Here is a 110,964-nt window from a genome sequence, read left to right as displayed (position 1 = left end):
CGACCGCGGCGTTCTGCGCCGGCTCGGCCAGGCCGAGCAGGACGCGGGCGTTGTGCGCGCCGGGCAGTAGCTGAGTGTGCGCGGCGAGGTTGCCGGGCTGTCCTGGTTCGGCGTGCCGGGTCGCGGTGGCAAAGGACACCAGGCCCTTGTTCGGGTGCACCCAGTTCCGCGCGATCCACGGGCCCAGATAGCCGCCGATGATGTCGTCGCCGGCCGGGTCCGCACCCACCAACAGCGCCGGCGCGGGCCAGGCCGCCGCCAACACGATCGCGGTCGTCGTCACCCCCGGGCAGGCCTTGGCCGACAGGATCGAGATGATCGCCATCACCCCTCACCGCCCGCTTGACGCCAGCAGCGACAACACGACCTGCCCGGCACCGGCCGGGACCGCAATGGCATCCAGGGCGCCGTCGATCACGACGTCCACCACCACCGAACCGTCCGCGGTCGGGCTGCCCGAGTCCAGGACGATGCCTGTGGCGGGCGCCGTCGGCGAGGCGGTCGAACTGGCGGGGGTCGGTGTCAGCAGCACCCGGTCCTCCGGGCGCACGCCTTTGGCCGGCAGGCCGCCGGGCTTAAGCAGCACCCCGACCACCACCTGCCCAGCCGCCGGCACCCGCCCGGTGGTCAACTCCGCCCGAGTGAGCAATGTGCCTGCGGTCAGCGTATGCACGGCGACCTGACCGACCACCCGGTCCCGCTCGGCGGCACCGATCGTCCGCACGTACTCGTCCGGGACCGCTGCGGCGACTGCGAGGTCGCCGTCGGCGAGCGGATGTCCCCAACCGACGTCGCGGGCCAGCACCAGGACCGGCACCGTCGCGTTCTGGCCGGACACGTAGGCCTGCACGCCGGTGATGGAGCCGGCCAGGATCACCACCCCACCAGCGGCCACCCACCAGCGGCACCGCGGCGACGGGCCGGGACGAGCCGGTGGCGGTGTGGAACGGGTGGTGGTAGCGACGAATCCGGACACGGACATGGTTGTCCTCCAACAGAATTCGACGAAAACGGGATGTGTTTCAACAGAAATCGAGCACCGACAAACAGGAAGGACCGATAGCGCTGGTCTCAGCAGTGCACCATGTAGAGATCGACAAAGTCGCTGCCCACCCAGCCATGCACGCCGTTGCGCATGTCCGTACCCTCCTGCCACCCGCCGCCCGGGAAGTCAGCGATCTTGAATAGGTCGCCTCTATAGGCCAGGCCGACAACAGCACTGGACACGCTGAACGTGGAATGGACGCGCACACCGTCGGCGTTGATCCGGGCGCACGTGTGGCCCCCCAATGGAGGCGGAGGCGGCCCTTGCAGACGCCCGGACGTGCTGGCCACGCTCGACGATGCCGCAGCCGGCCAGCGGTGGACGGCCGCAGCGCGTACTGAAGCTGGGGCGGTGTGTTCCAGGTATGTCGGCGGCCGTGCCGCATCGGTCGCACCACCGACAAGACCGGCGACGCTGGCCGCGACCACCAAGCCCTTGACCATCATGAACATCAGACCTCTCCTCACTGAACACGAAAAGTGACCAAGCCGGTCCGGTCGCGGACATGGTTGTCCTGCAACAGAAACTCGAAGATCACGGGATGCGAAGCTGGACTGAAGCCGAACTCATCGACCGGCGGCACCGATCATCGGCGTTTCAGCACGACGGCGGGTAGGTGAAATTGACGAACTCCAGCGCCACCCATCCATGCACCCCGGTGCGTAGGTCAGTCCCCTCCGCGTAATCTCCCGGCGGAACCTGCACCACCTTGAACACATCGGGATAGTAGGCGAGCCCAAGAACCGCACCAGACTTGTCTCCTGCTGACCGGATACGAACGCCGTCGCCGACAATTGTCGAGCACACACCGTCCACCCTCGGCCGCGCCACCCTTGCTCCCGCCAGTGCGCTTCGCACGATCCGCAGCTCACCCGTCGCTCTGTTCGGTCCTCCGTGCACGTGTACAGCGGCTCCGGAATCCGAGGGCATCGACATCGCCCCTTCCTCAATCGCGCCAACGATCAGACTGACCACGGTCGCCGCGACCATCAAACCCTTGAGCACCAACATGACACACCTCTCCTTCACCGTGATTGACGCACATGTTCAGCGAACCTCCTGCAGACATGGTTGTGCTGCAACAGAAATTCAAGAATTGGAGGAGGGTGGTCGATTCAGCTGACGTTGAGCGACTGGACCTCGGCCACGGCGAACCCGACTGCGGTGCGGGAGGTCATGTCCGGCAGGGTGCCGCCGGCCGGCGCCGCACCGGTCGAGCCGGTCCAGCGCACCGTCCACTGGATCGCGAACACCGCGTTCACGTGATCACGCGGTTGGTCGAAGACGTAGTCGCAGTCCGGTGACGCGGCGTGCAACCCGGCCGTGGCGATGTACTCGGTGCCTGGGCCGGCACACGATAGCAAGCGACCGGAACCCGGCGCGAAGACCAACGTCGTTGGCGTGGCGGTCACCTCCGCCCACACCGCTCCAGCCTGCACCCGCTTCGCCTGCGGCGCCCAGACGTTCTTGGCTGTCCACAACCATGTGTGCTCACCGACGATCGTGGCTTGCCCAGAGTGCGCACGCACATTCGGTGAGAAATGCGGCGCGGGCCGAGGGAGCACGAGAAGTTGGTATGCCTGGGCTGCCAACTGCCCCGGTGTCGGCTGCGGCGCGTCCTGTGCGCCGTGCGGACGGCCGCAAGCCTCGTAGTAGGCCGCCATCCCTCCTGCGGCGTCGTACATGCACGGGAAGCCAACACCAGGCTCCTGCGGTGCAGTAGCAGGTCCGGAGGAGGCACCAGCTGCATGTCCCGACAAGCCTGGCGAACCTGAACTACTCGCCCCGGCACCGATACTAGGCGAACCGAAGACGCCGGTTTGATCACCCGGTGTGACAACGATTTGACCGCCAGGCCCGTCGGCACTGGCGTGTTCAGCCGGCAATGCCATCAGCACGGAGCCGGTCAGTACCATGATGCCGATCATCCTTCCCCGTCTCATCAGCACGTCCCTCCTGGATACGCAATCTCCGACACTCGCCACTTCCCGTCTCCACCACGCTGCATGTGCGAGGTCACCGGGTTACGGGCTATGCCGATCGTCTTCTTCTCGCCGGTCCGGGCATCGGCCTGGCCTGACCCGCTGGCGTCCTGGCATTCCGTGACAGTCGCGGCAGCGCCGTCGACGTCGACCTTCGTCACGTATTCGCGGGTCTCTCCGTACACCGCGACGTTCTGTGAGCGCAGGATGTCAAGGTTGTTGAGCATCCGTGTGAGCTGCGGTTCGACAGCGACGGCGGCCAGCTCCGAACTCCAGGCTGCGGGGTCGTCGTGGACGAACTTGTTGCTGATGGTCCAGAAGTCGACGTAGGCATGCTCGATGGTGGAACTCGTGTCCTGAACGCTGGTCGATGTCGCCGGGAGCTGAGCAGAGCCTGTTGGCGTTGCCGTCGAACTGGCGCCGCACCCGGCGGCGAATGCGATGACCGTTACCAAGCAAAGCGTTGTTCGGCCGAGACTGACAAGGGCGAGACGCCGGCCGGGACGTCGAATGGGGGCATTTCGTCGGCCGGCCAGCGCCTCCTCGTCCGCACCGAGGTAGAGGGGATCGACCACGGTGTCGGACGTCGGTGGGAGCGACCGAACAGCGATCCCGTTGCTTGCAATCACGATCACTCCCTTGTCCTGTAGGAGAACTGGATCGTTCGTCCACTACGGACAGGTTTACACGGCCATCCCGTGCTTACCTCAAGGTAAGTACGGACCCCGCAGCGGCAACTTCACCCGTTGGAGTTAACCGGCAATGGGTCAGGACTCCCGCAGGGCCACCGACAAAGCCATGAGCTGCTCGACGTCGGCATCCAAGCCCTGCATGCCGGGAAGCACGACCGGAAAAGCCCGGTCCGCCACCGATATACCGTCGGCGTGGGCGCGCAGGGCTGCCGGCAGTCGCCTGGCGATCACCTCGACGGAATCAAGGTTCCCTTCGATGGCGGCGAGATAGGGACTGATCCGGACGAGGCCGTCGCGGCATTCGATGACCCGCCGGTAGTAGCGGCGATGTAGCCGCCGCAGTGTCAGCAGGTCGCGCCAGCTCGGCGAAGGCGCCCGGCCAAGAGCGTCCTCGGGGAACTCTTCATGCAAGGCGGCCCACAACGGCCCCAGCTGTCGGTATGCACGTCGGTGTCGCCACCACACCCCCACCGCGGCCAGGCGCATGGCGACCGAACGGAACGCGACCCCGACGATAAAGATCGGGATGCCCGCCAGCGCCGCGAACGTCGCGGCAACGAGCAAGACGGCGGGCACCTTCGCGGAATTTTCCGTCAACTGGAACAAGTTCGCGACCACCGCGACGGCAAAGCAGAGCGTCAGGCCTGTAAGTCCCGCTGCCATCAAGGCCGTCGCCCACCTGAGCTGCCGCTCACCGCCGCGAGCCACGTAGCCCGCAGCGACCACCATGCCGTAGGCGTAGGCGTAGAGCGTGTACGCGTTGGCGAAGAAGTAGAACGCACCAACGCTCGGCGGCACGGAGAGATGATCGTTCATCAGTACTTCGGTGGGCATGCGGGCGGCCGCGGCCCGCAGCCCGACCGGCGTCGTCAACGTCGACGCCACCAGGATGGCAGCCACCGCTACGACAGGTGCGGCTTGCAGCCGGGCATTCCGTCGTGCGGCCGCCGCAGGACGGGTCATGAACAGGAGAAAGCAGACGAGTCCGTACTGGCCGACCAGTGAGAGCAGGTATCCGATCAGCTTCGAGGTCATCGGGTCGCCAACGAGGAACACCTGCCCCTGGCTCGCGGCCAGCGCGAACGGATACCCGATCGCCCAGCCGCCGACCAGGACCGCCATAGCCCTGAGGGGAACGTTTCTCGGCGCCCTGGCTACGAGGAAGAGCAGCCACGCGAACAGCGCCCAGTAGGCGATCCCACGGATCGCCTGCGCCGTAGTCACGTCCGCTCCTGTGCTACACGCCGAACTGGTTCCTCCCAGTCGATGCTGTGCGAGTACAGCCAGTCGCCGTTGGGTGTGCGGATATCTCCTCGGCTGTAGGCGACCAAGCGTTCGGCGCGTTCGCGCCGGACGAGTTCGTACGCCGCGAAGGCTTGGTCAAGATCGGGCAGGTCGCGCAGGCACTTGGCCAGCACGACGCTGTCCTCCATCGCCATCGACGCGCCTTGCGCGGCGGCCGGGGACGCGGCGTGCGCGGCGTCTCCGACAAGCACCACCGACGATCGGTGCCACGTCGGCATCGGCGGCATGTCGTACACGCCGCGCCCGAGCACGGCGTCGTCGGTCGCGCTGACGACGTCTGCGGCCAAGACGTTGCCGTCGCTGACGAAGAAGTCGAGCGCCAACTGCCGCCATTCGCTCGCCGTCATAGCCGCTGCTTCGGCTTGAGACATCTCCTCGCCTGGCAGCCGGGTGTACCAGAAGTGCTCGCCCTCGGGCGAGGTGGTGTGCCCGAGGGTAGCTCGCTTTCCACGGAGCATCCGCATAACGTCGTCGGCGAAGGGAAGAGAACGATCTTCGGTGTAGCCGAAGATGACGTTCAGCCCGACAAAGCGCGGTGATGGCGAGGATGGGTCCACGATCCTGCGCACGGTCGATCGGATGCCGTCCGCGCCGACGAGCAGATCGCCTTCGGCAGTACTGCCGTCGGCGAAATGAGCGACCACTGTGCCGGACGGGTCGGTGGTCGTGTGGACGAAGCGTTTGCCATGCTCGATGATGCCACCGCGCCGAGCCAGTTCATCGTGTAGCGCTCGATAGAGGTCGGCGCGCTTCAAGGTGCGTGGGCTGGCGAATGTGGTCCGCTGCGTGCCGATCGGTCGCACCGGCAGCGGAGTGCCGTCTGGCTCGAAGGAGGCGTTCTTCGTGGTGCTGAACGAGTTCGCGACAACGGCGTGCTGAGCGTCCAGGGCCCCAAGGGCGTCGAACCCGTTGTGCATGATCATCATGAACGCGCCGATGTCGTCGGCACCGCTCGCGTATGCCTCGTAGACGGTGGCGGTCATGCCGGCTTTGCCGAGCGCCATCGCGGTCACCGGGCCGGCGATGCCGCCGCCGATGATCAGTGCATGCGTCACAGCCAGCCCAATCGGTCGGTGAGCGCGTTGTCGATGTTCTTCGTCTGTTCGTCCGTCGCGGTTCGCGGTGCCACGACGTCGATCACCGACGCCCACTCCAGTATGATCGTGGCGACCAACTCGGCTTCCTGTTCGTCCGCGGTGTCGTACGAGGTCCGCCGTAGCGCGCGCCGCACCGCCCCGGGATCGAGATCCGGATACCGTTCGTGTACGTCGCCTGGATGCAGGTCGTCAACGAGGACAGAGTCCGGCCCGTCGCTGGCGTGTTCGGCGAGGATGTGTCCGAGTTCGTGCAGGATGATGTGGTTCTGATGGGGACCGCTGGTTTCCTTCTGGTACAAGATGAACTCTACCGACGGCGTGGAGATCCACGCGCCGAATGGACCCGGCACCGGCAGCGAGTGCTCGACCAGTTGGATGGGCTTGCCCCGCTGGCGACCAACCCTTTCGCACAGATCGACGACGTCGAGAGGTGGCCGGATATCGAGGCTGTTCAGCAGCCGGCGGCACCGCCGTCGTAGTTCCCGTTCCCGCATTCCTGGCCCCCAGCCCTGGCGTGTCGGTCAGCCGTCACTTCCTGCCTGCGGCCTGCTCCGTCTGTTGCTGCTGGTAAACGACCTCGACGAGCTCCTGGACCAAGCGGAACCGGTCCGGCGCGAGCTCACCAGCGCGCAGCGCCATCAGCTTCACGTCGTCTCGACCGCCGATTGCGGCGAGGCGTATCCGCTCCTGTCGGAGCTCCTCCAGCTGCCGGTCGACGCGATCGGTGACCTCGTCCTCAAGGAAGTAGCCACCCGGAACGCCGAAGAACTGGGCCAAGGCCTTCATGTGCCGGCGAGTGGGATTGTCCTTCTTGGACTTTCGCAGCTGCCAGAGATAGCTGGGTGAGATCTGCTCCCCTTGCTCACGAAGGGTGCTGGAGACTTCATCGTTGCTGTACTCGGCGCCGTCCGGCTTTGTCATCGCGGCGAACAAGTGGTTAAGCAGATCGGCGAAGCTCCGCGATGAGCCTGCGTAGTCGACCATCCGCACCTCCGGACGTCTCATGTACAGCACCCCAGAACTCGCACCAACGTACACCCAGCGAGCACCTCGCCCGTAGATGAGAGTGGAAATCACCTGGTCAGGCGACAGCGCCGACGTTTCCGCGACCGACCGTCACCGCCAGCCTGTTCGACATCTGACCACCTTCCTAAGCGCGTTCACCAACGTCGACAACCGATCGGGTGGAGGCATCGATACTAGTTGATACAAGGCCGTCACCTGCATAAACTCGCCTCCATGCACTAGCGTGCAAGCTGCCGAAGCGACCCTCATGTACGTGGGTGAACCGCGCCGGTGGCCGGTCGAGGTGATGAAGCCGAGGGATGCTCTATGCCGACGATGGAACACCAAGACTCAACCCCACCGGCGATGTTCCCTGCACCGCCGAGCTGGGTTCCGGTGAGCCGGGATGTCTTCCTGGAGCGGATGCTCAGCGCCAACCACCTGCTCAACGGCGACTGGATACCCGACGTCCTGCTGGCCCTGTCGTCTGGGCCGCTCCGCTACACCGAACTCCTGGACGCCATTCGCTCCTCGCCTGTCGTCGATGCCCGCACACAACGTGGCCGGCACGTCCAGCCGCGGATCCTCCTCAACACCCTCCGTCGCATGGAAGACGACGGCCTCGTGCTCCGGCACGAGAAATCCATCGGGCTGGACCGCAGCGTCCAGTACGAGCTCACGCCCGCCGCCCACGAACTGCTCAGCGCACTCACCTCGACCGTCACCTGGTGCGAACGCCACCAGACCCTCATCGCCCGCGCCGACCAGCAAGCCGTGCGACGCCATCGAGGTCGAGCCTGAATGCCTGCCCGTTATGGCTGGAGCAGTGTGGACACCGCAGCGTGGTAGACCGCCTGCACGATGGGGATGGAGTCGATGCGGATGCGCTCGTCGGTACCGTGCAGACCGATGTAGGTAACGCCGAAGCCAGCTGTGGCGGGGATGCCGAGGCCGGCCAGGTAGTTGCCAATGTTGGAGGGTCCGGCGATCCGAGCTTTCACGGCGATGCCGAGCGAAGCAGCCGCGTCGATCAGCGCCGCCCGCATCGAGCTGTCCTCGGCGAGCGCGTATGCCGGCCACCGGGTATCGACTTGGATGTCGGTGGGCCGAGTGCCGGGCCAGGCTTGGTCGACCTCAGCCACGACCTCCTGTACCAGCTGCGTGGCGGCCGCGTCGTCGAACTTCGGTGTGATACGGATGTCGACGTTGACCGTGCAGAGGTCGGGCGTGACCGAGTAGCCTTGCCCGCCGTGCACGGCGGTGACGGTCAGCTTCCCGGGTAGCGGGAAATCCGGGCTGTCGCCAGCGGGGAGTTGCGCGGACGAGAGCGCCCGCACGAGGTGCGCGGCCTTCTCGATGGCGCTGGGTGTCGCGGTGCTGCCGCCGGAGTGCGAGGCGACGCCGTGGACGTGGAGTTGGGCGCGGTGCACGCCTCGGCCGCCGACGACGAGTTTGTCCATGCCGGGGTAGCCGATCATCACGCCGGCGACGTCTCCGGGAGCGTCGGCTCCGGCGAAATAGGTCTTGGCGCCGCCGAAACCGCCGGTGTGCTCGTCGACGTCGAAGAGCAGGACCAGGCGCCCGGCCAGCCGATCGCGGGCGGCGGCGAGGCGAGCAGCGATATGGCAGAAGATCGCGACGGCGGCTTTGGAGTCGGCGCTACCGCGCCCCCACAGCCAGCCGTCAGCGAGGTGTGCCGAGGTGGGCGGGTGGCTCCAGGCGTCGAGGTCGCCGAACGGCGCGGTGTCCAGACAGGCGTCCAGCACCCAGCGAGGTCCAGGCCGGGCTCCGGCGACTTCGCAGGCCAGCGCGAGCGCCGCGCCGGCGTGGTCGCGAACGGTCGCAGCGGCCAGACCATGACCAGCCAGCCACCCGGCCACGTGCGCCAAGATGGGCTCGTAGGAGTCGATGCCGCCTCTGCTAGGGATCGCGACGAGGCCGCGGACCAACTCAACTACGGAGTCGTGATCCTCGTTGGCTGCGCTCAGCACGTCGTACTCGCCGCCGGAATTGATCATGGGCACCCGCGCCTCGCTTCCGCGCCAGCTGCTAAGGAATCGTCGCTACGACGACAATCCCCTCGGCGACTCGGCTGATGGACCGGATCCGGAAGCCGCCTGGCAGCAGGGGGCCGGACGTGGGGGGTGCTCCTGACGGTGCCGTTTCGCCTACGTACAAACGGATCTCGTCAAGGACGCCACCTCCGACGAACTGGACGGCCAGATCAGGACCGCCGTCCAGGAGCAGCGTCCGCACGCCCGCCTCGTAAAGCGCCCGCAGCGCCTGCACAGGATCATCGCCGACTTCGTCGGACAACGAGAACACGTCGGCGCTGTGCCGTCCAGGACGGCCTTCCTTTAGCTTGCCACCATCATCGAGAACGGCGTCGGCGCCGGCACAGAGGGCAAGAACGTCGAACTGCTGCCGGCGGATCGCGGTAGGACCTGCTGCGCCGACCTCGCACACCCAGGTCACCCGCGGACGACGGTTATGCAACGCCCCAAGCCATGGCCTGAGCACAACCTCCGCTTCCTCGGCGAGGACTCCGACTTCAACCTCCACTCCTGCCTCGCGCATCCGTGCCACACCGCCGACGCCACGCGAGGTCGGGTCGATCACCGCGATGAGGACACGCACGACACCGGCGTCGATGAGGGCCTGGTGGCATGGAGGTGTTCGCCCGAAGTGGTTGCAGGGTTCAAGGGTGACGACGGCGGTGCCACCGCGAGCTCGTTCTCCGGCAGCCGCCAAGGCGTTCACCTCCGCGTGCGGCTCCCCTTTGCGCTCGTGGAATCCCTCGCCCACCGGCTGACCATCACGGTCGAGGATCACGCACCCGACTGGTGGATTGGGACTCGCAGAGCCGAGGCCGAACGCGGACAGGCTGATTGCGCGACGCATCGCGTCGAGCTCGAATTCGGACGTCGTCATGCCGGAACACGCAGGTCGGCGAACAGATCCTGCACTTCGGGAATCCCCTTGTGGCGGTTGAGCTGCTTGCCCAACTTCGCCACCTCCTGCGCGGTGCGGATCGAACCGACGCTACGTGCGATACTCAATGCCTTTCTCCCGTACACCGCCGCCTGGTCCGGATGATTCATCGCGATATGAGCCTGCGCGAGCCGACTGAAGGCGACTCCCCGATCCCGACGGTAAATGGGCGGAAGCGCGGGAATAACGGCCTCGAATAGGTCAACCGCGGTCGCGGGTTTCCCCAGTACCACGAAGTATTGCGCCCGCTTGAGTTCGAGGTACGGCGGCGTGCAGAACGAACCGTGACCCTGCCGGGCATCTCCGGACGTTTCTGATGCTGCACACTTGTGGGCGGCGTCCAGCATGTGGTGCATGAGATTCTCATCGCCGGCTAGGGCGTGCCCATGTGCCTGCTGCTGGAGGATGGCGGCTCGCATGGGAGTACCGCTGCCGACAGCCTCCCGGCCCGCAGCTGCGGCAAGCCCGAGCGTTCCCTGCGCATCTCTGTCTGCGGCGGCATGCTGGCTTCGACGGAACAAGGTCCAAGCCACCATGTTCCGATCATCCGCCTCATGCGACCAGGTCATCGCCCGATCGACCCACCGCACGGACTCGTCCATCCGACCGGAATCCTCGTAGAGCCAGGCTGCCGACTCCGCGTAGGCCGCTCCGAGCTTCACCAGTTCGACCCGCTCGGGGCCCTGCACGACCGGCAAGAGCTCCTCAATCACGCCGATCTGCTCAAGGACACCGGCCAGCGCGCGACGCGGGCCTAGCAGGTTGTCCGCCCGCACAAGAACGTGCCACTGATCGCGCAGATGCACGACGACCTCGTCAACGTGGTCGACGGACCTCGTCGGCAAGCGATTTGAGGCAGCGGCTTCCGACCACCACTTCAGATCAGTCTGCTCGGAGCATGCCGCAGTACGAGCGAGTACCGTCATCAACTCTTTTCCGCTGACGCCGAGGGTGCGAGCCAGAACCGGTACGATGGTTGCCAAAGGTGACGACTTGCCAGCCTCCCATCGATTAACGCTACGCCGATCGACGTGAAGTTTCTCGGCCAGTGCCTCCTGTGTGAGGCCAACAGCCTTGCGCAACTCGCGGAGCGGACTCGCACGCCTGGCCATGTATCACCCCTTCGTGTGACCACGTCCATGGTACGCCAATCATTCTTGCAGGTGAAGGCCACGCGTGTCACCAACGTGTCCCATTTCTGTCCCATTCACGACCTGGCCAATTTATCCACACACCGGTCTAATCCGAATGCACCCTAAACGGAGGGAGAACCCAATGTGTCGTGGCACGCGAGTCGACATCTTCGTCGCGGCAAGCCACATCGAGCGTGCTCGATGACCCGCGACGCGCCGGTGGACCGCCGACTACTCATCATCGACGAGATCGCGGAACTGCTGCGCGGCTTCGACGCCTGCGGTGCCGTGCAGGAGCTTCCGGTGTTCGGCACGACCGACCGCGACGAGATCCAACTCCGGACCCTCGGCCCGCTCATCACGCTCCTCCTGCTGCATCCGGTTGACGATCGGGGTAGATGCAGGAGGTGCCGGCCTACGCGTCGCAGCAGGTGCTGCTGGCTCCGCTGGCCGAGCCGGAGAACTCCGTGTCAGATCTCGAAGGTCGCCAGGTTCTTCAGCTCAGCACCGCTGGACGAAGTTTGGTTGCGACTTCTTCCACGCATCGGTATCCGTCGGGAACTCAACGAGATCCGAGCCAACCTCGCTAACCAGGTTGCGACAGGCGACCTCGCCGGCACTGCGCCGAGTATTCCCGCACAGGCAGACCGATACGGCCGACACGCCCTGCGTACCAATGACATGACGGTTTGAGACTGTCTGTACCACAGGAGCACCAGCATGGGTCCCGCCGACGAACGCGTCCCCGAGAACTTCCTCGCCCGCGACTGGCGGCCCCTCGGCGTGGACGTGGAGCGCGCGAGTGCCGCCCGCATGTACGACTACTACCTCGGCGGCTCCCACAACTTCGAGGTCGATCGGGAGAAAGCTAAGGAAGTCCTCGCCGTCCTACCGCAGGCCCGCACCTTCGCCCGCCTGAACCGCGCCTTCCTCCGCAGGGTCGTGCGGTATGGAGTCCAACACGGAATCCGGCAATTCCTCGACCTGGGTTCCGGCCTGCCGACCGCCGGCAACGTGCACGAGATCGCCCAAGCCCAGATCCCCGACATCCGCGTCATCTACGTCGACAACGAACCCGTCGCCGTCGCCCACAGCCTCGAACTACTCGAGAACAACCCCTACGCGACCTGCATCCAGGAAGACATCACCAATCCCGACCGCGTGCTGCACCACCCCGAAACGCTGGAGCTGCTCGACTTCTCGCAACCGCTGATGGTCCTGGCGTGCGCCGTGCTGCACTTCGTCCCCGACGACCAGAACCCGACCGGTGTCGTGCAGGCCTACGCCGATGCGCTCCCGTCGGGCAGCTACCTCGCCTTGTCACACGCCACCGCAACCGACTACCCCGTGCAGCTGGCCGCGGTGCTGGAGATCTACCGCAACACCCAGAACAGCGCGCACCTGCGGACACGAGCCGAAATCACCCGCATGCTCGCCCCGTTCGAGCACCTCGTGTTCCCCGGCGTCGTCTACACCCCCGAATGGCGACCCGAGCACATGGCCGACCTCCCTGCCAACCACGCCGAATCACTCGCCTTCGCCGCCCTCGCCCACATGCCCTGAACGCCCCGGCTACCTGGAGCCCGCTCCCATGCCCCACCGACTGTCCACCGCCCGACGACTCGCCGACCTCCGCCAGATCTACACCGGCGAGACCGCCAGCTCACTACGGCCGGCGACGCGCAACGGCACCCAGCACTGGGAACCCGCAGACCGGCACACCGTCGCGGCGATCCTCGCCCACGGCGTCGACCACACCCGCGGCGGCGCCGCCGCGCTGCTGCCGGTGCCCGATCACGTTCGGCGCGCGGTGTTGGCTGACACCCGTGATCCGGTGCAGCAACGCCTGGAGGCCGCCATCCTGCGCGCACTGGGCCGCGCCGTGCTTCACCGCCGGCCGGAACCACTGCGGCAGGGACCCGTGTGCTCCAGCGTCCGTCCCATCGCCCCGGCCACGGTCGGCCTGCACCTGCGCGCGTCCATCCTCGGGCCGATGCTGGCCGAACTGACCGTGTCGGGGCTGCGGGTCGTCGTCCACCGACGCCACGTCGAGCTGCTGCTCCGCGCGGACGAGAGCGTCGCGAGCGTGTCCCTGGCGGCGATCAGCAACCGGCAGTGGGCCGCCGCGACCCACTACGCCCACGCGCTGACCGGCACCGTCTGGCCCATGGGTCGAGGGCACCCCGAGCCCCTCCACGGCTGGCCGGCCGTGGACCCCGCCAAGGCCGCCTACACCAACCCGATGGCCGCTGCCCTGCTGCGGCGGCTGCGCGTGCTCGGCCCCACCAACTGGCTCGCGGTCGGCATCGACGACGACCGGCTCACCATCCACCTCACCTGGGCGGGCGGCGCCTCGACCACCACCGTGGCCGCGCACCTGACCCATCCCCTGGGCGGCCTGCCCGCCCAACGGTTCGACGCCTACCACCACGCCGACGACATCTCGCTGATGGCGCACGGACCTCACGACGAACCCGCGGTGGCCGTCGTGCTGTGCAACCTGGACGGCCAAGCCCCGCCGCCCCGAGCGCGCACCGACACGACAGCGGCGTGGACGGCGTTCGACGCCGCGCTCACGCGGCCGGCATCGCGGACACGGCCAGCGCGGTGACTCACCCAGACCCGCCTTGCCGTCACGTGCCGGGTGCGCACCTGGACGGCACGCCCAGCACCACGACCATCACGACCACACCCGACCGCCAGCGCGTCGTGATCGCGATGCACGACGATCAACCAACCGCACTGGCCATTGCAGCTACGGAAGCCGCCGCGCTCCTCACCCTGATGTGCGAGGGACGCGACGACATGGTCCCCGTGGTCGACCTCACCGCACGGATCTACGTGATCCCCGCACCCACCGAGATCGGCCTGGCGGGTGATGCCGGCACCGGTGCGGGCGCGACGATGTTGCTGTTCGCCGGCGCGGCCGCACTCGCGACCGCGTCACGGATTCCCTGTGCTGGTCCGGGATCCGTGGCAATCCTGCACACCAGCGCGCAGATCGACGACCTCGTCGCAGACCTGGCCGAGGTCCTGTCCTGCGTCGCACCGCCCGCCGGTCCCTGACCGCGGAACGATGGCGGGCCGACACCGATCCATGCCGAACCACCGCTCTCCCACCTTCAAGGACCTCACCTCGTGTATCGCCGCCCCACCCTCGCCAAACGGATCGCCGAGCTGCGCCGCGCCTACACCGGCGAAACCGACTCCACCCTGATACCCGCTGCCCAAGCCACACTCACCGCACTGGACACCGCGCAGCGCCGGGCCGTCATGGACATCCTCGACAGCGACTTCAGGGCCCGCCTGCTCGGCGACCCGACACCCGCCGTCGATCCCATAATCCGGTCCACCGTCCTGCTCGACACAGCCGTGCATCGCCAGCAGGAACTGGAAACCGCCATCCTGCTGGCCCTTGGACACGTGCACACCTATCACGGCCATGGTCCCGCTCTCCCCCAGCAGGTGGTGTGCCGCATGGTCCGCCCCACCACCGACGGGTTGATCCTGCACATGTCGACGCAAACGCTGGCCGTGCTGCTCGCCGAGCTCCTGCCGCGCGACCACGACGGACACCTCGTGGGCCTGGCCGGGCTGCGTTGGCGGCTCCACCGACGCCACCTGGAGCTGGTTCTGGCCGATGCCGAGCCGACTGTGCACGTGGCCGTGGCGAGCACGTCCTACCGCCAGTTCGCCGCGGCGTTGGCGTTCGCCACCACCGCCGGAGGGTTCGCCGCCGACCACCGCGACGAACCGGCCCCGTTGTCCGAGCTCGAACACGTCGCGATCGCGCTCGACCAGTCCCCGGGACCGGTCGCCTTGGCGAGCTCTCTGTTGCGCCGGTTCGGACTGTTCCGGATGGCGAGCTGGATCTCGATCGAGCCGATCGGCTCGACGTGTCTTCGCCTCGACTGGGCCGACGGCTCCACACCGGCCCAGGTCGCGGCCATGCTGACCCACCCGATCGCCGGCCTGCCCGATGACCGGTTCGATGCCGCCACGACTGCCGACGGCACGATCGTTCTCAATTGCGCCGGCCTCGGCGGCACCCTCTCGCTACGCCACCACGCGGCAACCCCTCCGCGCCCGAACATGACATCGGCATGGACGGCGTTCCACCAGGTGATCAACGCACCGAACCCCACAGGCCCCGCCAGCGAAGCTGAGCAGTCCGCATGACCCGAACGCGCTGGCAGTTGGTCATCGTCGGGCGCGACGACGTGCGAGCGCTCACCGGCACACGACATGCCTTCGGCGACGTCGCAGCGGACACGCAATCCACGCCAGGTACTGATTCTCAGTGAAGAAAGGCAAAAATGACGGATTACGCAAGCGCTGCTGACCTGTGCCGCCTGGTCGTCAGCCGGATCGATGGTGTCGGAAGCACCGAATGGCTCGGCGGGTCGGTCTACGCCTACGGAGCCGGGCCGAACGACGCGATCCTGGCCGATGGGGAGCACGCCACGACCGTCCTGGTCACCCATGGCGGGCGGCAGCGGTGGTTCAAGGTCTCCGTCGAGGAGTTCTTCCTCGAACAGGTGTCCGTGTTGTCGCTCGACCACGACGTGATGGTCTCGCTGGCGCGTCGGGCTGGTGTTTCTCGGCCGGCGTTCGGCCTGGGCCCGTGCTGAGCGTCACTCGTTCGGTCGATTACAGATAGTCGCAGCTCGCCCACGTGGGGTCGACGTCCTCGGTACGCTCGGGAACCGGCAGGAGGCGGGCTGCGTCTGTCTGGATGGCACTGGGGCGAGCGACGGGGGTCGTGGCATGGCGAGGATCGACACGGGCGGCGGGACGTACTTCGATCCCGAGTTGGTCCAGCAGACGATCGACAAGCTTCAGTCGATCGTGGACGACATCCAGAGCAAGTCGCTCGTGAAGGCACGCACATTGTTGGACACAGTGAACCCGGCCTGGGGAAACGAACCTGTGACGGCTAGCTTTCACAACCCAATGCAGGCATCGCATCACCAGCATGTCGCGGATCTCCAAGCGTGGCAGCAGAAGATTGTCAGCGACATCGCTAACCTTAAGGCAGCGATGAAGTACTACACGGGTGCCGACCAAGCCGGTGCTGACGGGCTGAAGAAAAAGGGCGACTAAGTGCGACAGCGACTGACGGTGTGCGTAGCAACAACGGCCGGATTGGCCTTGGCTTTGGCGGCATGTTCAGGTTCGCCCGTGGGAGGCACAGCGTCTTCGACTTCCAGTAGCACCTCGTCGGCAGAGAGCCTGCCGCCAGGAACTCCAAACGTGGCGCACGCGCTGGACACATCGGCATTCCAGAAAGCTCCGTGCTCAGCGCTGACTACCGCCCAGCTCGCGAAGCTTAATGTTGGCGCTACTGGAGTGCAGGTTCAGGACGATCCACTTGGGCCTGAGTGTGCCTGGAAGGACTCCCAAGGGCCGTCGACGATAAATTTCGGCCTCATCATTGCCACTGCTGGATCCGGATTGTCTGGCATCTATGGCCAGAAGAGTCAGTACGCAGTTTTTGAACCCCTGTCGGACATTGCCGGATATCCGGCGATTGTCGCGATGACCGATGACGCTCGCCCTCAAGGTGACTGCAAAGTGTCCATCGGTGTAAGCAACCAACTGATTATCAATGTCGAAGGCACTGTGAACGGTGGACCGGACAAGACTAACCCGTGTCCTCGGATACAGGCGATCGCGACGGCGATGGTGACCACGATGAAGGGCGGGTCGTAGATGGGGCTCCTCGATGATCTCCAACGCACCGTCGACCACGTAGGCAACGCTGTCGGTCACGCGGTCGGTTCAGCGGCGGGGACGGTCTACTCGACGGTCACTGGTGACCAGGCCGGTGGGCAGCGGATCGAGCACGACATCGACGGCGTCAGCGACGCCGTGTTCTTCGACGGCACCGTCCAAGGCACGAACCCCGCACTGATCCACAAGTACTTCAACAACGGTCCAGGCACCAAGTCCTGGGGTGTCGCCGAAGCCACGAACGCGTCCCTGAAAAGCGACTACGACGACTACGGCACCCGCGTCAACCAAGCCCTGTCCACAATGGAACAGGGCTGGAGCGGGCAGGCCGCGCAGCAGGGCTTGCAGAGCGTGCAGCAGTCGCAGACCATCGCGCAGTCCATGAGCCAACACATGGCGGCCAAGCAGACGGCCTACGGCAACCAGATCGGCGTGTTCGACAGCACCAAGCAGGCCGTGGTGGCGATGCCGGACAACCCACCTCCGGCAACCAACCCCATGGCGATGGACGTGGTCAGCACGGCCAGTGGCGCTGTCACGGCGGCCGCCTACCAAGAGGGTACGAAGGCCAACCAGCAGGCGTACTCCAGCTACCAGCCGCCCACACAGTCTCATGCCTCCGCGATCCCCAAGGGCGACAGCGTCACGCCGGGACAGAGCAATCCCACGCCGGGACCGACGCCGCCCGGCGGACCGGGGATCAGCGAACCCCGTTCCTACAGCCCGGGATTCGGCACGTCGCAGGACCACCACACCACGACGAGCCAGCCGGGCAGCGGCATACAGCAACACACCCCACCCACTGTCGGCAACAGCGGGCAACCGGGCGGATCCCCCGTCACTCAGCCGCCGGTCGTCCCCGGTTCGGGCACCACGTCGACCGGCGTGGCCGGCTACACCGGCACCCCGAGCGGCAACCCCAATGCACCGGTGACCGGCGGCTACGACTCCAGCTTCGGGCCGCGTGGCAGCTCCGATAGCGGATTCGGGTCGGGAAGTGTGTTCGCCGGTGGTGGCTTCGGCGGCGGGTTCGGTGGCGGCGCGGGATCCGGGTACGGCAGCGGCGCGGGTGCCACCGGCGGGCGGGCCGGCTCGCCTGGTGCCGGCAACGCCGCTGGTGCGAGTGCTGCTGAAGAGGCGATGGCCGGACGCGCCGGCGCCGCTGGGGCCCGTGGCGCCGCTGCACAGGGTGGCACCGGCGCTGCTGGTGCCGGTGGCCGTGGCGGCAAGAAGGAAGAGGACAAGGAGCACAAGACAGCCGCCTACCTGGTCACCGAGGAACACGGCAGCGAGGTCGTGGGCGACCTGCCGCCGGCAATGCCGCCCGGCGGCGTGATCGGCGGATAACCCGTGCTCGACACCAGCATTGTGCTGTCCCGATCCACCTACGCCTTGACCTGGACCAGCGAGCGCATCGGCGACCAGTCCGAGGTGCTGTTCGTGCTGCCCGACACGGCCGACCGGCAGCGACGTGCCCAGGCGACCATGCGGGCGTGCGAGGAGTTGGCCCAGCTCGGGTTGTTCGATCGGCAGCGTGGGGTGCACCCCGCGCTGTTGGACACCTTCCGTCTGCTGGCTCGGCCCGAGGTCGAGTTCTACGGCTACCTCGCCCACCAGCAGCACCGAGAGCCGTTCACGGCGCTGGCCGCAGCCGGTGGCGGTCGGGGCGTGCTGGCGGTCCTCGACGATGCGACCCTGGCGCTGCATCCGGTTCGTGCGGACGCGATTGCTGAGGCGTTGATCGGGCAACTGCCGCCGGTGCCGGCCGCGCACGGGCAGTCCCTGACGGTGCCGGCGTCGACGGTCGGCGGCCCGAGCGGACGGCCAGCGGATGAGGAGTTCAGTGTCTTCGCGGGGCAAGCGCGCACGGATCCAGCGGTTACCCGGCTGAAGCGGTTGGCCGACGAGCCGCGCACTGGCGGTGCCCAGTTTCATGTCGCGGTCCGAGACCGCAACGGTCGTCGACGCCGGAATGCGTTCCCGCTCAACGTGATCGATGTCGAGTCCGGACGGTGGTTCATCCAGCGGCAGCACAACACGAGCCGGGAAGTGTGGATCACCGCCGCGCCCGCGACCCCGCAAACATTGGCCACCAAGCTGTACGAGACCTACCGTGCGCTCGCGAGCGGCGGGTAGCCGCCGATGAGCAAGATCCATACCAATCCTGAGCACCTGCGCCGGTCGGGCACGAAGCTGGGGGACTTCGGCGGGAAACTGGCCGAGGGCGGTCAGAAGCTGGACTCGGCTGGGCAGCGGCTGCTCTCCCACGCCAGCGGCGACCGGTCCGGGATCGGCAGCGTGATCAGCAAGGCGTTCGGCAAGGGGTTGCAGATCACGGGCACGGTGTTCGGCGAAGGCGGCCGAGTCGCCGAGGGGGCGGGCAAACGCCTGCACACCACCGCCGATCTGCATGAACAGGCCGACGAGCACGGCGCTGGTTTGCTGAAGAAGCTGCACCCGAAAACCAAAGGCAAGATCGAGCCACAGGGTGGGGTCACGCGCAAGAAGTCGCCGTCCACCAGGTCCGCGAGTGGCAAGGATCGGACGGCCACACGGCTACCGGGTACCAAGGAGGGCGAGCGGACGCGGATCAGCGGCGACCTCTTCAGCTCCGAAGGCAAGTCCGCGGGACGCCGGGGTGACATCACCACGGACCCCCGGTATCCGCAGAGGTACCGCTACTCGAACGGACCCACCGGCGCCCGTAACGGCCCCGACGGTCCGGTTCAGACGCGGTATCTCACCCATCCCGACGCCGACCTGGTCGACAAGCGAGACCTCGCGCAAGCCGCCCTCAAGAAGGCCCAGCTCGCGCAGGGCGGCGCGGCGGGCGATTCGCCGTTCAAGGCCGGACTGCCGGCCGACTCCGACGAGGTCAAGAAACTCCTCCACGGTGGGGACGGCTATGCCAGTCTCGGCAAGGACGAATGGCGCGCCCGCTACTACCACGGCAAGACGCCGGACGGATACGAAAAGTACGACTGGCCGGACAAGAACCAGTATCCGGACGGGTTCTCCAGCTCCGAGGATCGACATCCGGTGGTGCTCGAACGTGGCACCGTCATCGACCGCTTCGGTGACCCCAACGGGCGCTTCCTGTCGCCGGCGGGAACTCCGTTCGACGATCGCGCGATCCCGGGCGACTCTCTGGACAAGGGCTACCACCGGTACGAAGTGGTCAAGGAGATCCCGGCGTGGATGGGTGGGATCGCCCCCGCCATGGGGTTCCCGGGCGGCGGGATCCAGTACCTTTCCCCGCACCCCGTTGAGGACCTGGTCCTCGCCGGCTACTTGAAGGAGATCTGATGGTCGTCTTGATGGACACGGTGGGAGGCTTCCTCGACCTCCTCGGCGTACCGGCCGACAAGTACGCCATCGGCGGCGAGGCACACGAACGGTGGTGCCTGACAGCGGAGGACGACGGGACCTGGCACGTGTTCTGGAGCGAGCGCGGCAGCAGGTTCGACGAGGTGCCCTTCGCCAGAGAGGAAGACGCCTGCATCCACCTGGTCGGCCGGTTCGCCGTCCAGCAGCTGACACAGGGGCTCCTGCACGCAAGGCACAACTAGACCGTCCACATGGGAGAACGCCCCGCACAGCAAGGTTGGGACCGGCCTCAGCAGCGCCAACTCATCCGCGGTGAAGTACAAGCCTCCGCCAGCGTGCGCGACGGTACGGGAGACGGTCGCCGACTGTCTCGGTTGTCAGGCCGTCCGACGGGTTGGCGAACGTCCGCAGCACGGCCATATCCGACCACGCCGAGGGCGATGTCCGGTGACGACTGCGGCATGTCCGGGGCCTTCCCACGGATGATTGCGGAGGCGTCGAACAGCAGTACAGCCGTGTAGGGTCTCGCGCTGACGACATGTCGATCTTCGGCGGCCCAGGCTTTGGTGGTTGTCTCACGGCCCGGCTGTGTGTCAACGGCGGAGGGTTCGTCGCCGACCTCCGGCAGCACGACACGGACGTGCATCAGGTTGCTCGGCAGGCGCGCGTCAAGGAACTGATGAGGTCTTTCGCGCGGTCAGCCCGAGCGGGAAAGGTGATCGTCGCAGTCGACGTGCGAGACCGACGGCCCGGAGTGACCCGCGGGGCCGTCGGCTTCGTCCCGGTCCGTCGGCGCCTTCTTGGCTGCCTCACGCGGGCTGTCCTGCCCTGCGTGACTGTGCCCTGACGATCCTGGCAGCCACCAGCAAGCCCACGATGGCGACGGCTCCGACGGTCGCCACCAGCCGGTTGACGTCCACCGCCGGCACCCAGCGCACGTTGTCGTTCTTGATGACGTACGCGCCCACGGGTCGTGCGGTGAGGCCGAAGCCGCCGCCTTCGCCGTCCTGGCCACGCTGGTCGTGGCCCTGGCCGCCGCCACCACCGCCACCCACACTGGCCGCGGGGATGACGATCAGGCCGTTGTCCTGGACCGGCTCGCCATAGACCCGTCGCACCGAGACCGACTCACGCGCGCTGTCCAGCAAATCTTCGATCTTCATCATGACCTCCTGCCCGTTGCCTGTTCGACATCGACATTCGCCGGTTGCCTCGGCCGACGGACAGGACCCAAAGTCCCGCCTCACAACAGCAGATGTGCCCGTCTCGCGGGCGCTCGAGCCGTACGCATCGCAGCGATGACCACGTGCGTGGTGGCGGTTGCGCCTGCCAGAAACTACGTCCGCGCAGGTCAGGCAACCCGCTGGTACTCGTGGATGATTCCCCCGAGACGGTCGTGTCGGCGTACGTCCCGGCCTGCGGCCCCGCCCGGATCGGCCACTGGTTGTGGAACCGGACGAAGCGGCACTGCCTGATCCATAGCTTGGTGGGGACGGTGCCAATTGTGGTGGTCCTCGAACTCTCCCAGCACGCGCAGGAGATGGCGGTGGTTCCAGATCAGGCTGCGATCGAGCAGTTCGTGGCGCAACTCCTGCACCCCACCGCTCCATGAACGAGTTCATGCGGGGGTCAAAACTCAAGCTAGAACCAGGATCCCAGCGTGTGGTCCCAGGTCCAGCCGACTCCGTCGACCGCGGCCCGGCCGGTCTCGATGACGCTGCCGGCGGTGTCGACCGCGACATCGGCGGCGGTGTCGGCCGTGTCGACCGCGGCGGTACCGAGAGTGCCGGCAGCGTGCTCGGCGGCGTCGCCCCAGTGGCCTTGCGGGATGTCGTTGGCCGTCTGCTGACCGCCCTGGTAGATGTCGGTGGCGGTCTGGGCGCTGTCCTTGAACAGGGTGCCTGCCGTGTTGCCGATGACCGGGATGCTGGAGGCGGCTTCCGGTGGCAGCGGGTTGTCCTGCCATTGTTGCTGGGAGACCTGGCCGTAATGACCGGTGGCGATGTCGCCGAGGTTGCGCAGCGATTCCGAGCCAGGCTCGTAGTACTCGGAGTGCGCGTTGCCTGTCCAGGAATTGTCGACGGCACCGAACTGCTTTGCGCCGAAAGAACTGTCGTACGGGCCGCGGCCCGAGCCGTCCTCGGTGAACCAACTGCCCTGGGTGGCCTGTACGACTGGGTCGTGTCGGGTCGCGCCGGCCCACACGTGGCCGTCGCCGGCTGAAAGCTGATCCGCATTCGAGGCGCCGACGCCTGGTGAGCCGACGAACACGATGTCGTCGGCGGCAAGGCCGTGCATGCCGGCCTTGCCGACCACGGTGCTGCCGTAGCTGTGGCCGATCACGGTGAGGTGCTGGTGGTTGCCGGCTTGCTCGGCGGCGGCTCGGTAGCCGTCGACATCGGCGACGAGGCGCGGCGCGCCGTCGTCGGCATCCTTGGCGCTGACGACCTGGCTGCCTATCAACGAATCGGGGGCGTCGTAGCCAAGCCACTGGATCACGGAGTTGCCGCTGCCGGTGGAATCCATCTGCGCTTTGAGGTTGGCCGCGCGGTCGAGGTCGAAGCCGTCCTTGCCGAGAGTGGCGGTCGTGCCGGGCACGCAGACGGCGACGTTCGTGGCGGTGTCGGGGTTGCCGAAGGCCACCGCCATTGTGCCTTGTTTCTGTCCGGGACCATCCGGATCCCAGGACAACACGTAGACGCCGTCTCCCTTGTTCTTGCTGTCGGCGTCGGCGAGCCGTAGGGCGGCGTTGTCGGCGTTCTGCCGGCGGCGATTGGCGTCCTGGCGGTCGTTGAGCAGGCTGGACAGCTCGGGGTCGTTCGCTTCGCGCAGCTTCTCCTCGTCGTTGGGGTTTAGTCCCAGTTGCTCCGCGCGTTGGATAACTCTGGTGTTCAAGGTGTCGCGTTGCTCGGCGAAGCGCTGCCTGTCCACGTCGATGCGGCGGCGGTTGGCGGCGTTGAGCACGTCGGCGGGCAGGCCGCGCATCCGGCCCAGCTCGTCGAAGTTCTTGGCCAGCAGGGAATCCCGCTGCTGCGGGGTGAGGCCGGCCCACCAGCGGGCGATGTCCTTGGGGCTCGTGCCCGGCGGCGGCAGGGCCACCGACTGGATCGCGGTCGCCGCCCAGGACGGCGCGGTCCCGGCTTTCTGCGCGAATCCGGGCTGGAGTCGGTTCAGCTGGTCGGCGGCCGCGTCCAGGGCCTGCTCGTGGCGCTGGGCGAGTTCCCCCAGCTCACGGTTGATCCGGTCGGCCAGCTTCGTGACCTCCGGCCCGGGCAGGCCGGGCGGTTTGCTGAACCAGTCGCTCATCGCGCTGTCGGCGGCGGCCCGGACGTCGCCGCAGTGCGCGGCGACCGAGCGGAGGACCGCCGTCGCCGCAGTCAGATTGTCTTTGGTCGCGTTGATCGCGTTCGTGGTCAGCTGGGCTCGCTCGGCGAAGGCGTCCGACGCCTGGCCGGTCCAGGCGCCGGTCGCGGTGGCGGTCCCCGTGTGCACGGACTCGGCCGCCCGGTCCAGGGCGCTGATCGAGGCGGTGATCGGATCGATCGCCACCGTCACCCGGTCCGCGTCGGCCGCTGCCAGTTGGGCGTACAGCTCGACAGGGTCGTTGCTCACCGGCCACCGGCCTTCCGCATTCCGGCTGCGGCGTCGTTGTCCGCGCTTTCGTAGAGCCCCGCGGTGTTGGTCAAGTTCTCCGACGCCTCGTCGATCCAGGCCGAGCCGTGCTCCTGGTCCGCGCTGTGCGTGCTTGTGAACGCCTGCACGGCCGCGGCGAAACGGCCGGCGGCCGGCACCGTGCCGAGCGCGTCGGCGTCCAGCTGGAGCAGAGCCAGCAGCGCCGCTGCCTCGCCCACCGCATCGGCCCCCGCCTTGACCTGCTGCGACGACGTGCGCAGGGCCTCCGGATCGACGCCGAACCCCTCGGACACCGGCATCCTCCCTCACCGTGCGAACGCTGCCGACTACAGTCAGTATGTCGGATTCGCCAGCTGGGAGGCACATGCCGTGGAAGTTCCCTGGGTGACGGTCTTCACCGAACAGTCGAGGATGTTCCGGGAAGCCGTCGGCCGCGCCGAGCCGACCGCGCCGGTGCCGTCCTGTCCGGGATGGACGTTCACTCAGCTGGTGCTGCATGTCAGCCGGTTTCTCGAGTCCACGATTGCGTATCTGACCAGTGGCAGCACCGTGCCGCTGCCGCCGCTCCCGCCGCCGTCGGAGCCGGACCCGCTGGCGTACCTCGACGAGCAGTTGGCCGCGGCCGGGGAGATCCTGCCGACCGTGCCGCGGAACCGTCCCGTGTGGACGTTCTCACCGGCCGCGCCGGATCTGGCCTGGGTCTGGCTGCGCCGTGTCGCCCACGAGCTGACGCTGCGTCGGTGGGACGCGCAGGCCGCGCTGGTCGCCCTGGTGCCGACCGATCGTGACCAGGCGGTCGACGGTGTGGAAGAGGCGCTGGGCACGATCCTCGCTGCCCGTACCACCGGCGACGTGCCGTCCCATACCGTCGGCACCGCTCTGGTCAGTTGCAGCGACGGGCCGGAGGCATGGCTGGTTCGGTTCACGCCGGGCGAGGTGCCCGCCGTCGAACGACACTCCGGACCCGCGGACGCGCGCCTGACCGCTACCGCGTCGTCGCTGTTCTACCAGCTCTGGGGGCGTCTTGAGCTCACCGGTCAGGGGGATCCGGCCGTGCTCGGCGCGCTGCGGACGGGATACTGACGGCATGCCGCTTCGGGTGTTCTTGATCCTGGTGCCAGTGCTGCTCCTCGCGCTGGTCGGCGGCTATCTATGGATCCAGTACGGTGGATCGGTCGTTGCCGAGGGCCGGGCGACGGTTCGGGTGACCTACGCCGGCGCTGGCGATCCTGTGCTGGCGGTGGACTTCGCCAGCGGCGACCAGACGGCGAAGCAAACGCTGACCACGAGCGCCCTGAGCCTCGACCGTGGTCAGGCACCGCAGGACGTGCGCAAAGGGGACCTGCTCGATTGCGCCTACATTGAGCGGATGGCCCCGATCGTGGAACGTCTGCGTGAGCCCGTGCTCAGCGACTGCCGTCGAGCGGCGGGCTAGGTGGCTGGTGTCGAACGGGGTCTTGAGGGCACGTGTCCAGCGCCGCCAGCGCTGCCGCCGACGGTAGTCGAGTGTGTCCGGTAGACGCGCGGCAGCGAGCACGACAGGGCGTGGTGGGCTGGCTGGTGGCCGTGATGGACCTGCCCTGGGCCACGATCAGACGGTGATCGTGGCCCATCCTCATGTCACCGAGGCGATCCCGAGCCGGCCAGGTTGACCGCGGCGGCCAGCGATGAGAAGTCCGCGGTCACTTTCACCAGCCCGCTGACGCGGGCGCGGCGTCCGTCGTGACGCCGTCGCATCAGATGCCCGATCTTGCGTTCCACCTTCGGGTGGGTGGCCCGGTCGTCGGCTTTCCAGTCGGGAGCATCCGGTGGCCAGTGGCCAGTGAGCATGTGGTGCAGAGGTGTCGAACTCGGCGATCCCGGCGTGGCGCCGGTGGTCCAGGGTGCGGATGGTTGTGGTGATCCCGGCCGGGCAGGCGACGGCCTTGGCGTCACGATCGAAAGTGAAGCGGTCTTTTGGGAAGAGTCCCTTGATCCAGGCCGGCGGTTGCACCTTGAGTCCGTTGTGGATGGATGCGTTGTCCAGCCGTGTCGGCAATTCGCCCGCGCCGTAGGCGGCATCCCCGTAAACCGCGGTCTGGTCGTCGGCTTCGGCTTCGGAAGGCTGGGGGCGCCTCATCGCGAACTTGATCACTAGAGTGCACCCGTGGCCGTGCTGGAGATCTCCAATCTGGTGGTGGAGTGGGATGCTCGGACCGGCGAGCGCGTCCCTGTCCGCACGGCGGAGGTGGTCGCCCGGCTGCGCACGGCCGGGATCGACGAGCCGCCCGGATCGTGAAGGTTGACGAGCTTGAGTTCGACGCCAGCCGTCAGGTTCCGCGCGTACGTGCGGCGAGTTGGCGTGGTGCGCAGACCGGGGATGACGGTGACTTCGCCGAGACGCTGGCGGAATGGGCCCGCACCACGCTGAGCACCACCATCGAGATCGTCCACCAATCCACTGATCAGAAGGGGTTCTCGGTCATCGCCGCGCAGGTGGCGGTGGAATGGAAGTTGGCGTGGCTGATCGGTTACCGGTGGCTGGCACGGGACTACGAACCTCACCTCGCCACGTCCGAAGCTTTCATCCGGTGGGCATCCCCGTATCGCTCGTCGTGTTCCGGCCGTTCGTGCGGAGCGACACCGCTTCGGCCTTGCTACCTGAAAATCTCAAACACCTTCCGAGGAATGCGCCGGGCTCATAGTCCATTAGGGTGATGTTCGTGTAGTGTTCCTTCACCGGATCAAAGGCGGCGGCAGACTCGGAGCATGGCTGATCCGGAGGATGTGGCGAATACGATCAGCGGTACTGTGGAGATGGCAGTGCAGGCGGGCACCATCCATGAGGTGCATCTGTATCAGCAACCAGAGACGTCGGGACCGTGGCCGGCTTCGCGGTCAACGGTCGAGCTGCCATATCGGGCGGGTATCGTTCCTCCCAGGGCACTGGCGTTTCAACGCCGCTCCCAGACAGCTAGACCGGGCATGTTCGTCATGCCGCGTGACTCGGCAACCGTCACCGATGAAACGGTCACGACCACAGTACTGTCGGGCATGGGCGGTGTCGGGAAAACGCAGATTGCCATTGATTTCGCTGAACGGACGTGGGCTGCGGGCGAGACCGACTTGCTGGTCTGGGTGAGTGCGGGATCCCGGGAAGCGATCGTCTCAAGCTACGCGCGGCTGGCAGTGGTGCTGTTGGGGATTGAGGATCAAGACCGTGATCGGGGTGCCCGGAGGCTCCTGGAGTGGCTGGCGAACGCTTCGGCCCGATGGTTGGTTGTGCTCGACGATCTCCAGCGCCCCTCGGACCTGAACGGATTGTGGCCGCCGGAAGCGCCATGGGGGCGCGTTGTCGTCACTACCAGGCGACGTGATGCGGCGCTGCGCGGTCACCGACGGCAGTTCGTCGAGATCGAGGTGTTCACCGATACCGAGACCTTCGGCTATCTGACCGGAGTCCTGGTGGACAGAGCTCACCTCATGGAGGGTGCTAGCGCTCTGGCCAGCGAACTGGGCCACCTTCCGTTGGCGTTGGCTCAGGCCGCTGCGTACATGCTGGACCGCGAGCTGTCGTGCAGTGAATATCTTGCCCGGTGGGTCGATCGCCGGAATCTCCTCACTTCGCTGCTGCCGGACGACGAAGCGCTGCCGGACGACTATCAGGTGACTTTGGCAGCCACGTGGTCCCTGTCCGTGGAACAAGCGGATCGGCTAGCGCCAGCCGGCGTCGCAGGAGTCCTACTCACGGTGGCCAGCATGCTGGACTCCAATGGAATCCCAGTCGAACTGTTCAGCGCGCCGTCGGTTCTGCAACTGCTCGCCACGCACCTCCAGCGTGAGGTGAGCGCGCAGGATGCCCAGGACGGTCTGGGGTGCCTGCAACGGCTCAGCTTGATCACATCAGACCGAGTCTCCAACCCACGGGGGATTCGTGTACACGCGTTGGTACAGCGGGCAACGCGAGATAACCTACCCGAGCATCGGAAGGCAGCGGCGGCGCACGCCGCTGTCGCCGCAGTGCTCCACATATGGCCGACAATCGATCGAGACACCACCTTGGCCCAGGTACTGCGCGCCAATGCCAGCTCGCTGAACGAGATTTGCGGTGAGTACCTCTGGGAGTCAGGTGCCCACGAACTCCTCCTACGCGCTGGAGAAAGCCTTGTCGAGACCGGGTTGGTCAGCGACGCGACGAGGTACTTCCAGGAACTCGCGACCCGCGCTTTCGTCAGACTCGGGCCACTCCACGCCGACACTCTGGCGATCCGCGGTCACCTCCCTCGATGCCTCGGGCGGGCCGGTGATCCGACCGCCGCGGCGACCGCGTGCGAGAGTCTACTGCTCGATCAGCTGGAGGCCCTCGGACCACATCATCCGCGTACGCTGGCCACGCGCATCGACCTCGCCTACTGGCGAGGAAAAACGGGCGACGTGACCGGAGCGCTGGCAGCCGGTGAGGAACTGCTTGCCGACCAACTACAGGCTCTTGGCCCACATGACCCCGACGTCCTAATGACCCGTCACTACATCGCCTACTGGCGCGGGAAGAGCGGCGATGTGCACGGTGCATTGACTGCCTGCCAAGAGCTTCTGATCGACAGGCTAAGAGTGCTGGGGCCCGATCACCCCGACACTATGATCACTCGCGGTAACATCGCCCGATGGCGTGCGCACAGCGGCGACATCGACGGTGGGATCGAGGGGTTCGAAGCGGTGTTGGCCGATCAGTTGCGTGTGCTGGGCCCGGACCACCCCGGTACGCTGATCATCCGCGGCAGCATCGCACGGTGGCGCGGGGAAGCCGGTGATCCGGTCACCGCTCTGGCGGCGTTTGAGGAGCTGCTCATTGACCATCTCCGCGTGCTAGGACCTCACCATCCGAACATGTTCATCATCCGCGGCAACATCGCAAGGTGGCGTGGAGAAGCCGGTGATCCGGCTGCGGCCGTGTCGGCATTCGAAGAACTGCTCGCGGACTGCTTGGAGATGCTGGGTCCCGATCATCCTGACACTGCGCGCACAATCGCCAACGTCGCTTACTGGAAGGCGATGAGTTGAGGCATCGACACCGCTACTGATGAACCGCCTGCGACGCCTGAGCCGCCGCGTCCACCTCGCTGCCCAAAACCCACACGAATGCCACCTGACCGCGGGAAGATCCAGCCGTCGAACCCGATGTCGATGGTCTTGGCCGGCATCGAGTGCGGGCTCTGCTCGACGCTGACGGCGCTCTGTGAAAGTGGTCCTGGCGCAGGTTGCGTGATCAACTGTCGGCGGGATCAGATCCGACAGAGGACCTTCTTGCGGAGGAGGTCGAACTTCGCCCGGCCGAACATGGTCCGCTTGACCGATTTCAAGCGTCCGACGGCACCTCGACAGCTCCCGAGCCGTGGCGCATAGTCAGTCCATTAAGGACTGCTGCGTGGTCGCGTTTGAGTCCGGCGGCGAAGGAGTGCAGTTCAGGGAAGTCGTCGTTCTCCACTGCGGCGATCCAGTCGTCGAGGCGTTCACCGCGTAGTCCGATCATCATCTGCGCGAACGCGGCGACATGTCCGGTCAGCGTGTCCAGGGCGGGGCTGCGAAACAGGATCTCCTTGAGGCGCACGCTGTCTTGTGCGTCGATGATGTCGGGGCTCTGCAGGATCCACCTGGTGACGTCGCGAACCTTCGGCGACGCCGGTGTGGCCGGTGGCGCGGCGCCGACCGTCCGGAACAGGCGCAGATAGCGGGTCAGAGCCGGGTAACTGCCGATGTAGCCCTGCTCGCGAATCTCCGCCAACAACACCGTTGCCGTGGTGCACCCCTGGTTCCACCGTCGGCAGATACGGTTTGAACCGCTCCAACGGGCCCGGACGGCCGTCGCGCTGCTTGGCCAACAGATCATCGGCGCTGGCCGCGCGCGCCAGGCGTCGCACCGTCTTGCGATCCAGCCGGAGTGTGCGCGCGGTCGCGCTGATCGACGCGCCCGCCGCCAGGTGCTGGTGCACCGCCGCGTGCTGCTCGCGGATGCGAACCACGATGGCCCAGGATTCCACCCGGTCGATCTCTGCGGTAGCGGCGATCTGCTCGACATCCACGATCTTGTCGGCTTCCGCCGTATCGTCGTCGAGGTCGCGCAGGTCGTGGCGATGGCGGACCACGGTCTTCTCAACGTAGCCGGCCAGCCCGTGCCACAGATGCCACCGGTCAGCCACTTGCCGGACCTGCGGCGCGCCCGCTCACGCGCCTTCTAATGGTGAGGTCAGCTATTGGAACTACCGGAATGGGTGCTGCTTGAGTGTCGTCCTGCTGCATCCCCGGATGTCAGCAGGCGGACCAGGATGAGGTATGCCTCGTCGGGGATCTCGACGTAGGCGGCTTGGATGTCATAGTGGCCTGGCGGAAGGCAGAGGCGCAGTCTGTCCTCGGCGGCATCGATGACATGTGGGTAGTCGTAGACCGAGTCGAACAGGATGACAGGCTCAGTGATCTCCCAGTTGATCGCGGGTTCCCATTCGATCTGGGGCAGGAGCCTGGCGACAGTTGCTGCGGGCGCGAGACTGTCGTCGGCCGCGATCTCTCGGAAGATGACGCCGTGTTCTGGCAGGAAGGTCGTTCTGGCAGGCATGTCGCCGAGCACCAGTGCTGTGGTCGGCCCGACATCGATGAGTCCGATGTAGTCGTCGACGGCACAGGCGCGGCCGTAGTCGCCTTCGTGGTCGGGATAGTCGCGTGGGGCGCCGCCCCAGAGGTGGCAGGCGGATTCGGGTATGAGGATCAGCGGGCCGCCGAGGGACGTAATCCAGGTGGCGCCCATAGTGTTCTCCTGTCGATGGGCTGGGTTTCGTCAGTGTTCATGGGAAAGTGTGCGTCGTCTAACGTCGGCGGCGTAGGAAGTCTAGTCTCCGCTTGAGATCCTCTGCCATTGGATGGCAGCTTTGATGTGGATGCCCAGTGTCTTGGCCAGGATCGCGGCCGGGACTTCGGCGGCCAGCGCGAACAACGCGTTGTTCCGGCTCTGGCGTGGCCTCAACCCGTGGGCGTGGAGTCGTCGGGCTAGGGAGCCTTCGGTGAGCGGCTGTGTTGGCCACCGTCCAGAGAACAGCCAGTCTGACGGGACATGGATCAGACTGCCGCTCGGTCGCTTGCGGCCGGTAGTGAACTCGTTGACGAGGCTGTCCAGCGGAACGGGCAAGGCGATGGGCCTGCTGCCTAAGACGAGAAGGGTCCTGCCTTCTTCATGGCGGACGTGGTGGGTGGTCAACGCGCAAATCGTGCTGAGCTTCTGGGCATAGAGCAAGACCAGGAGCCCGGCGACCCGGTCAGCGGTCGGGAGTGCGTCATCGTGCAGGAGGCGTCGCGCATCAGCCCACCGCTGGTCTTGGTCGAGCGGCCCGGCCGGGCCGGTCCAGCGTGCCGCCAACGCGGTCAGCCGGGAGGCGTGGCGGTGAGTTGTCTTCCACCGCACGAAGTTCGCCGACCGGGACACTTGTGCGGGGCGGTCATCCATACCTCGCAACCCTTCCATCCTCCGGCCACAGTGCCTACGCCGACCTTCCGACAAGTCTGGCAGGAGGCGGATGACCACCGTTGGTGCGCGCTGCGGACACTTCACACCGACATTGATCATGAAGCTGAGCGGGGAGTGCGGTCACAACTCCCAGACATCTGCGGTCGCTTCACACCGCCATAGTCACGTGCGGCGCGCAACTTCGGCACGCCTGTTACAGGGACAGCGTTGCCGCGATCCGCAGGCTCTCCAGGGTGCTGATGCGCGCGTCTGCGCGCGTGGACGGCGATACTCCCGATGACGCGGTCGACAGCATTTCCGCGTCACCCAGCGAGGATGAGCCCACAATCTGCTGGATGTGCGGCAGAGTGCGGGCGGCGATGTCGACTGCGAAGTGCGCCTGATGGGCGTGCTTGTTGTAGGTGACGCTCAGGGCGAAGGCGTCGCACAGCTGCCGAAGCAGGTGGTGCGGCAGGGCCGCCAGGTCAAGCGTGGTCTCGGGCAGGTAGCGAATGAGGTCGACTGCGTTGGCTGGAGGCGGCGGCGCGGACTTCTGTAGCTGGGCCAGCTCGGCGCGCTTGGTGCGATGCTCTGTGGACAGAGAGGTCAAACGCTGCTGGAGTAGGTCGAAGACGGCACCGGTTGGGTCGTCGCGCTCCTCGAGCGTGCGCAGGAGGCGCTCCTGGCGAAGCCCGAGGTCGTCGATGCTGCGTTCGACCGCCGCAATCTTCTCCTCGTGCGCTCGGGTCTGGTCGAGATCGGCGGCCGCGACGGAGGCAGCGAGCAGGTCTTGCCGGTCAGGGCCGAAGACGTGCGTGTTGAAGAAGTCGGTCGCAGCGGCCAGAAGCTCTCGTTCCCGAAGCCAGACCGTCGGTGGGTGCCCCTCTGGCCGACACGCTCCGCGCGGTTGACAGTTGTAGTACACGTTGGCGTGCCGCACTTTGCCGGACATGCGCTTGCCGCACAGCTCGCACACGATGTATGAGCGCAGTCGATAGACGTTCTTGGTTTGCCGGTGCCGGTTGGCCGAGCCGGGGATAGCGTCGCTGCGGGAGCGCGCACGTTTCGGTGCAACATCAAGAGCGGCCTTGAACGTGGCGAGTTCGATGATGGTGGGGTGCGTTGGTTGCGTGGACCAGACCCACTCGCTGGGCGGATTGCATCTGCCGGGGTGGATCGGGTCTTTCATCGCCCGACGGTTCCACACCTGATACCCGGTGTACTTCGGGTTGCTCCGTTGACTGCACCAACTGGGTGAGGGACTCAAGCTGTGGCTGGAGTCGCTCGATGTCGGGACATGGATTCTGATCACGGGTTCTCCCGGGTGCATCGAGAGTTGATGGAGGGACGGGTCGCTCTGCCCACGGTGGGGGCGGTGGTGGCTGGCCCGGGTGAGCTCTTTCCGTGGCTGGTGCGCGACGACGCCGGCCAGGAGATCGTGCCGATCGGCAACTATCTGCGCGACTTGATGCTCGGCGACGCCAGCGCGCTGACGTGCCGCAGCTACGCCTACGACCTGCTGCGCTGGTTCCGGGTGCTGTGGACGGTCGATGTCGGCTGGGAACAGGCCACCGAGGCGGAGACGGCGGCGCTGGTGGGCTGGCTGCGGTCGGCGCGTAATCCGCAACGCCGTCGGAGCAAGGAGGGTGGTCATCCGCCGGGGTCGGTGAATCCGGTGACGGGCAAGCAGATGCCGGCGGCCGGGTACGCCCCGGCGACGATCACCCATAACCTGACCGCTGTACGTGGGTTCTACGAATTCCATGCGCACTTCGGGCGTGGTCCGGTAGCCAATCCGGTGCCGGAGAACAACGCTCGTCGTGCCGCGTTGGCGCACCACTCGCCGATCGAGGCCATGCCTCGGTTCCGTCGTGCTCGGCTGCGGCCCAAGATGCCGGTTCGCCGTCCGCGAGCGATCCCTGATCAGCAGTGGGATGCGTTGTTCGCGCGGATGGGCTGCACCCGGGATCGGGCGTTGCTGGCGTGTTACGTCTCCTCCGGCGCGCGAGCGTCGGAGCTGTTGGGAGTCAGGCTGGGCGATGTGGACTGGTCCGGAGGCCGGTTGTGGGTGGTCTCCAAGGGAAGCCGGGTCCGTCAACAGGTTCCGGTCTCGCCGGAGGCGTTGGCATACCTGGCCGCCTATGTGGAGGAAGCGGGGCTGCCGGAGGACAACGGCCTGGTCTGGCGAACACGTCGGGGTGTTGTTCGGCCGCTGACGTATTGGGCGGCCCGGCGGATCATGCAACGGGCCAGCGACGCACTGGGGGCGAACTGGACCTTGCACGATCTGCGGCACACGGCTGCGACCCGGCTGGCTCGTGACCCGGAGCTGACGCTGGTCGAGGTGCAGACGATCTTGCGACACGCGCATATCACGACCACCGCCCTCTACACCGTGGTCGGTATCGAGGATCTGGTGGACAAGCTGGCCGAGCACTACCAGCGGCCTCGCCCGACGGTGCAGTGGAACCCCGGCTATGACCCCGCTGATGTCGAGGCGGTGTTCGGTGCCCAGTGACACCGAGGCCAGCCCCGGCGCCGGCGCTCAGGGCGAGGCCACCGTGGGGGTGGTGGCGACGGGTCGGGTCCGCCGGCACGAGTTCGTCTACGCCAACGACGACAGGTTCGCCCCGACTGCGCTCGTCCCGGCGCCACCGCCCCGACCTGTCAAGCCACCCGCCCCGGTGGGCGAGTTGACCACCGCGAACGCGGAAGAGGTCGCGTCGCTGGTCACCGAAGCCCTTGGTGGCGCGCCGGACACACGTAACCATAACCGTTGGGGCATAAGGGGTTTGCTGACCCACCTGGAGCTTTATCCAGGGCAGACCTGGCAGCAGCGGTGGGAGTCCGCCGGGCTGAATGAGCCTGGTGCCACGGTGACCGCCCAGGCGACGACAGTCAGTCCCACGCTGCGTCGCCGGCTCAACGCCGCGGCGGGGCATGCGTTCGCGGTGCGCCTGGTGCAGCCGAGCCTGCGCGCGTTCCGGTCCTACCTGTTTTCCTGCTATCCCCGGTGGTTCCGCACCATCGCGCGAGATCCCTTGCTGGAGGAGTTCTGCCGCCGGGTTGAAGCACTGCCCGTCAGCCGGGAACGACACCACGACGCCCTGTCGACGTGTGCTGCGCGCAGACCGTCTTCGGCATCGAGTTGGCCGAGCTGACACCGGAAGCGTTGCTGCACTACGCCACCGAGTGCCGCAAGTACGGGCTGACGCGCGGGACACGTCCTGGCGATGGGTCCTTCGCCGCCACGCAGGCGTGGCCGGTGCTCTATGACATGGGGCAGTTCCCCGCGGCGGCTCCCCGCACCCTGCGCGCCGCGATAACCAAAGGCCAACGCAGCGTCAGCGAACTGGTGGACCGGCACCGGCTGCGCAACACCGACGTGCGCGACCTGCTCGTCGACTACATCACCCGCCGCGCCACCGAAATGGACTACGCCGCCACCGAACACCTCGCACGCTATCTGGCCCTCACGTTCTGGAAGCAGATCGAGACGATCAACCCCAGCCAGGCCGACCTGCGGCTGGACGAGAACACCATCGCCACCTGGAAACAGTGGCTGCGGACCCTCCCCAACGGTCACCCCCGACTGAACGTGGACGGACCGATGGTGGCTATCCGATCGTTGTATCTGGACCTGCACACCTGGGCCGCGGCCGAACCCGAGCGGTGGGCACGCTGGGTGGCGCCCAGCCCCATCCGCGACGCCGACCTGCGCAAGCTCCCCGTTCGGCGCCGACGGCTGCAGGAACGGATGGCCCACCGCACCCGCGAACGCCAACCGCTGCTGCCGATCCTGTCCGGCCACGTCAACGACCACTGGAACAACATGCGCACACTGCTGGACGCAACCCGCGCCGTCGACATCGGCGAGCAGTTCACCGTCACGGGCATCACCTACCAGCGCACCGCCAGCGACCGCGACCGTCGTGAATGGACCAATCCCGAACACGCCCCGATCCGAGTCCTCAACCGCGACACCGGCGAGCTGATCCGCCTCTCCCATGAGGAAGATCAAGCGTTCTGGCAGTGGGCCATCGTCGAAACCCTGCGGTTGGCGGGACTGCGTGTCGAGGAGCTGACCGAGCTGACCCACTTGTCCGTGCGCAACTACCAGCGCCCCAACGGTGAAGTCGTCGCGCTGCTGGTCGTCACGCCGTCCAAAAGCGACCGGGAGCGCGTGATCCCGATGTCCGCGGAGCTGTTCCACGTCCTCGCGCAGATCATCCGCCGACACACCCGCGACCACGGCACCGTTCCAGTCGCGATGCGCTACGACACCCACGAAAAAATCTGGAGCCCGCCGCTGCCCTACCTGTTCCAGAGCCTGCGCAACTCCTGCCGTCGAGCCCTGTCCATGGAAGCGATCGCGGGCTACATCCGGAAAGCCACCAAAGCCTTGGCCCAGACACATCCGGAATTCGCCGACATCACCTTCGCCCCACACGACTTCCGCCGCCTGTTCGCCACCGAGCTGGTCAACAACGGCCTGCCGATCCACATCGGAGCCGCGCTGCTCGGTCACCTCAACACGCAAACCACTCGTGGCTATGTCGCCGTCTTCGACGAGGACGTCGTCGCTCACTATCAGCAATTCCTGGACCGGCGACGGGCGCAACGCCCCGACGACGAGTACAACGCTCCCACCGCCGAAGAGTGGCGCGATTTCGTGGTAGGTCACGCCGCGTCCGCTGGAGGTGCGGATGCGGCTGGGGTGTTCTGGGTTGCCCACCATGTCAGCACCTCCCGATCGCTCAAGCCTGCACAAGTGCGAGTTAATGTCCAGCCCTGGACCGTCATCTACGTTGGTGCGTACCTTCCTCGCTGCCGCATCTAGCACCGTCGAGGACGTCATCGTCGATTCATCACTCATCATCGTCGGAGGACCCGTTCCCGCCCCCAAAGTTGGAAGCAGGCGGCGCGGTAGCGCTCGTGATGGTCGTTGGACTGACCGACCACAGCAAGGATCTGTTGAATGTCATCGTGCAGTGTCTCGATGAGACTTTCGGGCGAGTCAGCCAGTTGCTCCTCGTCCGCGAAGATCCGCTCGGCCAGCGCACACACGTCGCAGTCGGACGGTGAGCGCGGCGCCTCCGCGATCGCGTCGTACATGCGCGCCCCTTCTCTCCTCGTGTCAGTCCGACGTGTGGAGAGCGGCGGACGCGGTTCCCTTGTTACGGACGCGCGGCGAGGATCAGCTCAATAGCGGACAGTCCGTGGCTGTCCGGCCTGTGGGGCCAGGGTGTGGCGCACACAGCGGCACGGGCCGCTGGTCGGATGCCTTCGAACTCCGCTTCGCGCTACCAACCGTGCTGGGAGATTGGCTGATGGGTGCGAGTGGAGCGGCGACCGTTGTCAGCGGCCAGCCGGAATTCCCCGCGGACGGCCACCCACGGACGGCCAGTTCGATCCCCACTGGCGGCCAGTTGCACGGTCAGTGATCGCTGTAGGTTCGTCGGGCGGCGCGACCGTGCTGGTCATGCCGCGACGTCGGCACGGCGCGTTGAACGGCGCGGCGCGGTGGCACGGGGATCCGTCAGTTGCCGAGTCGTGGGACCACCGTGTTGCCAGCGATAGGACCACCTTGCAGCTCGGCGTCGTTGTTAGAACACGTTCTCGATAACGGTGCCCGCGCGTCAGCTCCTCCTGCCGCGAATGCCCTCTTCTGTCGATGAGCGAATGATCGAAACTGGCTTTCCGGGTAGTTGAGCCCGATTTCTATACTTTGCTCGCCACCACCATGTAGTTCTCGGCCTCAGGGTTGAACGTGCTCATTTCCGTCCGAAGTCCGACCAGGCGCAACTCGACTTCGAGTTCGTCGTATCGGTAGGGCCAGCACGACAGCAGTTCCGAGCGGACAAGAACCGACCCAGCCGCATCAACTTGCGCGACTGCAATCTCGATGTGGTGCTCCTCCTCCCAAAGCGGTGCAATGAGGTGATCTCAGCGACTTTCAGGTCTGCCGGCCATGTTCGAAATGTGTCAGCGCCAGTGCGGCTTTGACGATGTCACCGATCTTGCGTGGACTGGCGGTGATGTGCCGCAGGGCGCGCCACCGCCCGGTCAGCACGGCGAACCCACGCTCGCCCAGGCACCGCAGACCCCGTAGCAGCGCGTTGTAGGCGCAGTTGTCCGCGTCGAGCACCTGGTCGCCGGCGGGCTGCTTGACCGGGGTGTGCACGCCGATCCCAGCGCCGTCGTAGCCGCCGTCGGCCAACGTGGGCAGACCCAGTTGCGAGGCGGCCCAGTACAACGCGCCCAGAACATGTTCCCGGGCCGCGGTTAGGTCGTGGACCGAGCCCGGCTCGACAACCGAGACCCACAGCGGGAAGCCGTTCGGCGCCGACAGCGCCTGGATGTTGCCGCCGTGCTCATGGGCTTTCCCCGAATACCACAGGTCGATGGGCTCGCCTTTGACGCTGAGGGTTTTCTCGCCGTAGCGGTCGCAGGAGAAGACCTTGCCGTCCAGGATCACGTGAGTCGCGCCCGCGTCCTTGGCTTGTTGGAGGGCGTCGTGCAGGTCCCGGGGCCTGCGCGGCGAGGACCGTTGATCACTTCGTCGAGGTAGCGGTATCTGAGGCGTATATCGTGTGAGCGCGTTGTAGGCGCAGTTGTCCGCGTCGAGCACCTGGTCGCCGGCGGCTGCTTGACCGGGGTGTGCACGCCGATCCCAGCGCCGTCGTAGCCGCCGTCGGCCAACGTGGGCAGACCCAGTTGCGAGGCGGCCCAGTACAACGCGCCCAGAACATGTTCCCGGGCCGCGGTTAGGTCGTGGACCGAGCCCGGCTCGACAACCGAGACCCACAGCGGGAAGCCGTTCGGCGCCGACAGCGCCTGGATGTTGCCGCCGTGCTCATGGGCTTTCCCCGAATACCACAGGTCGATGGGCTCGCCTTTGACGCTGAGGGTTTTCTCGCCGTAGCGGTCGCAGGAGAAGACCTTGCCGTCCAGGATCACGTGAGTCGCGCCCGCGTCCTTGGCTTGTTGGAGGGCGTCGTGCAGGTCCGGGGCCTGCGCGGCGAGGACCGTGATCACTTCGTCGAGGTAGCGGTAGCCGGTGGCGCGGGAGATGCCGTGGTCGCGGGCCAGTGTGGTGATGTCGGCGTTCTGGCGGAACCAGCGCAGGCCCAATACCGCGTGCCAGAAGCAGGTCAGCGCCCTGGAGTTGGTGCGGGTGCCGCGTCGGCGGCGTTCGGCTTGCAAGAGTCGGCCGAGGTGCTGGGCCAGTTCGCGGGGCACGTCGAGTGTGGCAGGATACGTGATCACGGGGAGCCTTCTGGTTCGGACTTGATCTTCGCAAATCCAGTCTTACCAGGGGCTCCCCGGCCATCTTCGCGGGGCTCGGTCTGTCAGCGACCTACCCGCCCACGCAGCTCGCACGTATGCATTCGTTCGATTTTCAACGCGACGATCTTGGTGAGATCACGTCAATGAGTGTTTCCGCGTAACCCTTGATGGCGTTGTGTGATTGACTTCGGTCGGTCATGTGGTGCGGCCCTGTTCGCGGTGGAGCAGGACCAGAGCGGCCGCGACGATGTCACCGATGCGCCACGGGCAGCCCCGGTAGCGGCGTAGCGCCTTGTAGGTGGTCTTGAGCAGCGAGTTAGCGCGTTCGCCTAGACAACGCAGTGCACCGTGGACTGCGTTGTAGGACTGCTGGTCAATAGACAGTTGCCCGCCTTGGGGCTTCTTCAACGGGATCCTGAAGATCTCCGGCTCGCCTTCATAACCCAGATCGGCCAGCGCGAGAGCGCCATCGCTGACCCAGTCGGCGATCCGAGCCAGCAGGTCGGGGTCGGCGCGAGCAGCGGTCACATCGTGCTCGCGACCGGGCCGCACGTCGGAGGTCCACAGAGGCCAGCCGTCCGGGGCGGAGACAACCTGCACGTTGCCGCCGTGATGGCGGTGTTTGCCGCTCCACCACAGGTCCACCCCGGTCGTGGGGCCGGGGGTGGCGATCCGGTCGGTGTGGATCAGCGTGCCGTCCACGATCACATGCGAGTGGCCGGCGGCCTTGGCCGCCAGCAGCGCTCCGCGCAGCGAGGGCCGGCGCGCGGCGAGCACCGCGACGCCTTCGTCCCGGTAGTCGTAGGCGGTGGACACCGCGATCGCGTTGTCCCTTGTTGGCCGGCGTTCCTGATGAGGACGTGCAGGCCCGTCAACGGCACTGACCGCGAGGACGTACCGAGTGCTTGGTGCGTGGCGGCAGGATGAACACCACGCGGGCCAGCCCAGCGTGGTGTTTTTCGACCGCGGCACGTCGTGTTCATCGTGCCGGTCGCCCAGAGCGCGGCCGTCCGTCTACTGTGGACAATCCAGGGCGACGGACAGCAACACGAGTTGACCCCTGGACCGGCGCGAGCGTGATAGGCATGCTGCACCACCGTGCGAGGAGACCACCGTCGTGATCATCGTGCTGGACGTCGAGCAGGCCGAGGCCGACCTGCTGGCGGGCGCGTTGACCTGCCCACACTGCTCGGCGGTGCTGCGACCGTGGTCCTCGGCGTCGGCGCGACGGATCCGGCAACACGACGGCGCGTCCCGCCTGGTGCGGCCGCGCCGGGCACGCTGCTCGGGATGCCAGGCCACGCAGGTGCTGGTGCCGGCGTGGTGCCTGCCCCGCCGCGCGGACGCAGCCGAGGTCATCGGGGCCGCGTTGGTCGCGAAGGCGCGCGGGCAGGGGTACCGCACGATCGCCCGTGACCTGGGCCGCCCGGTCTCCACGGTGCGGCGCTGGCTGCGTGCAGCCCGAGGCGATCAGGTGGAGTGGCTGCGGTGTCAGGGTGTGCGGCGGACGTTCGAGCTGGACCAGGACCTGCTGGCGGGCTTGGTACCGCAGGCCACGGCGCTGGGGGATGCGCTGTGCGCGCTGGCCGCGGCCGTGCTGGCCTGGCGGCGCCGGTTCGCCGGACACGCTGAGGCGTGGACGGTGATCGGCGCGTTCGCCGCTGGCCGGCTGCTCGCTCCACCATGATCAACAGACCTATCTCGGGGGATCAGTGTGCCCGGAGTTGGTCACCGGCATGTCCGGCGGTCACCGGCACGATGAGCACGTCGGCGTCACCATGAGCACGAACGGCGCCCTGTTCATGCTCATCTACAACGCCGCCTTGGTGCTCATTTTCAACGCCGGGCAACAGTCCCTGGCCAGCGCGGACATCCGGGTGTCATCCAGAAACCAGCGCAACACCAGCACGGCCTGCTTGTAGGTCCCCAACGCGCGGGTCCGCTGCCGGGTGCCGCGCCGCACACGCTCGGCGTGCAACAGCGCGGACAGGAACAGAACGCTGTCCTCGGATACCTCCAGGACAGCGGTGTATGCAACACTCATCGTGCACAGAACCTCTATGAAGTTGATCTGTGGAAGGACCTACTTCATACCGGGGTTCTGCGTTTTTCTGTTGTAGGGCAACCAATTCGGCGTGTCGAGCGCCCACCAACCCGACTGAGCCACACCGCAGCTACGCACCGTCACCAACGGTCACGCGGAAACGTTCATTGACATACTCGCGAATCCGGGTCTGAACCATCGTCTGCCGACTGCGCCGCGACAGGCTCCAGCCCAGTACACAGCGCCCAACACCTGGTTGCCACTGCTAGTGCGGTGACCAGTAATGATCACCGGTTTGGTGACACGCCGGGCAGTGCGCGTGACTTGGACGGTGGGCTGGCGCCGGTCAAGCGGATCCTTGAGCTGAACCCGACGCACCCGTTGGTCACCGGCCTACGGAAGGCGTACGAGGGCGTAAGGACGACGCGTCGCTGACCGGGAGTCGAGCTGATCCACGGGATGGCCCTGCTGGCCGGAGGGCAGCGAGCTGAAGGACCCGCCGCGCTTCACCCGCCCGCTGGCCGACCGTCTCGCGCACACCTTGTAGCGCGGGCCTGGAGATAACGCTGCTGAGGCAGGCTCATCGTGAGGCGGGCCGCGTGTTCGTAGGACACCCGGGCCGCCTCACGGTTGCCGGACATTTCGAGCAGGTGCGCGCGGACCGAATGCAGCCGGTGGTCCTTGGCCAGCGTTGTCTCCAGTGGGCCGAGCAGGTCCAGCCCGGCCTGGGGACTGTCGGCCATCGCGACCGCGACGACGTGGTTGAGCCGTACCACCGCGTTGTCGTTGATTCGCAGCAGTACCTCGTACAGGGCTTTGATCTGCGGCCAGTCAGTGTCCGCGGACGTGGGTGCCTCGTCGTGGACGGCGGCGATAGCGGCCTGCAACTGGTACGGGCCGATCGGCCCGTGGGGAAGCGCGCCGCTGATCAACGCGACGCCCTCGGTGATGAACCCGGTGTTCCACAGGCTTCGGTCTTGTTCGTCCATCGGGATCATGCCGCCGTCCGGGCCCGTGCGGGCCAGCCGGCGGGCGTCGACCAGCAGCATGAGCGCCAGCAGCCCGGTGACCTCGGGGTCCTCAGGCAGCAGGCGGTGCACGATCCGGGTCAGCCGGATCGCCTCGGTGGACAACTCGGCGCGGTGCAGGTCCGGGCCGGCCGTGGTGGCATAGCCCTCGTTGAAGATCAGGTACAGCACGTGCAAGACGGCGCCGAGCCGTTCGCCGCGGTCGGCTGGCATGCCGAACGGGATGCCGCTGTCCTTGACGGCCTGCTTGGCGCGGGTGATCCGCCGGGTCATCGTCGACTCCGGTACCAGGAACGCGCGGGCAATCTCAGCCGTGGTGAGACCGCCGACCGCGCGGAGCGTCAGCGCGATCTGGGACGCCGAGGACAACGCCGGGTGACAGCACAGGAACAGCAGGATCAGTGTGTCGTCGAAGTCCACAACGGGTCCGGTGGGGACCGGCCGCTGGTCCAGTTCACGGCGGTGCCGGGCCTGCTCGGCCCGCAGCAGGTCGGTGAGCCGGCGCGACGCGACCGTGATCAGCCAGGCCTTCGGGTTGTCCGGGACCCCCTCGGACGGCCACTGCTGGGCGGCCGCGATCAACGCCTCCTGCACGGCGTCCTCGGCGGTGTCGAAATGGCCGTAGCGCCGGACGACAGCGCCGAGGACCTGCGGCGCCAACTCACGCAGCAGGACCTCGGCGAAACGGTCGTTCACTCCAGCGACTCGGCCGCGGACCCGGCGATCGGCCGGATGTCCACGTGCAAGTCATGCACGAACGTGGCGCCTGCCGGGTGGGGCGTGTTGACGAGTTGGGCGGCGATCTCGGTGGCCCGGTCATAGCTCACGCAGTCGACGATGGTATATCCGCCGAGCACCTCCTGGGTCTCCGCGTACGGCCCGTCGGTGACCACCGGGACGCCGTCCTTGAGCGAGACCCGCCGCGCGTGGACGGGCGGGGTGAGGCCGTGCGCGTCGACGAACTCACCGGACTCGACCAGGTCGTTGTTCCACTTCGCCATGAACTGGTGCAGCGCGGCCGCGTCCTGTGGGGACCAGTTGGCCATCATGTCCAGGTCCTGCTGGGTCAACGACAACATGATCATGTACTTCACGTTCGTGTCCTCTCCACTGGGAACCTTTCAGCGGAGACGTCGGAGTCGAGCCGCCGGTCCGGACACGAAGTCTAGTGACGGTGACCACTATTGATCACCGAGTCGGTCACGCTGCCCGGGGTTGAGGACGGCCCCACCGGCGATGGCGTTCGCTACGTATCCGAGCGCGTTCCCGGCGTTGCGCGGCCACTACGTCGGGATGGCGGTTGTTCGCATTGCGCCACCGCAGATATGCGTGCATTTCCTGTGCCAGCGCTGGGTGATTGGGGTGGTCGGAGTTGGCCATGGTGAACTGGCGCAACGGCCCGAACTGTGCCTCGATCGGGTTCGACCACGAGGCGTTGGTGGGCGTCAGACACAGCTCGACCTTGTTGCGGACACACCAGGTCCGGATTGCGGGTGTGGTGTTGGTCGAGAGGTTGTCGCAGATGACGTAGATCGGAGCGCCGTCCGGGCGAGCCTGACGGATCGATTTGAGCGCGGCCAGGGTGTATTTGCCGCCTTTGTGTTCGTGCAGGACACCCCACAGCCGGTCTTCGGAGAGGCTTTAGCAGCCGTGGAAGTACCGGATGCCGTGGGTGCGCTGGTAGGTGGCTCGCAGTCGGTCGGGATGACAGCGGGCGGCCCAGCAGGTGCCGTGACACGGGCGGATCGACAGCGGCCCGAACTGGTCGAAGGCGAAACACCGGTCCGGGAACCGTACGGTGACCTCCTCGATCCGATCCAACTTGGCCTCCAGGTCGGGGTCGTGGGACTCCTTCCAGGTCCGTGTGCGCTGGAACGTGATGCCGCGAGCGGAAAGGATCTGCCGTAACCGTTCTCGCCCGACACGGACCATCCGGACCGGTGCCCACCGCGGATCGCGACGTCCGTACCGGCCGGACAGGTAGCTGGCCAGCTTGCGGATACTCCAGTGCGTGAACGGCAGTCCGTGCTTGCGCGGGCGGATAGTGGCCGTCTCGACGATGACGGTGATGTCAGCGTCGGTGATGCGGCGGGGATGACCGCCCGCCCAATGAGGGTCCAGACAGGCCAACCCCTGAGCATTGAACGCGTGGATCACATCCCGCACTGTGTCCTCATCCGCGGCCACCAGCCGAGCGATCGTCGGCACCATGGTGCCCGACGCCGAAGCCATGACGATCAACGCGCGACGCACTCGGATCGACTCGTGCTTACCCCGCCTTACCAGGCGTAACAGGTAATGACCCTCATCCTGAGTGAGGCGGCGGGCTCTGACGGGCTGGGACATCACACACCCCGATTCCACGCTGGACCCGGCAAGATCAACCCTTCTCCAGTCCATTGCCCAGGTCACGCATCCCACCCGGCGTGTCGCCAAACCGGTGATCGTTAGTGGTCATCGCACTAGCGAGTGGCCATGAAATGTCGGAGACGCCTCTGCGTCACCGCCTGCCGTCGCGTCGCACGAAGTACATGGAAAGAGGCTGACAGTGTCGGCCGCCCGATTATCGCATCGGAAGCGATCGTCATGAATGGAAGCGATAATATGGAACACCTGTCGCGGCGCCAATTTTTCGGACTCTCTTCCACCGTCGGCGTTGCCGCGCTCCTGACAGACACGGAAGCGGACAGGAATGTTGCCGCGGCGTCCCAGGCAGCCCTATGCGGAAACCCTTCCGATGCCGCAAGCAGCTGTCCGCCCGCTTCACTCCAGAACATCTGCGGTGATCCCAACGATAAAAACGATCCACTATGGAACGACGTCCAGTACTGCATCCACGGGATAGTGCCGCCACCACCCCAGCTTCCGCCCGAGTGTTTGAACAAGACCGCAAAATACGTCGTACTACACGGCAAACCCGAGAATACTCGCAATTACCTCCTACTGCCAGCGTGCCGAATCACCGGCATTGAATGTCCGTTTATATGGGAGGCCGACGCGCCACATTACTGGAACTACGCCTGGAACAACGCGATGCCTGGCGGGGCAGTTCCCGTGAAGTATCGAAGCATTGGGTTTGGGATCAACTCGCAGGATGCCAGGCGCTTCAATCAGCTACATATCCACATGGCGGGAGTACAGGACAGCTTACAACGCCGCTTGCACGAGCTTGAGAATGCGGGAGATATCACCGACAATCCAACGCAATGGGCTGATCTGAAATATCGTGTCACCATCAACGGCTCTCAGGGAGATCGGACGTACCGAGCCCTCGTTCTCGCCAGTCTGGACCAGAATATCTTCACCTTACTGTACCGTAATGTGGTACAGAAATCGCACCTAAAAATGGTTGATCAAACGTTGATCGTGGTACCGAAGAAGACGAACAGCGGATTCGTCGGGACTTTCTATGTCCTGAACAGCGATAAATCGCTCCACGGCGGCACGTCTACCTGTGATCAGTTGCTTGTGTACAGCTGAGTCGCCGCGGAACCACAGGTCAGCCCCCGTCCAAACAGGACGAGGGCTGACTCGTTCAGGTTGCGGGCCGCACCTTATCCACACCTTCGACAGCGGCTCATGTTGGCTCGCCCACCTGTTCGAGCAGCGCCGCCGCCCCCAGTCTTGGCCACCTTGCGCTTGAAGTAGACGTTCTGCGTCATCGACACCTGCGCGTGCCCGAGCTGGTCGGCCGCCGCCCGCGCGGTGAGGCCGGCGTCGTCCATCATTGACGCCACCGTCTTGCGGTAGACGTGGCTGGGCACCCACGGATAGCCCGCCGCGTCGAACGCCTCCCGCAAGTCCGCCGCGCGACGAGGTCAGGCCAGCTCGGACACCAAGCCGTCAGGCCGTCTACAGGCCGTCTAGGGTCCGTAGACGATGGAAGACAACGCTGATCAACACCTGCTTCCACCGGAGGTCAACCACAGGTTCGAACGCCAGGCCTTGCCGGCAGCAAGATCTTCACAATCTTGGCGAGCGTGGTCCGACCACAGGGCGGCGCGCGATCCACAGACGTTATCCACAGTGTGGATAACTCGAACGTGTATTCGAACCTGCGGTAGGGTGACCTGCATGAACGGTGTTGGGAGCACATGGCGGCCGGACGGACCGGTTCGCTACCGCCGCGACGGCATCAACCGGCTCGTCGGGGTCATGCCCGCGACGTGCAAGCAGGGCCTGCACGCGCTGCATGTCGTCGGGTACACCGCGCGCGAGACCACGAGCGAACACGGCTCGCAGGAGTTGCTTGCCATCACCTGTGCGGCCTGCGTGAGCGCCAACCTGTCGGGGGCCACCTGGTATCTGGTCAGGACCCAACCGCGACCGGAGCTTGCGGAACTGGATGACGAGCCCTATCGGGACATAGAGCCGCAGCTCATGGAACGCCCCGTGACCCGGTAGGTGGCCGCGGTGGTCCATCGGCAATGGCGCGAGTTGGCGACGCGGCTCATCGCGGACGCCCAACTGCTCGCCAACGAGCTGCACGCAAGCGACGACCCACCCAGTCCGGGCGAGGCGACTGAACTGGTACGGGCGACCGGACACGTGGTCGCTCAACTGGCCGTACTCAACATCCGCATCGGACGCGCCTACGGCAGTCGCCTACCCGAGGATGTTCTTGATCAGTACCGTGCGGCTGTCGGTCACCTCAGTACCGTCTCAATAGAACGGGTCGCCGACGGGTTGGGGCGCGCACCGTGACGCGGACGTTGTCTCAGGGCACACGACGAGGTCAAGATCAACACCACACGTTACCCTCCCCAAACGATGACAAACGACCACAGTCGACCGTCCACTACAGACTCTTGAGCTAGGCGGCTTGTCTGGCAACGCAAGGGAAAGTGCGAAGACGTCAGACAACAACAAGTGCGCCAAGTTAATCCGTAGGTTCTGGGTTCGAGCCCCAGGCGGCCCCGGCGTGGGGACGAGAATCCCGAGGTCATGTGACGTGCCTGGGGTGGTCTGGCCGCCGGCCCAGTCCCGTGCGGTCAAGGACAGGGGCCGGTCCGGCGGAGCCAGGGTCAGGCCGCGTGCATGCGCGGAGTGATGGCGGGCCAGTCGTTTTCGACCTCAGCCAGCCGGATTGCGCGGTGCCGAGCAAGGCCGTGAGCACGAACACCGCAACGAGCAGCGCCGTCGGGCGGGACGACGGTGTCGTCGGCGGTCGCCGCCGAGCGGCCCCCGCTTGTGTGATGCCATGGATGGGTTTGCTCCTGGCCCCGAAGGTGGATCTCATATGCGAGTGGTGTCGAGCCCTCAGCGCCCGACACCACTACGGCCGGGCAAGGCGGAATTCCGTGGCTGCCTGAAAGACCGGCCAGCGCAGCGTGAACGAGGCGAAGATCCCCGCCCTTGCTGCAGGTGTCCATCATCCGACCTGGTGGGGATGCACCCTAACCGCCGCCCAGGTGTCAACACCCTGCTCCGAACGGGCGCAGCCGCCAGACGACACGATCGGCGGTACCGACACGTGTCGTCCTGCGAGGTCACATGTCGCTCGACGCTAACCCGGCACCACCTTGATCGGTCGCATCATCTCGTTGTCCTCGTGATCCAGGATGTGGCAGTGCATCACGTAGCGGCCCGGCAGGTCGAACCGTGCCGCGACCCGGGTGGTCTCGTGCGGGTACACGATCACGGTGTCCTTGCGGCCGGTCTCCCAACGCTCCGGTGGCCGGGCCGCTCCATTGGCACGGCGCCGGTCGAGGACCTGGAACTGCACCTGGTGCAGGTGGATGGGGTGGGCGTCCTGGGTGAAATTGGTGAGCTCCCAGACCTGTGTCGCGTCGACGGCAGGTGACTCGGTGACGGGCGCGCCCCACCCGAGCGGCTCGGGGGTTCCGTCCGCCCTGACGGTGCCGAGCATCGTGCTGGTCATCGTCTGCTGGTAGTAGCGGGAATGCGACTCGTTGAGCGATATCCGCCAGGTGTGCTCGGCCGCGCCGAGCGGCTGTGCGGCGGGCAGGCGCAGCTGCGCCGGGGGCAGACTGGTGTCCGGTGAACGTCGCGGCACCACCACGAACTTCATCACCTGCCCGGTGGTGGCCGGGTCGGCCGCCGCGCCCCCCGGCATCCCGCTGAACGCCCCGTCCGGTCCCTCGTTGACCAGGTACAGTTCGCTGCCCACCCGCACGTCGGTGAAGTCGACGATCAGGTCGGCTCGTTCGGCCGGGGCGCACAGCACCTGCCCCAGGCGCACCGGCGTGGGTAGGAAGCCGCCGTCTGCACCGATCTGCCAGCAGGACAGCGTCGGTGGCACCGGCCGGGCGGCCAGCGGGTCGGTGACGATCTTGAGCACCAGGGTGCGCGCGTTGCAGGCGTTGAGCACGCGGAAGCGGTAGCGGCGGGGTTCGACCGTCAGCACCGGCCAACTGCGGCCGTTGACCACCATCGTGGTGCCGAGCGTCTGCGGGTTCCACAGCGGCGGCACGTCGCTGAACGGCACGAACCGCGCGTCTGGCGGGATGTCGGCGACGAAACTCCGTGTCGGCGGGAAGAAGATCGAGCCGTCCGGGGTGAAGGAACGGTCCTGGATCACGAGCACGATCTCGTAGCGGCCGGCGGGCAGGACTCCGGCCGGCAGGTCATGACGGCCGCCGCGAACGACGTAGCAGCCAGCCAGCCCGGCGTGCTGGTTGAGCCTGGTCATCCCGAGCGTGTGGTCGTGATACCACAACATCGTCGCGGCCTGGTCGTTGGCGTACTGGAAGACGGCGGTTCCGGGACGCCATCGCACGCGCAGGCGCTCGGTCGCCTGGTGGCGGTGCGGCTCGTAGTAGGAGCCGGCTCTCGCGTATCCGGTCGGGATGTCCCGTGCCCGTGGTAGGTACCAGGCCGAGGGGTAGCCGTCGCTGTCCTGGAGGCTGTGCGCGCCGTGCAGGTGGGTGACGATCGGTACAGGGCCTCGGTAGTCCGATGGCGTCGCGGCGAACATCGGGCGCGTGTCCCGATCCGACCGACCGCCGGGTGGGTTGGCCCAGTGCAGGGTCTGGTCGACGGGGAACAGGTGCGGCAGGTAGTGCCCGTGGCCGTCGACGAGGTCGTTCACCCAGGTGACCCGCACCGCTCGCCCGCTGCGTGCCTCGATGGTGAAGCCCGGGGTGTGCGAAGTCCTCGGGTGGTCAGCCGATCCGTAGCCCCACACGGTGGTAGTGGGAAAGTCATGGGGAAGTACCTGTTGCCTGAACTGCCGCACGCTGATCGTGTAGCCGTCGAGATCGCGGGTGGCCCAGGACCGGGGCATCGTGGGCAGCATGGGCAACGGGGTGACGTACTTGGGGATCGTTGCCGGGTCGAGTACGACGCTTCCGCTGTGGCTCGCCAGGCCCGGTGCCGGCGTGGCTGTGGAGGTCGCGCCGACCGACATCGACGCGGCGACGGCGCTGCCCAGTTTCGCCGCCCTGAGCATGGTTCTCCTGCCGAACCGGTTGGCGGTGGAGCCGTCGGCGGGCAGTGGCCGGTCAGGTTCGTTCATGGTGCCTGCTCGGTCCTGTGTCTCGCGGACGAATCGCTGAGCCGTCAGCGTGCGTCCATGGGGCCAATGAGGTCAGGCCTCACTACGCACGAGGCACGCCGCGCGTTCGACATGATCTGTCGCAGCAGGACCGCGCTCAAGTCCGAGCACCCGAGGCAGATAACCGAGCAACACTCGCTGCTGGAGGCGTGTCCCGCGCCCTGCCCGGACACGGCCAGGGGCGGCGACCATCGTGTTTGGCCTGTCGACGCTACCCGCAACCTGTCCCGCCCCGGGGGTTCGGTGGTCGAGGTCAGCGGGTCGGCAACGGGGAAGTTGCTGGATGTCGCCGATGTCGGCGGCGTAGGGCGGAACGCAGACGTGGCCTTCTGCTGGTGGTGGGCCGAGACCGGGCAGGGGCACGGTCGGCTCGTCCGCCCACGCGGTCAAGGGAAGGCGGATCGTGGCCGGCTCCAGCGCGCTCGTGGCGGGCATGGATGTCAGCTACTTGGCGAGCGATATCGGCTCGTCGGCAGCGGGCCAGTCGGCGTTGTGTCCACCAGGCCTGCACTCCGTAACCGTCCCCAGCCACTCCGACCACGCCGAGGAGCAACCCGGCGATGCTGCCAGCGGCTTGCACCCAGAACATGACGACCTCCCGGTGATGCCTGGCGTGCCAACCGGTCGCCGTCACGGCTGGCACGCCAGGAGCTAATGACGGCAATGGCGTCGACGGCGATGGGACCGGCGGGAAACGTCGGGGCGGACATCGCGGCGGGAGCCTTTCTGCCGGTCGGGCGGAACGACCTGCTCACCGAGGCGGCCACGACCGCCACCCGGCTCGATGCGGACCCGCAGCGGCAGCGGGCGCTGAGAGCAACGTGGTCAGCCACCGCGTGTCCGGTACGTACGTGCTCGGCGACGCCGGAACCGCGTTGGCCCACGCCCAACGCCTCCCGCTGGCGGCAATCCCCACCACCGAACGCCGCGCGCGGCTGCTGGTCGACACAGCGCAAGCTTGGGCACGATTCGACAAACCCGACCGCGCTTATCAGACGCTGCTGGCCGCTGAACGCATCGCCCCCGGCGAAGTCCGCACCCGCAACGCCCTCCGCCGCCTCGTCGGCGACCTCCTGGCCTCCCCGAAACAGGCGGCCATGCCCAGCCTGTCCGCCCTCGCCCGTCGAGTCCACGCACCAGGCTGACCCCGGCCGCACACCCTCCAGCGCCACCGAGAACCGCCCGGTTGGGCGAGCACACAAGTGACGCCGGTGGTGTCGGTGACGACGGGCGACGAGCCGCGCCAGCGCCGACGGCTACAAATCTGATCGATTCGGCTACGATGCGCGACACGCAACGACCTTGCTCGAAGGACACGCACTGTGACCGAATCCCCAGCGCCCGAGTCTCCTCGTCCTGATCCGTATCCGCCACAGGGCGTCGATCTGGATCACCCCAGTGTGGCCCGTGTGTACGACTGGTACCTCGGTGGAAGCGCGAACTGGGCGATCGACCGCGAGTTCGGCGAGAAGGCGCTGGCGGCGTTCCCGTTCGTGCGTCCGGCTGCCAAGGCGAATCGGCAGTTTCTCCACCGGGTGGTGCGCTACCTGGCCGAGCGGGGCATCCGACAGTTCGTCGACGTCGGTTCGGGCATTCCCACGATGGGGCCAACCCATGAGGTCGCGGACCGGGTGAACCCGGAGTCGGCGGTGGTGTACGTCGACAACGAGCCAGTCGCCGTCGCGCACTCCCAGGTGCTGTTGGAACAGCACGGAGACCCGGCGCGGCACGCCGCGATCCACGGTGACCTGCGCGACCCGGACGGCCTGTGGCAGAAGGTCGCCGACAGTGGTGTGATCGACCTGGCGGAGCCGATCGCGCTGCTGATGCTCGCGGTGCTGCACGTCCAACAACTCGACCCCCATGGGGTGGACCAGACCGCGGCGACCGCGGCTCGCTACCGCACGCTGCTGTCGGCGGGTTCCTACCTGGTTATCTCTCATGGCACTGCCGATGGTGTGCCGCAGCAGCGCGCGTCGGATATGGAGAGCTTCGCCCGGATGTACGACCGGTCCAGCACGCCGGTGGTATGGCGGCCACGGGCGGAGATCGATGCCCTTTTTGGTGACCTGGAACTGGTTGAGCCGGGTACCACCTGGACACCGCTGTGGCACCCGGAGGAGTCCACCGATGACACGCCGGCGATTGAGTTCGCCAGTCCGGATGACTCGGTCGTCTGGGCCGGCGTGGCCCGCAAGAACTGAGACGACCCAATGCCGAACGCGGGCACGCGCGAGAACGGTTGATCGGCGGGGAGAGACAGGTGCCTGGGTCACAGACCGCTAATCCGGCCTCTCCCACGCAACACGATCGAAGACGAGAGCGCCGAGGGGTGTGCGCGCCTTTCCACCGGTACGCCGAGTAGATCCGTCTGACCTCCAGTTCCCCCGGGTCCAGCAGCCCGGGCGACTCAAGCAAGCTGGGGTCGCCGTCGATCTCCTCCAGATAGCCGTGGTTCGCTGCCCTGGCCATCGGGCGGTACGCCGAGGGGTGCGTGAGTAATACCTCAAGGTCATCGACGGTCAGCGGCGGTGTCCACACCGGCCAGGTCATGCGCATCGGCGACTGGGTGACTAGCGGGCACACCCGACGTAGTGGCCGGTGTCCTCACGGCTGCGACCGGTGACGAACAGCAGCGGCAGTGCCATCAGCGCAAGCCACGTCAGGGCTGGGGGAGGCCCGATTTGGTTCGGTGTCGTCGTGGCGTTCGCCGTCCAAGCCCAGCGACATCAGCCCTGACACTCGGCCCGAACGTCCCCTGCCGAATTGCGACCATCGACTGCCGGCGGCTTTAGGTGTCGGTTGCGGCGGCCTGCTTCCGTGGATAGCCATGTGATCGTGTGTCAGCGATCGCCGTTTGAGGATCCTTGTGCGGCACTCGAGTCGGCGTTCGACGCCGATGTAGTCGTCGGGCGCGCTGGCGCCGTCGTCCGCGTCGGGCCTACCGGTTGGCTCCTGTGGGGGGCTGGATGTTCTGGTTGATGTGGAACATGTTGTCTGGGTCGTAGCGGCCCTTGATCTGGGCGAGTCGGTTGTAGTTGCCGCGGTAGGACGCTGTGACCCGGTCCTGTCCCTCGTCCATCAGGAAGTTGACGTAGGCGCCGCCAGCCGAGGTGGGGTGCAGCTCCTGCCAGTAATCCCGGGTCCATTGGGAGATGACGCCGGCGTTGGCGGGGTCCGGGTCGACGCCCACGATGACCCCTGCCCAGCCGCCGTCCCGGTAAGCGAAGGCGGTCGCGTCGTCCGGCACGCGGCTGGCGGCACCGTCGATGGGGTAGAGGTGCATGGTGGAGTGGCCGGTCGGCAGCTGCGCGCCGTATCTGCAGTGCACGTCGATCGCGGCGTCGGAGATCTCGGTGAAGAAGTCCGACCGCCAGTACCACTGCAGCCCGGCCGGATAGAGGCCGTCGAACGCGCTCTGCAGCATGGCGAACGGCATGGCGTGCAGGCCGACCAGCAACGGCGAGCCGTATGTCGTGATCGGCTCGAGCACCTCGTCGGTGTGCGTGTGCGATCCGGTGTAGCACCAGACGATGGCGCAGGACTTGCGGCCCCAGAGCTCCTCCGGGAACGGCGCGGCGGGTGGGACGGCCAGCAGCGCGAAGAAGCCGCTGAGCTCCTCCGGCAGTGATGGCAGGAGCTCCCGGTACCAGCGCAGCACCTCGGCCGTGTCGGCGAGGTCGTATAGCACGGGGCCACCGATGATCATGCCGCGTTCCCCGATGTCGTGGCAACGGAAGGTGAACGACGTGACGACGCCGAAGTTCCCGCCGCCGCCGCGCAGAGCCCAGAACAGGTCGCTGTGGGAACTGTCGCTAGCCGTCACGAACGTGCCGTCGGCGAGCACCACATCCGCGGCGAGAAGATTGTCGACGGTGAGACCGAAGCGCCGCGAGAGGTAGCCGATGCCGCCTCCGAGCGTCAGGCCGCCCACACCGGTCGACGCGAGGAAGCCGGAGGGAGTCGCCATGCCGAACCCGACGGTCGCGTGGTCGACGTCGCCCCAGGTGCATCCCGCGTCGGCGCGGACGGTATGGTTGTCGGGGTTGACCGTGGTGCTGCGCAGCAGGGAAAGGTCGATGACCAGGGCGTCATCCCACACCCCGAGGCCGGCGGCGTTGTGACCGCCACCTCGCACGGCGATCTCGAGGTCGTGTTCCCGGCCGAAACGCACACAGGCGATGACGTCGACGGTGTCTCGACAGCGGGCGATAGCCGCCGGCCGCTTGTCGATCATGGCGTTGTAGACGGCGCGCGCCTGGTCGTACTCGGCGTCGCCCGGGGTGATCAGGTCACCGCGCAGGGCGGCAGCCAGGTCTTCGTACGGCGTGTTGCCGATGCCGGCTGATGTGGTCGGCGTGGTCATGCGGCCCCCTTCCACTACGGCGCCACTATGGCGCTCTATGGGTGCGGTGCTCTCCCGCCGAACGCGAGCCGACCGAAGGCAAGAACCATCCACGATCCGCGAAGAACACCCGCCAAGCGCTCAAGCTAACTCCCGGGGCCATCGCAAATCGACCCATCCGCTTATTCTTTATACACCACTACAGTGTCACACCACTACCGCGTGACTGGAAGTGGCGAGTTTACCTCCGAAGGCTCATCCATTAGAGAGCAGCGGGTGGCAAGGTCGCGCCAATGACGGAAATGGGCCACTGCCCCATGCCGCACCCCACCATCCGACACCGCGACCGTCAGCCCTGTTACATCTTGCCCACATTGCATAAATGAAGCACAGGTGAAGTCGACGGCAAGAAAGTGAAGTCAGGTTTGAGACCCTACAACGAGCTTGTAGGATCTTACGGCGCATGACATCTTGATCTTCTGCGACCTTCGGGTCTCGGCTTGTCTCACTTCGATGTCACCCAAGATCGATCTCATTTTCGTGGCACTTCTTCGGCGGCAGCGTGAGCGATGACGGCGCGCGGCCGGGCAGCGAGGGGCCGGCTCAGCGGTCTCCGCGAACGCCCTCCTCGCGGCATGTGAGTGCGTTTCGGGGACGCCCGCCGGGCCCGAATCCCGGACCCGAAGGGCGTCGCAACTCGCGTCGGACGCCAGACACCTGACACAGTGAACCGACGCTGAATCAGGTGGCCGACGGCGTCTGAGAAACTACCGACTGTCGGCAACCAGCCCCGCGAAAGGTCAGTCGTCACGCAACCGATCGGCCAGTCGTTCAGCGTTGAGCTGCGACATTGCCCGCTCGACCTCCTCCTGGTCGGTCAGGTCGACGCCGCGCCGGGACAACTCGGCCAGGATCTGCTTGGCCGGCCCCCACGTGGCCTCCGTGTCGAACGACTCCTCGAAGTCGGGCGCGAACTCGTCGACAGCGGCGACCACCGGCTCGATCCACTCGGCGTCCACGCCGCGACGGTTCAGGGCGAACCGCAGCCAGCCGCGTAGCGTCTCAGGCAGCGCAGCGCGCTGCTGGGCATCCAGCAGCGCCTTGCGCGGCAACCAGTCGGCCAGGAACAACTCCACCGCGCCTGGGCTCCAGCACAGCGGACCGGCGGTGATGTGACCGTCGCCGTAGTCCAGGAACAGATCCGCAAGCGACCGGGTCACCCCATCGGCAGGTACGCCGCCTGCGGCCACGAAGTCCTCCACCAACCGCTGCCGCTGCGCGTCGGCCAGCGGCTCCCAGTCCGGCCCCGCGGGCAGATACGGCCGACAGCGTGCCCAGGCCAGTGCCCGCAGTTCGACAACGTCCGGGTCGTCCTGCCGCGGCCAGGTCATATCCGTACACCGCAGCGCGTCGGCGAACTCAGCCAGGACCTTCTCAACCGGATACGCGGTCAGTGGCATCGGCACCTCGTCGTCGTCACGGAACTGATCCCACAGCGAGGCCGCCCCTGCACGCAGCAGACCAACCCTGTCGACCAGGATGCCACCGACCGTGTCGACCTGCGCCATCAGCGTGTGCGGCTGCGGCCCGTCGAACTCCACAAACAGCACGCGCTCGGACTCCCACACGTCCACCGCCCGCCACGCCGCGACCGGCGTCCACCCCGACGTGTCGATCCACGCAGGCATCGGCTGCGTCTCGGCGAGGATCGCCAGCGTCTCGTCGAGCATCGTGTGCTCGGTCTCCGGCACCACCCGCCGCAGCGCCGCGACCGCAACCACCGCATGCGGGCTGGGTTTGGTGCACGCACGCCCGACTACGCCCATACACAGGTCATGTTCCGGTTCGCGCTCGCCAAGAGGAGCAGTGACCCATGCCTGGCCCAACCACCCGCTCACCCATCGCTCGACATCAAGCACGTCGGCAAGCTGCACAATGCTCCGCGCGTCGGACATCATCCTGTCAGCAGGAAGCAGTGCCCGAACTGGGCCAAGCCGCTTGCGCTTGGGCTTGCCCCGTCCTGCCGGCCGCCCTCGACTCTTCGGGCTCATGGAACACAGTCCATCACACCTCGCGCGACTCCGTCAGTCAGGCGAGCAGGGTGCGGACAGTTGGAGACAAGTCGGCGTGATCGGTGTGTGCTCGGCAGTTCTGAACGACATCGGCACCGGATGACCCATTTTGGCATCCCGCCTTAACAAATCCCAGGATTCGCGTATGATTGGGCATAGTTCGACATCGCGCGACAGACCCAGGAAATTCGGTTGAGCCCTTTTAATCCGTAGGTTCTGGGTTCGAGCCCCAGGCGGCCCACTCGAAGTCACAGGTCAGCGCGTTGCGCGGCTCGGCCGTTGCCGTCGAACCCGCGCTTACCCCTCGGGCTCGGACTCCACGACGTGATGCGCGAGCTCGATCGGCTCCAGCAGGCCGTTACATCCCTTGACAAGTGCCTTGAGGGCTCTGGCTCCGGGTTGATTCAGCTCCACTCTGCCGGGAACCGCACCAGCCGTCCGCACAGTGGAAGCAGTGCGCACCCCGCACACGGGTCGGCAGCCTCACGGCCGAAGACCGCCCAACGCACCTGAAGCCACCGAACGGCCGGCAAGCCGCGCGGCGGTCGTCGCGCCCTTGATGTGGTGCTCGTGGGCCTCGCCCAAGGCGGCCGCGAACGACTGCGCGGTGGCCACGTCGCCGAAGGGGTGCGCGGTCACCGACTCGCCGCCGAGCTTGCGGGCCGCGCCGGCGGCGGCGGAGCTGGACTTCCGGTCGCCGGCGGCCCCGTCCCGGAGCCCGCCGGAGTCGTACCTCATGTCGGACATGGGGTTCCTTGCTTTCTCGGCCGGGTGCGGGGAAAGCGGTCAGGACATACCGTCGGCGACGCGGCGCACGGCGGCCTGGTCGGCGACGGTGGTGGTGGCGGAGGTCAGCTCGTCGCCGAGGGTGGCGGTCTTGTCGGCGCGGCCACCCTCGATGTCGGACGGGAATCGTGGGGCGCCGGCGATGTGGTGCTGGTGGGCCTCGCCGACGGCGCCGGCGAAGGAGCCGGCGTTGTTGACGTCACCGAACGGATGGGCGTCGACGGAGACCCCGCTCAGGGTGCGGGCGGCCCCGGCGGCGGCCTCGCCGGACTGGCGGTTCTTGGAAGCGCCGTCCCGGAGGCCGCCCGAGTCGTACTTCATGTCCGACATCAGCTGTCCTCTCCGAGGACGCCGCGGGCGGCCCGCTGACCGCTGGACCACACGTCGTCCTCGACCAGCCAGTCGGGGTTCTCCCGCGTTTTGTCGCGGTCCTTCTCGCCCTTGCCTGCCTGCATCCCGGGCACGTAGCCGCGCTGCCCGGAAGAGCCTTCGGCCTCACCGGCCGCGGCCGTCGCACGGGCGCGAGCCTTGGCCCGGCCGGTCCACGTGGACTCCGGCTCGGCCAGGGCGCGATTGCGGCGGGCACGAGAGCCGGCGCCACCGCCGATACCGCCACCAGCACCGGCCTGCATCGGTGGCACGTAAGGACGCCCGCCCTGCTGCGCCTCCTGCTGAGCCAGGGCGTTGGCCGCGTAGGCCTTGGCCGCCATGGAGTTGCCTGCGGTCTGGGCCAGCTGCGAGTACGCCGGGTTGGCGGGGTTCAGGCTGGGCGGCACCGTGCCGCCGAACAACGGCTTGCCACCAAGGGAGAAGAGCGGATCGACGGAGACGCCGCCCCCACCGCCGCCGCCCAGCGCCAACGGGCCGGGCGTGCCGCCGGACAGCCCTTCCAGGCGGGACGAGTACTGGGTGACGTCACCGAAAGGCTTGCCCGTCACGGGATCCACCCAGCGGCCGCTGGTCGGGTCGTACTCCTGGCCGCTGCCGGGGTCGATCAGGTAACCGGTCCGGGGGTCCTTCACCCAGCCGGTGAAGTCCTTGCCGTCGGAGCCGATCACCGAGGAGTGCGGGTAGTCCTCCTTGCCGGGCAGCTGCGGCGGCGTCTGCGTGGTGTCCGTGGCGATGGGGCGTCCGTCGTCGGTCGGCGTCGTCACCGTGTGCGTGTCGACGGGTGTGCCGACGGTCTTGCCGGTGGATCCCGGTCCGTCCGAAGTGGACGTTGTCGTGGCGCCGGTTCCGCTGCCGGAGCCGCCGTTGGTGACCGGCGCGGGCGGCACGGTGCCGGGGTTGAACGCGTTGTAGGCGGCGGACCACTTGTCGATCTGGGGATTGAGCACGGCGGCGCCCTCGGCCTCGGCCGCCTTCATGCCGTTGACTTTGCCCATGGACAGCGCGTCGTCCGGTCCGACGATCTTGTCGATCTTCTGGGAGACGGTGGCGTACTGCTCGTGCGCCTCCATCTGGGCTCTGCTGCCCACGGCCCCGGCGTTGGCCAGCCCGGTGCCGACCGTGGTGGCCTGGTTGGCGACCTGGTTCATCCAGTTGGCCACGGGCGTCGCCCGGGCCCCGAAGTTCTGGTACGGCGTGCCCTGCTGGGCGGTCACCATGTCGCTGGTGCCCTTGAGCTGGTCGGCCGCGCTCAGGCACGCGCTGGCGAAGTTGCGCCAGGTGTCGGCGACCTGCTTGAGGCTGTAGGGCTGGCCGCTCTGGATGACGTCGTAGGCGTCGTAGAAGTCGTAGTCGGCCATCATCGTCCGCCATTCGGGGCGCCGTTGTTGGCGGCGTGCGTCGTGTCGGCGTTGGCCTGGATGGCCATCTGCCGCGCGGCCAGCGTGCGGGCGGCGAGGTCCTGCATGTCCAGGCCGACCTTCGCCAGCTCGGACTGCAGCGAGGTGAACATGTGCGTGAGTCGCACCTGCGCGGACAGACCGCCGTCGATCTGGCCGAACGCCCCGGGTGGCGCCAACGCGTTCCTCAACTGGTTGACGAGCTCGTCACCCCCCTGCTGCTTGAGCCGGCTGGCCGCCTCGTTGAGCAGGTCGGGGTCGAGCACGACCTTCTGGTCGTCGGACCACCCGAACAGCTGGTTCCCCATGGATGCCTACCCTCCCCGCGGGACGCCGACCAGACACCGGAGCCCCCGGTGTCCGCGTCGGGTCGACCCGGTCAGCCTCGAATGACGTTGCTCATGTTCCGGTTGGTCTCGGTGGCGATGTCGCCGACCTTGCCCACCGCCAGCTGCTGCGAGTTGAGCTGCGCCGTGTACTGCTCGGTCTTGCGGTGGTACTCGTTGGTGCGGTCCTGCAGCGAGGAGCCGGTCAGCGAGTCGAGCGCCTCGGAGACGGTGCTGGACAGCTTGCTGCGCACGCCTTCCCACACACCGTCCCAGTCGGACTGGTGGCCACGGGTGGCCGAGGCGATCTGCGAGATCTGCTCGGTGTTGAACTCGATGTAGTCGGTCATAGCCGAATCCCCCTCACATTCCCTGCGCGACGCTGGTGCTCAGGCCGCCGGGCGAGGCCGCCTTGGCCGCCTGGGTGGCCTGGTCCGAACCGGACAGCGCGGTCTCGCGCAGCCGGCCGAGATCGGTCTTGAGCTGGCCCAGCACCTCGGACAGCGCGCGGCCACCGCCACCGAGCTGGTCGAAGGTGGACGCGGTGACCTGGCCCGCCGGCGCCTTCATCGCGGCCTGGCTGAGCCCGGCCTGGTCGAGAATCTTCTTCGTGATGCCCTCCATCTCGGACACCGCGTTGTTCACGACGTTCTCGGCCGCCTGCACGGTGGCCAGATCGATCTTCGGACCGCTCACGGAGACCCTCCCTGTACTGGTCTGTCGTTGGTGAGACCGCCCCACTGTCCATTCATGACGGCAGTCGGTCAGACGAACCGAGCGCCGGGTGCGGTTCCCCTTGCCCGTGAAGTCACTGTAGAACGGCTCGGCAAACGGCGGAGTCGTTTTCGTCAACTCAGGGGAGTGAGCGCTACTCTGAGTAGCCCCTCAAAAGATCAACCGCGGGTGAGGGCGCCGCAGTCCTCGCCGAACAGCGCGCTGGCCGTCTGCAGCTGATCAAAGGCTTGGGCCAGCTTGGCGGTGTCTTTCGCCTTTCCCGCGTCGAGCACCGCGTTCATCGCCGCCAGCAGATCGTCCGAGTCCTGATAGGCGGGAAAGGTCGCGGGCACGCCGTACTGCTGGAGAAGGCCACGCTGCGGCGTGGAGCTGGCGATGGCGTCGGGGAGCGTCGTCTGAATGTCCTGCCAGCCCGCATCGCTGATCGGGCGGCCTTTCTTCACCTGGTTGAGGTAGGGAATCAGGCCGTTGACCACGCCGGAGGCGTAGAGGTTCGCGACGCAGACCGCGCTGTTGAACGGGCCGACGCCGGGCGGCAGGGCCAGGTTCCGGCTGGTCGTCGTGGTCGTGGCCGCCGTGGTCGTGGTCGGCGCGGCCGAGGTCGTGACCGATGTGGACGTGGGGCCGGCCGTGCCCGGGTCGCCGGTGCAGGCGGTGAGCAGGCCGCCGAGGACGAGTGCGGTGCCGACCACTGCCATCTGCGCCGTCTTGACCATGGGACCCAGTGTGCCAGTGGGTGACGGTTGCGCCGATCGGCGGCCAGGTGACGGATCCTCCCCTATCCTCGGACCAGTTTCGGGGACGAGAGGCCGCGACCATGGACCTGATTTCCAACGACGAACTCGCCCAGAAGGCCGGATTCGACCCGTGGAAAGAGCAGGGCCGGCTGGCCAAGGGCGATCCGGCTCAGGTGGAGGGTCTCGCGGCGGCGTTCTACAAGGCCGGCGGCGACATGACCACGTCGAACTCCTATCAGCAGAAGGCCCAGCACTACGTCGGCGAGGGCTACCAGGTCAACGGGGCCTCACCGGTGGACTTCGACGCCCAGGCCGCGGGCACGAAGACCAGTCCGGAGCACCTCCAGCAGATCGGCAGGACGCTGGACACCGTGGCCGGCGACCTGGACGGGGCCATCAGCAAGGCGACGTCCGAGGTCAACGGCCTGAACGGCGAGCTGGCCGCGATCGAGCAGCAGTGGGGCGCCTTCATGCAGCAGACCGGCCACCACCTGCCGCCGGACGACCGCCAGGCCGCGCGGGACGATTTCGTCAATCAGGCCGTGGCCGCGGTCAAGGCTCACGGCGGCGCCGTGCACCAGCTGCTCACCGGATATGAGGAGACGCTTTTCGGCGCGCAGCGGACGATGTCCGATCTTGGTTATGTGCCGCCGAGCCAGCTCGAGGATCTCGGCGCCGATGCCGACGCTTACGTGAAAAATCTTCAGACATTGGCCAAGAAGTACGCCGATGATCTCAAGAACAACCACTCGCTCGATGAGAACTGGGCCCGCAACGCGCACACCGTGGCCGGTGAGATCGCGCCGTACATGGATGATCCCTATTTCGCCTCCGCCTTCTACGGCGAACTCGGGCCGCAGCTCAGCCAGATCCTGCCGAGCATGCTCCAAGCCAGCGGCAGCCACACCGCCGCCGAAGATCTCAAAACGTTCAGCCACGCTTTCGGCACCGCAGTCAGCAATGCCAATGACGATCCCGGCATGAAGGCCGTCGCCGACCAGTTCCTGGTGCCGCCTCGCGAGGCAGCCACCTCATGGAGCCGCGCCGCGATGGCCTCCAACGGCCACTTCCCGCCCGACTGGCTCGCCCAGGCCGCCCGGGCCAACGCCCTGGACGAGTTCGCCCAGCACGGCGCCGAGGGCTTCGGTGGCATGGGCTTCCGCGGCGGCCCCGCCGGCTCCTTCCCTTACGACGTAGGCGTTCCCGACGACGTCGTCGCCGCCTGGACCCAGGACCTCGGCGGCAACCCCGTGGCCGCCCGCGAGGCCCTGGCCACCATGGGCCAGCCCGGCACCGACGTGCACATCCACGGCGACCCCACCGCCGCCTACCAGGACAACATCCACAAGCTCGTCGAGTACGGCAAGGACGACTCCACCGGCTCCATCGCCCACGGCTACGGGGCCGCCTTCGAGGCCGCCGCCGGCGCCGACAACGAGACCGACGGCAGCCACAGCCCCGAGGCCGTCACCTTCGCCAAGGCCCTGTTCAACGACATGGCCCACGACAGCAAGGACGTGCCGCCGATCGCCGCCCAGAACTTCGCCAAGATCGGCGGCTCCTACGTGCAGGAGATGGCCGCCGGCTACCGAACTCATGGCGACGAGGTCCTGCCCGTGGACGCGAACGGCAAGCTGCTCGGCGACAACGCCGCGTTCGAGGTGCCGCCGGAGCTGGCCCAGGAGTTCGCGAAGACCTTCGCCGGCAACCCGGAGGCGACGAAGATCTTCGACTCGGCGGCCGGGCAGGCCGCGCACAACGCGATGCTCGCCGGCGCGCGAGGCGACGTGGACCTGTTGCACCACAACCAGTCCGCGCACTACCTCGATGACGTCTCCCAGGCCTACGGCTCGGTGGCCGGCTCGGAGAACAGTGCCGCGGTCGAGGTCGTCGGCGAGCAGGTGGAGAGCGAGGAGCACGCCAAGGAGATCATGAAGGGCATCCTGTCCGCGGGCGTCGACATGATCCCGGCCGGCAAGCTGGCCGAGGCGGCCGGCGGCGCCTTCCTCAAGGTGTCCGATTCGGTGTGGGACGCCATGAAGCACACCACGAACATGGGGCTGGAGAGCGTCTACGGCGCGCCCGCCGGCTCCGAGCAGCAGCTCGAAGCGCTCAAGGACAACGGCCACGAGGTGGCCATGGTCGGCGACTACGAGCGCACCGCGATCCTGCAGGAGGCCGGTTATCCGGGCACCGACAAGATTCCGCCGCAACTGCTCGACGGCCACGGGCACATGCTCAACGTCGCCCAGGTCATGAGCGACGACACCCTGAAGAAGGCGTACTACGACTACATGAGCGGCGTGGCGAACGAGTCCGAGGGCACGCTCGGGCAGGGCGCCTCGGTGTACGAGCAGGCCAACAACGCCGCCGGTCGGTTCGACCACGGATACAACTTGGCTGGTGGCAAGTGAAGCGCACGGTGATCGCCCTCGTGACGGCGTTCGCATGCTGTGTCGGCTGCTCGGGGCAGTCGGCGCCCCGGGACGATCGTCCGACCGTACGATCGGACATCGAGGCCTTCGGCAAGGCGCTGGTGCGGATGGGCTATCTGGCATCCACCCCGGACGTCTACATCGGACAGTGCAAGGACGCTCACTGGGCGGCGGTGAAGTGGTCGGCGCCGGTGATCGCGCAGTTGGCCAAGGAGAACCAGTACAGCGCGGAGCAGAACGTGCTGGCCACGGCCGATCAGGCGATCAAGCTCGACGAGATCCGCTTCATCCAGCGGTCGAACGACGACGATCCGGCGCAGATGGCGCTGACATCGGATCATGCCACGGTGCTGACCGTCACCGTGCCCAAGGCCGAATATGTGCGGATCGACGGATATGCCTCCTGCTAGTGGTAGGTGAAGGTGTACGACAGCGAGGCGGCGAAGGAGCCGGGCTGGCCGAGGGTGGCGTCGACGGTGACGGAGACGTCGTAGAAGGCCGTGCGCAGGCCGGGCAGGGTCTTCTTGACGTGGCCGGCGCCGTCCCACACCGAACCGGGGTCCACGCCGAGAGCGGGAGCGTCGGCGGCTAGGAAAGCCTGGGCGTCGGCGATGCTGCTGGAGGCCAATGACACCACGGTCTGGGTGGCGGTGGAGTCGACGCTGCGGACGGGGCGCTGGATGACGCCGCCGGGCAACTCCAACCGAACCGACAGGGTGGCGTTCCATGCCGGTTGCACGCGGGCGGTGGGGAAGCCGTCGCGGAAGGCGAGCTCGGCGCGGGACGGCCTATGGGTCAGGTCGATGGGGAAAACGCCGTCGTGCACAACGGCGTCGATGGCGTCGTTGTGGAACTGGTCGATGGTGAAGGTGTAGTTGACGCCGACGGCGCCGTCCTCGTAGCCGATGACCTCGACGTAGGCGGCCAACCAGTTCCGCACGAGACCGTCGACGACGCTGGAGCCGATGGTGGCGCCGGTGACGCGGGAGAGCTGGTCACGGACGTCCTGTGTGGACAGACCGAGGGTGGGGGCGTCGGCGAGCAGGCTCTGCTGGGCCTGGGCGGCCCGATCGAACTTGCGCTGCACGACTATGTGCTGCGGCGGCAGCGAAACCGCGCCGGCGAAGTCGCCGCCGTCGGCGGTGATGCCGAAAGCGGGAATGTGCAAGGTGCCGGTGGGCAGCACGACGGTGGTGACGATGGCGTCGACCCCCGACCCGCGCTGGTACGACCGGTCGTTACGGCCGTCGGCGAAGCCGAAGTCGGCCCGGGTCGGCTTCCGCGTGAGGTCGATCGTCGCCTTGTCGTCGTGCACCAGGGACGGCGCGACGGGTGTGCTCACGGTGCAACCTCCAAGCAGGAGAAGGAGAAGAACGGCCAGCCGCCTCATGACCACGGCCAGTGGAAGCGGACGTCGGCGTCGACGTCGAGGTCCCAGTCGTTGAGCATGTGCTCGGCCAGCAGCGGCCACCGGTGCTCCAACCGCTGGTCGGCGACCCGATCCGGCACGGACGAGGCGACGATGGCCCGCGCCTGATCCGGATGCTCGGCCAACAGCTTCTGGTACGCCGGCAACGTGTCGTGGGTGACGTAGTCCCACCGGTGATCACGGTCGGCCACGTTGAACGAGGGCAGCGGTGTTGTCACGTGGGCGCCCACGGTTTCGTCGGCGAACAGGCCGGGAACGGTGACGTCGGCGCCGACGGTGAGCGGCTTGTACTCGCCGGGCGTCTTGGTGCCGGGAATGGAGGCCTGCCCGGCCACGGTCATGCCGTAGGTCATCGCCTTGCCGACGACGCCGTCATGGTTGTACATCTCGTCGTACTGCTTGGCGATGACCTGGTTCTGCTCGCGGTAGAGCAGGTCGGTGTTGCCGTGCTGGATCCGCCCGGGATCGCCGCTGGCGATGTCGCTCCACGCGTTGGCGGCGCGGTCGTCGATCAGCCCGGCCCGGCGCATCTCGTCGATGGCCCCGGTGCCGCCGTTGACGTAGGCCTCGTGCATGGAGCCCTGGTCGATGAAGATGTGCTTCTGCATGGCCAGGAACTTGTTCTCGAACCAGCCCAGCTCGCCGGCGGTCAGGTTGGCCCCGGCCGACGCCAGGTCGCGCAGCTCCTGCGGAACCGCGGCGCGCAGCTCGGGCGGCAGCGAGTTGATCTTGTCGGCCAGGCCGTGCGTGAAGTCCTTCATGCTGTCCAGGTCCATGAAGCCGCCGGCGAAGGAGGGCCCGATCATGTTGGCCATGCCGGCCCACTGCAACTCGGGATGGTCCAGGAACAGCTGACCGTAGAACTTGTACACGTTCATGATGTTGCCCAGGTTGCCGTCGACGCCGGCCTTGGGATCCCACTTGCTCAGGTCGATCCCGGCGTCGTTGGCCGCCTTGACCAGCCAGTACTGCTGGAGCAGGGCGGCGTAGCGCCTGGGGTCGAGCCCGTCGGCGCGGGCGGCGTCCAACAACTTCTGCAACGTCGCGAGGTCGGTGGGCAGGTTGGGGTTGATGCCGCCGTTGAGCTCGCCGTCGGCGTTGTCCAGCGTCAGGTCGAGCACGTTCGGGCCCTCCTGCAGGTTGGCCGACGGCACGTAACCCAGGTCGCCCATCCGCTTGAGGTAGCCCATCAGCGCCACTTCGTAGTCGGTCACCAGCTTGGTGACCTGAGTGCCGCTCGATTTCACGGCGGCGACGGCCTTGTCCAGGAACTCCTGCCGCGCCGACTGCTGGTCATCGGGCGGCAGGTGGTGGCCGACGCCCTGCATGAACGTCGTGTACTCGCCGTTGATGCCGGACAGCGTGCTCTCCAGGCTGCCGATCTCCTTGACGGCACTGCCGGTCTGGCGGTCGAGGTCGCCGGCGACGCCGGTGAGCACCTTGGCGATGGCGTTGAGGTGGTCGGGCGACTGCTTGGTGCCGCGGGCCTCGGCGTCGAAGTCGACCGGCGACGAGCCGTTGACGGTGTAGCCCTCGCCGACGTAGACCTGCGCCTGCCGCTTGGCGGCGTTGGATTCGGCCATGTCGCCGCCCGCACCGTAGAAGGCGGCGGCGAGCGTCTCGATCTGCGCGGGATCGCCCGCCTTCAGCTTGTCACGCAACGCCCAGGGGTCGACACCGGCCTGGGCCACCAGTTCAGCCTGTGAGAACGTCACGCGACACCTCCCTTCCCCATCCGACGTCACCGCGTCCCGAGCGGTTCCAACGCCGTGGCGACGGTCTCGTGCTCGAACCGGAATCCGGCCTCGACCAGGCGATTCGGTAATACCCGCAGGCTGTCCAGCGCATCCCCGGCCACACCGCCCAGCGCCAGCCGCAGCGACCAGCCCGGCACCCGCAGCACCGCTCGACGACCGAGCGCCGACGCCAGAACCCGGGTGAACTCGTCGTTGCGCACCGGTTCGGGAGCGGTGATGTTGTGCGGCCCCTGCGCGCCGGGCAGCGCCCGGATGGCCCGCACGGCGTCCACAAGGCAGATCCAGCTCCAGAACTGCCGCCCAGAGCCGAAGCGTGCGCCGAGACCGGCCCGGAACAACGGCAGCAACTCGGCCAGGACGCCACCGGCGGCGGACAGGACGAGGCCGAAACGCAGGTGGCACACGGGAATGTCCGACGCAGCGGCGGCGGCCTCCCACTGGCGGACGACCGAAGGCAGAAACCCCGCGCCGCCAACAGAATCCTCGGTCAGCACCTCGTCGCCGCGATCGCCGTAGTAGCTCACGCCCGAAGCCGACAACAACGCCTTGGGCGGCCTCCGGGCCTCGCCGATGGCCGTCACCAACGCCGACGTCGTGTCGACCCGGGAACGCAGAATGACGTCCCGATACGACCGCGTCCACCGCCGCGCCCCGATGCCGGCGCCGGCCAGGTTCACCACCACATCGACCCCGTCGACCTGCGAGCGGTCCACCTGCCGAGGCAGCCGAACCACGGTGTGGCCGTCGCCCTCGTACGACTCGCGCAACGCGGTCCCGATCAGGCCGCTGGAGCCGGTGATCGCGACCTTCATGGCCGCACCACGGTCACGCCCAACGCGAACACGAACGCCACCCCGACCAGCACCACCATGCAGGAAGCCAAAATCCGCAGGCGACGCCGGTAGGAAGCCAGTTCCTCGACCACGGCGAAGATCCGCGCCGGCCAGTGCCGCCACGACACGTGCCAGAAAATCGAGGCAGCGATCGCGTACAGCACAACGGAAACCGCATACCAAGGACTCACGAGGAAGACCAATGCGATGCCACTCACCACGAGCGCGGCAACGAGACCGACGACCTTCCACCGATTCCCGTGGGCCAGCAGGACAAGGAACTCCTCGCGCTGCTCCTCGTCCAGGAAGAAACGGTCCACCTTCGGCTGCACCACGGTCAGGCTGTAGCTCATCGAGCCCAGCCAGATCGCGGCGATCACCAGGTGCGCCACCAGAAGCAGATCAACCATGGTGCGAGTCCAACCGCGCCAGTTGCACGGGAACGGCGCCGAGACGGCGGTGCACCAACGTCCCGCGACCGGCCGGAAGTCGGGCCGGCCGCACACCGAACAGGGTGCCCTCGTCGGACGGCGCGCTCAGCACGACGGCCGGGAAACTCAGCTCCCGCATCCGGCGCAGCACCGGCTCCAGCATCGCCGAACCCGCACCGCCGGCCTGCCGGGCCAGATACAGATGTAGCCCGATGTTGCGGGCCTGCGGCAGGAAGTCCAGCAGCGGGGCCAACGGATTGCCCACCGAGTTGGCGACGAGGTCATAGTCGTCGACCACGATGTGCACGTCGGGGCCGGTCCACCAGGAGCGGTTGCGCAGCTGCTCGGGCGTGACATCGGTGTCCGGCAACCGTTTGGTGAAGCCTTCGACGAGCCCGGCCACGATCTCCACCGTCTGCTGCGGCGTCGTGCCGTAGGCCAGCATCTCCGGCCCCTCGAACTCGCCGAGCATGGTCATCCGGTAGTCGATCAGCGCGACCTTGGCCGCCTTGGCATCGCCGCGGTTCACCACCTGGCGCGCGATCGCCCGCAGCGTCGAGGTCTTGCCGGACTCACTGTCGCCGATCAGCACCAAGCCTTGGTCAGCCAGCACGACCGGCTCCAGCCGCTGCCCCTCCACGCCGATCACCAGTCCACGCTGGACCGGCAGCTCGGCGAACTCGATCATCCGGGGCAGCAGCCGCACCGCGGGCGCGGGCGGCCCGGACCAGTTCTCGTTGACCTTGGCGATCAGGTCGGCGATGCCGGTGGCCAGGTCGTCGGCGCTGCTGCGGCCGTCCACCCGCGGCACCGCGCCCAGGAAGTGCAGGCGTTCCCTGGTCACGCCGCGGCCGGGCCGGTCGGCCGGCACGGCCTGCTGGGCCTTGCGGTCGATCTCCGAGTCCAGCGCGTCGCCCAGCTTCAACTCGATCTTGGCGCCGACCAGGTCACGCAGCCCCAGCCGCAGATCGAGCCAGCGGTTGGCGGTCAGCACCACGTGCACGCCGTAGGTCAGCGACCGGCCGACCAGGTTGAGCAGGTAGGCCTCCAGGTCCTCGTAGTCCTGGCGCAGCACCGACCAGCCGTCCACCACCAGGAAGACGTCGCCGAACGGGTCGTCGGCCACCTTGCCCTCGGCCCGCAGCCGCCGGTAGTCGGCCATGGTGTCCACGCCCAGCTCGCGGAACCGGGTCTCGCGGCGTTCCACCACGGCGCTGACCTCGGCCACCGTGCGCCGGACGATCTCGTTGTCCTGCCGGCCGGCGACCCGGCCGACGTGCGGGAGCCCGGACATCGCGAACAGCGTGCCGCTGAAGTCCAGGCAGTACACCTGCACCTCGGCCGGGGTGTGCCGCAGCGCGAGCCCGGCGACCAGGGTTCGGACCAGCGTCGACTTGCCCGACCGCGGCCCGCCGACGATGGCCACGTGGCCGCCGGCCCCGGCCAGGTCGATCAGCATCGGGTCGCGCCGCTGGTGGTACGGCCGGTCCACGGTGCCCACCGGCACGGTCAGCGGGGCCAGCTCCGGCGCCGCGCCGAAGCCCCGCCCCGGCCGCACGGCCAGGCCCGGCAGCAGCGCGTCCAACGTGTCCGGGGCGTCCAGCGGCGGCAGCCACACCTGGTGAGCGGGGCTGCCCTGGCCGATCAGCTGGTCGACCATCACGGACAGAATCGTTGGCCGGCTGGGGTTCTCGTCGTCCTCGTCGGCGTCGGCCGCCGTCGGCGTGAGATTGTCCAGCCCGACCGGCACGGGCAGCGAGCGCGCGGTGAACGGCCGCACATCGCCCACCCCGAGCAGCGATTGCCCGTCGCGGTCCTCGGCGGAGTGGTAGGCGCCGGACACGTAGGCGGCGCGGAACCGGCGCAGCGTCGCGGTGTCGGTCTTGAGGAAGCCGTGCCCGGGGGCGTTGGGCAGGTCGTTGGCGTCGGGCACGCCGATAGCCGTGCGGCTCTCCTGCGCCGAGAACGTGCGCAGACCGATCCGGTACGACAGGTGCGCCTCCAGGCCGCGCAGGCGGCCCTCCTCCAGGCGCTGCGAGGCCAGCAGCAGGTGCAGCCCGAGCGAGCGGCCCAACCGTCCGATCTGGACGAACAGATCGGCGAAGTCGGGTTTCTGGCTCAACAGCTCGGAGAACTCGTCGACCACGACAAAAAGGCTCGGCAGCGGCGGCAGGCCGGCCCCGTTCTGCCGGGCCCGCTCGTAGTCGCGGACCGACACCAGGTTGCCGGCGTCACGCAGGATCTCCTGCCGGCGGTTCATCTCGCCGGACAGCGCCTCCTGCATGCGGTCCACAAGGGACAGATCGTCCTCGAGGTTGGTGATCACGGCGGCGACCTGCGGCAGGTGGCCCATCTTGGCGAAGGTCGCGCCGCCCTTGAAGTCCACCAGCACGAGGTTGAGCTGGTCGGGCGGATGAGTCGCGGCCATGCCCAGCACCAGCGTGCGCAGCAGCTCCGACTTGCCGGAGCCGGTCGCGCCGACGACCAGGCCGTGCGGGCCCATGCCGTCCTGCGCGGACTCCTTGATGTCCAGGTCCAGCACCGTTCCGTCGGCGCTGATGCCGATCGGCACCCGAAGCCGGTCGCGCAGGGGGCGGGGCTTCCACAGCACGTCCAGGTCCATCGCGCCGGCGTCGGTGATGCCGAGCAGGCCGGGCAGGGTCTGGCTGGTGGTGGCCAGGTCGTCGGCGTGCGAGGTCACGTCGAGGCGCCGGCCGCCCAGCTGCTGCGCCAGCGCGGCCGCCACCGGGGCCGGCATCGCGTCGGCCGTGCCCAGCGCCTCCAGCCGACTTCCGTTGCGCACGGCCAGTTCGCCGTCGTCGACGATCAGCTCCAGGCCGTGGGTCCGGATCAGGTCGCCGGCCCGGCCATCCAGGTCGACGACCGTGACCGCCTGGAGGCCGTCGTGGCCGAGCACGAGTTCGGTGCCGGCCACCATGCCGCCGTCGATGACCACCAGCACGTGCGGGACGTCGGGATCCGGCTCGGCGGTGCGGTTGAAGCGCGGCCGGCGGGTCAGCTCCACGCCCAGCCAGTCCTCCAGCGCCACCAGCGACGGGTTGATCAGCCGCATCGGGCCCGCGTAGTCCACCTCGTCGGGGTGGTGGCAGTGCGGCAGCCACTTGGCCCAGCCCCAGTCCGGACCGTCCTGTTCGGACGTGCAGATGAGGATCCGCAGGTCCTGCGGCGGATGGAAGGTCGCGACGTGCGAGATCAGCGAGCGCGCCACGGCCCGTGCGGCGTCGCGGTCGCCGCCGATGCCGATGGCCGCGAACCGGCGCAGCGACACCTGCACCGGCAGGTCCGGCACCACCGTGTGGGTGCTGATGAAACGCTTGAGAGCCAAGGCGGCCAACGGATCCAGGTCCTCGACCGGGCCGGACTCGCCCGGCACCAGCTGCGTGGCCAGGTACTGCGGGCCACGGCCGACGCGCACCACGCCGAAGTCCTCGTCGGCCGGACGTCGCTCCCACAGCCGTTTGCTGGCCGCGACCGCCCACAGCTGCTCCGGCTCGGGTGCGCCCCAGCCCAGCGACTCGTGCTGCGCGGCCGCGGTCCGGCGCACCTGCTGGCGCATCCGGCCCAGGTAGCGCAGGTAGTCCCGACGAATCTGCTGAGAGTCACCCTTCTGGGTGGATCTCGAGCGCAGCAGCGAGCCGGCCACCATGGCCAGCGAGGAGAACAGGAAGAACGAGCCCGCCACGTAGGTGATCGGGTTGGCCGCCCCGCCGAGCAGGTAGGCGACCGAGCCGAGGCCGGACAGCGCGGGCAACGCGGTCAGCCACACGTTTCCCGTGTCGGGTTTGGGCAGCTCGGGCGGCGGTTGCAGCAGGACGTCACCGGCGGGGACCGTCGGCCGCGGCGCTCTCGGCGGCCGTCGGAACAGCGCAGTTGACACGACACCTCCCGATCGACGGATCTATATGGACGGGCTGCGTGGCAACGGCGTACTCCGTTTGGGGGAGAAGGAGCAGGCAGAGACCGGGGCCTTTTGCCGTATCCGGTGGCCGGCCCCCGCACCCGGGTCGACCTCGCGGTGCCGGCCGGCATCCGCTGGCGCACCTGCTGCCGACACTGCTGCGGCACGCCGCCGACGGCGGTGGTGACGACGGCGGGGTCGGCCATGGCGGCTGGGCCGTGAGCAAGACGGACGGCTCGCGGCTGGATTCCGCGCTGAGCCTGGCCGGCTCCGGTCCACGACGGCGATGTGCTGGTGCTGCACCAGGCGCGGGAACGCACTCCGCCACCGCTGTACGACGACGTCGTCGAGGTGATCGGCGCGGGCGGCGTGCACACGGCGTGGGAGAGCGCCCAGACCCGGTTGGCCTGTGGTGTGGTGGGGGCCATCGCCGTGCTGTCGGCGACCGCCGCTGTCGCCGCGCACGGCGGTCTCGTCGGCGGCTATCTCGCTTTGGTGGCCGCGGTTCTGCTGCTGTTGGGCGGCGGGGCGCTGGCCCGCGCGGCCGGTGATCTCCAGGCCGGAATCCTCACGTCCGCGCTGGCCGCCCCGGTCGGGGCCGTCGGCGCCGGCGTGTTGCTCGGCGGCGACTGGGGCCGTGCGCACCTGTTGCTGGCCAGCGCCGTGTTTCTGCTGGTGGCCGGGCTCGGGCCGGTGGTGGTCGGCGGTGGTGACGCGGTGTTTGCGGCGGTAGGCGTGCTCGGGCTGTTCGGGCTGCTCGGCGGGTTGTTGGCGGTGGTCGGCGGCGTCGGGCCGGGGCGGGCCGCCGGTGTCATCGCGCCATTGGCACTGGCCGTCACGACCGTCATGCCGACGTTGGCGTTGCGCGCGGCCCGGTTGCCACGGCCGGTGTTGCCGCGCTCGGCCGAGGACCTGGCCGATCTGCCGGGACAGGTCGAGCTGGAACGCACCCAGCAGCGGGTTTCCCGAGCCCGTCAGCTGTTCACCGGGCTCATCGCCGGCTGTCATGCCACCGTCGGCGTCGGCATCGCGCTGCTGGCCGCGGACGCGACGCTCTGGTCGGCTGTGCTCGCCGCCGTGCTGACGATCCTGGTCGTGCTGCGCTCCCGACTGTTCCGCGAACGCGCCCAGGTGACGGCTCCTGTCGTGACCGTGGCGGCGGTTTTTGTTGCTGGCACGGGAGTTGCGGTGACACACTTCGCCGCCGACACCACCGCCATGCTCGGCATCGCCGCGCCCGTGCTGGTCGGGCTTGCTTTGCTGGCCGGGCTGATCGGCGTGAACAGCGGTCGCCGTGCGGCCAATCCGCGGCTGGTCCGATTGCTGGACATGACCGAGACCGCGCTGCTGCTCGCCGTCGTGCCGCTGGTGCTGGCGGTCTGGGATGTGTACGCCGCGCTGCTGAACCTGCGCGCATGATACGGGTCGCTGCGGTCCTGTTGGTGGCAGCAGGTTTGGTGGTCGTGCCGGCCCCGATGGCCTTCGCCGTGTGCCAGCCGCCGCCGGCCGCGGGGCAGCCCATTCCCGCCGCGGCCGGCCGTGATCCCATGATCGACCGGCTCGGCCTGTCCCGGGTGAAGGACCTGAGCACCGGGGCCGGGGTCACCGTGGCCGTCGTCGATTCCGGTGTGGACAGTCGGCATCCCAAGCTGGCTCCGGCCATGGTGTCCGGCGTCGACGTGGCGGCCGTGAACGATCCCCGGGTGGCCGCCGACTCACCGGGCACGGCCGAGGACTGCCAGAACCACGGCACCATGGTCGCCGGCCTGATCGCCGCGCGGCCGCTGGACGACGACCGGGTCGTCGGCGTCGCCCCCGACGCCAAGATCGCCCCCATCCGCATGGTCGGCACCATTTCCGACCTGCCGGACAAGGTGATCGCGCAGGCGATCCACGACGGGGCCGACCGCGGCTCCGTGCTCAACCTGTCGTTCGCGCTGCCCGTCGACCGGCCCTCGATCAGGGACGCCGTCCAGTACGCGCTGTCCCGGGACGTCGTCGTGGTCGCCGCCGCCGGCAACGAGCAGCAGTCGCAGCCCGGGCAGACCTGGTACCCCGCCGCCTATCCCGGGGTTCTGGCCGTCGCCGCCGTCGACGTCAACGGCGCCCCCATCGCCCAGTCCAACCAGGGCCCCTGGGTCGGCATCGCCGCCCCCGGCTCCGATCTGACCAGCACCGCCGCCGGCGGCAGCGGCTACATCACCCAGTCCGGCACCAGCTTCGCCACCGCCATCGTCTCCGGCGTCGCCGCCCTCGTCCGCTCCCGGTTCCCGGGCCTGTCCGGCCCCGCCGTTGTGCAGCGGTTGATCAGCACTGCCGTCCCCGTCGCCGGCTCTCGCGACGACAAGGTCGGGGCCGGCGTCGTGGATCCCTTCGCCGCCTTGACCGCGCCCGTGGTTGCTCCGTCCACATCGGATCGTCCTGTCGGGACCGTCGCCGTGCTCCCCCGTCCCGCCGAGGACGAGGGCTTCGGCCCCGTCCTGCGCGCCGCCCTGGCCTGGGCCGGAGGCCTCGCCCTGGCCGGCCTGCTGGCATTGGTCGGCGGCATCGCCTTCCGCCGGGCCGCCCTCCGCCGCTGGCGTCCGGGCGGCCGGGACGACGTACCCGAGAAGCCGGCAAGCCCCGAGCCGACCGAGGTCGAGCTGCTGTAGCCGTTCACCAGGCGAGTTGCGTGTCGTCCTCGAACACCGCGCCGGTGGGGCCGTCCTCGGGCAGCGCGGCCAGGCGGATCGCCACGTCGGCGCCCTGTTCGGGCGTGCGGGCGCCGCGGAAGTCGTTGAAGTCCGTGGCCACGTGTCCCGGGGCCGCCCCGTTGACCTTGATCGGCGTGTCGGCCAGGGCCCGGGCGTAGTGGACCGTGATGGCGTTCAGGGCCGTTTTGGAGCTGGAGTAGGACATGACCGGCTGCCCGACCCAGGCGCCGTCCTCGCCGATCGAGCCGCGTTTGCTGGTCACGTTGACGATCCGTGCCGCCGACGCGCGGCGCAGCAGGGGCAGGAAGGCGTTCGTCAGGCGCACGACCGCGAAGACGTTCGTCTCGTAGACGTGGCGCAGGTCCTCCACCGTCTCCTCGGTCGGCGTCGGCAGGTGATCGAGTTTCCGGTGGTTGAGCGGATGCGTGCCGGCGTTGTTGACCAGGACGTCGAGGCTGCCCGCCTCGTGCTCGATCCGCTCGACCGCGGCCTGGACATCGTCGTCCGAGGTGACGTCCAGCGTCATCGCCCGGACGTCCCCCTCGACCTCTTCCGCCGCCTTCTTTCCCCGGTCCGCGTCACGAGCGGCGAGGTAGACCGTGAAGCCTCGTCCCGCCAGTCCCGCCACGATCGCCCTGCCGATCCCCTTGTTCGCACCGGTGACCAGCGCGACCTTGCCAGCTGTTGTCATGACAACAGCGTGCGCCCATTGCTGTTGTCATGTCAACACACGGCCGCTACCGTGACCGGGTGAGCGAACTGGACGCCGACGAGATGGCCCTCTGGCACGCCTGGAAGTCGGCCGCCGACACCGTCCGGGCCCGCATCGCCGAGGACATCACCGCCGCCGTCGGCCTCTCCGACGCCGACTTCGCCGTGCTCACCCGCGTCGCCGAGCTCGGCGGCGGCCGCCTACGCCAGAACGCCCTGGCCGAATCCGTCGGCTGGCACCGCAGCCGCCTGTCCCACCAGCTCAGCCGCATGGAACAGCGCGACCTTCTCACCCGCCACCCGGCCGACGGCGGCGTCGAGGTCCACCTCACCGACGCCGGCCACTCCCCTCGCCCGCCGAGCCCGCCCCGCCCACGCCGACGCCGTCCGCGGTCACCTGCTCAACCACCTCGACCCCACCCAGCGCCGCCAACTCCGCCACGCCCTGGACGCCCTCACAGACACCCCTTGAACCGGGCCCCCGCCCAACCCGGCAGGGTTCCGACAAAGTCGGTGTTTGCTGGTCAGACCGTGATCCCGAGCAAACATGCCAGTCACGGGCCATGTGGCGTAGCCCGGCGGCGATGGCGGAGCATGTCGTGCCGGGGCAAATTAAGTAGAATGGCCATGACTGTTACGAAATTAATTGTTCGCACCGTCGCGTCCCACCAATGTCCATAACAATCGATCGGTAGCTTTACCCGAGCATGTACGCTCACACCAGAGCTGGGGAGATTGAGAAGCAACATTAGACACTGATCACAGCGACTAGTCTTCGAAGGCTCCAAATCCCTCGTGTGAAGGGCTGTTGCCCGGTGCGGACGTAGGTGACGTCTCGGACCCGGTGCAGGCGGTTCCCGATCTGCCAGTGCCCACGCAGGTAGTCGGCGATGCACGCGGGGTCGGCCTGCTCGCGCGGCAGACCGGTCACGACGGGCACAACCTTCGGTGATCACGGGCTTCGACAACCACATGATCAACACAGGCGTTGTGCCTGCTCCACATCAGGCCCCACCCCTTGAACCGGGAACAGCCCCCGCCCATCCCTGGGGTGGCGTCCCAGGCCCAGCCTATCGGGCCTGGGGGCGGCGAAGGGGTAGGGAAGATCCAGATGTGGATAAGTCGGGGGCTGTGGACAAGTGAGGATCAGTCCAGGCAGAACTCGTTGCCCTCGACGTCCAGCATGGTGATGCAGGATTCGTTGAAGTCGTCGGACACCTGCTCCAGATGACACACCGCGCCCAGGGCCTCCAGGCGTGCGCGCTCGGAGCGGAGGGCGGCGAGGCGCTCCTGGCCGGCGAGGCCGGGGGCGGCCCGCACGTCGAGGTGCACCCGGTTCTTGACGACCTTGCCTTCGGGCACACGCTGGAAGTACAGCCGCGGGCCCACGCCGTTGGGGTCGACGCAGGCGAAGGCCGAGCCCTGGCGGTCGGCGGGCAGGGAGTGGTCGAAGTCCCCCTGCCGAAGCCGGCGGGGGCGGCGGCACGGTATCCCAACACCTCGCACCAGAAAAGGGCGACACGCTTGGGGTCCGCGCAGTCGAAGGTGACCTGGACCTGCCTGACCGATGCCATGGCCCCACCGTAATGGCCGAGGCCTAGTTGCCGCCGGGGAATTCCTCAGCCGCGGCGGTCGGATCCAGCGTGGGCCCGGCTGGCAGCAGCGTGACGAAGGGCAGCGGCACGTTCTTGGCGGCGTTGGGGTCGAAGTGCAGCCGGGACGCGGCGTCGGCGCTGGGGATGGGGAACCGCTGGCCGGAGTCGGTCACCAGGGTCAGCACGCCGTCCTGGCCGGCGGCCGAGGATGCCTTCACCACGGCGCCGGAGCCGGCGGCGATCTTGACGTTCGTGACGTGCCCGGCCTTGGTGGTCACGGTGGACAGCCCGGAGGGCGAGGGCATGGCCGGCGGCAGGCTGACCGACAGCTGCCACGGGGCGTCGCCGGGGGCCTGGCCGGGCGTGGTGCTCAGGCACAACGGCTGGTCCAGCTGCGGGCCGACCGGCTGAGGGATGCGGTCGGGCCAGGTGTTGCTGCCCGGCGGCTGGGCGTGCGACTGCGGGGCCGACACCGCGACGTTGGCGTCGAGCTGGTCGACGCGGCTGCCGGAGGCGGCCAGCAGCGCGTAGGTCAGCTCGGAGATCGGGGCCAGCCCGTCCGGCTCGACCACGAAGAACTGCTCCTGGACGCCGGTCTGCCGGGTCTGGATGACGTCGCCGACGCCGACCGGGGACGGCAGCTGCACGGTCGGCGCGCCGCCCGAGGTGACACTCGGTTGGGTGATTTCCGCGCCCTCCGGCACGACCGCCAGCACCTCGGCCGGCAGCCGGACGGTGGCGGCGCGTTGCAGGCCAAGCAGCGCTCGGGTGTTGCCGGTCAGCTTGTAGCGGCGGCCCTTGCTGATCAGCCACGTGCTGTCGTCCGGCAGCTGGGCCAACACGCCCGAGGCGGAGTCCAAAGTGCCCTGACTCGGGGCGGCCCCGATCAGCAGCGTGATCTGCGACGGGGCCGAGACGGACCCCGACTGCAGCGCGCACACCGTCCAGGCGCCGTTGGTGAGATTGTCCTTGGACGGCAACGAGTCCGGGGCGTTGGGGATCCCGACCGGGAGGCCACGCGGCTTGCCGGCCAGCACCTCCGAGCGAACCTCGGTCAGCGAGCCGCCGCCGACCAGCAGCGCCGACGCGAGGTTCAGCGCCGGGTGCACCTGCCCGTCGACGATCACGTAATGGTCGCCGGTGCCGCTAACCGTTACGGCGCCTGAGCCGGGCAGCGCGGGACCGCTGCCGCCGCCGAGGAAACCGGCGATGCCGAAGCCCGCCATCAGCAGCACGGCGATGACCGTGCCGCCCACGGTCGACCGGTTGAGCCGGCGGCGAGGATCGGTCACGGCCTCGTCCGCGCCGAGCATCAGGCTGGTGACCTGCCGCCTGCTCTCGTACGTGTAGGCCTCGACCTGGTCTCGCGTGGTAACCATCGCTGCCCTCCCCAACTGGGCGTGCCGAGTCGGACTCTATCGGCATACTGCATCTGTGGCAGACAGTCCCGCACGCACGCGACCCCGACGGCCGGGGCGGATCGGGCGGGCCCGGTGGATCTCCGCCGAGGCCGCCGTCGGCACGGCCGGGGCCGGCGTGGCGATCATGGGGCCCTTCGGCATCGCCCTGATGGCGCTGGCCGGCCTCACGCTGGTCGGCGCCTTCCTGTTCTGGCAGGGGAAGTGGGCCACCGAGCACCTGGCCTTCCGGCTGCACGCGCCCGCGCCGGGGCCACCGCCACCCTCGACCGGCCCAGGATTCGGCGTGATCCGGGAAGTGCTGCCCGACCTGCACGTCGTCGAGGTGACGGGTCGCGGCGTGGCGCCGCTCGGCGTGATCGGCGACGGGCAGGGCTTCGCCGCCGTGCTGGAGTTGGAGATCGCCGGCAATCTGCGGCTGGACGTGGCGACGCTGGCCGCCCAGGTGGCCGCCGATCCGGCGGAGCTGGCCGGGTTCCAGATGCTGATCGAGCAGTTCCCGCTGCCGCCGCTGGACGTGACCGAGCGGTTCGGGCCGACGATGGTCTACCGCCGGCTGCCGACCTCGGCCGTGCCCGTGCTGCGACGGGTGTGGCTGGTGCTGCGGCACGAACCGCTGTGGGCGCCTGAGGCCACCGAGCGCCGTGGTGGCGGGGCCGCCGGCGCTCGCACCGCGCTCGTCGCGGCGGCCGCCCGGCTGCGGGTGCACCTGATGGACAACGGATTCCAGGTTCACCTGCTCGGATTGGCGGCGGCGACCGAGCTGCTCGGGGCCGTCGGCGACTCCAGCCACCACGGCCGGTTCCATCCCGACGCCTGGCTCACGCAGGCCGGCGCGCACTGCTGCCTGGCCGTCACGGGCGACTGGAGCAAGCTCCTGATGACCGCCGCCTCCATTGCCGCGGACCGCTGCGTCGTGTCTGTCACCGTCGAACTCGACGGTCACTCGGCCCAGACCCGTTCGGTGCTACGGCTTTTCGCCACCGACCACGGCGCCGCCGCCAATGCCCGTGCCGCGCTGATCGCCACCGGGCTGGTCGAGCCGCTGACCGACAACCAGGCCGCAGGTGTCGTCGCCACGCTGCCGCTCGGCGGTGGGGCTCGGGACCTGACCAGCGCGATTGGACTGGTACGACGATGAGCACCTCTCAACTGCCGGCCCAGCCATGGCGGAACCTGGCCGACATCTCCCTGTCCCTGCACGTGCCGGCGGCCGGTGTGCTGCTCGGGGCCGACCGCGGCGGCAACATCGCCTGCCTGCCGGCGATTCAGCCCCACCCCGTGCGCATCGGGCTGGTCGACGGCGTCGGCCTCGCCCGGCTCGTGGCCCATCGGCTGCTGGCCGTCGGCTGCCAGGTCACGGTGTACAGCCAGCGACAGCCGTCCTGGCAGGGCCTGTGGACCAAGGTCGGCGGCCGTCGCATGACCTTCACCCAGCGCTCGGTGCGGTGGCCGGGCGTGCCGGCCGGTCCCCGTGCGCCGCAGGCCCTGGTACTCGACGCCCCCGAGCCTCCGCCCAACTGGGTCGGCGATGCGCCCTGGTGCACGGTCATCCACGTCGCCTCCCGCGTGCCCACCCGCTCCGAGTTCTGGCGTGCTGCCGACGTTGTCGTTGTCTGCTCCCCTGGTCATGGCGAGGCCGTGTCGTCGCTGCGCAATCGGCCCGATGCCGGCTTGGCCGACGACCTGCGTCCCGGCGAGGTCGCCCTCTGCGGCCGGGCCGGCACCGCTTTGGTACGGCTCGACATCACGCCGGCCGAGATGGAGCTGATGTCCGCCGGTGTGCCCCACTAGGATGCGCGCCGAGCGGCTGGTGGCCCTGCTGTTCACCTTGTACAGCAAGAGAAGCGCGACGGTGGCGGAGTTAGCCACGGCGTTGGACGTCTCGGAGCGGACCATGCACCGGGACATCGCGGCCCTGCGCGACGCCGGGGTTCCACTGTGGACGGAGACGGGGCGGCACGGCGGCGTGCGGCTGGTGGACGGGTGGCGCACGCACCTGGACGGTCTCACGTCGAGGGAAGCCGTGGCGATGTTCGCCATGGGCGTGCCCCAGGCGCTGGCCGATTTGGGCCTGGGCACGGCGATGTCCGCCGCGCACGCCAAGCTCTTCGCGACTTTGCCGCCGGCGCTGCGGGACCAGGCGCAGGCGATGGCCCAGCGCTTCCACCTCGACGCGCCGTCCTGGTTTCGACCGGCCGACGACACGGAGCACCTGGCGGCGATCGCGCGGGCGGTGTGGGAGCAGCGGCGGGTGGAGATCGCCTACGGCCGGTCCGGCAAGACCGTGCACCGCACCTTGCAGCCGTTGGGGATCGTGCTCAAGGCCGGCGTCTGGTACCTGGTGGCCGAGGTCGACGGGGATCTCCGCACCTACCGCGTGGCCCGGATCGAAGCCGTCGCGGAGACCGACCAGCGCTTCGAACGCCCGCCGGGCTTCGACCTCGTCGCCTGGTGGGAGCGGTCCTCCGCACAGTTCGAGCAGTCGCTGCGGACCGTGCCCGTGCGGATCCGGCTCAGCCCGTACGGGATGCGGGCGCTGCCGAAGATCCTCGTGGTTCTATCGGATGCAAGTGCTGTGGAGATTGCAGCCGACGAGGCGCGCTTCCAGTCAGCGTTTGAATTAGTGACGACGTCGGCGCATGTCGATTGATCACCCTTTTATTCTTACTTACTGGGCGTCTGTGCGGTGTTTTTAGAAACTCGACTTTGACCAATCTGTGTTGCTTCGCGGGATCCAGCCTACTAACATTACAGTAGTTGCTAGGGTGGATATACTCCACTCGTTTCTCTCGACTTAGGCATGTGATTCGGTCGCAGCCGTTTACAAGCTTAACAGGAACAACCTAGTCCGGGGTGTCGAGCACTTCAAATGACGTGCAGGATTGCTGGCTCCATGGCACTGAAGAGTGATTCCTTTGCATATGCGCCGCCAGTCCGCCTTCGTTTCACCGGTAACCCGTGGGATCGGCCGGCTTGCCGGTGCCGGCCACCTCGATCATGTACCGCCAGCCGTCCGGACGGCTGCCGTCGACGTCGTCGATGTCGTAGATCTGGGCCAGTTGCCCGCTGTTGAGGGTCTGACCGGTGAACCGGGCCCGCGCCGGGTCGGCGGCCAGCGCCGCCAGGCCGCGACCGACGAAGGCCGGGGACTCGGAGATGCAGAAATGGGGCTCCCGCACGAGGGCGTCCCGCCACGTCTCCTCGGTGACGCGGTAGTGCTCAAGCATCGCCTCGGACCGCAGATACCCCGGTGTGAGGGCGATCGCCGTGCAGTCAAAGGACTTCAGCTCAGCCGCCTGACCGATGGCCAGGTGGTGGGCGGCCGCCTTGGCCACGTAGAACGCGAGGGTGGTGCCCTCCCGGTACCGGGCGTTGTACTCGGCCGTGCCGTCGGTCATGTCGACGACGAGGCCGCCCGGATTACGGATGACCAGCGGCAGCAGGAAATGGCTGGTGATGACGTGCGAGTCGATGCCGAGGCGGATCATGCGGAGGCTCTCCGCCAGCGGATGCTCCCACACCGGAACACCCCAGGTCATCAGGCCGTCGCCGCCCCACAGCCCGTCGACGAGGATGTCGAGGCGGCCCTGCTCGCGGTCGATGCGGGCGGCCAGTTCCTGCACTTCGACCGCTTCGAGGTGGTCCACCCGCACGGCAACGGCGCTGCCGCCGGCCTTCTCGATCAGCTCGGCGGTGTCCTCGATGGTCTCGGCACGGTCCACTTCGGACCGTTCGGTCCGGGTGCTGCGCCCGGTGACGTACACGTGGGCCCCGCGACGGCCGAGTTCGACCGCGATGGCCCGGCTGGCGCCACGGGTGGCCCCGGCCACGACTGCGACCTTGCCCTTGAGATCGTCCATGCCGGGCACCCTGCCGGGTTACCCTGACAGAACATGGCATGGTTCAGGCGGCTTTGCCGAACCCGTCGACGACGGTGCGCCGGAGCTCGACCGGATCGACGCCGGCGCCGGTGATGATGGTGAAGGCGCGGCCGGAGCCGTCACGGAGAATGCCGAGCAGGATGTGCTCGGTGCCGATGGCCTGGTGGCCCAGGTGCACGGCCTCCCGCAGGGCCAGCTCCAGCACCTTCTTCACCCGGGGCGAAACGCCGACCCGACCGCGTCGGCGACCGGGAACGGCCTTGCGCAAGGCATCGGGCCCGAAGGACTCGGTGATACGGGAGAGCACGGCGTCCAGGTCGATGCCCACGGACTTCAAGGCATCGGCGTCGGCGGCGCCGAGCACGGTGGTGTCGGCGATCGCCGCCGCGACCAGCGCGCGGTCCACACCGGCCGCAACCAGGGCGTCATGGCCGCCGCCGGTGCCGGAGACCAGGGCCAGCAACAGGTGCTCGGTGCCGAAATGCCGGTGTCCCAGCGCTTCCGCCTCCTGCCGAGCCGTCGCGACAACCTCCCGCGCGGGGCGGCTGAACCGTTCGAACATCATTCCTCCTGAAGGTTGGCGTACTTCTTGTGCACGGCCTGCTTGGTGACCTCGAGCGCGTCGGCGATCTCCTGCCAGGACCACCCCTGCCGCCGCGCGTTGCCGACTTGCAGCGTTTCCAACGTCTCTGCTAGCCGGCGTAGCGCGAGTGCCGCCCGCAGGCCGGTGCGGGCATCGGCGCCGCTGGCAGCCGCGGCGAGGTCGTTCATGTCGGTCACGTTGTCAACATTAGTTGACAAGAACCAGGCCGTCAACAAGGGTTGACACCTACGATGGGGAGCGTGACCGTCGCGGAGGGTGTGGTCGACCGCCTCATATATGTGGGGGCGGACGGCTACACGGTCGCGGTCCTGACCACGGGCGAACGCAGCGAGACCAAGATCGCCGGCACGGTGCTGCACGGCCTGCAGCCTGGCGAGACCGTCCGCGTCGACGGCGACTGGACCACCAGCGGCACGCTCCGGGTCGGCGAGTGCGAACGGGTGCTGCCGGCGACGGTGCACGCGATCCGCCGCTACCTCGGCTCCGGCCTGGTCCGGGGCATCGGCCGCAAGCTGGCCGACGCCATCGTGGACACGTTCGGCGAGGACACCCTGGACGTCATCGACCGCGACCCGAAGCGCCTGATGGAGGTGCACCAGATCGGCCGCGACCGGATGGCGAAGATCATCACCGCCTGGGCCGACCAGCGCGCGGTCCGCGAGGTCATGGTGTTCCTCCAGGGCGTCGGCGTCAGTCCCGCCCTGGCCGTGCGCATCCACCGCAAGCTGGGCGAGCAGTCGTTGCAGGTGGTGCGCAACGAGCCGTATCGGCTGGTCGAGGAGGTCTGGGGCATCGGTTTCGCCACCGCCGACACCATCGCCCTGGCCGCCGGCATCCCCGAGCAGAGCCCGGAACGCATGCAGGCCGCGGTGCTGCACACGTTGCTCCAGGCCAGAACCATGGGCGGGCACTGCTTCCTGCCGGTGAACGAGGTGCTGACCCACACCACGGCGATGGTCGAGCAGGACGAGGAGATGATCCGCGCCGCGCTACATGCGTTGCGGCGCAGGCGAAAGGTCGTGCAGGAGCAGATCAACGGCCGGGACGTCGTCTTCCAGGCGCACCTGCACCAGCAGGAAACCCTGTTGGCCGACAACGTGATCCGCCTGTTGAGCACGCCCTCGTCGTTGCCCGGCAAGCCCAAGCTGGACGGCCCGGAGTTGGACGACACGCAGCGGCAGGCCGTGGAGATGGCCCTGACGCACACCGTGTCGATCCTGACCGGCGGCCCCGGCTGCGGCAAGAGCTTCACCGTGCGGCACATAGCCAAAACGGCCAAGGCCGCCGGCGCGAAGATCACCCTGGCCGCCCCGACCGGCCGCGCCGCGCGTCGTCTGTCCGAGCTGACCGGGATGCCCGCGATGACCGTGCACCGAATGCTGGGCCGCAACGCCGAGCCCGAGGACGACGGCAGCCTGTTCGACGTGAACGACCCGCTGTCGGCCGACCTGATCGTGGTGGACGAGAGCTCGATGCTGGACATCGGCCTCGCCGACGCGCTGGTCGACAAGATCCCGCCCGGCGCGCATCTGCTGCTGGTCGGCGACGTCGATCAGCTGCCCAGCGTCGGGCCCGGCTCCGTGCTGCGGGATCTCCTTGACGTGCCCGACATTCCTCGCACGCACCTGAGCCGCGTCTACCGGCAGGGCGCCGGCAGCGGCATCACCGCCAACGCCGTGAATGTGCGTGAAGGCGTGTTGCCGGTGAACAACCCCGAGTTCTGGTTCGTGCCCGCCGAGGACCCCAAGGACATCGCCGAGACCGTGGTCGACATCGCCACCCGCCGGCTGCCCGCCGCGTACGGCATCGAGCCCAGCCGGATCCAGGTCCTGTGCCCCGGCCGCGCCCGCGACGTCGGCGCCCTCAACATCGGCCGCCTGTTGCAGGACGTGCTCAACCCCCACCGCGAGGGCGACCCCCAGTACTGGTCCGACGACCGCGCCTTCCGCGTCGGCGACCGGGTCATGCCCATCCGCAACAACTACGACAAGGGCAAGGCCGGCGTCTTCAACGGCACCGCCGGCACCGTCACCGCCCTGTCCCTGGAGGACCGTCTCCTCGAGGTCACCCTGGAGGACGGCGAGGCCGTCGAGTACGACTTCGACGAGCTGGAGGAGCTCGCCCACGGCTACGCCATCACCGTCCACCGCTCCCAGGGCAGCGAATACCCGTACGTCGTCGTGCCCCTCAGCACCAGCGCCGGGATGTTGTTGCTGCGCCGAAACCTTCTGTACACCGCCATCACCCGCGCCAAGGCCATGGTCGTCTTGGTCGGGCAGCCCCGGGCCCTGCGCATGGCCGTCGAGCAGACCGGCGACCGCCGCAACACCGCCCTGACCTGGCGCTTCACCGGCGAGGACCTGGCCGCCGGCGTCTTGCCGCCGCTCCGCGAGGACCACGGCCAGGTGGCGGCGTTCTGACCTCTGCTCGAAACCGTGTTTCGGTGTGCCGGAGAGCGTGACTCGCGGGGTTAGGTGAGGTGGGCTCGGAGGTCGGCGGCCTGGGTGGCCTCGTCTTCGCCGCGGGCCTCGAGGATGGCGAGGGCCTGGGTCCAGGCCTGACGGGCCTCGGACGGGCGGCCGACGTCGGAGAGGAGCTGGGCGTAGGAGCGGAGGGCGGCGACCTCGGCGATGGCGTCGCCGGCCTGGCGGGCGGCGTTGGTGGCCCCGACGAAGTCGGCCAGGGCGGCGTCGAAGGAGCCCAGGGTCTGGTGGACCTCGGCGGAGCGGGTGAGCATCTGGGCGACGCCGGGCAGGCTGCCCAGCGACGTCATCAGCGAGGCGGCCTCGCCGAAGGCGACGAGGGCGGCGTCGTACGAGCCGAGGGCGGCCTGCATGTTGCCGAGCACGCCGAGCAGCAGGGCCCGCCCCTCGGAGTTGGCGGTCTCGGCGAACAGCTCGACGGCCGATTCCGAGAAGTCCTTGGCCTCGGCGATCTCCCCCAGGTCGATGGCCAACAACGCCGACCCGGCCAGCGACCATGCCAGCCCGGGTCGGTCCCCGCAGCGCTCCCGCAGCGACCGGCCGAGCGCGTAGTACCGGGCGGCCTCGCCGTAGGAGCCGATCCGCCGGTAGCCCTCGGCGAGGTTGGTGGCGACCCACCCATGGGCGTAGTCGTTGCCCTCGGACGCCTCCAGGGCGAGCTTGTGGCTGGCGATCCAGGCACCCCACGGCTGGGCCAACAGCAGATAACTCCACAGTTCCAGCGGCAGATGCCAGGCCACCTCCCGCTGCCCGTGGCGAAGCGCCAGCCGCAGCACGGGAATCACGTTCGGCAGCTCCGCCTTGCACCACGCCAGGGCGTCCTGTTCGGATTCGAACGAAGGCGGCTCCACCCCCTCCCGCACGGGGGCGATCTCCAGCCAGTTGTCCCGGTACGGCGCGATCAGCTGGCCGGCGACGGAATACCCGTGCAGGTACCAGCTGGCCAGCCGGGCCACCGCGGCATCGGCCTCCGGGTCGGTAAAGGCCAGCTCAGCGGCATAGTCGGCGACGAGGTCGTGGAACCGCCAGTGCCCACGCCGAGGGTTGTGGATCAGGTGCGCCCCGGCCAACCGGTCCAGAGCCCGGCGGGCGGCGCCGACCCGGACGCCGGCCAGCGCCGCGGCGGCGGCGACGCTGAGATAAGGCCCCCGGTGCAGCCCGAGCAGCCGAAACATCCGGGCCGTGTCGGCGTCCAGCCGCCCGTACGACCACGAGATGATCGTCCGCGCCGGAGTGGCGTCGGCGACGTCCAGGGCGTCCAGCCGGGAACCGTCCAGCTCCAGCAACAGGTCGTCCAGCTCCGAAGACACCACCCGCTCGGCGGCGATCCGCAAGGCCAGCGGTAGATGGCCACAGCGCCGGGCCAGCTCCTCCAACGCGCCGTCCGACACAACGCCCCGGTTGCCGATGATCGTCGACAGCAGACGCACCGACTCGGCGGAGTCCATCGGCGCGACGGTGATCCGCGCGGCCCCGGTGCGCATGGCCAGCCCCGACAGCCGGTCCCGGCTGGTGATCACCACCGCGCACCCGCCGGCCCCCGGCAGCAGGTGCAGCAGCTGGTCCGAATCCGAGGCGTTGTCCAGCACGAGCAGCGTCCGCGTCGGGGCCAGCGCCGACCGCAGCAGGCTGGCCCGCTGCTCCAGCCGCGCCGGGAGGTTCTCCACCCCGAGCGACGTCAGCAGCTCCTCCAGCACGTCCAGCGGCTCGGCCGGGTCATGGGAGGAATGGCCCCGCAGGTCGGTGTAGAGCTGCCCGCCGGGATAGTCGTGCGCGATCGAATGGGCGAACCGCAGGGCCAGGGCGGTCTTGCCGGCCCCCGGCGGCCCGTCGATGGTCACCACGATCGGGTCACCCGTTTCGGCGAACTCGCGCACGGCGGCGGCCAGCGCGGCGAGCTCGGGATCCCGGCCGACGAACCGGGCCGGGGCGGCCGGCAGCTGGGCCGGCGAGCGGGGCAGGGCCCGTCGGGCCAGATGGATCAACTGCCCCTCGGCCCCGAGCGCACTGTCCAGTGCACGTGCATGCTGCTCGGTCGGGCGGCGGCGGCCGTTCTCCAGCCGGGACAGCAGCGACTTGTCGTAGCGGACCACGGCGGCGAGGTCGGTCAACGACCAGCCCAGCGCCTCGCGGCGGGTGCGCACGGCGCGGCCGAAGCCCTCGCCGATGTGCTCCCGGGTAGCCATTGGTCCACTCTCCCGCATTGTTCGGTTGCGCCCAACAGGTGCGATGTGAACGCTATCGGCGAGAAGTTTGGCAAGATCCCACTGTGGCAGCGAAACAGACCACCCGTGAGCTGCGCCGACGCAACCGGTCGGCGCTGCTGTCGCGGCTGTATCTCCAGGGCCGGGGCAGCAGGCTCGAACTGGTCGACTCGTCCGGGCTGAGCTCGTCGACGGTGAGCAACGTGATCTCCGACCTCATCGCCGACGGCGTGGTCGAGGAGGCGGGCTCGGCCGAGTCCGAGGGCGGCCGCCCGCGCACGGTGCTCCAGGTCCGGCGGGACTACGGCCACGTGATCGGCGTCGACATCGGGGAGACGCACATCGAGGTGGGTCTGTTCGACTGCGCGCTGAACACGGTGGCGACGGCGACCTACCCGATGGACGGCAACCTGGAACCTTCGCACGTCGCGGAGCTGATCCTGGCCGGCATCGCCGAGGTCAGCACGTCGCCGGTGTCGATTCTGGGCGTCGGCATCGGCGTGCCGGGGTCGGTGGACGGCGACGAGCTGGTGCACGCCCCCACGTTCGGGTGGCGGGGTGTGCCGCTGGTCAAGATGCTCGCCGACGGCGTGAACGCTCCCCTGTACGTCGACAACTGCGCCCGCACGCTGGGCCAGGCCGAGATGTGGCGGGGCGCGGGCCGGGGCTCGACGCGGGCGGTGATCGCGCTGCTCGGCGTGGGCGTCGGGGCGGCCCTGGCCGTGGAATCCGACTCCTACCAGGGCGTTTCCAGCTCCACCACGGAGTGGGGCCACACGGTCGTGCACGCCGGCGGGCTGCCCTGCCGCTGCGGCTCGCGCGGCTGCCTGGAGGCGTACATCGGGGCCGAGGGCATCCTGGACCGCTACCTGGCGCTGCCCGGTAGTGAGCCCTTCACGGCGCAGGACACCGAGGCCCAGATGCGGGAGCTGGCGGCGCGGGCGGAGCGGCCGGGGCCGGCGGCCGAGACCATGGCCGTCACGGCCGAGTACCTGGGCATCGGCATCGCCAACCTGACGAACCTGGTGACGCCGGACCGGGTGGTGCTGTCGGGCTGGGTGAGCCTGTCCATCGGGCACACGATCCTGGAGGCGGTGCAGGACGCGGCCTCCCGGCACACGCTGAGCTACCTGCGCGACGGCACGCGGGTCGAGCTGGGCCAGCTCGGTCCGGAGGCGGTCGCGCTGGGCGCGGCCACGCTGCCGGTGATGCGCTTCCTGGCCAACGGGGGCTGACCCGGAACAGACTATTGACCCCTCGTTCGTCCGCGACTTACCTTAAGACATGGATAAAGTGGCGGACGGGCTGCTCTACGTCGGTGGATCGTTCTGTGCGGCCGCGTCGGGCAGAACCGCGCCGGTGTGCGAGAAGGCGACGGGCGCCCAGATCGGCAGCTACGCCCTGGGCACCGCCGTCGACGTGAACCGGGCCGTGGAGGCCGCCCGCGCCGCGCAGCCGGCCTGGGCCGCGCTGGCCGGCGCCGAACGCGCCGCCTACCTGCGCAAGTTCGCCGACTACCTCCAGGCCAACTTCGAGGACCTGGTCGAGCAGAGCATCCGCGAGACCGGCGGTGTCCGCTACAAGGCCGAGGACGAGGTCGGCACCAGCATCCGCCAGCTGGCCATCTCGGCCGTGCAGGCCACGCAGACCGCGGGCGACATCCTCCAGCCGTACAAGGCCGGCAAGCTGTCCCTGTCCCGGGCAGTGCCGCTGGGCGTGGTCGGCCTGATCACGCCGTGGAACTACCCCATGAACCTGGCCATGCGGGCGGTCGCGCCGTCGCTGGCCTTCGGCAACACGGTGGTCCTCAAGCCGGCCGAGCTGACGCCGTTCATCGGCGGCCTCGCGCTGGCCCAGGCCGCCGACGCGGCCGGTTTCCCGCCCGGCGTGTTCAACGTCGTCACGGGCGACGGCCTGGACGCCGGCAAGCCGCTGTCCGAGCACCGCGGCCTCGACCTGATGGACTTCACCGGCTCCCGCGAGGTGGGACTGGAGATCGCCGCCGCGGCGGCCGTCGACCTGCGCAACATCCGGCTGGAACTGGGCGGCAGCAACGCTTTTGTCGTGCTGGACGACGCCGATGTCGAGCTGGCCGCCTCCTGCGCGATGATCGCTTCGTACGAGTTCCAGGGCCAGACCTGCATCAGCGCCAGCCGGCACATCGTGCAGCGCGCCGTCGCCGACGCCTACCTGGAAGCCTTGGTGGCCCGGGCTTCCAAGCTCCGGGTCGGCGACCCGATGGACCCGGAGACCGACCTCGGCCCGCTGATCAGCGAACGCCAGCGCGACCGGGTGCACCACAAGATCGTGCAGCCGTCGATCGACATGGGCGCGAAGGTGTTGACCGGCGCGGAGTACGACGGCCTGTTCTACCGGCCGACGGTGCTCACCGACGTCACCCCGGACATGCCGGCGTTCAGCGAGGAGATCTTCGGCCCGGTCGTCCCCGTCACGGTCGTGGACACCGAGGAAGAGGCCATCGCGATCACCAACGGCCTGCCGATGCTGATGAACTCCGTGTTCTCCAAGGACATCGTGCGCGGCATGGACGTGGCTGAGCAGCTCCAGGCCGGCGAGGTGCACGTCAACGACGCGCACGCCCGGCACGGCGCGGAGAACCAGATGCCCGGCTTCACCAAGCGCCAGTGGATCGGCGTGCAGCGCACGCCGCTGTCCATTCCGGACTGGGCGGGCCGCCGGTGAAAAAAGCGCTGGTGGTGCGCGGCGGCTGGGAAGGACACAGTCCGGTCCAGGCGACCGACATGTTCATTCCCGGCCTCACCGACGCCGGTTTCGACGTGGAGATCGCCGAGGATCTGGACGTCTACACCGATGCCGAGAAGCTCGCCGCCACCGACCTGATCGTGCAGTGCTGGTCGATGGGCAAGCTGACGCCGGAGCAGTGCGAGGGCCTGGTGTCGGCCGTGCGCGCCGGCACCGGCTTCGCCGGCTGGCACGGCGGTGTGGTGGCCACGTTCCAGGACAGCCCGGACTATCTGCGGATGGTCGGCGGCGTGTTCCTCTACCACCCGCCGGAGTTCCTGGACTACGAGGTGCGTATGGAGCGGGCTCAGTCGGACCATCCGATCGTGGCCGGCCTGCCGGACTTCACCGTCCACACCGAGCAGTACTGGATGCTCAGCGACGCGCTGAACACGGTTCTGGCCACCACCGAGTTCGGGCCGCCGGAGCAGCCCGTGACGATGCCGGTGGCCTGGACGAGGAACTGGGGCGCGGGCAGGATCTTCTTCTCCGCGATCGGGCACCGCACCGAGGACCTGTGGGATCCGGCGGTGTACACATTGACCCATCGCGGTCTGGTCTGGGCGAGCCGACAGGTAGTTCAGTGAGATTGAGCGGAGACAGGGCTATGCGGAGTCAGTGGCGACTCGCCGGCGCTTTTGTTGCCGGCGCTCTGCTTGTGACCGGATGCGGCGGTGGCGGCGGCAGCGACCAGCAGGCCGCGGGTGGGAAGGTCGATCTGACCTTCTGGGACTGGGATCCCAACATGGACAAGGTGGTGGACATCTGGAACCAGGCCCACCCCGACATCCACGTCACACTGTCCAATCCGGCCGGTGGCGACCAGCTCGTCAGCAAGATGATCACCGCGCACGAGGCCGGCAACGGCCCGGACATCGCCAAGGTGGAGTACCAGTCGCTGCCGGCGCTGGTGGCCAAGGGCGTGGTCGCCGACATCACGCAGTACACCGGCGACGCCGCCAAGGACTTCGACGCCACCACGTTGAAGGCGACCAAGTTCGAGGACAAGGTCTACGGCGTGCCACAGGACGTGGCGCCGCTGATGTTGTTCTACCGCACCGACATCTTCGACCAGAACGGTCTGAAGGTGCCGACCACGTGGGACGAGTTCAAGCAGACCGCGCAGCAGCTGCACGACAAGGCCCCGTCGGTCGCCATGACCAACTTCGACGCCGCCGACCCGGGCTGGATCACCGGCCTGATGCAGCAGGGCGGCGCGGACTGGTGGTCGGCCAGCGGCACCACGTGGAAGGTCGCCATCAACAGCGCCCAGTCCAAGAAGGTCGCCGACTACTGGCAGGGCCTGGTCACCGCCGGCACCGTGGCCAAGAACCCGTCGTTCTCGCCGCAGTGGAACAAGCAGATGAACGAGGGCCAGCTCGCCACCTGGATCTCCGGCGCCTGGGCCCCGGCGCAGCTGGGCGGCATCGCCCCCAACACCAAGGGCAAGTGGGCGGTGGCGCCGTTGCCGGCGTGGACCGCGGGTGACAAGACCACCGGCATCTGGGGCGGATCGGCCACGACGGTGACCGCCGACTCCAAGCACGCCGCGCAGGCCGCGCAGTTCGCGGCGTGGCTGAACACCGACGACAAGGCCGTCACCGCGCAGATCCAGAACATCAACGTCTACCCGGCGGCCACCTCCGGGCGCTCGCTGCCGATCCTGTCCTCGCCGCCGGCCTTCTTCCCCAACCAGGCCAACTACTACGACCTGGTCAAGCAGGCGGCCCCGAGCTCGCGCAGCTTCTCCATGTGGGGTCCGAACGTGACGGTGACCTTCAGCGGCTACACCGACAAGTTCGGGGCCGCGCTGCAGAACAACACCTCGTTCTCCACGGCGCTGGACGACATCCAGAACGCGACCGTGGCGGACATGAAGAAGCTCGGGTTCACGGTCAGCTGATGGCCGCGCGCAACCGGGCCAAGCTGCCCTACCTGCTCGTCCTCCCAGCAGTCACGCTGCTGGCGCTGTTCGTGGTGGCGCCAGGCGTCTACGCCCTCGTGCTGAGTTTCCAGGCGCGCAAGGTCGTCGGCGGGCTGCTGGGAGGCGGCAGCAAGCTGGTCTTCGTCGGCTTGGACAACTACGGCCTGGCGCTGGCCGATCCGGAGCTGTGGTCGAGCATCGCGCGCATGCTGTTGGTGGCGCTGCTGTTCATCCCGGCCACGGTCGGCTTCGCGCTGCTGTTCGCCCTGCTGCTGGACGTGCCGCGGGTCAAGCTGGCCCGCAGCACCCGGCTGGCGATCTTCCTGCCGTACGCGGTGCCGGGTGTGATCGCCTCGCTCATGTGGGGCTTCATGTACCTGCCGGCGACCAGCCCGATCGGCGGCGACCACGTCGACTTCTTCGGCTCCACCACGGTGTTCTTCTCGGTGGCCAACGTGGCGGTGTGGGGCTCGGTCGGCTTCAACATGATCGTCATCTTCACGGCGCTGCGGGCCCTGCCGTCCGAGCTGTACGAGGCGGCGCGCATCGACGGCTGCTCCGAGCTGCGGATGGCCTTGCGCATCAAGGTTCCGCTGGTGCTGCCGGCCATCGCCATGTGCACCTTGTTCACGGCATTGGCCTCGCTCCAGCTGTTCAACGAGCCCAACACCTTACGGCCGCTGTCCAACGCCATCTCCTCGACGTGGGTGCCGCTGATGAAGATCTACCAGGACGCCTTCGTCGACTCCGACGTGAACAAGGCGGCGGCCACCTCGGTGCTGTTCGTGATCGCGGCGCTGGCCGTGTCGTTCGTGGCTTCCCGCACGGTGTCGAGGGTGAACCGGTGACCACACGAATCCGGCTGCTGCCGAGCGCCGCCCTGCTGCTGGGCGCGGTCTACTGCATCGTCCCGACGCTGTGGATCCTGATCGCGTCCACCAAGTCCAGGACGGACCTGTTCTCCACCGCCACCTATCTGCCGTCGTTCAGCGACGGCATCTGGCGCAACATCGTGGACCTGTCGACCTATCAGGGCGGCATCTTCTGGCACTGGATGCTCAACAGCTTCGGCTACGCCCTGATCGGCGGCGTCCTGGCCTCGCTGGTGTCGGCCGCCTGCGGCTACGCGATCGCGCTGTACGAGTTCCACGGCCGCAAGACCGTGTTCAACGTGATCCTGGCCTGCGTGCTGCTGCCGCAGATCGTGCTGGCCATCCCGCAGTACCTGCTGCTGTCCAACGTGGGCCTGACCGACAGCTATCTCGGGGTGCTGCTGCCGCAGCTGTTCAACCCGTACGGCATCTACCTGTGCCGCATCTACGCCGCTTCCTCGGTGCCGCAGTCGCTGCTGGAGGCCGGCCGGATCGACGGGGCCTCGGAGTGGAAGCTGTTCCACACCGTGGGGCTGCGGCTGATGGGGCCCGGCCTGATCACCGTGTTCCTGTTGCAGTTCATCGCCATCTGGAACAACTTCCTGCTGCCGTTCGTGATGGTGAACTCGGACGACAAGTTCCCGCTCACGGTCGGGCTGTACAGCCTGCTGCGGCACGGGGCGGCCGAGGCGTCGCTGTACTCCCTGGTGATCACCGGCACCCTGCTGTCGGTGCTTCCGGTGATCGCGCTGTTCCTTTCGTTGCAACGCTACTGGCGGCTCGACCTGGTGACCGGCGCGCTCAAGTAGGTTGGCCGGGTGGAGTTCGACGAGTACCTGGCCGGTCTGGGCGAGCCGGCGCTGGCCGCGCTGCTCCGGGCCCGGCCGGACGTGCTCGTCGAGCCCGTGCCACGCGGCTTTGCCCAGTTGGCGCAGCGCCTGTCCAGCGCATCGTCGCTGGTCGCGGTGTTGCAGACGCTGAACCGGGACCAGCTGGTGGCCGGCGAGGCGATCACCGCCGGCCGGCAGCACGAGCTCGACCGGGGGCTGTTCCGGACGGTGCTGCCCCAGCTCAAGGCCCTGGGCCTGGTCTGGGGCACGGACCTGCGCCTGCCGCCGCTGCTGGCCCATCACTGGTCGCAGGACCAGGGACACGGCATCGAGCTGACGGGTCCGCCGGCGCTGCCCCTGACCAGCGCGGATGCCGACGCGTTGGGCCGAGCGGCCCAAGCGGCCGCGGCGGCCGTGCTCGACGGCGTCACATCGCTGCTGGACAAGGCAACCTCCCGGCCGATCACGGCGTTGCAGAAGGGTGGCATCGGATCCAGGGAACTGTCCCGGCTGGCCCGCGAACTCGCGGCCGAGCCGGGATCGGTGGCGCTGTGGCTCGACGTCGCCGGCGCGTCCGGACTGCTGGGGACGGTCGACGAGGGCTTCGCGCCCACCACGGACTACCCGGGGGCGGAAAAGAGGTCCGGCCCGGCGGTGGTCGCAGCTCGCCGTGGCGTGGTATTCGCGGCCCGAGGGCGGCCCGGTGCGCCACGCCCTGCTGACGGGCGGCGGCCGGCGGCGTGTCGGTCAAGGGCCGTCGCCGCGCAGATCGACTGGTTCTGCCCCCAGCCGGGGCGACCAGGACGTCGGCGCGGCGCGGCGGGAGGCGGAGCTGCTGGGCGCGGTGGCCGCCGACACCCTCACCGAGCTGGGCGAATTCCTCATCGGCCGTCTCGATGAGGTGGTGCTGCCCGAACCGGCCGACGGTGTGATCATCCAGTCCGATCTCACGGCCGTGGTGACCGGCAAGGCTCCGGCGGCGATCGCAGCCGCTGCCGTGCGCGAGGCCGGGGCGGTGTGGCGGTTCACCGCGGCCAGCGTCCGGTCCGCGTTGGACGCCGGCTGGCTGGCGGCAGACCTGCTGCGGGAGTTGGGGCCCGTGCCGCAGCCGCTGGAATACCTGATCAACGACGTGGACCGGCGGCACGGGCACGTCCGCGTGCGAGAGGTCCGCTGCTGCGTGACGGCCGACGAGGCGACAGCGGCCGAGATCGCGCATCGGCTGCCCGGCTTCACCTTGCTGGCCCCGACCGTGCTGTCCAGTTCGGACAGTCCCGCGAACGTGTTGGCGCTGCTGCGAAAGGCCGGCTACGCGCCGATCGGCGAGAGCCCGGCCGGCGCGGTAGTGGTGGAGCGCAAGGCCGAACACCGCGCCGTGCCGACCGCGCCGGCGGACCGGGACACCCTCGGCGCCGACGAACTGGCCGCCCGGCTGGTCGCCGAGCCGCACGTCCCGATCGAGGGCGGTCCCACCTTCGACCGCCTCACCCGGCAGAATCGGACCTTGAGCCAGGTCGAGCTGGCGCTGCTGGCCGACGCGATCGACCGCGAGGGGGACGTGGTGATCGGATACCGGGACCGCACCGGCAACCGCACGGTACGCCGCATTCGTCCGGAACAACTGCTGACCGGCTGGCTGGACTCGTGGTGCTACCTGCGCGAGGACGAGCGGGAGTTCGCCGTGGCCAACATCGAATCGGTCGAGGCCGCCCGGTGACCGTCGGACGCAGAGCGGCGCTGATCGCCTGCGCCGTGATGCTGGCCGGCATCGCCGTGCTCGCCGTCACACGCGTCTTCGGCCTCGACGACGGCACCTACCTGGCCGTTCCGATCGCGCTGCTGCCCTACGCCGGGCTGCTCACCGCCGCCCTGCTGGTGACGTTGCTGGCCGTTCGCGGCCGGTGGCTGACGGTGGCCGCGGCGGCGCTGCTCGTGCTGCAGATCGCCTGGTTCGTGCCGCGTTTCGTGCGCGACCACCAGCCCGTGCCGGACGGCGCCCCGCGCATCCGGGTCGGCACCGTCAACACCCATCGCGGCCAGGTCGACCCGAAGGCCCTGGTCGCGCTGGCCCGCTCCCAGAACCTGGACGTGCTGGTCGCCGAGGAGCTGGACGCGCCGGCGATCAAGACGCTGGACGCCGCCGGCATGGACCGGCTCATGCCGTTCCGGGAACTGCACCCGGAGAACGACACCTCCATCTTCACCAGGCTGCCGATCGTGCGCGGCGGGCCCGCCGACCTGCCCACCACCTGGCCGCAGACCCAGGTCACCGTGAGCGTGTTGGGTCACGAGATCCCGATAACGGGCGTGCACACGTACTATCCTGTCGGAGGTCCGGGGCTCTGGGCCCAGGACATGTCGGCGCTGCGGGCCGCGGCCGGCCGGGACGCGATCGTGCTCGGCGACTTCAACGCCACCGTCGATCACTCGCCGCTGCGCTCGCTGCTGGCGGCCGGGTTGGTCGACACGCACGCCGAGCTGGGCCGGGGCTGGGCGCCGACGTGGCCGGCGGACTTCCCGCTGGTCCAGATCGACCACGTGCTGCACGGTCCCGGACTGGCCGCGGTGTCCGCGAGCGAACACCTGCTGCCGGGCACGGATCACCGGGCGGTCGTGGCCGAACTGGCGCTGCTGGACTGAGTTGTCAGGGCCGGGGGCTACCCTCGGCGTTGTTTGGGCATTGGGCTAGAGACGATCTGGGAGAAAGACCCTGTGACCGCTGAGACTCTTTACGGGGCCGACGACCTGACGCACCTGGAGGGTCTTGAGGCGGTCCGCAAGCGGCCCGGCATGTACATCGGGTCCACCGACAGCCGGGGCATCAACCACCTGTTCACCGAGGTGGTCGACAACTCGACCGACGAGGGCATCGGCGGCTTCGCCACGCGGATCGTGGTCACCCTGCACGCCGACGGCAGCGTCCAGGTCGACGACGACGGCCGCGGCATCCCCACCGGGGTGCACGCCAAGTCCGGCCTGTCCGGCGTCGAGCTGGTGCTGACCCGGCTGCACGCCGGCGGCAAGTTCGGCGGCTCCGGCTACAAGACCTCCGGCGGCCTGCACGGCGTCGGCGCGTCCGCGGTCAACGCCCTGTCGCACCGCTTCGACGTCACCGTGAAGCAGCTCGGCAAGGTGCACCAGATGTCCTTCGCCCACGGCGTGCCCGGCGTGTTCGACGCGCCCGGTCCCAAGGCGAAGTTCACCCAGCAGTCCGGCCTCCAGGTCACCGGCAAGATGAAGCGCGGCGAGTCCAGCGGCACGTCCATCCGGTACTGGTACGACACTCGGTACTTCGAGAACGGCGCCGCGCTGGACGTCGAAGCCGTGCGGGCCAAGCTGCGCAACACCGCTTTCCTCGTGCCGGGCGTGACGTATGTGCTGCGCGACGCCACCGACGGCGCCATCGTCGAGGAGTCGTTCCACTACCCGCACGGGCTCTCGGACATGGTCGACTTCCTGTCCCCGTCCGGCGAGAAACCCGTCTCCGGCACGCTGTTGGTCAACGGCGAGGGCACCTACTTCGAGAACGCCGCCGACGAGAACGGCGTCATGCGGTCCAAAGTGGAGCGTGTCGCCGAGGTCGAGGTGGCGCTGCGCTGGGGAACCGGCTACGAGCGCACCGTGGAGTGCTTCACCAACACCATCCGCAACATGCACGGCGGCACCCACCGCCGCGGCTTCGACCGCGCCGTCACCAAGGCCGTGCAGGACGCCATCTCCAAGACCCGCGGGCTGCTCAAGCCCAAGGAGGACATGCCGACGCTGGAGGACGTGCTGGAGGGCATGACCGCCGTCATCCACGTCCGCATCCCCGAGCCGCAGTTCACCTCGCAGACCAAGGACGAGCTGTCCACCGCCGGCATCACCAAGGTGATCCAGGGCGTCGTCGAGCGGCACGTCAAGGCGTGGACCGAGGACAAGCGCACCAAGACCGAGGCCAAGACCGTGCTGCAGAAGGTGGTCGACGCCGCGCGCGTTCGGCTGACCCAGAAGCACCAGAAGGACGCCGCCCGGCGCAAGACCGCGCTGGAGGGCGCGGCCATGCCGCCCAAGCTGGTCGACTGCCGCACCACCGGCGTCGCCCGCAGCGAGCTGTTCCTGGTGGAGGGCGACTCCGCCCTCGGCTCGGCCCGAATGGCCAGAGTGTCGGAGTATCAAGCACTTCTGCCGCTGCGGGGCAAGATTCTCAACGTGCAGAAGGCCAATCTGGCCGACACCCTGCGCAACGCCGAGATCGCCTCCATCGTGCAGGTCCTCGGCGCCGGCACCGGCCGCACCTTCGACCTGCCGGCCATGCGCTACGGCCGGGTGATCCTGATGGCCGACGCCGATGTCGACGGCTCGCACATCCGCACCCTGCTGATCACCCTGTTCGCCAAGTACATGCGGCCGGTGATCGAGGACGGCCGGCTGTACGCCGCCATGCCGCCCCTGCACAAGCTCACCACCAAGGGACGCAACAGCGAGACCGTCTTCACCTTCACCCAGCGGGAGATGGAGACCAAGCTCTCCGAGCTGGAGAAGGCCGGCAAGCAGGTTGTCACGCCCGTGCCCCGGTTCAAGGGCCTCGGCGAGATGGACGCCGACGAGCTCTGGCACACCACCATGAACCCGGCCACCCGCTCCGTTCGTCGGATCACGCTCACCGACGTCGAGGCCGCCGAGCAGACGCTGGAGCTGCTGATGGGCGAGAAGGTCGAGCCGCGCCGCAACTGGCTCGTCGACGCGGCCGGCCGCGTCGACCAGGCCGCGATCGACATCTGACCGGTCCGCTTCTCAGCTAGGAGAACAGGCAAGACATGGCACGCCGCAGCAAGGGCACCGTGACCAAGGTGGACCCGTCGGCCTTCGACCGCGCCGGCGCCACCGTGCTGGACATCCCGGTCACCAACGAGATCGAGGACTCCTACCTGGAGTACGCCTACTCGGTCATCCACTCCCGCGCGCTGCCCGACGCGCGCGACGGCCTCAAGCCCGTGCACCGCCGCATCCTGTACTCCATGCACGAGCAGGGTTACCGGCCCACGCACGCCTACGTGAAGTCCTCCCGCGTCGTCGGCGACTGCTTCGTGCGCGGCACGCTCGTGTCCACGCCGACGGGCTTGCGCCGCATCGAGGAGATCGAGGTCGGCGAGCAGGTGCTGGACGCCTCAGGCGCATCGGTGCCCGTGGTCGCCGCCTACGAGAATCCGGTCTCCGAGCTGGTGCGGATCACGTGGTCCAACGGGCACAGCATGGTCGTGACGCCCGGCCAACGTTTCCGCACCGTCGCCGAGGACCTGACCGTCGAGTGGACGGACGCGCGGGACCTGGCCGGCCGGCAGACGCTCGGCTACGGCCGCGGTCGGTCGGCGAACGAGCCGACCGGCGGCGACGCGTACAGCTACGTGCTCGGTCTGCTCGTCGCCGAGGGCTTCCCGGTCGATCGTGCCGGCGACGCGGACGGTCGCGTCCGCATCCACATGTGCGACCCGGAGCCGATCGACGTCGCCCACGGCTGGGCGATCGAGGCCAACCTGAATGTCTCGCGTGGCAAGCGGGTGGCGAAGAACCCGCGACACCGGGACCAGCACATCCTCACCTTCGCCCGGCACGACGGTCTCCTCGATGCCACGACTCCGCTCAGCAACGACAAGGTCGTGCCGACGAGCGTGCTGGCCGACCGGTCGCGGTGGGCGTCCTTCCTCGCCGGGCTGTACGACGGCGACGGTTACGTACGCAAGCGCAACCGCGAGATCGTCTACGTCAGCACCAGCGAAGGCCTGGTCCGTCAGGTCTACTCGATGCTCGCCGACATGGGCATCCACGGCCACCATTGGTCTCAAGCAAAGCCGACCGGCCACAGGACAATGTTCGGCCTCTCGGTCGCCGGCAGTGACGCCGCCGTGCTCGCCCGATTCCTGCTGCGCTGGTCGAAGATCGGCTCCAAGCGCGACGACCTGTGGCGCCTGACCGAGATCGCTCGTGGCGAGCTGGGCAACGACCCACACGGCAACTCCACCACCGACCGGCTCGACGAGCTCGCGGGATTCTCCTTTCTCACGGTCGAATCCGTGGCGTCGGTGGACTCCGACACCACCTTCGACATTCAGGTCGGCAGCGACGAGCACGCCTTCGTGACCGAGGGCTTCGTCGTGCACAACTGCATGGGCAAGTACCACCCGCACGGCGACCTGGCCATCTACGACGCCATGGTGCGGATGGCGCAGGACTTCTCGCTGAACGCGCCGCTGATCGACGGGCACGGCAACTTCGGGTCGCCGGACGACGGACCGGCCGCCTCGCGGTACACCGAGGCGCGGATGTCCAACGAGGCCATGCTGTTGGTGGGCGAGCTGGGCGAGGACACGGTCGACTTCCGGCCCAACTACGACGGGTCGCTGGAGGAGCCGTCGGTGATGCCGGCGGCGTTCCCGAACCTGTTGGTCAACGGCACGTCGGGGATCGCGGTGGGGCATGGCCACCAACATGATCCCGCACAACCTGGGCGAGGTCGTGGCGGCGGCGCGGTGGCTGATCAGCCACCCGGACGCCTCGCTGGACAAACTGATGGAGTTCGTGCCGGGGCCGGACCTGCCGACCGGCGGCATGCTGCTGGGCCTGGACGAGGTGCGCAAGGCGTACGAGACGGGCCGCGGCGTGGTGCGGATGCGGGCCAGGGCCGAGACGGGGCCGCTGGAGGGCAGCCGGGGCCGGCAGGCGATCACGGTGACCGAGCTGCCGTACGGCGTCGGCCCGGAGAAGATCATCGAGAAGATCACCGACGAGGTGAACAAGTCCAAGCGCCTCACCGGCATCGCCGACGTGAAGGACCTGACCGACCGGGAGAACGGCACCCGGCTGGTGATCGAGTGCAAGGTCGGCGTGAACCCGCAGGCGCTGCTGGCCGACCTGTACCGGCTGACGCCGCTGGAGCAGTCCTTCGGCATCAACAACCTGGTGCTGGTCGACGGGCAGCCGCAGACGCTGGGCCTCAAGGCGCTGCTGGAGGTGTTCCTCAAGCACCGCTACGAGGTCGTCACCCGGCGGACCCGCTACCGCAAGCGCAAGCGCGAGGAGCGGCTGCACCTGGTCGAGGGTCTGCTCAAGGCGCTGCTGGACATCGACAAGGTGATCCGGCTGATCCGCAACAGCGACAACGCCCAGGCCGCCCGCGACGGCCTGATGAAGCAGTTCAGGCTGTCGGAGATCCAGGCCTCGTACATCCTGGACACGCCGCTGCGCCGGCTGACCAAGTACGACAAGATCGAGCTGGAGTCGGAGCAGGAGAAGCTGGCCGGCGAGATCGCCGAGCTGGCCAAGATCCTGGACGACCCGGCGGTGCTGCGCAAGGTCGTGTCGACCGAGCTGGCCAAGGTGACCAAGGACGTCACCTGGGAGCGTCGGACCGCGCTGATCGACGGCGACCTCAAGGAGGTGCTGGCGGCGTCCAAGCCGGCCGGTCCCCTGGAGGTGGCCGACGACCCGTGCCAGGTTCTGTTGTCCGCCACGAGTTTGGTGGCTCGCACGGCCGCCGAGTCGGAGGAGGCGTCGGAGGCACGGCGGCGTAACGGCCGGGCCCGCAACGACGCCGTCGCCGCCGTGGTGCACACCACCGCCCGTGGGCAGATCCTGGTCGTCACCAGCAAGGGCCGCGCGTTCAAGACGGATGTGCTGCCGCTGCCGGTGTTGCCCGAGCAGGTCGGCACCGTGTCGCTGAGCGGCGGCATGGCGGCCAGTGAGCTCGTGCCGCTGGACAAGGGCGAACGGGTCATCACCATCGCGCCGCTGACCGACACCGAGTCGCCGGGTCTGGCCATGGGCACCGCGCAGGGCGTGGTCAAGGTGTGCTCGCCGGAGTGGCCCGTGCGGTCCGACGAGTTCGAGGTGATCAGCCTGAAGGACGGCGACGAGATCGTCGGCGCCACCTGGCTTTCCGACGGCGCCGAGACCCTGGTCTTCGTCTCGTCCGACTCGTCTTTGCTGCGCTACGAGGCTTCGCTGGTTCGGCCGCAGGGCCTCAAGGGCGGCGGCATGGCCGGCATCAAGCTCGCCGGCGACGCCCACACCGTGTTCTTCGCCGCCGTCCGCACCGACGACGAGGAGCACGGCGAGCCCATGGTCGTCACCGCCACCGGCAACTCCGTCAAGGTCACGCCGTTCGCCGAGTACCCGCCCAAGGGCCGGGCCACCGGCGGCGTGCGTTCGCACCGCTTCCTCAAGGGCGAGGCCGGTCTGCGTCTGGCCTGGATCGGTTCCCGCCCGGCCGGCTCCACCGACACCGGCTCGTCGGTCGAGCTGCCCGAGGTGGACATCCGCCGCGACGGCTCCGGCCACCCGCACCCGGGTCCGGACGTCGTGGGCCACCTGATCGAGCGCGGATAGTTTGTTGGGGACCTTTGCCTTCCAGACAGATTGACCGAATCCGCACCGGACGGCGCCAAGCTCACACGGGCTAATCGCATCATATCCGGAACCCGGCGCGCATTCGATTATAACTAGACCGTGTTAAGAAGGGCGGGTTTTCAAGGGCCGGTTCGCTTTCGCTTGGGGAGGGGCCCCTGCGAACCGCCCCGGGACTGTACTAAAACGTACAAGCCCCATCCTCGGCCGCCTGGTCGGCCGAGCCCCTCCCCCGGGCTTCTAGGCGTGCACCTTCGCGTCCCAGTCGATGCGGTGGCGGTGCAGCCAGCCGAACATCTTCTCCGGCTTCATGAACAGCTTCATCGCGATCGGCGCCAGCACGCCGATCACCGCCTGGCCGATGCGGCCGTTCACCTTGTCCTGGTTGGTCTTCTCGCCCTGCTCGGCGACCTTCTCCACGCGAGCCCGGCGCAGCTTCTCGTACGCCTCGAACGCCTGCGGCACGGGCAGGTCGCGCAGGCAGCGGGCCAGCTCGATGGCGCTCTCGATGGACATCGAGGCGCCCTGGCCGGTGCTGTTGGACGGCACGTGCGCGGCGTCGCCGACGAGCACGATGCGGTCGGTGTGCCAGCGTGGCGCGCTGGGCATGATGTGCATGCCGCCCAGCACGACCATGCCGTCCGGGGTGGCCTTGGCCAGGATGCCGTGCGCCGGGTAGTCGTCGCCGTAGAGCTCGCGCATGCGGCGCAGCCATTCCTCCGCGCCGATGGCCCGCGCCTCGGCCCCGGTCATCGGCTCGCGGCTGGGCACGTTGGTGAACCAGCCGGTGTCACCCTCGGCTGTGAGGGCGTAGCCGAGAAATCCTCGCTTGCCCTGGGCGAAGTAGAACTCGCCCTCGGCCAGGCCGAAGTCGTTGCCCGGCACGGAGCCGCCGAAGCCGAGCAGGCCGGTGTAGCGCGGCCCCGGTGCGTTCGGGTCGATCAGCTTGCGGACCGTCGAGTGCACGCCGTCCGCGCCGAGCAGCACGTCGCCGGTGGCGGTGCTGCCGTCGGCGAAGTGGGCCGTGACGCCGTCGGCGGTCTCGGCGACGTCCACCAGCCGCTTGCCGTGATGGATCTTGATGCCGGCCTCGACGGCCCGCTCGGCCAGCAGTCCGCACAGGTCCGACCGCATCGCCAGCTGGCTCGGGTTGTCCGCGTCCAGCTCGTCGAACGCGCCGAACCGCTTGCCCCGGCCGTCGGTCATCACCATGCGCTGGTTGGGCCGTCCGATGGCCCGCAGATCGGCGTCCAGCCCGAGGATGCCGAGCGCGTTGACGCCGTTCGGCGCGATCATGAGCCAGCCGCCGGCATTGTCGGCGTTCTGTTCGTACGCCTCGAAGATCTCGGCCTCGATGCCGGCCTTGCGCAGCGCGAGCGCCGCGACCGGACCGGTGATGCCGCCCCCGATGATCAGTGCTTTCATGTCGTCCCCCTGAAGTATTCCTGCCACATCCGGTCGTACTGCGGGTCCCGCAGCCGTTCGGCCAGGCTCGCCACGTAACCGCGCTCCGCCTCGCGCATCGCGAGCCGGTACTCCTCCTCGATCAGGAACCACCAGTCCACGCCCTGCTCCCGGGCCTGGCCGATGGCGTCGCCGATCTCCTTCGCCTGGGCCGTCAGCGTTTCCAGCCGCCGGCCCAGCAGTTCCACCGTCTCCGCCGGCGGCAGCACCACTAGCAGCGACAGCGCCACCCCGAAGCTCGGGTACTCGTGCACCGGCGTGGTGACCAGCTCACGCATCCAGTCGTACAGCTCGGTCCGCCCGGCCTCGGTGACCGCGTACAACGTCCGCTCAGGCCGCTGGGTGTCGCGGACCGTTTCGTGCTCGACGATGAAACCCGCCTTGGTCAGCTGCTCCACCACCATGTAGAGCGAGCCTCGGTTGTACTTGATGTCCCGGTCCTTGCCGTGCTCCTTGAGCCGGCGCCCCATCTCGTAGGGGTGCATGGGCTCGATGAGCAGTTCGGCCAGCACGGCCAGCGCCAGCGGATTGGACACCTTGCGTCGTTTCACCGTCACTCCAATTGGTCAGGATCAACTATCCATGCATGACTAGTCAGTGTCAACTATGTGGCCGGGGCCACCCGGCCGTCACCATCGCGACAACGTGCCCGCCGCGGGCGTCATGACCGCGTACACAACCCTGCCCACCTGCGGTTTCCGGAGTGTCCTTGGGGTGCTCAGTCCGATCTGCACCGGAGGACACGATGACCCTCGCCGAGCTGATACCCACGCTGGGTGAGTCGCTGCGCGGACGCCTCGAGCCCGGGATCTGGCCGCTGTCCACCGCGCACGGCGTCGACGGCGACCTGCTGCTCGGCGGCGTCCCGCTCACCCAGCTCGCCGCCCGCTTCGGCACGCCCGCCTACCTGCTCGACGAGGCGACCGTGCGGCGGCACTGCCGCGACTACCGGTCCGCGCTGCCCGACGTCGAGATCGCCTACGCCGGCAAGTCCATGATCAGCCGCGGGGTGCTGCGGTGGATCGCCGACGAGGGCCTGTCGCTCGACGTCTGCTCGGCCGGCGAGCTCGCCGTCGCCCGCTCCATCGCCTTCCCCGCCTCCCGCATCGTCTTCCACGGCAACGTGAAGACCCCCGAGGACCTCAAGGCCGCCATCGGCTACGGCGTCGATCGCATCGTCGTCGACTCCCTCGACGAGATCGAGCAACTCGGCGCGCTCGCCCGGTATCCCCAGAACGTCCTGATCCGGGTCACTCCCGGCGTCGACGCCCACACCCACAAGGCCATCGCCACCGGCGTCGAGGACCAGAAGTTCGGCTTCTCCCTCGCTTCCGGCGCCGCCCTCGACGCCGTCGGCCGCGTGCGGGCCCAGCCCAGCCTCCGCCTCGTCGGCCTGCACTGCCACATCGGCTCCCAGGTCTCTCGCGTCGCCAGCTTCGAGGAGGCCGCCCGCCGCATGGTCGGCTTCCTGGCCGTCCTTCAGATCAGGTACGGGATCACCTTGCCCCAGCTCGATCTCGGCGGCGGCCATGCCGTCCCCTACCGCCCCGGCGACCCTTCCTTCGACCTCCGCGGCTACGCCGACCGTCTCCTCCGTGCCGTCAATTACGAGTGCTCCTCACACCGTCTTCCCTTTCCCCGCCTCACCATCGAGCCCGGCCGGGCCATCGTCGCCTCCGCCGGCGTCACCCTCTACCGCGTCGTCACCGTCAAGCACGGCACTTCTCGCACCTTCGTCGCCGTCGACGGCGGCATGAGCGACAACCCCCGCCCTTCCCTCTACGGCGCCCGCTACTCCGTCCGCCCCGTCGGCCGCCACTTCTCCCCGATCTCCCACCCCGCCACCGTCGTCGGCCGCCACTGCGAGGCCGGCGACGTGCTGGCCGAGGACGTCCCCCTCCCCGCCGACCTCCGCGCCGGCGACCTCCTCGCCGTCCCCTGCACCGGCGCCTACCACCACTCCTTGGCCTCCAACTACAACATGGTCGGCCGCCCACCCGTCGTCTCCGTCCGCGACGGCGCCGCCCGCCTCCTCGTCCGCCGCGAGACCGAGGACGACCTCCTCTCCCGCGACCTCGGCTGACCCCGGTTATCCACAGCCCCCACCCGCCGACTCCCTCCATCCACAGGCAACCTGTTGCCTCATGTCAAGATGCCCGCTTGGGGGTAGTCGTTGCCTCACGAAGAATGCCCGCGTGGGCGAGGGCGGTGGCGAGGTGGGTGAGGTCGGGGGCGAGGACTTCGTGGGCCAGGGCGTCACACAGTGCGACGATCTCGCGGCGGAGGGCGGCGGGGTTGAGGCGCTGGTAGTGCTCGCGCAGGGCGTCGGTGTCGACGATGTCGACGGTGGTGTGGGTCAGGGTGCGTTGGTAGGGGGTTTGGGCGGTGTCGTGTTTCTTGTGGACGGTGGCGCCGTGGCGGGTTTTGGAGATCAGTTTCTGTTGCGGGGTGAAGAAGTTGATCTGGTCGCGGAGTAGGGCGTAGACGCCGTTGAGTAGGTCGAGTTGGGTCTCGCCGGTGTGGCGGTGGTAGCCGACGGTCTGGCGCACGACTGACCAGTTCTTCTGTTCGACGTGGGCGCCGTCGTTTTTGTGGCCGGGGCGGGCTCGGGTGAAGGTGATCTCGTGGTCGCGGCAGTAGGTCAGTAGGTGGGCGTTGATGAACTCGCTGCCGTTGTCGGAGTCGATGCCCAGCACGGGGAACGGGAACCCGGCCACGATCTGGTCGAGGGCGGCTAGGACCCAGACCTCGGCCTTGTTGCGCACGGCGCGGTTTTCGGTCCAGCCGGTGGCGATGTCGGTGACGGTCAGGGTCCAGGCGTGTTCGCCGGTGGCGTTGCCGCCGTCGTGGCTGACCAGGTCGATCTCCACGAAGCCGGGGTGGTCCTCGTCCCAGTCGGCCCAGGTGCGGATGGGAATCTGGGATTTGAGCAGGCTGCCGGGTTTGGTTCGGGCGCGGCCGTGGGGTTGCCAGCGGGCGCGGTCGGGGGCTAGGCGGCGGTCGATGGTGGCCGCGGACATGCGCGCCAGCTGGTAGCGGATCTCGTCGCTGATCGACAGCTCGCCGCAGGCCAGGAGGCGGTCGACGATGTCGGGGAGGAACGGGGCCAGGCGTTTGCCGCAGGGCGCGTCCAGGATCGCCCAGACCTTGCGTAGTGCCGTGATCACCTCGGGGCTGTACACGGGCTCGCGGGTTTTTCGTTGCGGAACACTGGGTTTCGGTCTGGGTGTGGTGCGCAGGGCTTTGCGGGCGTGGTCGCGGTGCCAGCCGGTCAACACGCACAATTCGTCCAAGATCCTGGCTTTGTCGGTCTTGGACGCTGATCGGTAGCGCCGGGCCAGCTGCCTGGTCACGGCCTCGCGTTCGCTCATCGTCAACCCCATCGATCACGATGAGTCACCGCTGCTGGTCAAGGTGAGATGCCACGCCGCCCGCGGGCATTCCTTCGTGAGGCAACGACTCATCCTCCCGGGCATTTTCAATGAGTCAACGCGGCAATTCGCCACCAAGATCCACATCCCGCCGCCTGGGTAGAATGGACGTGGGACGCCACCCCAGGGATGGGGTGGGGGCTGTTTCCTTGACGACGAGCCCAACGACGCAGCGGGGCCGTTTACCGCGGGGCTGATCCTTTTCACCCACAGCCGATCCGCCGACGGCGAACCCAGCCGTCACGGCGTCCGGCAGCCGTCACCATGCCTTCATGGCCGTGATCAAGGTTGTGCTCGGGGACATCACCCAGGAACGTGTCGACGCCATCGTCACCGCCGCCAACGAGTCCCTGCTCGGAGGCGGCGGGGTCGACGGCGCCATCCACCGCGCCGCCGGGCCTCGCCTCGCCCAGGCCGGCGGGGCCATCGCGCCCTGCGATCCCGGCGACGCCAAGGCCACTCCCGCCTTCAACCTCACCCCTCCGGTCAAGCACGTGATCCACACCGTCGGCCCGGTCTGGGAAGGCGGCTCCTACGGGGAAGCCGACCTCCTCGCCTCCTGCTACCGCCGCTGCCTGGAAGTGGCCGACGACCTCGGCGTCCACAGCATCGCCTTCCCCGCCATCGCCACCGGCATCTACGGCTTTCCCACCCCCGACGCCGCCCGCATCGCCCGCGTGACGCTCGCCGCCACCCCGACGAAGGTGGAACTGATCCGCTTGGTGGCCTTCGACGAGGAGACCTACGAAGCGCTCTCCGGCGGCTCGACCTCGTCCTGATCGGGGCCGCGGTAGCGGATCTCGATGCGCGGCGGCAGGACCCGGATGACAACGTCATCCCCTTGACGGGGCGGTCGTGTGGATCACCAGGCGCACCAGCATGTAGATCGCGACCGTCAGCACAGCCACGAACTACCAACCGGACAGCCCGACAAAGGCTTCGGTCAGCTCCCAACACCTGTCCGGTGACGGGCGCCTGGTCAGGTCGGACATCGGCAATCGTTGACTGGCGAGAGATTCAGAGCGGACTGCTTCCCGGATTGGATCTGACACCCTCTCTAGGCCAACCGGCTCGCTTGGCCGCAGAACAGCCGGAAACCGGCTGTCAGGGGTGGGGGCCGATCGTCACGATCGTGAGCTGGGCGTCGTCCGGCCCGTAGATCCACCAGATCCGCCACGCCGAAGGGGTCTTGTTCTCCACGTAGGACTCCCACAGCGTGGCTCCGCCGGGTCCCGGCACCGACTGATAGTCGTGCGAATGCGGCCCCGGGTGCCGGGGGCCGGCGTCCTGCAACAGGCGCAGTGCTTTGCGGACCTTCTTGAGCTTCGCCTCGTACTGCTTCTTGGCCCGCAGATCGTCGAGCACGCGCTCGGCTTCCCGGGTGTACAGCAGGCGGAACGGTGGAGCACTCACTCGTCGTCTGCGTCCTCATCGTCGGCCGTGACCCAGTCGAGGGACCGGGCCTTGCCCTCAGCGGCGTCGGCGAGACCGCGGAACAGGGATGCCCGCAGCTCGTCGTTCTCCCACACCAGCAACTCTCGCTTCGGGATGCTGGCCAGTGGCGTCAGCAGGATCGCGCCGTCGTCGTTCACGGACACGGCGTAGCGATCGTTCTTGTGCGCGCCGGCTTTGCCAACCGCTACTCGCGCACGTTCGTCCGCCGTGACTTCGGCCACCGGCCGGAAGTCGTCAAGCATGGTCATGGCGGCCCCCTCTCGACTCGGCAAGGATACCTAAGGTGTGGGTAAATGGGTAACCCCCCACCGGGGTGTTGTCGATGCGAGGTCACCGTCCCGCACAATGGAGGCATGAGCACATCGGCGAAGACCCTCCGGATCGGCCCGCACACGGTCGACCCGCCGGTGGTGCTCGCGCCGATGGCGGGGATCACCAACACGGCCTTCCGGCAGCTGTGCCGTCAGTACGGGGCGGGGCTGTACGTCTGCGAGATGATCACCAGCCGGGCGCTGGTCGAGCGCGACGCCACCACGATGCACATGATCACGTTCCACCCGGACGAGCGGCCCCGGTCGCTGCAGCTGTACGGGGTGGATCCGATGACGATGGGCAAAGCGGTCCAGATGATCGTGGACGAGGATCTGGCCGACCACGTCGACATGAACTTCGGGTGCCCGGTGCCAAAGGTGACGCGCAAGGGCGGGGGCGCGGCGCTGCCGTACAAGCGGCGGCTGTTCGGGGACATCGTGGGCGCGGCGGTGCGAGCGGCGGAGCCGGCGGGCATTCCGGTGACGGTGAAGTTCCGCATCGGCATCGACGACGACAACCTGACGTACCTGGACGCGGGCCGGATCGCGGAGGCGGAGGGGGCGCAAGCGGTTGCGCTGCACGCGAGGACGGCTTCGCAGCGGTACTCGGGGCAGGCGGACTGGTCGGCGATCGCCCGGCTGAAGGAGGCCGTGAAGACGATCCCGGTGCTGGGCAACGGGGACATCTTCAAGGCCCAGGACGCGCTGGACATGGTGGCGGCGACGGGCTGCGACGGTGTGGTGGTGGGCCGGGGCTGCCTGGGGCGGCCGTGGCTGTTCGGGGACCTGCAGGCGGCGTTCCGGGGCGAGCCGCTGCCGGCAGGACCGACGCTGGGCGGAGTGGCGCAGGTGCTGCGCCGGCACGCGGAGCTGCTGACCGAGCACTACGACGAGCACAAGGGCCTGCGGGACCTGCGCAAACACATGGCCTGGTACCTGCACGGCTTCCCGGTGGGCTCGACGCTGCGCCGGAGCTTCGCGATGGTGTCGAGCCTGCCGGAGTTGGACGACCTGATCGGACAGTTGGACCACGAAGTGCCGTTCCCGGCGGACGCGGAGGGCCCACGCGGGCGGCAGGGCTCGGCGGCGAAGGTGGTGCTGCCGGAGGGCTGGCTGGACGACCCGGAGGACGCCAGCGTGCCGGCCGGGGCCGAGATGATGCACAGCGGTGGCTGACGGAAGGCTCATCGCCCTGGCGGCGCTGGCCCTGACCGGCTGCACGGTCGCCGGGCAGGCCCAGCCGTCGCCGGATCCCGGCCTGGTGGCGGACTACTTCCACGACCTGGACACGGCGGCGGCGCAGGGCGTGCAGCAGGAGCAGGACTTCCTCAAGGCGACGCAGGTGCCGGCCTTCGCGGACCGGGTGTGCAGCCTGAACGGCGTGACGATCACGGCCACGCCGACGCTGTCGACGCTGCGGGCGGACCCGGGGTGGACGCCGCCGGGCTCGGACAAGCGGCTCACCGGCCAGGTCTATGTGGTGGCGGTGACGCTCACCATCCGTCAGGGGAACTCGGTGGTGGGCACGCAGATCGGTTCGCAGCGCGTGGTAGTTGACGGGGGAAGGACTTACGGCTTCGCCCCCTGTCCGGCGCAGTGACGGTACTCACATACGCCCATCCGTGTTACGCAGGGTCAGCGTTTTGGGCCACCGTTCGGTCAGCCAGTAGAGGGAAAAGCACACCGGCCACCCCTCCATGACTCAAGCCGCGCCGCCGCCAGGACGACACCACCTTCGTGAGGAGGTGAGCGCGGTGACCGCGTCATCACAGCCCGATGTCTCCGAGCCGACCGGCGAGCACGCCGACGGCGGACTGGTGAACCTGCACGAGAAGCTGGCGGGCCTGCTCGCCTCCCGCGGCCAGTGGCGCGAGGCGTACGACCACCTGCGGTCCGCGCTCGACCTGATCTACCGGGACAGCGCCGGCAGCACGCCGGCGGTGCCGGAGCAGCTGCGCCGCGAGGTGGACCGGCTGCGCCGTGAGCACGCCGAGGCCCACGAGCAGAGCATCCGTGACAGCCTCACGGCCAGCTACAACCGCCGCTACCTGGACCAACGCCTGGTGGCGATGTTGACGGAGCAGGTCGGGGCGATCGCGGTGGCGCTGGTCGACCTGGACTGGTTCAAGCAGGTGAACGACCGCTATGGGCACCTGGTGGGGGACCGGGTCCTCCAACAAGTCGTGGAACTTCTGCAGGTGGAGCTGCCGGAACCGGCGTTCTGCGCCCGCTACGGCGGCGAGGAGTTCGTGCTGGTGCTGCCGGACACCGACCAGGCGGCGGCGGTGGAGATCGCCGAGGCGGCCCGGGACCGGGTGGAGCGGCACGACTGGTCGGCGATGGCGCCGGGCCTGCGGGTCACGGTCAGCGCGGGCGTCGCCCACGAGGTCAGCGGCAGCTGCGAGAACGGGGCCGAGCACCAGCTGCTGCAGGCCGACAGCCTGCTGTATTCGGCCAAGCAGTCCGGACGCAACGCGGTCGCGTACCGCGAGAACGGCCGGGTGCGGCTGGCCGGGCCGGCCTCGGGGCGTCGGGCCATCGCCGATGTGCGGGTGGCCGGGCATTACTGAGCGCGTCGAGGGCTACTGACAGCAATGTTCCGCAACTCAAGTGCCCATTTGGCCTAACGGCCTGGGCGGTTTCGAGTACGAACCGTGTCAGAATTCCGGCTGCCTGTCGCTAGAACTAGCGGTCGTCCGTACTATCGCGTGCGCTGGGTGACGCGCCGCGATGTGCAACCTCTGTGGCCGCACCGACGTCAACTCGTGATGAACAGCCCGTATGGGCCGTGAGCCGGAAGGGAGCCTGGGTGCCCGACGATCCCCGCTTCGGCGGCACCGGTCCCGATGGTGCCGCGGACTCGTACGAGGCCCCCGACCAGGAGCCCACCGGACGCCGGAGCCGCAGGCGCAGGTCGATGGAGGCCTCGGGCGGCCTGAGCGTGTCGGACCTGGTGCAGCGGCACACGGGTTCGCGGCCGAATCTTCCTCGCCCGACCCCGCCCGACCCGGAGCCGCCGGCCGCGCAGCCGCCGCGCCGCCGGGCCCCGCAGGCCG

The 110,964-nt window shown here is 68.3% G+C and carries 107 protein-coding genes and 7 pseudogenes; 54 read left to right on the top strand and 60 right to left on the bottom strand.

The features are described 5' to 3' along the window. From KUTG_RS61735 to KUTG_RS28555, 10 genes and pseudogenes are all read right to left on the bottom strand, one after another. A pseudogene (locus KUTG_RS61735) lies at positions 1-325 on the bottom strand (hypothetical protein); the annotation flags it as partial. 6 nt (positions 326-331) lie between these two features. Continuing rightward, entirely contained in the window at positions 332-877 is a 546-nt protein-coding gene (locus tag KUTG_RS28590; RefSeq protein WP_232240997.1) for an SAF domain-containing protein, read from the bottom strand. A gap of 194 nt (positions 878-1,071) precedes the next feature. Beyond that, a complete protein-coding gene (locus tag KUTG_RS59090; protein WP_157494827.1) occupies positions 1,072-1,497 on the bottom strand; it encodes an SH3 domain-containing protein in 426 nt (141 codons plus the stop codon). 145 nt (positions 1,498-1,642) lie between these two features. After that, entirely contained in the window at positions 1,643-2,056 is a 414-nt protein-coding gene (locus KUTG_RS59085) for a hypothetical protein (RefSeq protein WP_157494826.1), read from the bottom strand. Positions 2,057-2,160: 104 nt separating this feature from the next. Then, complete coding sequence (locus KUTG_RS64015; protein ID WP_232240995.1) at positions 2,161-2,973, bottom strand: hypothetical protein; 813 nt, start codon at positions 2,971-2,973, stop codon at positions 2,161-2,163. 14 nt (positions 2,974-2,987) lie between these two features. Further along, positions 2,988-3,656: a hypothetical protein gene (locus tag KUTG_RS28575; protein WP_157494825.1), complete on the bottom strand. Its 669-nt coding sequence runs from the start codon at positions 3,654-3,656 to the stop codon at positions 2,988-2,990. A 138-nt stretch (positions 3,657-3,794) separates the two neighbouring features. After that, the gene (locus KUTG_RS28570) at positions 3,795-4,943 is read right to left on the bottom strand and encodes an MAB_1171c family putative transporter (protein WP_052395519.1); all 1,149 of its coding nucleotides are present in this window, start codon (positions 4,941-4,943) and stop codon (positions 3,795-3,797) included. Continuing rightward, on the bottom strand, positions 4,940-6,079 hold the full coding sequence (locus KUTG_RS28565) for an FAD-dependent monooxygenase (protein WP_043721122.1): 1,140 nt from the start codon (positions 6,077-6,079) through the stop codon (positions 4,940-4,942). Before KUTG_RS28565 ends, KUTG_RS28570 begins: the two co-directional genes overlap by 4 nt. Next, positions 6,076-6,615: a hypothetical protein gene (locus KUTG_RS28560; RefSeq protein ID WP_043721119.1), complete on the bottom strand. Its 540-nt coding sequence runs from the start codon at positions 6,613-6,615 to the stop codon at positions 6,076-6,078. Before KUTG_RS28560 ends, KUTG_RS28565 begins: the two co-directional genes overlap by 4 nt. A gap of 34 nt (positions 6,616-6,649) precedes the next feature. Continuing rightward, complete coding sequence (locus tag KUTG_RS28555) at positions 6,650-7,105, bottom strand: helix-turn-helix transcriptional regulator (protein WP_043730930.1); 456 nt, start codon at positions 7,103-7,105, stop codon at positions 6,650-6,652. Between the two features lie 417 nt (positions 7,106-7,522). On the opposite strand from KUTG_RS28555, the gene KUTG_RS53990 reads away from it, so the two are divergent. Then, complete coding sequence (locus tag KUTG_RS53990) at positions 7,523-7,927, top strand: winged helix-turn-helix transcriptional regulator (RefSeq protein WP_052395518.1); 405 nt, start codon at positions 7,523-7,525, stop codon at positions 7,925-7,927. Between the two features lie 11 nt (positions 7,928-7,938). Here KUTG_RS53990 and KUTG_RS28545 read toward each other — a convergent pair whose 3' ends face one another. The 4 genes from KUTG_RS28545 to KUTG_RS59080 all read right to left on the bottom strand — a co-directional run bounded on the left by KUTG_RS28545 (position 7,939) and on the right by KUTG_RS59080 (position 11,628). After that, a complete protein-coding gene (locus tag KUTG_RS28545) occupies positions 7,939-9,006 on the bottom strand; it encodes a M20 family metallopeptidase (protein ID WP_232240993.1) in 1,068 nt (355 codons plus the stop codon). A 169-nt stretch (positions 9,007-9,175) separates the two neighbouring features. Continuing rightward, a complete protein-coding gene (gene ribD / locus KUTG_RS61730) occupies positions 9,176-10,057 on the bottom strand; it encodes a bifunctional diaminohydroxyphosphoribosylaminopyrimidine deaminase/5-amino-6-(5-phosphoribosylamino)uracil reductase RibD (protein WP_052395517.1) in 882 nt (293 codons plus the stop codon). After that, positions 10,054-11,199, bottom strand: a complete 1,146-nt coding sequence (locus KUTG_RS28535; RefSeq protein WP_232240991.1) for a helix-turn-helix transcriptional regulator — start codon at positions 11,197-11,199, stop codon at positions 10,054-10,056. The genes ribD and KUTG_RS28535 overlap by 4 nt, the downstream gene beginning before the upstream one ends. Positions 11,200-11,481: 282 nt before the next feature. After that, a complete protein-coding gene (locus KUTG_RS59080; protein ID WP_157494824.1) occupies positions 11,482-11,628 on the bottom strand; it encodes a hypothetical protein in 147 nt (48 codons plus the stop codon). A 342-nt stretch (positions 11,629-11,970) separates the two neighbouring features. On the opposite strand from KUTG_RS59080, the gene KUTG_RS28530 reads away from it, so the two are divergent. The 11 genes from KUTG_RS28530 (at position 11,971) to KUTG_RS28485 (ending at position 20,552) form a co-directional block, all read left to right on the top strand. Beyond that, complete coding sequence (locus KUTG_RS28530) at positions 11,971-12,813, top strand: SAM-dependent methyltransferase (RefSeq protein ID WP_052395516.1); 843 nt, start codon at positions 11,971-11,973, stop codon at positions 12,811-12,813. Positions 12,814-12,841: 28 nt separating this feature from the next. Beyond that, on the top strand, positions 12,842-13,861 hold the full coding sequence (locus KUTG_RS28525) for a hypothetical protein (protein ID WP_043721115.1): 1,020 nt from the start codon (positions 12,842-12,844) through the stop codon (positions 13,859-13,861). A gap of 98 nt (positions 13,862-13,959) precedes the next feature. Further along, the gene (locus KUTG_RS28520) at positions 13,960-14,316 is read left to right on the top strand and encodes a hypothetical protein (protein WP_157494823.1); all 357 of its coding nucleotides are present in this window, start codon (positions 13,960-13,962) and stop codon (positions 14,314-14,316) included. Positions 14,317-14,388: 72 nt separating this feature from the next. Then, complete coding sequence (locus KUTG_RS28515; protein WP_043721112.1) at positions 14,389-15,429, top strand: hypothetical protein; 1,041 nt, start codon at positions 14,389-14,391, stop codon at positions 15,427-15,429. 137 nt (positions 15,430-15,566) lie between these two features. Continuing rightward, positions 15,567-15,881 (top strand): hypothetical protein, encoded by a 315-nt coding sequence (locus tag KUTG_RS28510; protein ID WP_043721111.1) that lies wholly within the window; start codon positions 15,567-15,569, stop codon positions 15,879-15,881. 136 nt (positions 15,882-16,017) lie between these two features. Continuing rightward, entirely contained in the window at positions 16,018-16,353 is a 336-nt protein-coding gene (locus tag KUTG_RS28505) for a DUF2563 family protein (protein WP_043721107.1), read from the top strand. Then, positions 16,354-16,962, top strand: coding sequence for a DUF3558 family protein (locus KUTG_RS56705; protein WP_084579886.1), 609 nt, complete (start codon positions 16,354-16,356; stop codon positions 16,960-16,962). Next, positions 16,963-18,330 carry a hypothetical protein gene (locus KUTG_RS53985; RefSeq protein WP_052395515.1) on the top strand — a complete coding sequence of 456 codons (1,368 nt, stop codon included), beginning with the start codon at positions 16,963-16,965 and terminating at the stop codon, positions 18,328-18,330. 3 nt (positions 18,331-18,333) lie between these two features. Further along, positions 18,334-19,119, top strand: a complete 786-nt coding sequence (locus tag KUTG_RS28495) for an ESX secretion-associated protein EspG (protein WP_043721104.1) — start codon at positions 18,334-18,336, stop codon at positions 19,117-19,119. Positions 19,120-19,281: 162 nt separating this feature from the next. Next, entirely contained in the window at positions 19,282-20,289 is a 1,008-nt protein-coding gene (locus KUTG_RS53980; protein ID WP_198047337.1) for a TNT domain-containing protein, read from the top strand. Then, positions 20,289-20,552, top strand: a complete 264-nt coding sequence (locus KUTG_RS28485; protein WP_052395513.1) for a hypothetical protein — start codon at positions 20,289-20,291, stop codon at positions 20,550-20,552. Before KUTG_RS53980 ends, KUTG_RS28485 begins: the two co-directional genes overlap by 1 nt. A gap of 567 nt (positions 20,553-21,119) precedes the next feature. Here KUTG_RS28485 and KUTG_RS28480 read toward each other — a convergent pair. Beyond that, positions 21,120-21,473 carry a spore germination protein GerW family protein gene (locus tag KUTG_RS28480; protein WP_043730915.1) on the bottom strand — a complete coding sequence of 118 codons (354 nt, stop codon included), beginning with the start codon at positions 21,471-21,473 and terminating at the stop codon, positions 21,120-21,122. A gap of 209 nt (positions 21,474-21,682) precedes the next feature. Between KUTG_RS28480 and KUTG_RS59075 the strand changes: the two genes are divergently transcribed. Further along, positions 21,683-21,922: a hypothetical protein gene (locus KUTG_RS59075; protein WP_043721102.1), complete on the top strand. Its 240-nt coding sequence runs from the start codon at positions 21,683-21,685 to the stop codon at positions 21,920-21,922. Between the two features lie 29 nt (positions 21,923-21,951). Here the strand turns inward: KUTG_RS59075 and KUTG_RS28470 are convergent, their stop codons facing one another. Continuing rightward, a complete protein-coding gene (locus KUTG_RS28470) occupies positions 21,952-23,922 on the bottom strand; it encodes an alpha/beta hydrolase (RefSeq protein ID WP_043721101.1) in 1,971 nt (656 codons plus the stop codon). Further along, positions 23,919-24,236, bottom strand: coding sequence for a type VII secretion target (locus tag KUTG_RS28465; protein ID WP_232240989.1), 318 nt, complete (start codon positions 24,234-24,236; stop codon positions 23,919-23,921). The genes KUTG_RS28470 and KUTG_RS28465 overlap by 4 nt, the downstream gene beginning before the upstream one ends. 76 nt (positions 24,237-24,312) lie before the next feature. Here KUTG_RS28465 and KUTG_RS28460 point away from each other — a divergent pair, with 76 nt between their 5' ends. Continuing rightward, positions 24,313-25,026 (top strand): maleylpyruvate isomerase N-terminal domain-containing protein, encoded by a 714-nt coding sequence (locus KUTG_RS28460; RefSeq protein ID WP_043721098.1) that lies wholly within the window; start codon positions 24,313-24,315, stop codon positions 25,024-25,026. A 4-nt stretch (positions 25,027-25,030) separates the two neighbouring features. Further along, entirely contained in the window at positions 25,031-25,378 is a 348-nt protein-coding gene (locus KUTG_RS28455) for a hypothetical protein (RefSeq protein WP_043721096.1), read from the top strand. 180 nt (positions 25,379-25,558) lie between these two features. Here KUTG_RS28455 and KUTG_RS59070 read toward each other — a convergent pair whose 3' ends face one another. After that, positions 25,559-26,077 carry a hypothetical protein gene (locus KUTG_RS59070; protein WP_157494822.1) on the bottom strand — a complete coding sequence of 173 codons (519 nt, stop codon included), beginning with the start codon at positions 26,075-26,077 and terminating at the stop codon, positions 25,559-25,561. Between the two features lie 12 nt (positions 26,078-26,089). Here KUTG_RS59070 and KUTG_RS65360 point away from each other — a divergent pair, with 12 nt between their 5' ends. From KUTG_RS65360 to fxsT, 3 genes are read left to right on the top strand one after another with little or no spacing between them, the layout of a single operon-like run. Next, the gene (locus tag KUTG_RS65360; protein WP_255360944.1) at positions 26,090-26,221 is read left to right on the top strand and encodes a hypothetical protein; all 132 of its coding nucleotides are present in this window, start codon (positions 26,090-26,092) and stop codon (positions 26,219-26,221) included. Next, on the top strand, positions 26,218-26,640 hold the full coding sequence (locus KUTG_RS59060) for a hypothetical protein (RefSeq protein WP_157494821.1): 423 nt from the start codon (positions 26,218-26,220) through the stop codon (positions 26,638-26,640). Before KUTG_RS65360 ends, KUTG_RS59060 begins: the two co-directional genes overlap by 4 nt. Before the next feature lie 51 nt (positions 26,641-26,691). After that, positions 26,692-28,983 carry an FxSxx-COOH system tetratricopeptide repeat protein gene (fxsT, locus tag KUTG_RS28445; RefSeq protein ID WP_084579880.1) on the top strand — a complete coding sequence of 764 codons (2,292 nt, stop codon included), beginning with the start codon at positions 26,692-26,694 and terminating at the stop codon, positions 28,981-28,983. Positions 28,984-29,278: 295 nt separating this feature from the next. On the opposite strand, the gene KUTG_RS53975 is transcribed toward fxsT, so the two are convergent. Continuing rightward, positions 29,279-29,710 carry an ISL3 family transposase gene (locus tag KUTG_RS53975; protein ID WP_052395511.1) on the bottom strand — a complete coding sequence of 144 codons (432 nt, stop codon included), beginning with the start codon at positions 29,708-29,710 and terminating at the stop codon, positions 29,279-29,281. Between the two features lie 10 nt (positions 29,711-29,720). Between KUTG_RS53975 and KUTG_RS59055 the strand changes: the two genes are divergently transcribed. After that, positions 29,721-30,158, top strand: a complete 438-nt coding sequence (locus KUTG_RS59055) for a hypothetical protein (RefSeq protein WP_157494820.1) — start codon at positions 29,721-29,723, stop codon at positions 30,156-30,158. A gap of 8 nt (positions 30,159-30,166) precedes the next feature. On the opposite strand, the gene KUTG_RS28435 is transcribed toward KUTG_RS59055, so the two are convergent. The 3 genes from KUTG_RS28435 to KUTG_RS28425 all read right to left on the bottom strand — a co-directional run bounded on the left by KUTG_RS28435 (position 30,167) and on the right by KUTG_RS28425 (position 32,603). Further along, a complete protein-coding gene (locus tag KUTG_RS28435; RefSeq protein ID WP_052395509.1) occupies positions 30,167-30,721 on the bottom strand; it encodes an Imm21 family immunity protein in 555 nt (184 codons plus the stop codon). An 81-nt stretch (positions 30,722-30,802) separates the two neighbouring features. Beyond that, positions 30,803-31,414: a hypothetical protein gene (locus KUTG_RS28430; protein WP_157494819.1), complete on the bottom strand. Its 612-nt coding sequence runs from the start codon at positions 31,412-31,414 to the stop codon at positions 30,803-30,805. Positions 31,415-31,628: 214 nt separating this feature from the next. After that, complete coding sequence (locus tag KUTG_RS28425) at positions 31,629-32,603, bottom strand: hypothetical protein (protein ID WP_052395508.1); 975 nt, start codon at positions 32,601-32,603, stop codon at positions 31,629-31,631. Between the two features lie 150 nt (positions 32,604-32,753). Here KUTG_RS28425 and KUTG_RS28420 point away from each other — a divergent pair, with 150 nt between their 5' ends. From KUTG_RS28420 to KUTG_RS28415, 3 genes are read left to right on the top strand one after another with little or no spacing between them, the layout of a single operon-like run. Then, entirely contained in the window at positions 32,754-33,932 is a 1,179-nt protein-coding gene (locus KUTG_RS28420; RefSeq protein ID WP_043721091.1) for a tyrosine-type recombinase/integrase, read from the top strand. Beyond that, positions 33,922-34,575: a hypothetical protein gene (locus KUTG_RS53965; protein ID WP_052395507.1), complete on the top strand. Its 654-nt coding sequence runs from the start codon at positions 33,922-33,924 to the stop codon at positions 34,573-34,575. Before KUTG_RS28420 ends, KUTG_RS53965 begins: the two co-directional genes overlap by 11 nt. Beyond that, positions 34,530-36,254, top strand: coding sequence for a tyrosine-type recombinase/integrase (locus KUTG_RS28415; RefSeq protein ID WP_052395506.1), 1,725 nt, complete (start codon positions 34,530-34,532; stop codon positions 36,252-36,254). Before KUTG_RS53965 ends, KUTG_RS28415 begins: the two co-directional genes overlap by 46 nt. A gap of 35 nt (positions 36,255-36,289) precedes the next feature. Here the strand turns inward: KUTG_RS28415 and KUTG_RS28410 are convergent, their stop codons facing one another. The 4 genes and pseudogenes from KUTG_RS28410 to KUTG_RS28395 all read right to left on the bottom strand — a co-directional run. Next, the gene (locus KUTG_RS28410; RefSeq protein WP_043721089.1) at positions 36,290-36,529 is read right to left on the bottom strand and encodes a hypothetical protein; all 240 of its coding nucleotides are present in this window, start codon (positions 36,527-36,529) and stop codon (positions 36,290-36,292) included. 841 nt (positions 36,530-37,370) lie between these two features. After that, positions 37,371-37,892, bottom strand: a complete 522-nt coding sequence (locus tag KUTG_RS28405) for an HARBI1 family protein (RefSeq protein ID WP_198047336.1) — start codon at positions 37,890-37,892, stop codon at positions 37,371-37,373. After that, on the bottom strand, positions 37,889-38,683 hold the full coding sequence (locus KUTG_RS66445; RefSeq protein ID WP_084581355.1) for a transposase family protein: 795 nt from the start codon (positions 38,681-38,683) through the stop codon (positions 37,889-37,891). The genes KUTG_RS28405 and KUTG_RS66445 overlap by 4 nt, the downstream gene beginning before the upstream one ends. 216 nt (positions 38,684-38,899) lie before the next feature. Then, positions 38,900-39,535, bottom strand: a pseudogene (locus KUTG_RS28395) (transposase family protein); the annotation flags it as partial. A 286-nt stretch (positions 39,536-39,821) separates the two neighbouring features. On the opposite strand from KUTG_RS28395, the gene KUTG_RS28390 reads away from it, so the two are divergent. Then, on the top strand, positions 39,822-40,391 hold the full coding sequence (locus KUTG_RS28390; protein ID WP_043721087.1) for a DUF6431 domain-containing protein: 570 nt from the start codon (positions 39,822-39,824) through the stop codon (positions 40,389-40,391). Between the two features lie 165 nt (positions 40,392-40,556). On the opposite strand, the pseudogene KUTG_RS59050 reads toward KUTG_RS28390, so the two are convergent. The 5 genes and pseudogenes from KUTG_RS59050 to KUTG_RS63995 form a co-directional block, all read right to left on the bottom strand. Beyond that, positions 40,557-40,748 (bottom strand): annotated as a pseudogene (locus KUTG_RS59050) (IS5/IS1182 family transposase); the annotation flags it as partial. A gap of 506 nt (positions 40,749-41,254) precedes the next feature. Next, positions 41,255-42,472, bottom strand: coding sequence for an RNA polymerase sigma factor (locus tag KUTG_RS28380; protein ID WP_043721083.1), 1,218 nt, complete (start codon positions 42,470-42,472; stop codon positions 41,255-41,257). Further along, positions 42,469-42,861 (bottom strand): YciI family protein, encoded by a 393-nt coding sequence (locus KUTG_RS28375; RefSeq protein WP_232241494.1) that lies wholly within the window; start codon positions 42,859-42,861, stop codon positions 42,469-42,471. The genes KUTG_RS28380 and KUTG_RS28375 overlap by 4 nt, the downstream gene beginning before the upstream one ends. A 115-nt stretch (positions 42,862-42,976) precedes the next feature. Continuing rightward, positions 42,977-43,339, bottom strand: coding sequence for a hypothetical protein (locus tag KUTG_RS64000; RefSeq protein ID WP_369794655.1), 363 nt, complete (start codon positions 43,337-43,339; stop codon positions 42,977-42,979). Positions 43,340-43,417: 78 nt separating this feature from the next. After that, the gene (locus KUTG_RS63995; protein WP_369794522.1) at positions 43,418-44,122 is read right to left on the bottom strand and encodes a helix-turn-helix domain-containing protein; all 705 of its coding nucleotides are present in this window, start codon (positions 44,120-44,122) and stop codon (positions 43,418-43,420) included. Positions 44,123-44,251: 129 nt separating this feature from the next. Between KUTG_RS63995 and KUTG_RS56680 the strand changes: the two genes are divergently transcribed. Next, positions 44,252-45,256 (top strand): CDP-diacylglycerol diphosphatase, encoded by a 1,005-nt coding sequence (locus KUTG_RS56680; protein ID WP_198047335.1) that lies wholly within the window; start codon positions 44,252-44,254, stop codon positions 45,254-45,256. 74 nt (positions 45,257-45,330) lie between these two features. On the opposite strand, the gene KUTG_RS28365 is transcribed toward KUTG_RS56680, so the two are convergent. Then, positions 45,331-45,576, bottom strand: a complete 246-nt coding sequence (locus KUTG_RS28365) for a tyrosine-type recombinase/integrase (RefSeq protein ID WP_043721078.1) — start codon at positions 45,574-45,576, stop codon at positions 45,331-45,333. A gap of 274 nt (positions 45,577-45,850) precedes the next feature. On the opposite strand from KUTG_RS28365, the gene KUTG_RS28360 reads away from it, so the two are divergent. After that, positions 45,851-46,180 carry a hypothetical protein gene (locus tag KUTG_RS28360; RefSeq protein ID WP_043721076.1) on the top strand — a complete coding sequence of 110 codons (330 nt, stop codon included), beginning with the start codon at positions 45,851-45,853 and terminating at the stop codon, positions 46,178-46,180. Then, positions 46,181-46,480 (top strand): hypothetical protein, encoded by a 300-nt coding sequence (locus tag KUTG_RS59045; protein WP_157494815.1) that lies wholly within the window; start codon positions 46,181-46,183, stop codon positions 46,478-46,480. Positions 46,481-47,282: 802 nt separating this feature from the next. Here the strand turns inward: KUTG_RS59045 and KUTG_RS28355 are convergent. Next, positions 47,283-49,253 (bottom strand): multicopper oxidase family protein, encoded by a 1,971-nt coding sequence (locus KUTG_RS28355; RefSeq protein WP_198047334.1) that lies wholly within the window; start codon positions 49,251-49,253, stop codon positions 47,283-47,285. A gap of 875 nt (positions 49,254-50,128) precedes the next feature. Between KUTG_RS28355 and KUTG_RS59040 the strand changes: the two genes are divergently transcribed. Beyond that, positions 50,129-50,437, top strand: a complete 309-nt coding sequence (locus KUTG_RS59040) for a hypothetical protein (RefSeq protein WP_043721073.1) — start codon at positions 50,129-50,131, stop codon at positions 50,435-50,437. Positions 50,438-50,614: 177 nt separating this feature from the next. Next, complete coding sequence (locus tag KUTG_RS28345) at positions 50,615-51,496, top strand: SAM-dependent methyltransferase (protein WP_043721071.1); 882 nt, start codon at positions 50,615-50,617, stop codon at positions 51,494-51,496. A 737-nt stretch (positions 51,497-52,233) separates the two neighbouring features. Here the strand turns inward: KUTG_RS28345 and KUTG_RS28340 are convergent. The 9 genes from KUTG_RS28340 to KUTG_RS28300 all read right to left on the bottom strand — a co-directional run bounded on the left by KUTG_RS28340 (position 52,234) and on the right by KUTG_RS28300 (position 60,059). Next, complete coding sequence (locus KUTG_RS28340) at positions 52,234-53,658, bottom strand: FAD-binding oxidoreductase (protein ID WP_043721069.1); 1,425 nt, start codon at positions 53,656-53,658, stop codon at positions 52,234-52,236. A 779-nt stretch (positions 53,659-54,437) separates the two neighbouring features. Next, positions 54,438-55,595, bottom strand: coding sequence for a regulatory protein RecX (locus tag KUTG_RS28335; RefSeq protein ID WP_198047333.1), 1,158 nt, complete (start codon positions 55,593-55,595; stop codon positions 54,438-54,440). A gap of 597 nt (positions 55,596-56,192) precedes the next feature. Beyond that, on the bottom strand, positions 56,193-56,456 hold the full coding sequence (locus tag KUTG_RS28330) for a hypothetical protein (protein ID WP_043721066.1): 264 nt from the start codon (positions 56,454-56,456) through the stop codon (positions 56,193-56,195). 39 nt (positions 56,457-56,495) lie between these two features. After that, positions 56,496-56,825 (bottom strand): hypothetical protein, encoded by a 330-nt coding sequence (locus KUTG_RS28325; protein WP_043721063.1) that lies wholly within the window; start codon positions 56,823-56,825, stop codon positions 56,496-56,498. Continuing rightward, entirely contained in the window at positions 56,825-58,243 is a 1,419-nt protein-coding gene (locus tag KUTG_RS28320; RefSeq protein WP_043721062.1) for a hypothetical protein, read from the bottom strand. Before KUTG_RS28320 ends, KUTG_RS28325 begins: the two co-directional genes overlap by 1 nt. Then, on the bottom strand, positions 58,243-58,590 hold the full coding sequence (locus tag KUTG_RS28315) for a hypothetical protein (protein WP_043721060.1): 348 nt from the start codon (positions 58,588-58,590) through the stop codon (positions 58,243-58,245). Before KUTG_RS28315 ends, KUTG_RS28320 begins: the two co-directional genes overlap by 1 nt. Before the next feature lie 71 nt (positions 58,591-58,661). Continuing rightward, on the bottom strand, positions 58,662-58,958 hold the full coding sequence (locus KUTG_RS28310; protein ID WP_043721058.1) for a hypothetical protein: 297 nt from the start codon (positions 58,956-58,958) through the stop codon (positions 58,662-58,664). A 13-nt stretch (positions 58,959-58,971) separates the two neighbouring features. Continuing rightward, positions 58,972-59,304 (bottom strand): hypothetical protein, encoded by a 333-nt coding sequence (locus KUTG_RS28305; RefSeq protein ID WP_043721056.1) that lies wholly within the window; start codon positions 59,302-59,304, stop codon positions 58,972-58,974. A 197-nt stretch (positions 59,305-59,501) separates the two neighbouring features. Then, complete coding sequence (locus KUTG_RS28300; RefSeq protein WP_043721055.1) at positions 59,502-60,059, bottom strand: hypothetical protein; 558 nt, start codon at positions 60,057-60,059, stop codon at positions 59,502-59,504. A 101-nt stretch (positions 60,060-60,160) separates the two neighbouring features. Here KUTG_RS28300 and KUTG_RS28295 point away from each other — a divergent pair, with 101 nt between their 5' ends. Further along, the gene (locus KUTG_RS28295) at positions 60,161-62,494 is read left to right on the top strand and encodes a putative alpha/beta hydrolase (protein WP_043721052.1); all 2,334 of its coding nucleotides are present in this window, start codon (positions 60,161-60,163) and stop codon (positions 62,492-62,494) included. Next, positions 62,491-62,925, top strand: coding sequence for a hypothetical protein (locus KUTG_RS28290; protein WP_043721050.1), 435 nt, complete (start codon positions 62,491-62,493; stop codon positions 62,923-62,925). Before KUTG_RS28295 ends, KUTG_RS28290 begins: the two co-directional genes overlap by 4 nt. Here KUTG_RS28290 and KUTG_RS28285 read toward each other — a convergent pair. Genes KUTG_RS28285 through KUTG_RS28265 form a run of 5 tightly spaced genes read right to left on the bottom strand, consistent with a single transcriptional unit; the run spans position 62,922 to position 70,863 of the window. Continuing rightward, a complete protein-coding gene (locus tag KUTG_RS28285) occupies positions 62,922-63,857 on the bottom strand; it encodes a hypothetical protein (RefSeq protein ID WP_043721047.1) in 936 nt (311 codons plus the stop codon). The genes KUTG_RS28290 and KUTG_RS28285 overlap by 4 nt on opposite strands. A 44-nt stretch (positions 63,858-63,901) precedes the next feature. Next, positions 63,902-65,659, bottom strand: coding sequence for a putative alpha/beta hydrolase (locus tag KUTG_RS28280; RefSeq protein ID WP_052395504.1), 1,758 nt, complete (start codon positions 65,657-65,659; stop codon positions 63,902-63,904). 26 nt (positions 65,660-65,685) lie between these two features. Then, on the bottom strand, positions 65,686-66,513 hold the full coding sequence (locus tag KUTG_RS28275) for a TIGR01777 family oxidoreductase (RefSeq protein WP_043721046.1): 828 nt from the start codon (positions 66,511-66,513) through the stop codon (positions 65,686-65,688). Further along, complete coding sequence (locus tag KUTG_RS28270) at positions 66,510-66,944, bottom strand: hypothetical protein (RefSeq protein WP_043721044.1); 435 nt, start codon at positions 66,942-66,944, stop codon at positions 66,510-66,512. The genes KUTG_RS28275 and KUTG_RS28270 overlap by 4 nt, the downstream gene beginning before the upstream one ends. Then, the gene (locus KUTG_RS28265) at positions 66,937-70,863 is read right to left on the bottom strand and encodes a type VII secretion protein EccC (RefSeq protein ID WP_043721042.1); all 3,927 of its coding nucleotides are present in this window, start codon (positions 70,861-70,863) and stop codon (positions 66,937-66,939) included. The genes KUTG_RS28270 and KUTG_RS28265 overlap by 8 nt, the downstream gene beginning before the upstream one ends. A gap of 306 nt (positions 70,864-71,169) precedes the next feature. Here KUTG_RS28265 and eccD point away from each other — a divergent pair. Beyond that, positions 71,170-72,303: pseudogene (gene eccD / locus KUTG_RS28260) on the top strand (type VII secretion integral membrane protein EccD); the annotation flags it as partial. A gap of 23 nt (positions 72,304-72,326) precedes the next feature. Continuing rightward, positions 72,327-73,535 (top strand): type VII secretion-associated serine protease mycosin, encoded by a 1,209-nt coding sequence (gene mycP / locus KUTG_RS28255; RefSeq protein WP_198047331.1) that lies wholly within the window; start codon positions 72,327-72,329, stop codon positions 73,533-73,535. A 4-nt stretch (positions 73,536-73,539) separates the two neighbouring features. Here the strand turns inward: mycP and KUTG_RS28250 are convergent, their stop codons facing one another. Then, positions 73,540-74,268, bottom strand: a complete 729-nt coding sequence (locus KUTG_RS28250) for an SDR family NAD(P)-dependent oxidoreductase (protein WP_043721038.1) — start codon at positions 74,266-74,268, stop codon at positions 73,540-73,542. A gap of 29 nt (positions 74,269-74,297) precedes the next feature. Between KUTG_RS28250 and KUTG_RS66440 the strand changes: the two genes are divergently transcribed. Further along, entirely contained in the window at positions 74,298-74,969 is a 672-nt protein-coding gene (locus KUTG_RS66440; RefSeq protein WP_369794521.1) for a MarR family winged helix-turn-helix transcriptional regulator, read from the top strand. Between the two features lie 465 nt (positions 74,970-75,434). Here the strand turns inward: KUTG_RS66440 and KUTG_RS65350 are convergent, their stop codons facing one another. The 3 genes and pseudogenes from KUTG_RS65350 to eccB form a co-directional block, all read right to left on the bottom strand. Next, positions 75,435-75,794 carry a VOC family protein gene (locus KUTG_RS65350; protein ID WP_369794520.1) on the bottom strand — a complete coding sequence of 120 codons (360 nt, stop codon included), beginning with the start codon at positions 75,792-75,794 and terminating at the stop codon, positions 75,435-75,437. Next, positions 75,773-75,862, bottom strand: a pseudogene (locus tag KUTG_RS65345) (VOC family protein); the annotation flags it as partial. The gene KUTG_RS65350 and the pseudogene KUTG_RS65345, both read right to left, overlap by 22 nt. 23 nt (positions 75,863-75,885) lie before the next feature. Further along, on the bottom strand, positions 75,886-77,262 hold the full coding sequence (eccB, locus tag KUTG_RS28235; RefSeq protein ID WP_043721033.1) for a type VII secretion protein EccB: 1,377 nt from the start codon (positions 77,260-77,262) through the stop codon (positions 75,886-75,888). Between the two features lie 55 nt (positions 77,263-77,317). On the opposite strand from eccB, the gene KUTG_RS28230 reads away from it, so the two are divergent. The 3 genes from KUTG_RS28230 to KUTG_RS28220 are packed head-to-tail and all read left to right on the top strand — an operon-like array spanning position 77,318 to position 79,954. Then, a complete protein-coding gene (locus KUTG_RS28230) occupies positions 77,318-78,442 on the top strand; it encodes a type VII secretion protein EccE (RefSeq protein WP_052395501.1) in 1,125 nt (374 codons plus the stop codon). Beyond that, positions 78,439-79,095 carry a hypothetical protein gene (locus KUTG_RS28225; protein ID WP_043721032.1) on the top strand — a complete coding sequence of 219 codons (657 nt, stop codon included), beginning with the start codon at positions 78,439-78,441 and terminating at the stop codon, positions 79,093-79,095. Before KUTG_RS28230 ends, KUTG_RS28225 begins: the two co-directional genes overlap by 4 nt. Position 79,096: 1 nt before the next feature. Then, on the top strand, positions 79,097-79,954 hold the full coding sequence (locus KUTG_RS28220; RefSeq protein WP_084579871.1) for a helix-turn-helix transcriptional regulator: 858 nt from the start codon (positions 79,097-79,099) through the stop codon (positions 79,952-79,954). Between the two features lie 295 nt (positions 79,955-80,249). Here KUTG_RS28220 and KUTG_RS28215 read toward each other — a convergent pair whose 3' ends face one another. From KUTG_RS28215 to KUTG_RS28205, 3 genes are read right to left on the bottom strand one after another with little or no spacing between them, the layout of a single operon-like run. Next, a complete protein-coding gene (locus KUTG_RS28215) occupies positions 80,250-81,164 on the bottom strand; it encodes an SDR family oxidoreductase (protein WP_043721030.1) in 915 nt (304 codons plus the stop codon). Between the two features lie 43 nt (positions 81,165-81,207). After that, positions 81,208-81,747 carry a Clp protease N-terminal domain-containing protein gene (locus KUTG_RS28210; protein ID WP_043730897.1) on the bottom strand — a complete coding sequence of 180 codons (540 nt, stop codon included), beginning with the start codon at positions 81,745-81,747 and terminating at the stop codon, positions 81,208-81,210. Beyond that, positions 81,747-81,965, bottom strand: a complete 219-nt coding sequence (locus KUTG_RS28205; RefSeq protein WP_043721028.1) for a DNA-directed RNA polymerase sigma-70 factor — start codon at positions 81,963-81,965, stop codon at positions 81,747-81,749. The genes KUTG_RS28210 and KUTG_RS28205 overlap by 1 nt, the downstream gene beginning before the upstream one ends. Before the next feature lie 54 nt (positions 81,966-82,019). On the opposite strand from KUTG_RS28205, the gene KUTG_RS28200 reads away from it, so the two are divergent. Continuing rightward, positions 82,020-84,209, top strand: a complete 2,190-nt coding sequence (locus tag KUTG_RS28200; RefSeq protein ID WP_084579868.1) for an SF1B family DNA helicase RecD2 — start codon at positions 82,020-82,022, stop codon at positions 84,207-84,209. 50 nt (positions 84,210-84,259) lie between these two features. Here KUTG_RS28200 and KUTG_RS28195 read toward each other — a convergent pair whose 3' ends face one another. Next, positions 84,260-86,458 (bottom strand): ATP-binding protein, encoded by a 2,199-nt coding sequence (locus KUTG_RS28195; RefSeq protein WP_052395500.1) that lies wholly within the window; start codon positions 86,456-86,458, stop codon positions 84,260-84,262. An 83-nt stretch (positions 86,459-86,541) separates the two neighbouring features. Between KUTG_RS28195 and KUTG_RS28190 the strand changes: the two genes are divergently transcribed. The 11 genes and pseudogenes from KUTG_RS28190 to KUTG_RS28140 all read left to right on the top strand — a co-directional run bounded on the left by KUTG_RS28190 (position 86,542) and on the right by KUTG_RS28140 (position 101,229). After that, on the top strand, positions 86,542-87,711 hold the full coding sequence (locus KUTG_RS28190; RefSeq protein WP_043721026.1) for an ROK family protein: 1,170 nt from the start codon (positions 86,542-86,544) through the stop codon (positions 87,709-87,711). A gap of 49 nt (positions 87,712-87,760) precedes the next feature. Then, positions 87,761-89,179, top strand: a complete 1,419-nt coding sequence (locus tag KUTG_RS28185) for an aldehyde dehydrogenase family protein (protein WP_043721023.1) — start codon at positions 87,761-87,763, stop codon at positions 89,177-89,179. Further along, entirely contained in the window at positions 89,176-89,826 is a 651-nt protein-coding gene (locus KUTG_RS28180) for a ThuA domain-containing protein (RefSeq protein WP_232240985.1), read from the top strand. Before KUTG_RS28185 ends, KUTG_RS28180 begins: the two co-directional genes overlap by 4 nt. Before the next feature lie 20 nt (positions 89,827-89,846). Then, complete coding sequence (locus KUTG_RS28175; RefSeq protein ID WP_043721021.1) at positions 89,847-91,142, top strand: ABC transporter substrate-binding protein; 1,296 nt, start codon at positions 89,847-89,849, stop codon at positions 91,140-91,142. After that, the gene (locus KUTG_RS28170) at positions 91,142-92,011 is read left to right on the top strand and encodes a carbohydrate ABC transporter permease (RefSeq protein WP_043721019.1); all 870 of its coding nucleotides are present in this window, start codon (positions 91,142-91,144) and stop codon (positions 92,009-92,011) included. The genes KUTG_RS28175 and KUTG_RS28170 overlap by 1 nt, the downstream gene beginning before the upstream one ends. Beyond that, the gene (locus tag KUTG_RS28165) at positions 92,008-92,844 is read left to right on the top strand and encodes a carbohydrate ABC transporter permease (protein WP_043721017.1); all 837 of its coding nucleotides are present in this window, start codon (positions 92,008-92,010) and stop codon (positions 92,842-92,844) included. Before KUTG_RS28170 ends, KUTG_RS28165 begins: the two co-directional genes overlap by 4 nt. Before the next feature lie 9 nt (positions 92,845-92,853). Then, positions 92,854-93,765: a hypothetical protein gene (locus tag KUTG_RS61725; RefSeq protein WP_043721015.1), complete on the top strand. Its 912-nt coding sequence runs from the start codon at positions 92,854-92,856 to the stop codon at positions 93,763-93,765. Continuing rightward, a complete protein-coding gene (locus KUTG_RS61720; RefSeq protein WP_043721013.1) occupies positions 93,710-94,582 on the top strand; it encodes a helicase-associated domain-containing protein in 873 nt (290 codons plus the stop codon). Before KUTG_RS61725 ends, KUTG_RS61720 begins: the two co-directional genes overlap by 56 nt. After that, on the top strand, positions 94,579-95,505 hold the full coding sequence (locus KUTG_RS28150) for an endonuclease/exonuclease/phosphatase family protein (protein ID WP_198047330.1): 927 nt from the start codon (positions 94,579-94,581) through the stop codon (positions 95,503-95,505). Before KUTG_RS61720 ends, KUTG_RS28150 begins: the two co-directional genes overlap by 4 nt. Positions 95,506-95,577: 72 nt before the next feature. Next, positions 95,578-97,629, top strand: coding sequence for a DNA gyrase/topoisomerase IV subunit B (locus KUTG_RS28145; RefSeq protein WP_043721010.1), 2,052 nt, complete (start codon positions 95,578-95,580; stop codon positions 97,627-97,629). Between the two features lie 35 nt (positions 97,630-97,664). After that, a pseudogene (locus KUTG_RS28140) lies at positions 97,665-101,229 on the top strand (DNA topoisomerase (ATP-hydrolyzing)). 258 nt (positions 101,230-101,487) lie between these two features. Here KUTG_RS28140 and KUTG_RS28135 read toward each other — a convergent pair. After that, positions 101,488-102,672, bottom strand: a complete 1,185-nt coding sequence (locus tag KUTG_RS28135) for an FAD-dependent oxidoreductase (protein WP_043721008.1) — start codon at positions 102,670-102,672, stop codon at positions 101,488-101,490. Continuing rightward, the gene (locus KUTG_RS28130; protein WP_043730889.1) at positions 102,669-103,262 is read right to left on the bottom strand and encodes a PadR family transcriptional regulator; all 594 of its coding nucleotides are present in this window, start codon (positions 103,260-103,262) and stop codon (positions 102,669-102,671) included. Before KUTG_RS28130 ends, KUTG_RS28135 begins: the two co-directional genes overlap by 4 nt. 194 nt (positions 103,263-103,456) lie before the next feature. On the opposite strand from KUTG_RS28130, the gene lysA reads away from it, so the two are divergent. Further along, positions 103,457-104,794 carry a diaminopimelate decarboxylase gene (gene lysA, locus KUTG_RS28125; RefSeq protein ID WP_043721006.1) on the top strand — a complete coding sequence of 446 codons (1,338 nt, stop codon included), beginning with the start codon at positions 103,457-103,459 and terminating at the stop codon, positions 104,792-104,794. A 64-nt stretch (positions 104,795-104,858) separates the two neighbouring features. Here lysA and KUTG_RS28120 read toward each other — a convergent pair whose 3' ends face one another. Then, positions 104,859-106,082 (bottom strand): integrase catalytic domain-containing protein, encoded by a 1,224-nt coding sequence (locus tag KUTG_RS28120; protein WP_157494705.1) that lies wholly within the window; start codon positions 106,080-106,082, stop codon positions 104,859-104,861. Between the two features lie 332 nt (positions 106,083-106,414). On the opposite strand from KUTG_RS28120, the gene KUTG_RS28115 reads away from it, so the two are divergent. Beyond that, positions 106,415-106,921 (top strand): macro domain-containing protein, encoded by a 507-nt coding sequence (locus KUTG_RS28115; protein ID WP_043721004.1) that lies wholly within the window; start codon positions 106,415-106,417, stop codon positions 106,919-106,921. Between the two features lie 325 nt (positions 106,922-107,246). Here KUTG_RS28115 and KUTG_RS28110 read toward each other — a convergent pair whose 3' ends face one another. Beyond that, entirely contained in the window at positions 107,247-107,555 is a 309-nt protein-coding gene (locus tag KUTG_RS28110; RefSeq protein ID WP_043721002.1) for a hypothetical protein, read from the bottom strand. Continuing rightward, a complete protein-coding gene (locus KUTG_RS28105; RefSeq protein ID WP_043721000.1) occupies positions 107,552-107,845 on the bottom strand; it encodes a hypothetical protein in 294 nt (97 codons plus the stop codon). The genes KUTG_RS28110 and KUTG_RS28105 overlap by 4 nt, the downstream gene beginning before the upstream one ends. Positions 107,846-107,950: 105 nt before the next feature. On the opposite strand from KUTG_RS28105, the gene dusB reads away from it, so the two are divergent. The 4 genes and pseudogenes from dusB to KUTG_RS63990 form a co-directional block, all read left to right on the top strand. Next, complete coding sequence (gene dusB / locus KUTG_RS28100) at positions 107,951-109,084, top strand: tRNA dihydrouridine synthase DusB (protein WP_043720998.1); 1,134 nt, start codon at positions 107,951-107,953, stop codon at positions 109,082-109,084. After that, the gene (locus KUTG_RS28095; RefSeq protein WP_043720996.1) at positions 109,077-109,508 is read left to right on the top strand and encodes a hypothetical protein; all 432 of its coding nucleotides are present in this window, start codon (positions 109,077-109,079) and stop codon (positions 109,506-109,508) included. Before dusB ends, KUTG_RS28095 begins: the two co-directional genes overlap by 8 nt. A 154-nt stretch (positions 109,509-109,662) precedes the next feature. Next, a complete protein-coding gene (locus KUTG_RS28090) occupies positions 109,663-110,478 on the top strand; it encodes a GGDEF domain-containing protein (RefSeq protein WP_052396693.1) in 816 nt (271 codons plus the stop codon). 239 nt (positions 110,479-110,717) lie between these two features. Further along, positions 110,718-110,964 (top strand): annotated as a pseudogene (locus tag KUTG_RS63990) (hypothetical protein); the annotation flags it as partial.

This window comes from Kutzneria sp. 744, assembly GCF_000568255.1.
Lineage (GTDB): Bacteria > Actinomycetota > Actinomycetes > Mycobacteriales > Pseudonocardiaceae > Kutzneria.
The sequence above is the reverse complement of the archived record's forward strand: the minus strand, read 5'-3'. Positions and strand labels throughout refer to the sequence as shown.

Excerpts from the sequence above, each read along its gene's own strand:
- KUTG_RS59090 (WP_157494827.1), bottom strand. The coding sequence starts at position 1,497 with ATGTTCATGATGGTCAAGGGCTTGGTGGTCGCGGCCAGCGTCGCCGGT.
- KUTG_RS59085 (WP_157494826.1), bottom strand. The coding sequence starts at position 2,056 with ATGTTGGTGCTCAAGGGTTTGATGGTCGCGGCGACCGTGGTCAGTCTG.
- KUTG_RS64015 (WP_232240995.1), bottom strand. The coding sequence starts at position 2,973 with ATGATCGGCATCATGGTACTGACCGGCTCCGTGCTGATGGCATTGCCG.
- KUTG_RS28560 (WP_043721119.1), bottom strand. The coding sequence starts at position 6,615 with ATGCGGGAACGGGAACTACGACGGCGGTGCCGCCGGCTGCTGAACAGC.
- KUTG_RS28555 (WP_043730930.1), bottom strand. The coding sequence starts at position 7,105 with ATGGTCGACTACGCAGGCTCATCGCGGAGCTTCGCCGATCTGCTTAAC.
- ribD (WP_052395517.1), bottom strand. The coding sequence starts at position 10,057 with ATGACGACGTCCGAATTCGAGCTCGACGCGATGCGTCGCGCAATCAGC.
- KUTG_RS59080 (WP_157494824.1), bottom strand. The coding sequence starts at position 11,628 with ATGCAGCAGGAGGAGCGTGATGAGCGGGCCGAGGGTCCGGAGTTGGAT.
- KUTG_RS28530 (WP_052395516.1), top strand. The coding sequence starts at position 11,971 with ATGGGTCCCGCCGACGAACGCGTCCCCGAGAACTTCCTCGCCCGCGAC.
- KUTG_RS28525 (WP_043721115.1), top strand. The coding sequence starts at position 12,842 with ATGCCCCACCGACTGTCCACCGCCCGACGACTCGCCGACCTCCGCCAG.
- KUTG_RS28510 (WP_043721111.1), top strand. The coding sequence starts at position 15,567 with ATGACGGATTACGCAAGCGCTGCTGACCTGTGCCGCCTGGTCGTCAGC.
- KUTG_RS28505 (WP_043721107.1), top strand. The coding sequence starts at position 16,018 with ATGGCGAGGATCGACACGGGCGGCGGGACGTACTTCGATCCCGAGTTG.
- KUTG_RS53985 (WP_052395515.1), top strand. The coding sequence starts at position 16,963 with ATGGGGCTCCTCGATGATCTCCAACGCACCGTCGACCACGTAGGCAAC.
- KUTG_RS28485 (WP_052395513.1), top strand. The coding sequence starts at position 20,289 with ATGGTCGTCTTGATGGACACGGTGGGAGGCTTCCTCGACCTCCTCGGC.
- KUTG_RS28480 (WP_043730915.1), bottom strand. The coding sequence starts at position 21,473 with ATGAAGATCGAAGATTTGCTGGACAGCGCGCGTGAGTCGGTCTCGGTG.
- KUTG_RS28455 (WP_043721096.1), top strand. The coding sequence starts at position 25,031 with ATGCCGCTTCGGGTGTTCTTGATCCTGGTGCCAGTGCTGCTCCTCGCG.
- fxsT (WP_084579880.1), top strand. The coding sequence starts at position 26,692 with ATGGCTGATCCGGAGGATGTGGCGAATACGATCAGCGGTACTGTGGAG.
- KUTG_RS28435 (WP_052395509.1), bottom strand. The coding sequence starts at position 30,721 with ATGGGCGCCACCTGGATTACGTCCCTCGGCGGCCCGCTGATCCTCATA.
- KUTG_RS28430 (WP_157494819.1), bottom strand. The coding sequence starts at position 31,414 with ATGGATGACCGCCCCGCACAAGTGTCCCGGTCGGCGAACTTCGTGCGG.
- KUTG_RS28425 (WP_052395508.1), bottom strand. The coding sequence starts at position 32,603 with ATGAAAGACCCGATCCACCCCGGCAGATGCAATCCGCCCAGCGAGTGG.
- KUTG_RS28420 (WP_043721091.1), top strand. The coding sequence starts at position 32,754 with ATGGAGGGACGGGTCGCTCTGCCCACGGTGGGGGCGGTGGTGGCTGGC.
- KUTG_RS28410 (WP_043721089.1), bottom strand. The coding sequence starts at position 36,529 with ATGTACGACGCGATCGCGGAGGCGCCGCGCTCACCGTCCGACTGCGAC.
- KUTG_RS28375 (WP_232241494.1), bottom strand. The coding sequence starts at position 42,861 with ATGATCATGTTGTCGTTGACCCAGCAGGACCTGGACATGATGGCCAAC.
- KUTG_RS63995 (WP_369794522.1), bottom strand. The coding sequence starts at position 44,122 with ATGTCCCAGCCCGTCAGAGCCCGCCGCCTCACTCAGGATGAGGGTCAT.
- KUTG_RS56680 (WP_198047335.1), top strand. The coding sequence starts at position 44,252 with ATGAAATGTCGGAGACGCCTCTGCGTCACCGCCTGCCGTCGCGTCGCA.
- KUTG_RS28360 (WP_043721076.1), top strand. The coding sequence starts at position 45,851 with ATGAACGGTGTTGGGAGCACATGGCGGCCGGACGGACCGGTTCGCTAC.
- KUTG_RS28355 (WP_198047334.1), bottom strand. The coding sequence starts at position 49,253 with ATGAACGAACCTGACCGGCCACTGCCCGCCGACGGCTCCACCGCCAAC.
- KUTG_RS28340 (WP_043721069.1), bottom strand. The coding sequence starts at position 53,658 with ATGACCACGCCGACCACATCAGCCGGCATCGGCAACACGCCGTACGAA.
- KUTG_RS28335 (WP_198047333.1), bottom strand. The coding sequence starts at position 55,595 with ATGATGTCCGACGCGCGGAGCATTGTGCAGCTTGCCGACGTGCTTGAT.
- KUTG_RS28330 (WP_043721066.1), bottom strand. The coding sequence starts at position 56,456 with ATGTCCGACATGAGGTACGACTCCGGCGGGCTCCGGGACGGGGCCGCC.
- KUTG_RS28325 (WP_043721063.1), bottom strand. The coding sequence starts at position 56,825 with ATGTCGGACATGAAGTACGACTCGGGCGGCCTCCGGGACGGCGCTTCC.
- KUTG_RS28320 (WP_043721062.1), bottom strand. The coding sequence starts at position 58,243 with ATGGCCGACTACGACTTCTACGACGCCTACGACGTCATCCAGAGCGGC.
- KUTG_RS28315 (WP_043721060.1), bottom strand. The coding sequence starts at position 58,590 with ATGGGGAACCAGCTGTTCGGGTGGTCCGACGACCAGAAGGTCGTGCTC.
- KUTG_RS28310 (WP_043721058.1), bottom strand. The coding sequence starts at position 58,958 with ATGACCGACTACATCGAGTTCAACACCGAGCAGATCTCGCAGATCGCC.
- KUTG_RS28300 (WP_043721055.1), bottom strand. The coding sequence starts at position 60,059 with ATGGTCAAGACGGCGCAGATGGCAGTGGTCGGCACCGCACTCGTCCTC.
- KUTG_RS28295 (WP_043721052.1), top strand. The coding sequence starts at position 60,161 with ATGGACCTGATTTCCAACGACGAACTCGCCCAGAAGGCCGGATTCGAC.
- KUTG_RS28275 (WP_043721046.1), bottom strand. The coding sequence starts at position 66,513 with ATGAAGGTCGCGATCACCGGCTCCAGCGGCCTGATCGGGACCGCGTTG.
- KUTG_RS28270 (WP_043721044.1), bottom strand. The coding sequence starts at position 66,944 with ATGGTTGATCTGCTTCTGGTGGCGCACCTGGTGATCGCCGCGATCTGG.
- KUTG_RS28250 (WP_043721038.1), bottom strand. The coding sequence starts at position 74,268 with ATGACAACAGCTGGCAAGGTCGCGCTGGTCACCGGTGCGAACAAGGGG.
- KUTG_RS66440 (WP_369794521.1), top strand. The coding sequence starts at position 74,298 with ATGTCAACACACGGCCGCTACCGTGACCGGGTGAGCGAACTGGACGCC.
- eccB (WP_043721033.1), bottom strand. The coding sequence starts at position 77,262 with ATGGTTACCACGCGAGACCAGGTCGAGGCCTACACGTACGAGAGCAGG.
- KUTG_RS28225 (WP_043721032.1), top strand. The coding sequence starts at position 78,439 with ATGAGCACCTCTCAACTGCCGGCCCAGCCATGGCGGAACCTGGCCGAC.
- KUTG_RS28220 (WP_084579871.1), top strand. The coding sequence starts at position 79,097 with ATGCGCGCCGAGCGGCTGGTGGCCCTGCTGTTCACCTTGTACAGCAAG.
- KUTG_RS28215 (WP_043721030.1), bottom strand. The coding sequence starts at position 81,164 with ATGGACGATCTCAAGGGCAAGGTCGCAGTCGTGGCCGGGGCCACCCGT.
- KUTG_RS28210 (WP_043730897.1), bottom strand. The coding sequence starts at position 81,747 with ATGTTCGAACGGTTCAGCCGCCCCGCGCGGGAGGTTGTCGCGACGGCT.
- KUTG_RS28200 (WP_084579868.1), top strand. The coding sequence starts at position 82,020 with ATGGGGAGCGTGACCGTCGCGGAGGGTGTGGTCGACCGCCTCATATAT.
- KUTG_RS28195 (WP_052395500.1), bottom strand. The coding sequence starts at position 86,458 with ATGGCTACCCGGGAGCACATCGGCGAGGGCTTCGGCCGCGCCGTGCGC.
- KUTG_RS28185 (WP_043721023.1), top strand. The coding sequence starts at position 87,761 with ATGGATAAAGTGGCGGACGGGCTGCTCTACGTCGGTGGATCGTTCTGT.
- KUTG_RS28175 (WP_043721021.1), top strand. The coding sequence starts at position 89,847 with ATGCGGAGTCAGTGGCGACTCGCCGGCGCTTTTGTTGCCGGCGCTCTG.
- KUTG_RS28170 (WP_043721019.1), top strand. The coding sequence starts at position 91,142 with ATGGCCGCGCGCAACCGGGCCAAGCTGCCCTACCTGCTCGTCCTCCCA.
- KUTG_RS28135 (WP_043721008.1), bottom strand. The coding sequence starts at position 102,672 with ATGAAAGCACTGATCATCGGGGGCGGCATCACCGGTCCGGTCGCGGCG.
- lysA (WP_043721006.1), top strand. The coding sequence starts at position 103,457 with ATGACCCTCGCCGAGCTGATACCCACGCTGGGTGAGTCGCTGCGCGGA.
- KUTG_RS28120 (WP_157494705.1), bottom strand. The coding sequence starts at position 106,082 with ATGAGCGAACGCGAGGCCGTGACCAGGCAGCTGGCCCGGCGCTACCGA.
- KUTG_RS28115 (WP_043721004.1), top strand. The coding sequence starts at position 106,415 with ATGGCCGTGATCAAGGTTGTGCTCGGGGACATCACCCAGGAACGTGTC.
- KUTG_RS28105 (WP_043721000.1), bottom strand. The coding sequence starts at position 107,845 with ATGACCATGCTTGACGACTTCCGGCCGGTGGCCGAAGTCACGGCGGAC.
- dusB (WP_043720998.1), top strand. The coding sequence starts at position 107,951 with ATGAGCACATCGGCGAAGACCCTCCGGATCGGCCCGCACACGGTCGAC.